Genomic DNA, 115,343 nt, shown 5'->3' with positions numbered 1-115,343 from the left:
GAGGGCTAAAAGGGCGCCTGCCGGCAAAATGCAGGCGTCTTCTGTTACAACCCCCAAGGCACCTGCGCCTGCAAACTTCGACAAGAAGCAGGAACTGGCCGCTTATCGTGAGATGTTGTTGATCCGCCGTTTCGAAGAAAAGGCCGGTCAGCTTTACGGTATGGGTTTCATCGGCGGCTTCTGCCATCTCTACATCGGTCAGGAAGCCGTTGTTGTTGGCATGCAGACAGCGTTGAAGGAAGGCGATCAGATCATCACTTCCTACCGTGACCATGGTCACATGCTTGCTACCGGCATGGAAGCGCGCGGCGTCATGGCCGAGTTGACCGGGCGCCGTGGAGGCTACTCCAAGGGCAAGGGCGGCTCCATGCACATGTTCTCGAAAGAGAAGGGCTTTTACGGCGGCCACGGTATCGTTGGCGCTCAGGTTCCGCTTGGAACCGGTCTTGCCTTCGCTAACAAGTATCGCGGCAATGACAATGTTTCCGTGACTTATTTCGGTGATGGCGCTGCCAATCAGGGTCAGGTCTACGAAGCCTTCAACATGGCATCGCTGTGGAAGCTTCCTGTGATCTACGTGATTGAAAACAACCGTTATGCAATGGGTACTTCGGTTTCGCGTTCTTCCGCTGAAACAGATTTCTCCAAGCGCGGTGTTTCGTTCAATGTTCCCGGAATCAAGGTTGACGGCATGGACGTTCGCGCCGTTGCCGCTGCTGCCGAGTTCGCTGTCGATTGGGCACGTTCCGGCAAGGGTCCATTGATTCTTGAAATGGAAACCTATCGCTATCGCGGTCACTCGATGTCCGATCCTGCGAAATATCGCTCGAAGGACGAAGTGCAGAAAATGCGTTCCGAACATGATCCTATCGAACAGGTAAAACAGCGCCTGATCGAAAAGGGCTGGGCCACTGAAGAAGAGCTGAAGGAAATCGACAAGGAAGTTCGTGACATCGTCGCTGATTCCGCCGATTTCGCTCAAAACGATCCAGAGCCGGATGCTTCCGAGCTCTACACGGATATTCTGCTCTAATTCGAGAAAGGTGTTGTCATGCCCGTAGAAATTCTCATGCCTGCTCTTTCTCCGACGATGGAAGAGGGCAAACTGTCCAAGTGGCTTAAAAAAGAAGGCGACAAGGTTACGTCTGGCGACGTGATCGCGGAAATCGAAACCGATAAGGCGACGATGGAAGTTGAAGCTGTCGATGAAGGCACAATCGGTAAAATTCTCATCGAAGAAGGCACGGAAGGCGTGAAAGTTAATACGCCAATTGCTGTGCTGCTTGGCGATGGCGAAAGCGCCTCCGACATTGGTTCTGCTCCGGCAGTCAAGGCTGAAGCACCGAAGGAAGAAGCAAAAGAAGCGCCAAAGGCTGAAGAAAAGAAAGCTGATAGCGTGCCTGCTGCTCCTAAGGTCGAAGTTGCTGCTGATCCGGATATTCCAGCTGGTACGGAAATGGTTTCGACAACTGTGCGTGAAGCGCTGCGCGATGCCATGGCCGAAGAAATGCGCCGTGACGAGAATGTCTTCGTCATGGGCGAAGAAGTTGCCGAATATCAGGGCGCTTACAAGATCACGCAGGGGCTTCTTGATGAATTCGGCCCACGCCGCGTTGTCGATACCCCGATCACCGAACACGGTTTTGCCGGTGTTGGCGTTGGTGCCGCAATGGCTGGCCTGAAGCCAGTTGTTGAATTCATGACGTTCAACTTCGCCATGCAGGCGATTGACCAGATCATCAATTCGGCGGCCAAGACGCTCTATATGTCCGGTGGCCAGATGGGCGCACCAATGGTGTTCCGCGGCCCTTCGGGTGCGGCTGCCCGCGTTGCTGCTCAGCACTCCCAGTGCTATGCCGCATGGTACAGCCAGATTCCGGGCCTCAAGGTCGTCATGCCTTATACGGCTGCTGACGCGAAGGGCCTGCTCAAGGCTGCTATCCGCGATCCAAATCCGGTCGTCTTCCTCGAAAACGAAATTCTTTACGGTCATCATTTTGATGTGCCGAAGCTTGATGATTTCGTTCTGCCAATCGGCAAAGCCCGCATTCATAAGCAGGGCAAGGACGCGACCATCGTTTCGTTCGGTATTGGCATGACCTATGCGGTCAAGGCTGCAGAAGAACTGGCCGGTCTTGGTATCGATGTGGAAATCATCGATCTGCGCACCATCCGTCCAATGGACATTCCGACGGTTGTGGAATCGGTCAAGAAGACCGGTCGCCTCGTCACCGTTGAAGAAGGCTACCCACAGTCTTCTGTTGGTACTGAAATTGCCACACGCGTCATGCAGCAGGCGTTCGATTATCTCGATGCGCCGATCCTGACGATTGCAGGCAAGGACGTACCGATGCCATATGCGGCAAATCTTGAAAAGTTGGCTCTGCCAACTGTTGCAGAAGTGGTAGAAGCGGTGAAAGCCGTGACCTACACCGCCTGAGGAGGTACTGGACATGCCGATTAAGATCACCATGCCAGCGCTTTCGCCAACCATGGAAGAAGGCAATCTTTCCAAGTGGCTGGTTAAAGAAGGCGACAAGGTTACGTCCGGCGATGTGATTGCCGAGATTGAAACCGATAAGGCGACGATGGAAGTCGAAGCTGTCGACGAAGGCACCGTTGCCAAGCTGGTCGTTCCTGCCGGGACCGAAGGCGTCAAGGTCAACGCGCTGATCGCAATTCTCGCCGAAGACGGCGAGGATGTTGCGGAAGCAGCGAAAGGTGGCGATTCCGCTCCTGCACCAAAGGCAGAAACGCCTAAGGAAGAGCCCAAAAAGGAAGCGGCACCTGCGGCAGCTCCGGCTCCTGTAAAGGCTGAAGCCCCAGCGGCTGCTCCGGCTGCAAGTAAAGGCGCTGAGAACAAGGGTGAACGCGTCTTTGCATCGCCGCTTGCTCGCCGCATCGCAAAGGACGCTGGCGTCGATGTTTCTGCTGTAAAAGGCACTGGCCCATATGGCCGCGTCGTTCAGCGTGACGTTGAATCTGCGATCAAGTCGGGCGGCACAAAAGCTGCTGCGGCTGCACCGCAGGCAACAGCATCTGCTCCAAAGCCTCAGTCGGATGATGCTATCCTCAAGCTCTTTGAAGAAGGCACATACGAAATCGTTCCTCACGACGGTATGCGCAAGACCATTGCCCGCCGTCTGGTGGAATCGAAGCAGACTGTTCCGCATTTCTATCTGACGATCGATTGCGAACTTGATGCGCTGCTGGCTCTGCGTTCGCAGATCAACGCCGCCGCACCGCTGATCAAGACAGAGAAGGGCGAGGTTCCGGCCTACAAGCTTTCTGTCAACGATCTGGTGATCAAGGCTGTTGCTCTTGCGCTGCGCGATATTCCTGAAGCCAACGTCTCATGGACTGAAGGCGGCATGATCAAGCACAAGCGTGCGGATGTCGGCGTTGCTGTCTCCATCCCGGGTGGTCTGATTACGCCAATCGTGCGTCAGTCGGAATCCAAAACGCTGTCCGCTATCTCCAATGAGATGAAGGACCTGGCCAAGCGTGCGCGTGATCGCAAGCTCAAGCCTGATGAATATCAGGGTGGTTCGACCTCTGTGTCCAACCTCGGCATGTTCGGCGTGAAGGACTTTGCAGCGATCATCAACCCACCACATGCGACGATCTTCGCAATCGGTGCGGGCGAACAGCGTGCAGTGGTCAAGAACGGTGAAATCAAGGTCGCGACGGTTATGTCCGTCACCCTTTCCACCGACCACCGTGCCGTTGATGGCGCTTTGGCTGCTGAACTTGCACAGGCCTTCAAGCGTCACATCGAAAACCCGATGGGTATGCTGGTGTAATATGACATTAACGCCAAGGCTTTTCGTCGCCTCTACTATCGGGAAAAGCCTTGGCGGTTTCTCTGCTGTCAAGAACGATATACTGATGCCCAAGTTGCTCGCGTGGCTTGGGTTTGCTTTTTTTAGTTTTATTTTTCAGTTTATTGATCAGGTTTATTTGCCGCGGAGTCGTAACGTATGAAGTCTATTTCATGCTTTGGTGATTCATTGACGTGGGGCTATCAGGCTCCCAATGGTGCGCGCCTTCCACTGGAAGATCGCTGGCCATCGGTTCTGCAGAATTTACTTGGTTCACAGGCAAATGTGATTGCCGAAGGGCTGAGCGGTAGAACGACTGCCTTTGATGATTATACAGCTGCGGAAGACCGCAATGGCGCTCGTATTCTGCCAACATTGCTCGGCACGCATTCCCCGCTTGATCTGGTTATTATCTTGCTCGGTAGCAATGATATGAAACCGCAGGTCGTGGGTGGAGCATTTTCAAGCTGTTCCGGTATGCGCAGACTGATCCAGATCATTCGTTCGCATCCTTATGGTCAAGGCTCGAGCGTCCCTGAAATTCTTATCGTAGCGCCACCACATATCAGCGAGAGCGCTGATCCGGCTTTTGCTTCGATGTTTGCGGGCGGCATTGTTGAAACTGCCAAGTTGGGTCCGTTGCTTTCCGGACTTGCCGATGAGATGAAATGCGCGTTTTTTGATGCTTCGACTGTCGCGAAAACCACACCGCTCGATGGCGTGCATCTGGATAGAGAAAATACCCGGGCAATCGGACAAGGGCTGGAGCCTGTTGTTCGTGCAGTGCTCGGTCTGTAAATTATTGGGCCGATGATATCGGCTTTTTGAACAGTGAAAGATATGCCGGTGATCTGGCATAAAGACCACTCGAGGAGAATGAGCGTGTCCAACAGTTACGACGTTATTGTTATCGGATCGGGTCCTGGAGGCTATGTCGCGGCTATTCGTGCGGCACAGCTTGGGCTCAAGACGGCTGTTGTAGAACGCGAACATCTCGCTGGTATCTGCTCCAACTGGGGTTGTATTCCAACCAAGGCGTTGCTGCGTTCAGCAGAAGTGAAGCACCTTGCCGATCATGCTAAAAATTATGGCCTGAAGCTTGAAGGCTCTATCACTGCCGACATCAAGGCTGTTGTTTCCCGTTCGCGTGGCATTGCAGAGCGCATGAATGGTGGCGTTGGCTTCCTCATGAAGAAGAACAAGATCGACGTGATCTGGGGTGAAGCAAAGCTTTCCAAGCCGGGCGAAATCGTTGTTTCCAAGACCTCCAAAGCGCCGATGCTGCCACAGGCGCCACAGCCTAAGAACACGCTTGGTGAAGGCACTTACAAGGCCAAGCACATTATCGTCGCGACGGGTGCACGTCCGCGTGCGCTTCCGGGTATTGAGCCAGATGGCAAGCTGATCTGGACTTATTTTGAAGCCATGGTTCCACAAGAACTGCCTAAGACCATGCTGGTCATGGGTTCTGGTGCAATCGGTATCGAATTCGCTTCGTTCTATAACGACATGGGCGTTGACGTTACTGTCGTTGAACTGATGTCGAATATTATGCCTGTTGAAGACGCGGAAATCTCGACTTTCGCGCGCAAGCAGCTTGAAAAGCGCGGCCTCAAGATCATCACAGACGCCAAGGTTTCCAAGGTTGAGAAGGGTGCAAACAATGTGACCGCCCATATCGAAACCAAAGACGGCAAGGTTCAGACGCTGACCGTTGATCGCATGATCTCGGCTGTTGGCGTTCAGGGCAACATCGAGAATATTGGCCTTGAAGCGCTTGGCATCAAAACAGATCGCGGTTGCATTGCCATCGATGCTTATTGCAAGACCAATGTTGACGGCATTTACGCGATTGGCGACGTTGCGGGTCCACCAATGCTGGCTCACAAGGCTGAGCATGAGGCCGTAATCTGCGTCGAAAAGATTGCCGGTTTGCCGAATGTCCATCCGCTCGACCGCAACATGATCCCGGGCTGCACCTATTGTAATCCACAGGTTGCCTCTGTTGGCCTAACTGAAGCCAAGGCAAAAGAGCTGGGACGTGATATTCGCGTTGGACGGTTCCCATTTGTCGCCAACGGCAAGGCAATCGCACTTGGTGAAGATCAGGGTCTGGTTAAGACCATTTTCGACAAAAAGACCGGACAACTGCTGGGCGCACATCTGGTCGGTGCGGAAGTAACGGAACTTATTCAGGGCTTCGTTGTCGCGATGAACCTTGAAACCACAGAAGAAGAGCTGATGCATTCGGTCTTCCCGCATCCGACAATTTCCGAGACAATGAAGGAAAGCGTGCTGGATGCCTATGGCCGTGCGCTGAACATGTAAACCAGAAACGCTCTTAAACAGGAGTAAGCACATTCCGCTGATCGATAATGGAGGGCCTTGGCGGCGTGCCGCCTGGCCCATGGTCAAATGGTGTACCGCAGGCGGTCTTGCACTGGGTTTTCTTGCAGGAAGCTTCAGCTTGATCGGCGGAAACACCATATCGATCAACGGAATGGCGATTGCTGGCTGGTACGGTGTCTGGACACTGACCTTGGCACTTGGCTTTGGCGGCCTTATATTCGGCCTGATATGGGCTCTGGTTTTCAGAGCGATTGGAATTGCAGCGAGACGGTAAGCCGCAGTTATAGGCATTGCGCAGCAGTGCTTCAAATTGTTAGGGCAAGCCACATTCAGAGGTCTACCCATTGTTGGAGCACAAAGCCTGCAGGCATTTTGTTCCAGATAGGCAGGAAACAGCATGGTTACAGTTCTCGATACAGTGAACGAGAGACGTCAGCGGCATCCTGAAAAGGCTCACCGTCCAGACAATGAAGTTCTGAAGAAGCCGGATTGGATCCGCGTCAAGGCACCCGTTTCGCGCGGGTACAATGAAACGCGTGAGATCGTCCGCTCCAACAAGCTTGTCACTGTTTGCGAAGAAGCCGGTTGCCCGAACATTGGCGAGTGCTGGGAAAAGAAGCACGCGACCTTCATGATCATGGGTGAAATCTGCACCCGTGCTTGCGCGTTCTGTAATGTTTCCACCGGTATTCCAAAAGCTCTCGATCCGAATGAGCCGGAAAATGTGGGCCGTGCCGTCAAGCAGATGGGGCTGACCCACGTGGTTATCACGTCAGTTGATCGTGACGATCTGGCCGATGGTGGTGCGCAGCATTTCGCAGATGTCATTCTCGCAATCCGTGAAGCTGCGCCAAAGACGACGATTGAAATTCTGACGCCAGACTTCCTGCGTAAGGAAGGCGCGCTTGAGATCGTGGTTAAGGCACGCCCGGATGTGTTCAATCACAATCTGGAAACAGTGCCTTCGAAGTATCTCAAGGTTCGTCCTGGCGCGCGCTATTTCCACTCCATTCGTCTGTTGCAGCGTGTGAAGGAACTCGATCCGACAATCTTCACCAAATCCGGCATCATGGTCGGCCTTGGCGAAGAGCGGAACGAAATTCTGCAGCTGATGGACGATCTTCGCTCTGCGGACGTGGATTTCATGACGATTGGCCAGTATCTCCAGCCGACCCGTAAGCACCATCCGGTTATCCGTTTTGTGACTCCGGATGAATTCAAGTCTTTCGAGACGATTGGTCGTACCAAGGGCTTCCTGCTGGTTGCGTCCAGCCCGCTGACACGTTCATCGCACCATGCTGGCGATGATTTTGCGAAGCTGAAGGCTGCACGTGAAGCGCAGGTCGCAGCACAGGCTTAATATCGCATGCCGCAGTTTACGAATGTCAGACGAGTTCACCACAAGGCAGAGCATATGTTTGCTTTGGTTGCGGATGTTGAAAAATATCCGCAATTCCTGCCTATGTGCGAGGCCCTTTCGATCCGGTCACGCAAGGAAAAAGATGGCAAAACACTTTTAGTTGCCGATATGACCGTGGGTTACAAAGTGATCCGTGAGACTTTTACCAGTCAGGTTTTTTTGAAGCCGGAAGAGAACGTCATCGATGTGAAATATGTCGATGGTCCATTTCGTTATCTCGATAATCGCTGGACGTTCAAACCGGTTGGCGATGGTTCGGAATGCGACGTCGAGTTTTTCATCGATTATGAGTTCAAGAGCAGAACACTTGGGCTTCTGATGGGGTCGATGTTTGATCTGGCCTTCCGCAAATTCTCGGAAGCCTTCGAGAAGCGTGCCGATCATATTTACGGTCTCGTCTGACCTAAGAATTTAGTGCGGCAAGAACCAGTGCTAGCGCAGATAGCACTGTCTCGTGACGAATATCTTCACGTGATTTTTCACCAAAACGGCATTCTTTGTGCAGTGTTGCAAAGCCTTGACGGGCGCTTGCAATATGCACAAGGCCAACGGGCTTTTCAGCCGATCCGCCGCCGGGACCGGCAATGCCTGTCACGGCGATGCTGATGCCCGCGCGCGAATGAGCGAGCGCGCCTTCAGCCATGGCAATGGCCACTTCCTTTGAAACTGCACCATTGCTGTTGATCAACGCAAGCGGAACACCGATCATTTCGTTCTTGGCTTCATTGGAATAGGTGACGAAACCCCGATCCACTACATCAGATGAACCGGTAATATCGGTCAATGCGCCAGCAATAAGCCCGCCTGTGCAGGATTCTGCTGTCGCAATCATGATGCCGCGTTTGCGGCAAGCGTTGAGTACGTCGATGGCTTGGGCTTCCGCAACAAGTGTCATTCAGGAACCTCACCGGGATAGATCACTGTTGCCGTCACAATAGCAGCAATACCTTCACCACGCCCAACAAAGCCCATTTTCTCGTTGGTGGTCGCTTTTACGGAAATGCGGTCGAGGGAAATTCCCAGCATATTTGCCATGGCTTCCGTCATTGCGGGGCGGTGTGGTCCGATCTTGGGTTCTTCGGCGATAATCGTCACATCGGCATTGGCAATGCGCCCACCGGCTTCGCGGACGATTTTCACCGCATGTTCAACGAAAATATGCGACGCTGCACCCTTCCACTGCGGATCGGAAGGCGGGAAATGCGTGCCGATATCACCTGCACCGCGCGTTGCAAGCAATGCGTCGGTTAAGGCATGCAGCGCGACATCTGCATCAGAGTGGCCGTTAAGCTTCTTGTCGTGTGGAATTGCAACGCCACAGAGCGTGACATGATCGCCGGGTTCAAAGCTGTGAACGTCATAGCCATTGCCTGTGCGGATATCTGGAAATGAAGTCATGCCATGCCTCAATCGTTTGTCGGCCATCTCGATATCTTTGGCCCATGTTAGTTTCGTATTGTCCGCGGAACCCTCAATGATGCGTACTGAAAGCCCATAGAATTCCGCAATGGATGCATCGTCCGTAAAGTCGGAGCGACCGCTGGTGAATGCTTTTTCATGCGCGTCGAGGATCGGTGCAAAGGGAAAGGCTTGCGGTGTCTGTGCCGAGAAAAGACCAGCGCGCGGAACGGTTGTCTTAACGGTTCCATCACTGGCCGATTGCTTCAGCGTATCGGACACGGCGAGCGCGGGCAGTACACCTTCTTCTGGCGTCAGATTGTCGAATATCCGCGCGAGAAGGTCCTGCTCTATAAAGGGACGCACGCCATCATGAATGAGCACGTATTGCGGGGCGTTTTCGCTAAGCGCCAGTAGCCCAAGCCGGGTCGATTCCTGTCGCGTGGGGCCGCCGGTTACAACGCGTATATTCGAGGAGCGATCAGTAATGGCGTTTTCATAAAGTGTGGCGTCATCTGCATGAATGACCACGACGATCTGGTCAATCTCAGTGCAATGCGCGAAAGCACGCAACGTGCGCGCAAGCACAGCTTCGCCGCCGATCCGCCGATATTGTTTCGGCCCCTCAGTGCTCTGTCCCGCCCGTTCGCCACGCCCCGCGGCTACGATGACTGCTGCTGCCCGTGAAATGTCGGTCGCCTTTGCCAAAAGATTCATCTATTCAAACAATCGTCTGCAAGCCGAATAATGCCTTGCGCAAATAATTGCCATACCGCAATGGATTTATCAGCGCAGGCACGCGCTTTTCCTTGCGTTCAATGCATTGAGTGATTAAAGTGTGTGCTAATTGCATCATGCACATCAAATGGGCATTTCTTGGTGACTCTCCTCGAACAACCTCTGAACATACGTGGCGTGGTACTTCAAAACCGCGTTTTTCTCGCGCCCATGTCGGGTGTTTCTGACCTTCCATTCCGGAAACGCGCTGCCGAGGCTGGCGCAGGTATGGTCGTTTCGGAGATGGTTGCGAGCGCAGAACTCTGCAATCGGCATAAAGAAAGCATGCTGCGCCTTTCTGGTGAGGGGCTGGGCACGCATGTCGTGCAGCTCGCAGGGCGTGAAGCGCACTGGATGGGCGAAGCGGCCAGGATTGCCGAGGGAGAGGGTGCGGATATCATCGATATCAATATGGGCTGCCCCGCCAAGAAGGTGACGGGCGGCTATTCCGGTTCAGCGCTGATGCGCGATCTCGACCATGCGATGACATTGGTTGAAGCTACGGTAAATGCTGTCAAAGTTCCGGTTACGCTCAAAATGCGTCTCGGTTGGGATGAAAATAGCATCAATGCGCCGGAATTGGCAAAGCGTGCCGAAGATGCGGGCATTGCGATGGTCACGGTCCATGGCCGCACCCGTTGTCAGTTCTATGAGGGCACCGCCGATTGGGACGCTATTCGTGCCGTGCGTGATGTGGTGAAGATTCCATTGGTTGCCAACGGTGATGTGTTATCGCGTGCCGATGCCGAGGAGTTGTTGCGTCGTTCGGGCGCGGACGCTGTTATGGTTGGGCGCGCATCCTACGGACAGCCGTGGTTGGCCGGTGCGATTGCGGGTAGTGATTTTGCGCCGCATTCTCCAGAAGAAGTTCTTTCTTATATTATAAGACATTACGAAGATATGCTCGACCATTATGGCAGCAAGACTGGTATCCGCCATGCAAGAAAGCATCTCGGCTGGTATCTGGATCGCCATGTGGACGAGGCATTCTCGTCGCCAGAACAATCTAAAAAAACTAAGGCTGAAATCATGACGCTCACCGACCCTGAAGCGGTTATCGTGGCGCTCGCCCGTGTATTTCTGCGTGATGCAAATCCTGCAGACGTAATCAGAAAGGTCGCATGATGGTCGGAAGAACCGAAGCGGGTGGCATTCCGGGCATAATTCTGGATGCGATCAATCAACCTGTCATCATGGTCAGCACTGACAATCATATCGTTTATGCCAATATGGATGCGGAGCAGTTTTTCCGCTCTGGTTCCTCCATACTGGCGCGCAACCGGCTGGAATCCTTTCTTCCTTTCGGAAGCCCGTTATTGGCTTTGGTTGATCAGGTTCGCACCAGTCAGGTGCCGGTTAACGAATATCGCGTCGATATATCGTCTCCCAAGCTTGGTGCTGAGCGCATCGTTGATCTTTATGTGGCTCCGGTGATCGAGACTCCGGGCGCTGTGGTGATCCTGTTTAAGGAGAAGACCATGGCGGAGAAGATCGATCGCCAGATGACGCATCGTGGCGCCGCGCGTTCTGTGACAGGGCTTGCTTCCATGCTGGCGCATGAAATCAAAAACCCGCTTTCCGGTATTCGCGGTGCAGCACAATTGCTTGAACAGGTGGTAACGGACGAAGATCGTGCACTTGCGCGGCTCATCACCGATGAAACTGATCGTATTGTTAAGCTCGTCGATCGTATGGAAGTGTTTTCCGACGAGCGTCCAATCGAGCGGACTGCAGTCAATATTTATTCGGTGCTCGACCATGTGAAGGCCATAGCACGCAATGGATTTGCGCGGCATATTCGCTTCGTTGAGGAATATGATCCCTCATTGCCGCCTGTCTTTGCCAATCGGGATCAACTGGTTCAGGTGTTTCTTAATCTGGTGAAGAACGCAGCTGAGGCTCTCGGTGACCGCGAAGGGGCTGAGATCACACTTTCAACAGCCTATCGTCCGGGCATTCGCTTGCAGGTTCCTGGCGCGAGTGACCGCGTGGCTTTGCCACTCGAATTCTGCGTGCACGATAATGGTCCGGGCGTTCCCGAAGATATGCTGCCACATCTGTTTGATCCATTTGTGACCACAAAGACCAATGGTTCAGGTTTGGGACTGGCGCTTGTTGCCAAGATTATCGGTGATCATGGCGGTGTGATTGAGTGCGACAGCCATCCGTCCCGTACAACATTCCGCATACTCATGCCTGCATGGAAGAGTTCTGCCGATAACACGAGTTCAAAGAGCTCAAAGATGTCTGCAAAGACAGGAGATAACGCATGATTGCCGGACGTCCGACAGGTACGATTCTCGTCGCAGATGACGATGCTGCAATCCGTACGGTGCTTAATCAGGCACTGTCTCGTGCAGGCTATGATGTTCGGGTGACGTCCAATGCAACATCGCTCTGGCGCTGGGTAGCCGCTGGTGACGGTGATCTGGTCATCACAGACGTCAATATGCCGGACGAGAATGCCTTTGATCTGCTTCCGCGCATCAAGAAGATGCGCCCTGATCTGCCGATCGTGGTGATGAGCGCGCAGAATACCTTCATGACCGCAATCCGCGCTTCGGAAGCCGGTGCCTATGAATATCTGCCAAAACCTTTCGATTTGACTGAGCTTATCAACATTGTGGGTCGTGCGCTCTCTGAGCCCAAGCATAAGCCAGCAGCCGCGATGCCTGATGAGCAGGCCGAGAACATGCCGCTGGTCGGTCGTTCGCCTGCGATGCAGGAAATCTATCGCGTGCTTGCCCGTATGATGCAGACCGATTTGACCATGATGGTCACAGGTGAGTCGGGTACGGGTAAGGAACTCGTTGCACGAGCGCTTCATGAATATGGTCGCCGCCGCAAAGGGCCGTTTGTCGCAATCAATATGGCTGCGATCCCGCGTGATCTGATCGAGTCCGAATTGTTCGGCCATGAAAAGGGTGCCTTTACTGGCGCACAGAACCGTTCAAGCGGACGTTTTGAACAAGCCAATGGCGGCACGCTGTTTCTTGATGAAATCGGCGATATGCCAATGGAGGCGCAGACGCGCTTGCTGCGTGTGTTGCAGCAGGGCGAATATATGACAGTTGGCGGTCGCACGCCGATCAAAACCGATGTGCGCATCGTGGCTGCAACCAACAAGGATCTGCGTCAGCTCATCGCGCAGGGGCTTTTCCGCGAAGATCTTTATTACCGTCTCAATGTTGTGCCGCTGCGCCTGCCGCCATTGCGCGAGCGTAGTGAGGACGTGCCCGATCTGGTACGTCATTTCTTCAAGCGAGCTGCTGAGGAGGGGTTGCCGGAGAAGCGTATTACTGCTGCCGGGTTCGACATGATGCGTCGCTATCCATGGCCGGGCAACGTGCGCGAGCTGGAAAACCTTGTGCGCCGGTTGGCCGCTCTTTACCCGCAGGACGAAATCTCACCGGAGATCATCGAAGCCGAACTGAAGTCCGAGCTATCAAAGCCTGACGTTCCGGTTTCCACATCTGCCGATATCGAGAATATCACCATTTCGCAGGTGGTAGAGCACAATATGCAGCGTTATTTCGCGTCCTTTGGCTCTGATCTGCCACCGCCGGGTCTCTATCACCGTGTTCTCGCAGAACTGGAATATCCGCTGATCCTTGCTTGTCTCACTGCTACGCGTGGCAATCAGATCAAGGCAGCAGAGATTCTTGGACTGAACCGCAATACGTTGCGCAAGAAGATCAGAGAGCTTGGCGTCAACATTTATCGTGGTGCTAAACAGAGTTAAGCCATCATTACGCGCCGAAATCCGCTGACTCTTTTGAGAAGTCGTAGTTAGATCGTCGATCTAACTATTTGTCTGGCGCATTATCCAACGCAAAACTGCTTCGCACTTTTGCTGGAAATGCTTAAAAGCTGTAAACAATCGTTGCATTTTCGCCACAATGCGTTGCATAGATGCAACGCTATTGGGTAACATGGTTAACATGAACACAGCGAATCTGACGACGGATATGGACGGGGAAGAGCGATCATCACGTGCGGGTGAGGGGCGCAGGCTTCTCGCATTGCCCGGTATTATCACCGTTGTTTCGGCGCTGATCACGGCATCGATTTCTTTTGCCATTCTTATTGGTATTACGCCAATCACACCTGATCGCAACGTGACGCTGGCGCTCGTTATCGTCAATGTTGCGCTGATTGTTTTTCTGATCCTGCTGATTTGTCGTGAAGTCTATCGCATTGTGTCGGCGCGCCGGTCAGGAAAGGCTGCTTCCCGGCTGCACGTCCGTATTGTTGCGCTGTTCTCACTGATTGCGGCTATTCCGGCCATCTTGGTGGCAATCGTTGCGTCGGTGACGCTCAATCTTGGGCTTGATCGCTGGTTTGATACCAATACGCGCGACATTGTGAGTTCATCGCAAAGTCTGACGACTGCTTACATTCGTGAAACGGCACTCAATCTGCAAAGCACATCGTTCTCGATGTTGCAGGAACTCGATGCTCAGCGCACGCTTTACAGCCTCGATCGGGGCGGCTTCATCCGCTATATGACGCTCCAGGCCGGTGGTCGTGGGTTGCTTGGCGCATTCCTTGTGCGTGAAGGCGGCGATGTCATTGTCAAAAGTGAAACCGGTGTTGAGACGCGCCTTCCACCTCCTACCGAAGATGCATTGAAAACTGCCGTTGATGGCAAGCCTGTGATCATTCCTCCAGGCAACAGTAATTTCGTCGGTGCGGTTATAAAGATGCGCGAGATACCGGATCTTTATCTTTACACGGTTCGTGCCGTTGATCAGCAGATTCTGGAAGCCATGCGCCTGATGGAAGCGAACACGCAGCGCTATCAGGAGATGGATGCCAATCGTATTCCGACCCAAATCGCTTTTGCGTTGCTCTATTTCGGTTTGACGCTGATTCTTCTGTTATCGGCTATATGGACTGGTATTGCGGTTGCTGACCGTCTCGTACGTCCAATTCGCCTGTTGATTGGGGCAGCTGATAATGTGGCGGCGGGTAATCTCGATATTTCCGTGCCTGTTCGTTCATCGGATGGTGACGTGGGGGCGCTTTCGGGAACGTTCAACAACATGGTTGCGGAGCTGAAGAGCCAGCGTAACGAACTTATTTCTGCAAAAGATCAGATAGATGAGCGTCGCCGGTTCTCCGAAGCAGTGCTTTCGGGTGTGACCGCCGGTGTTATTGGGATTGAATCCGATGGCTCCATTTCGATCCTCAATCGCTCTGCCGAACACATGTTCGGGGTGAGCTCACAGGATGCAATTGGCAAAAGCCTTACCAGTATTGCGCCGGAAATTGGACAGGCCTTTGAGGTCGCACGCACGACAGGACGCACTGTGCATCGCGAACAAGTCAGCATGACTCGTGGAGGTGCTGCACGCAACTTCAACGTGCAGGTTACGGTAGAGGACGCGGAATCTGACGATTATTCCTATGTGGTGACGGTCGATGATATTACCGATCTTGTTCAGGCACAGCGTTCTTCCGCATGGGCCGATGTTGCGCGTCGCATTGCACATGAAATCAAGAACCCACTGACCCCGATCCAGCTTTCAGCAGAACGCATTCGCCGTCGTTACGGCAAGGTGATTACGGAAGACCGGGAAGTCTTCGATCAATGCACGGAAACGATCATCCGGCAGGTCGGTGATATTGGTCGCATGGTTGATGAGTTTTCCGCTTTTGCGCGTATGCCGAAGCCGGAAATGCGTGCGATGGACCTGCGCGAAGCGCTTCGTGAAGCATCCTTTCTTATCGAAGTCAGCCGGAATGATATTCATTTCAACCATGAATATGGTTCTGAAAAGCTCATCGGCTCTTTCGATAGCCGATTGCTGGGACAGGCCTTTGGTAATGTCATCAAGAACGCCAGTGAGGCTATTGATGCGGTTTCCAAGGAAGAGCGTGGGGATGGATATATTCTCGTTCGGTCGCAAAAAATCGACGGACAACTCGTGGTCGATGTTATCGACAACGGTAAAGGTTTGCCGGGCGATGACCGTCAGAAACTGCTCGAGCCCTATATGACCACGCGTGAAAAGGGCACGGGACTTGGTCTCGCTATCGTTCGCAAGATTGTTGAAGAACATGGCGGACATCTGGAATTGCATGATGCGCCAGCAGATTTCCACGGAGGACGTGGCGCAATGATACGTATGATCTTTCCTGAGATTTCCACCGGTGTGACCGGTACGGAAGAGGGGAATCACGGAAACAAGATAATTGGACAGGTGAATTGATATGGCAGCCGATATTCTTGTAGTTGACGATGAAGCGGACATTCGGGAACTCGTTGCAGGTATTCTGAGCGACGAAGGCTATGAAACCCGTACTGCTTTTGACGCTGACAGTGCGCTCGCAGCCATCGATGATCGTGTGCCGCGTCTGGTGTTCCTCGATATCTGGTTGCAAGGCAGCCGTCTTGATGGGCTAGCGCTGCTTGACGAGATCAAGAAGCAACATCCTGAGCTGCCTGTTGTTATGATTTCCGGTCACGGCAATATCGAGACAGCAGTGTCCGCGATCCGTCGCGGCGCTTATGATTTCATTGAAAAGCCATTCAAGGCTGACCGCCTCATTCTGGTTGCGGAGCGCGCTCTGGAGACATCCAAGCTCAAGCGTGAAGTTTCTAACCTGCGTAAGCGCAGTGGCGATAATCTGGATTTGATCGGTGCGTCGCTGGCTATCAATCAGCTTCGCCAGACAATCGAGCGCGTAGCGCCGACCAATAGCCGTATTATGATCACTGGTCCTTCCGGTGCCGGCAAGGAGTTGGCCGCGCGTGCCATTCATGCGCAATCAACGCGCGCCAATGGGCCGTTTGTAACGGTCAATGCTGCAACCATTACGCCGGAACGCATGGAAATCGAGCTGTTCGGTACGGAAATGGATGGTGGGGAGCGCAAGGTTGGTGCGCTTGAAGAAGCGCATGGGGGTATTCTCTATCTCGATGAAGTTGCCGATATGCCGCGTGAGACGCAGAACAAGATTTTGCGTGTGCTGGTCGATCAGCAGTTTGAGCGGGTGGGTGGAACCAAGCGTGTGAAGGTTGACGTCCGCATCATTTCTTCGACCGCACAGAACCTTGAAGGCATGATTGCAGAAGGCACATTCCGCGAAGACCTTTTCCATCGTCTTTCGGTGGTGCCGGTGCATGTGCCAGCCCTTGCGGCGCGGCGCGAAGATATTCCAGCGCTGGTCGAATATTTCATGACGCAGATTGCCGAACAGGCCGGTATCAAGCCGCGCAAGATCGGTTCCGATGCGATGGCGGTTTTGCAGTCCCATAGTTGGCCGGGCAATATTCGTCAGTTGCGCAATAATGTGGAACGCGTGATGATTCTGGCGCGTGGCGATGATCCGGAAGCGCCAGTAACCGCCGACCTTCTGCCAGCAGAAATTGGTGACACGCTGCCGCGTGCACCCACTGAGTCCGATCAGCATATCATGGCCCTACCTTTGCGCGAGGCACGTGAGCGTTTCGAGAAGGAATATCTGATTGCACAGATCAACCGCTTCGGTGGCAATATCTCGCGTACTGCTGAATTCGTCGGCATGGAACGCTCGGCTTTGCATCGCAAACTGAAATCTCTCGGCGTATAAGAGAATTACAAGTTTAATGCAGGCGGGATGATATGCGGGTAATCGTATGCGGAGCAGGGCAGGTTGGCTATGGCATCGCCGAGCGGCTTGCTGCTGAAGAAAATGACGTCTCCGTCATCGATACGTCTGCACGACATATCGAGATCGTCCGCGATACGCTGGATGTACGCGGCTTTGTTGGTCATGGGTCTCAACCCGATGTGCTGGCTGCTGCTGGTGCCAACGAAGCTGATATGATTATCGCAGTCACCCTATCTGACGAAGTCAATATGGTGGCGTGTCAGGTGGCGCATTCAGTTTTCAACGTGCCGACCAAGATCGCACGCATTCGCGCGCAGTCTTACCTCAAGGCCGAGTATCAGGACCTGTTCCTGCGCGAAAACTTGCCCATCGACGTTATTATTTCACCGGAGCTTGAAGTCGGTGAAGTCGTCTTGCGGCGTATCGCCTTGCAGGGGGCTACTGATGTTCTGCGATTTGCCGATGATAAAATCATCGGTCTTGCAATCGAATGCCTTGATGAATGTCCGGTTATTAATACGCCGCTGAAACAATTGTCAGACCTGTTTCCCGATCTCGCGGCAACGGTCGTTGGCGTTGTTCGCAATGGCAGCCTTTTTATTCCGCGTTCGACGGATCAGCTTCATGCCGGCGATCTCGCCTATGTGGTGACAACCCGCGAACAGGTTCGCAGAACGCTTTCATTGTTCGGGCATGAAAAGCCGGAAGCACATCGTATTGTCATTGCTGGCGGCGGAAATATCGGACTTTATGTTGCCAAAGCGATTGAAGAACGCAAATGGCAAACACGGATCAAGATGATCGAAAGCGAGCACGACCGCGCTTTTGCGATTGCTGATCAGCTTAACAGAACAATGGTTCTGCATGGCAGCGCGCTTGATCAGGCGCTTTTGCAAGAAGCAGATATCGAAGATGCTGATCTTTTTGTGGCACTGACCAATCAGGATCAGGTCAACATTCTATCGAGCATCATGGCGAAGCGTCTTGGCTGCAAGGCTAACATGGCGCTGATCAATACCGTCGCTTATCAGGATTTCACCCACATGGTGGGTATCGATGCATACATTAATCCGAAGGCAGTGACTGTATCGAAGATATTACAGCATGTTCGGCGTGGCCGTATCCGGGCGGTTTATAGTGTCTATCGCGATATGGCTGAAATTATTGAGGCTGAAGCGCTTGAGACCTCCTCATTGGTTGGAGCACCTTTGCGCGACCTCGACCTGCCGGAAGGTTTGCGAATCGGTGCGATTTATCGCGACGGGCAAGTTATCCAGCCAAACGGTAATGTAAGGATCAAACCGCGGGATCGTGTTGTGATTTTTGCAACTGCGGATGCGATCAAACATGTGGAACAGATGTTCCGCGTCAGCCTTGAGTTTTTCTGATCACCCGGCTTTGATTAAAATAGGGCAGTACTTTCATCGGGGCTTATATGGATATCTGCACTTTTTGGTACGGACCGCGTCTGCGTGAAGTTGATCAAATCTGTCTGGCCTCGATGGTCATGACGGGTCAACGCGTGAAATTGTTTTCTTACGCGCTAATAGAAAACGTGCCACAGGGAGTAGAACTGTGTGACGCCAGCGAGATATTGCCCGAACTGGTTTTTAAACGGCTGGATCCGGGATATCCAAACTTTCGCAGCAGGACGACCATCGTTCAGTTCAGCGATATTTTCCGTATAATGCTGATGAAGCACAAGCAGGGCGTCTGGCTTGATACAGATGTCTATCTGCTCAAACAATTTCATCCTGATCCGTTAAAGCCGTATCTCGCACGTGAGAATCGTTTCCGAGTGGGAGTTTCAGCGCTTTATCTGCCGCACGACCATCCTATCATCCGCGAATTTGAAGCTTATGTTGCTGCGAGCTATCCATTGCCTCGCTGGCTTGGCCTGAGACGCGGTAAGCTGCGTCCGCTTTATTATCGAATGACTGGCAAAGACATTACACCAGCCGCCATCGGGATCACGATCTTCGGCAATGATGGTATTTCGCGTTTGGCCCGCAAGTACGGCATATTCAAAAATGCGGCACCGCAGGAGAATTTCTACTACTGGGTCGGGAAGGAAGCTACACGCATTTATGACCCTGCTTATGGCCTGGAACCAACGAAGCATCCGGACTTTATCGGATTTCATATCCATAAGAAGCACAAGGAAGTGGTTTTTCTTAAGCCCGGTAGCTTTTATATGTGGGCGATTGAGCGTGTTAAACCACTACTCGATGCGCCATTCCAAGATGTCGTTGAGACAATGTAACAAATTGGCCTAAGGCTTTTTCCTCTCAGCTCCTTGAAAAGAATGCCAGATTTGTGGGGCCAGAAAGATTTGCCTGCATGCATTTGAAATTGCCGGTTGCGCAAAGATTCCCATCCTGTTAACCGAAGCTAAAGAGCGAAGCAGTTGTCTTTCCACAGCAATTGCGATCAGTGACCGGTTTTGCGCAATCCGGGAGCTTGATTTATGTGTGTGCGCGTGCTCGTCTGGCATTTGGCGAGCTGACTGCTGATCGATTAAAGGAATAAAAACAATGGCTGAACGATCGCAAAATCTTCAAGACCTTTTTCTCAATTCTGTACGCAAGCAGAAAATTTCACTGACCATCTTCCTTATTAATGGCGTGAAACTCACGGGTATCGTGACGTCCTTTGACAATTTCTGCGTATTGCTGCGTCGCGATGGCCATTCGCAGCTTGTATATAAGCATGCAATTTCGACCATCATGCCAAGTCAGCCTGTGCAGATGTTCGAGGGCGAGGAAGTCTGACGCTTACCAGTTATTGGCCAGCTTAACTGGCCAGTTTTTGCTGGAGCGTGGTGATTTCGCAAAGCTGTCACTCCGCTCCAGTTTTTTCGATTCCAATCTCGCCAGATCTGGTGTTCGGATTGTAATTTGATTAGCCGGGGCGTCGTCTGCATAATTTCTTAAATCGGGATCGATTTAAGATTGAATTATTCAGTAAACTTAAACTGTTAGAGCGACCTTTGTGCGCCCGTTGGGACGCACGGTGCTCTAATGTTTGAAACCGCTTGTGCGGAGACCTATCTGCATGGGTAGTTCGTTTCCGTATCCCGGAGTAAATCTATTTGTCGAAATTCAAGGATAAGAACATATCGCCTGCCGATGAAAACAAGGGATTTGGCCTGTCTGAGCCAGAACCCACCAGAGCAGCGGTTATCGTTCCTATATTGCCAGAACGGCACAATACAAGCACTGCAAGTGAAGAAGGTGAAAGACCCCAGTTCCAGCGCTCTAACGAAGCGCGGCTGGAGGAAGCTGTCGGTCTTGCGCGTGCGATCAATCTCGAAATTGCTCATGCCGAAAATGTAGTGGTGAACACGCCACGCCCCGCAACCCTGCTGGGGACAGGTAAGGTAGAGACGATTGCTGAAATTCTTGAAGACAAGTCAATCGGGCTTGTCATCGTAGATCATTCACTGACACCGGTGCAGCAACGCAATCTGGAGAAGGAATGGAACGTCAAGGTTATCGACCGCACGGGCCTCATTCTGGAGATTTTCGGCGAGAGAGCGCGCACTAAGGAAGGTGCGCTGCAGGTTGAACTTGCACATCTGAACTATCAGAAGGGGCGTCTTGTCAGAAGCTGGACCCACCTTGAGCGTCAGCGCGGTGGTGGCGGGTTCCTTGGCGGTCCGGGTGAAACACAGATTGAAGCCGACAGACGTATGCTTCAAGACAAGATTTTGAAGATCAAGCGTGAGCTGGAAACAGTTGTTCGCACGCGTACGCTGCATCGCCAGAAGCGCCGTAAGGTGCCGCATCCCGTTGTTGCGCTCGTTGGTTATACAAATGCGGGCAAATCGACACTGTTCAACCGCATGACCGGCGCTGATGTTCTGGCTGAGGACATGCTGTTTGCTACGCTGGACCCGACGCTTCGCCGTATCCGTCTTCCGCATGGCGAAACGGTTATCCTGTCCGATACCGTGGGCTTTATTTCGAACCTTCCTCACCATCTGGTAGCGGCGTTTCGCGCGACGCTTGAAGAGGTCGTCGAGGCTGACCTGATTTTGCATGTGCGCGATATTTCCGATCCGGATAATGCTGCACAGGCAGAGGATGTAGAGAGCATTCTTGCAGGTCTTGGCGTCGAACCTCATGACCACAAACGCGTGATCCAGATATGGAACAAGATCGACAATCTGGATGAAGCGGGGCGCGAGGCAGCATCTCGTCTTGCTGCTGCAGGCAGTGACGAAGGCCGTCCGATTCCGCTTTCAGCCTGGACAGGTGAAGGCGTTGACAGGTTGCTTTCGCTTATCGAGACCCGCATTGCAGGGGCGCTCGGTTCGGTAGACGTCGTATTGTCTCCGTTTGAGATGCAAATCCTTGACTGGATTTACCAGCACGGCAGTGATGTAAAGCGAGAAGATCTGGAGGACGGGTCGGTTCGTATCCGCGCCCGCCTGACTGAAACATCGCGTAAAATGCTGGATGAGAAACGTGGCATTAAGCCTATCATTGATGATTCCGACTGGGATTGATCGGCATCTTGCGGAACAGGGTTGCAAAGCCCTATGTATGGAACATCCAAACGATTCATATTCGTCATAAATATGCAGAGGCCCATTATGAGAGATCCCATTGAAACCGTCATGAACCTCGTGCCGATGGTGGTCGAGCAGACCAACCGTGGTGAGCGGGCCTATGATATCTTCTCGCGCTTGCTGAAAGAACGCATCATCTTCGTCAACGGTCCTGTCGAAGACGGCATGTCCATGCTGATTTGCGCGCAGCTTCTCTTTCTTGAATCGGAAAACCCGAAGAAAGAGATCAACATGTACATCAATTCGCCCGGTGGCGTTGTGACCTCCGGTATGGCGATCTATGACACGATGCAGTTCATTAAGCCGCCCGTTTCCACTCTTTGCATGGGGCAGGCTGCGTCGATGGGCTCTCTGCTGCTGACCGCCGGTGCAACCGGCCAGCGTTTTGCGCTGCCAAATGCACGTATCATGGTGCATCAGCCATCAGGTGGTTTCCAGGGACAGGCGTCGGATATCGAACGTCATGCGCAGGACATCATCAAGATGAAGCGCCGCCTCAACGAGATTTACGTTAAGCACACTGGCCGTGATTACGAGACCATTGAGCGCACACTTGATCGTGATCATTTCATGACGGCGCAGGAAGCTCTTGAATTCGGTTTGATCGATAAGGTGATCGAATCACGCGAAACTGGTGCTGAAGAATCGAAGTAAACAGAGGCCGGTTTACCCGGTTTGCTGGATTTTTAGCGTCCGTTGCCACAAAAGCGGCTTATTTCTTGGTCGTACGTGAAGGTTAACGCATCGCGTTAAGCATCTGTTGGGGTTCCGGGCGCTAAAATTGTTCAGATTATGCGGAATCTCGTCGGGGAACCTGATTTTTCAATTGTTCCCCGCTTTAGGTTCTGCAAAAGTCACCACTTAGGGCTTCTTCGGTCGGGAAGCCTGCGGTGACTGGAATCCCGAGACTAGAAGCAGCGCGTTGAAGCTGCTGATGGACCGTCAAGGAAGTGTGTTTTGCTTCCCCAAATGGATCCGAACCGGAAAAAACGATCGGAATGAACACGCGATGAGGTTGTTGTTCATTTCGGTTTATTGAAAGGAAACTGCAATGAGCAAAGTCAGCAACAGCGGCGGCGATTCAAAGAATACGCTTTATTGCTCGTTCTGTGGCAAAAGCCAGCATGAAGTGCGTAAGCTGATTGCAGGCCCGACCGTATTTATCTGCGACGAGTGCGTCGAACTTTGCATGGATATCATCCGCGAGGAAAACAAAACCTCGATGGTGAAGTCGCGCGAAGGTGTGCCTACGCCGCAGGAAATTATGGACGTTCTTGACGATTATGTTATTGGCCAGAAGGGCGCTAAGCGCGTTCTCGCTGTTGCCGTGCACAATCACTACAAGCGTCTCGCGCATCAGACGAAGAGCAGCGACATCGAACTCGCAAAGTCCAACATTCTGTTGGTCGGCCCGACGGGCTGCGGCAAGACCTATCTTGCTCAGACGCTCGCTCGTATCATCGATGTTCCGTTCACCATGGCTGATGCTACGACGCTGACAGAAGCCGGCTATGTCGGTGAAGACGTCGAAAATATTATTCTGAAGCTGCTTCAGTCGGCCGATTACAACGTTGAACGTGCGCAGCGCGGCATCGTCTATATTGACGAAGTCGACAAGATCAGCCGCAAGTCGGATAATCCTTCGATCACCCGCGACGTGTCGGGTGAAGGCGTCCAGCAAGCGCTTCTGAAGATCATGGAAGGCACTGTCGCTTCGGTGCCGCCGCAGGGTGGTCGCAAGCATCCGCAGCAGGAGTTCCTGCAGGTGGATACGACAAACATTCTGTTCATCTGTGGTGGTGCTTTTGCCGGTCTCGACAAGATCATCTCTGCTCGCGGTGAAAAGACGTCGATTGGCTTCAGTGCAACCGTCAAGTCGGTAGATGATCGTCGTATCGGCGATGTCTTCAAGGAACTCGAGCCTGAAGATCTTCTGAAGTTCGGTCTTATTCCGGAATTCGTGGGTCGTCTGCCAGTGATTGCAACACTCGAAGATCTCGATGTTGACGCATTGGTGCAGATCCTGACTGAGCCCAAGAATGCGCTCGTGAAGCAGTATCAGCGTCTGTTCGACATGGAAAATGTCGAACTGAGCTTCCACGACGACGCTTTGCGGGCGATTGCCAACAAGGCCGTGGAACGCAAGACGGGTGCACGTGGTTTGCGCTCGATCATGGAAAAGATCCTGCTCGATACGATGTTCGAGCTTCCGACGCTGGAAGGCGTGCAGGAAGTGGTCATTTCCGGCGATGTTGTGGATGGTAGTGCACGTCCGCTCTATATCTACGCCGAGCGTCAGGACGAAAAAGGCAACGCGTCGGCCTGACGATTGCCGGATTTTCTGAGATAAGGCCGCGAAAGCGGCCTTTTTCTTGTCTATGTGTTGGCGCAGGCTGGATACATCGCGCAGTTGTTATTGTACAAATTCCTGTGACGGCGCAGGATAGATGACGATTCTATGAATGCTGCTCTGAAAGCAGCTTGAATTTAGGAGTTCGACACTCCAATTATGGACCGACGCACTGGTTGTGGACTGCCTCATAATGAAAGGGGACACAACCTGTGGCAATCGGGTCGAATGACCTGAGAAAGGACTGAATAATGACGGGTATTGAACAGAAGACGCCTTTGGGTGGTTCTGCTGCGGGCGGCGAAGACGGGCTGTATGCCGTTCTGCCGTTGCGTGACATTGTAGTCTTCCCCCATATGATCGTCCCGCTGTTTGTCGGACGCGAAAAGTCGATCAAAGCACTTGAAGAAGTGATGGGTGTCGACAAGCAGATTCTGCTCGCAACGCAGAAGAATGCGGCTGACGACGATCCGGCACCGGATGCAATCTATGAAATCGGCACGATTGCCAATGTGCTGCAGCTTCTCAAGCTGCCAGATGGGACCGTCAAGGTTCTCGTCGAAGGCACTGCACGCGCCAAGGTTTCCAAGTTTACTGATCGTGAAGATTATCACGAAGCCTATGCCGCAGCTCTTCCGGAGCCCGAAGAAGATGCCGTTGAAGTTGAGGCATTGTCTCGTTCGGTGGTCTCGGACTTTGAAAATTACGTCAAGCTGAACAAGAAGATTTCGCCGGAAGTGGTTGGCGCTGCCAGCCAGATTGACGACTATTCCAAGCTTGCGGATACGGTGGCTTCGCATCTCGCGATCAAAATTCCTGAAAAGCAGGAAATGCTGTCGATTCTCTCGGTGCGTGAGCGTCTTGAGAAGGCGCTTTCGTTCATGGAAGCCGAGATTTCGGTTCTTCAGGTTGAGAAGCGCATCCGTGGCCGCGTCAAGCGTCAGATGGAAAAGACACAGCGCGAATATTACCTTAACGAGCAGATGAAGGCGATCCAGAAGGAGCTTGGTGATGGCGAGGATGGTCGCGATGAAGCGGCTGAGCTCGAAGAACGCATCAACAAGACCAAGCTTTCCAAGGAAGCTCGCGAAAAGGCACAGGCTGAGCTGAAGAAGCTGCGCAGCATGAGCCCGATGTCGGCAGAAGCGACGGTCGTCCGCAACTATCTCGACTGGCTGCTGTCTATTCCTTGGGGCAAGAAGTCGAAGATCAAGCAGGACCTGAACTTTGCCGAAGGCGTACTCGGTGATGATCACTTTGGTCTTGAAAAGGTTAAGGAGCGCATTGTCGAGTATCTCGCAGTGCAGGCTCGTTCGACCAAGATCAAGGGTCCGATTCTTTGCCTCGTTGGACCTCCCGGTGTTGGTAAGACTTCGCTTGCTCGCTCGATTGCCAAGGCTACCGGTCGTGAATATGTCCGTATGTCGCTCGGCGGCGTGCGTGACGAGGCTGAAATTCGTGGTCACCGCCGCACATATATCGGTTCGATGCCTGGTAAGGTCATTCAGTCGATGAAGAAGGCGAAGAAGTCCAATCCGCTCTTCCTGCTCGATGAAATCGACAAGATGGGCCAGGACTTCCGCGGCGATCCGTCATCGGCAATGCTCGAGGTGCTGGACCCGGAACAGAACTCGACCTTCATGGATCATTACCTTGAAGTTGAGTACGATCTATCGAACGTCATGTTCGTGACAACCGCCAATACGCTGAATATCCCTGGTCCGCTTCTGGACCGTATGGAAGTCATCCGTATTGCTGGCTACACCGAAGATGAAAAGCTCGAGATCGCCAAGCGGCACTTGCTACCGAAGGCAATCAAGGATCACGCCCTGCAGCCGAAAGAGTTTTCGGTCACGGACGATGCGCTGCGCAATGTTATCCGCCTTTACACACGTGAAGCCGGTGTGCGTAGCCTTGAACGTGAAATGATGACTCTGGCCCGTAAGGCCGTGACCGAGATTCTGAAGTCGAAGAAGAAGTCGGTGAAAATCACTGATAAGAATCTCTCCGATTATCTCGGCGTCGAGCGCTTCCGTTACGGTCAGATCGATGGTGAAGATCAGGTCGGCGTTGTCACAGGTCTCGCCTGGACTGAAGTTGGCGGCGAGCTGTTGACCATTGAAGGTGTCATGATGCCGGGCAAGGGGCGCATGACCGTCACGGGTAACCTCCGCGACGTGATGAAGGAATCGATCTCTGCGGCGGCATCTTATGTTCGTTCGCGTGCGGTTGATTTCGGAATTGAGCCTCCGCTGTTCGACAAACGCGATATCCACGTGCACGTACCGGAAGGTGCGACGCCAAAGGATGGTCCGTCGGCTGGTATCGCTATGGTTACTGCAATTGTCTCTGTTTTGACCGGCATTCCGGTTCGCAAGGACATTGCAATGACGGGTGAAGTTACCCTTCGTGGCCGTGTGCTGCCAATCGGTGGTCTCAAGGAAAAGCTGCTTGCTGCATTGCGTGGCGGCATCAAGAAAGTTCTGATCCCGGAAGAAAACGCCAAAGATCTGGCGGAGATTCCGGATAATGTGAAGAATAATCTTGAGATCGTTCCTGTGTCGCGTGTCGGTGAGGTTCTTGAGCATGCGCTGCTTCGCAAGCCAGAACCAATCGAATGGACAGAGCCTGCGACTCCTGTTGCAGCCGCTCCAGCGGACGATGAAGCAGGCGTTTCGACAGCTCATTGATCGTTGCTAGTGGCTAATAAGATAACAATGCCGGGCAAAATGCCCGGCATTTCTGTGTTTAACCCCGGTTTTCCGGGGTTTTTTCATGTTGACAGGCTTGGTTTGTCAACCGATTTGAATAAACTGCACGCAATCCGGTCGCGTTATTCGTTCCGGTAGATAAAGAAAGGAAATGCCTATGAACAAGAACGAATTGGTCGCCGCTGTAGCGGAAAAGGGCGGTTTGACAAAGGCCGACGCAGGAACTGCTGTTGACGCTGTACTCGCAGCTGTCACCGGTGCACTCAAGGCTGGTGAAGAAGTTCGCCTGCCAGGTTTCGGCGTTTTCTCCGTTTCGCATCGCGCAGCATCGACTGGCCGTAACCCGTCGACTGGCATGGAAGTTGCCATTCCGGCCCGTAACGTGCCGAAGTTCTCGGCTGGCAAGGGCCTGAAGGACGCCGTTAACGGCTAATCCTATAAACTGACGCGATATGATCGCGAGCAGTTTTGCGAGAAGGCCCGGTTTGACCGGGCTTTTTTCATTTCAACGGTCTATGGTTTTGATTGGGGGAGGTTTCGCGATGCGCTTTCGTAAAATGAGTATGGCACTCCCGGCTATTGGCTTTGCAGGCTTGCTTTTCTGTATGCAACCGGCGCTGGCGGAAACCTGCGACGATCAGGTCTTTCAGGACACAAAATTCATAATCTGCACAGTGAAGGCCAAAGAAAATCTACGTCTCTTCTGGAAGGGCTCTGATGGCGAGCCATATCGCAATTTCTCGAAGGTGGCAGACGCTGTAACGCAAGACGGCAAGTCGTTATCATTTGCCTTGAATGCAGGAATGTATCAGGTCGATTTTACGCCTATAGGACTATATGTCGAGAACGGGCAGGAGTTGGTTGCGGCCGACACCAAAGCGCCCACGCGTTCCTCCGGCCCGGTTCCAAACTTTTACAAAAAACCCAATGGCATTTTCTATTTCGGGGATGACAGCGCCGGTATTGTTTCGACCGACAGGTTTTTGAAGCGCAAACCGCAGGCGCATTTTGCCACGCAGTCCGGGCCTATGCTCGTTATTCAGAACAAACTCAATCCGATTCTGATCAAGGGATCGACTGACCGGACCCGCAGAAGCGGGGTTGGTGTCTGCGCGGATCAATCCATCCGCTTTGCCATCAGCGAAGATGCGGTGAATTTCTACGATTTCGCCATGTTATTTCGAGACGGGCTGAAATGCCCGAATGCGTTGTTTCTTGATGGCGGTGGCGGTGCCGGGATCTACAGCCCTGCCATGGGAAGAAACGATATCTCATGGCATGGTGGATATGGCCCGGTTGTCGGCTTTATCGAGTAATAAGAAAGCCGGGTGTGAAACCCGGCTTTCTTATACTCATTCAGCAGCTTCAGCTTTGCGCCTAGGACGGCGTTCAAGCAGATCCTTGAGGAACTGGCCTGTGTAAGAGCGTTTCTCCTTCACGATGTCCTCCGGGCGGCCCACAGCGACGATCTCACCACCACCGTCGCCACCCTCTGGACCGAGATCGATCACCCAGTCAGCAGTCTTGATGACTTCAAGATTGTGCTCGATGACGACGACCGTGTTGCCCTGTTCGACCAATTCATGCAGCACTTCGAGAAGCTTTGCCACGTCGTGGAAGTGCAGGCCGGTGGTTGGTTCGTCGAGAATGTAGAGTGTGCGTCCGGTTGCGCGGCGCGACAGTTCCTTGGCAAGTTTCACACGCTGTGCTTCACCGCCGGAAAGTGTCGTTGCCTGTTGACCAACCTTGATATAGCCGAGGCCAACCTTGACGAGTGTTTCAAGCTTGTCCCGAACCGCAGGAACTGCGGAAAAGAACTCAGCACCTTCTTCAACGGTCATGTCGAGCACGTCGGCAATTGACTTGCCTTTGAAGTGCACTTCAAGCGTTTCACGATTGTAGCGCTTGCCATGGCAGACATCGCATGTGACGTAGACGTCGGGTAGGAAGTGCATTTCGATCTTGATGACACCGTCGCCCTGACAGGCTTCGCAGCGTCCGCCCTTCACGTTGAATGAGAAGCGGCCTGGCTGATAGCCGCGTGCCTTTGCTTCTGGCAAGCCAGCGAACCAGTCGCGGATCGGCGTGAATGCGCCCGTATAGGTGGCAGGATTGGATCGTGGCGTGCGACCAATCGGCGACTGGTCGATATCGATGACCTTGTCGAGGAACTCCAGCCCTTCAATGCGATCATGTTCTGCCGGATGTTCGCGTGAACCCATGATGCGGCGTGATGCAGCCTTGAACAGGGTTTCGATCAGGAAGGTGGACTTGCCGCCGCCTGAAACACCTGTGACCGCCGTAAATGTTCCCAGTGGAATATCTGCGGAGACATTTTTCAGGTTATTGCCGCGCGCACCGACGACCTTGATACGCTTCGCCTTGGAGATTTCACGACGTTCAGCTGGAACGGCGACCTCTAGTGCACCCGACAAATATTTGCCAGTAAGCGAGTCGGCATTGGACATGACATCATCGGGCGAACCCTGCGCGATGATCTTGCCACCATGAACACCGGCAGCCGGGCCGATATCGACCACATAGTCAGCTGTCAGGATGGCATCTTCGTCATGCTCAACGACGATAACCGTATTGCCGAGATCGCGCAGATGGCGCAGCGTGTCGAGAAGACGGGCATTGTCGCGTTGATGCAGGCCGATAGACGGCTCATCAAGAACATAAAGCACACCCGTAAGGCCAGAACCGATTTGCGAAGCCAAGCGGATGCGCTGGCTTTCACCGCCCGATAGCGTACCGGAGTTACGCGCCAACGTCAGATAATCAAGGCCGACGTCGTTGAGGAATTCCAGACGTTCGCGGATTTCCTTGAGGATGCGCGCCGCAATTTCACGCTGCTTATCGTTGAAGCTGCCGTCTACATCGCGGAACCATGCGTCAGCATTGCGGATCGACATGCTGGTGATTTCACCAATATGCTTCATGCCGATCTTTACGGCTAAGGATTCTGGCTTCAAACGATATCCGCTACAGGCCGGGCAGGGCGTCGAGGACATGAAACGTTCGATTTCCTCACGCGACCAGGCAGAATCGGTTTCTTTCCAGCGGCGTTCCAGATTAGGAATGACACCTTCAAAAGCCTTCGTAGTCTGATAGGAGCGCAAACCATCATCATAGTTGAAGGTGATTTCGCGTCCCTTCGTGCCATGAAGTATCGCGTCCTGCGCTTCATCTGGCAGGTCCGCCCAACGAGCGCTGACCTTGAACCCATAGGCTTTGCCAAGTGCTTCAAGTGTCTGATTGTAATAAGGCGATGAAGAGCGCGCCCATGGTGCGACGGCACCATCTTTCAGAGGTACGGACTCATCGGGAATGATCAGGTTCGGATCAATCGCCTGTTGTGTGCCAAGGCCATCACAGGTGGGGCAGGCACCAAAGGGATTGTTGAACGAGAAAAGACGCGGTTCGATTTCAGGAATCGTGAAGCCTGAGACCGGGCAGGCAAATTTTTCTGAAAACATAACGCGTTCATGCGTTTCATTTGCAGATTTGTTCGCACCACCACCTGCTGATGTATCTTCAGCCAGTAGCGGCTTGTCTGCAAATTCCGCTATGGCGAGACCTTCTGCCAGTTTGAGACAGGTTTCAAGGCTGTCAGCAAGGCGGGTCGAAAGATCAGACCGCACCACGACACGGTCCACGACCACATCGATGTCGTGCTTGTACTTCTTGTCGAGCGCTGGAACGTCAGCGATTTCGTAAAAAGTGCCATCGACCTTGACGCGCTGGAAGCCCTTCTTCTGAAGTTCTGCCAGTTCCTTTTTATATTCGCCCTTACGGCCACGCACGATGGGGGCCATAATATAAAGACGGGTGCCTTCCTCCAGCATCAGGATGCGGTCAACCATCTGGCTGACTGTCTGGCTTTCAATAGGCAAGCCAGTCGCCGGCGAATAAGGAATGCCCACGCGCGCAAACAGAAGGCGCATATAGTCGTAGATTTCGGTGACGGTTCCGACGGTTGAACGCGGATTGCGGCTCGTGGTCTTCTGTTCGATGGAAATGGCAGGAGACAGACCATCGATCTGATCCACGTCCGGCTTCTGCATCATTTCCAGGAACTGACGCGCATAGGCCGAAAGGCTTTCGACATAACGTCGCTGACCTTCCGCATAGATCGTATCGAAAGCGAGTGAGGATTTTCCTGAACCCGAAAGGCCTGTCATCACGATCAGCTTGTCGCGCGGCAGATCAAGATCGACATTTTTCAGATTGTGTTCACGCGCGCCACGTATGGAAATGAATTTCTGATCGCTCATTCCGCGTCCTGCCTGTTTCGTCATGTCATGGAGTCTTCAGGCGCCGATGAAACTTACGTCGCGCCGCTCCACAATATGGGGATGAACCCCTCCAAGAAGAAGGGGGCTGCTCAATCGCTATTGGCACATTTAGCATCAGAACAAAGATCGAACAACCAGCCTTCTGATAGGCGATACGAAATGTGAACGCAAGAGCGTTGACTGTCACTCCTGACAGGAGCACACTACCCCTACTCACCTGGTTGCGGAGAGATATCGGAAAGGGATGAAACGATATCGGCAAGAGGTCCCGCCAGTTGAGCCAACGAACCGGGAGGTAAAGGAGCATGAGTCCACCTGACGACGTTGCATAGCTTTCACATTGATGGAAGCACAATTGCTTGCAGTCATAATTGCTTCATTTGCAAGGAATGACGCTTTTTTGATTGAAACGAGTGATTGCAGAAAATTTAAAAAATGCGCGGCGATCTGGTCTCATATTTCAGATTTCCGATTAGATTTATCGGCGAAGTACTGTCGATATAAGAGCTACGCTCAACCCCAAGCCCTGCGCACCAAAGAAACAGTGAGCGGCAGGGCTTTTCCTTGGATGATCATTTGATGGCTTGTCATTTAAGGCCTCCAACATGTGAAAAATGCATGGAAAGTGATGTATGTACTTGTAATTTGAACAAAACAAGAACATAACTTCTGTGGACATTGGTTGAATTCGCGGCGCTTGGATGAGCGCAGCGGTGGCTGCTGCTGTAAGGTGGGTAGCTGAATTTCAGGTCAGTACATTCAGGTGATTGGCCATTCTTTAGGAGCAGGCACCGTTTGGCAGGGCAAAAGTCCGCTCAACAAGTGTATGCGAGAGATCCGGAGTAAGTTTTCGATGGCTGGTAGCGTCAATAAAGTCATTCTGGTCGGCAATCTTGGTGCTGATCCAGAAATCCGTCGCCTCAATTCTGGTGATCAGATTGCTAATCTGCGCATCGCAACCTCGGAAAGCTGGCGCGACCGTCAGAGCGGCGAGCGCAAGGATCGCACCGAGTGGCACAGCGTTGTCATCTTCAATGAGAACCTCGCCAAAGTGGCTGAGCAGTATCTGAAGAAGGGTTCCAAGGTTTATATCGAAGGTGCACTCCAGACACGTAAGTGGCAGGATCAGAACGGCAATGATCGTTACAGCACCGAAATCGTACTGCAGAAGTTCCGTGGTGAGTTGCAGATGCTCGACAGCCGTGGTGAAGGCGGCAGTGAGGGGCGTTCGTTCGGCGGCGGCGGTGGTAATCGCAACCAGATGTCTGATTATTCCGGTGGCGGCGGTGATTTCGGCTCGTCCGGTCCATCCAATCAGGGTGGCAACAGCGGCGGTTTCTCGCGCGATCTGGACGACGAAATCCCGTTCTGAGAACGGACATAATCCAGTTTATAAGTGAAATATGATAAGGCGCTGTTTTACAGCGCCTTTTCTATTGGATCATACTTCCGATTCTCTAGGAAACATGATGTCCGATTCCGAGTTCGTCAGTGTGATTTTTCCTCAGATTTAACCTGCTCGCCGTCTTCTTTGGTGAATGAGGTAACGGGGTTTTCCAGAAGCGGCAGAACCAGTTCGGAAGGACGGCAAAGCCTGGTGCCGAGCGGTGTTTCAACGATAGGCCTGTTGATCAGGATCGGATGGGCCATCATGAAGTCGATCAGCTCGGCATCGGTCCATTTCGGATCGGACAGGCCGAGTTCGGCATAGGGTGTGCCTTTTTCGCGCAGCAGTTCGCGCGGTGTCAGGTTCATTGCTGCAAGCAGGCCAACCAGACGTTCCGGCGTGGGCGGATTCTGCACATATTCGACGATGACGGGCTCTTCGCCACTCGCGCGGATCATCGCCAGCGTATTGCGCGAGGTGCCGCATTTCGGGTTGTGAAAAATGGTCACGGTCATCGGTGATTTCCTGTCTGTGTGGCGGGCTTTTGATCAGTGCCGCGTTCTTAGCAGCTTTGAGAGCGGTTTAGCGCTAACAAGATTCAGTTCATGTCATTCATCTGCGGGGCGCCAGGATAAGTGTCGATAGAAAATTCCATGCTGTCAGCAGAAAACCGTGTCAGCGAATACTGGATAGGCACCCCGTCGGTATTCACATTGATTGCCTTGGCCGTCAGCACAATTGCGCCGGGCGAAAGCTTCAAATGTTTCAGATCATCCGAATCCGCATGACGAGCAGATATAATTGTCGATTTACGGAAGTAATCGGCAATGCCTGCTTTTCGAAAAGCCACGGTGATTGAACCACTTTCCTCATAATCTTTGGCGATTTCCGGGAATTGTTCGGCACTGATCCAGAGCGTTGCGCGTGATACGGGGCGTCCGTCGGCGCTGTGTAAGGTCTCCAGCCGCATGACAGGTGAGCCGGGTTCGATCTCAAGAGCCTCGGCTATATCAGGAGAGGCGGGTGCTGTGCCGGAAGCGAGCAGCGTGCCCTTCATGTCGCGTACCTGCGAAGCCAGCGATTGCGAAATGCGGGTGCGGCGTCCGATCTGGTAGGTGAGGCGCTTCGCATTGGCAACGAAGGTGCCGCGCCCTTGCTCGGCACGCAGCACACCTTCCTGTGTCAGCGCGGCAATGGCGCTGCGGACTGTGTGGCGATTGACACCAAATCGATCAGCCAATTCCATCTCGGCGGGCATGCGGGCGCCGGACTGAAGTTTCCCGGCCATGATATCGCCGCGTATCTCATCGGCAATCTGCCGCCAGATGGCTACGCCGCTGTTCCGTTCAATTCGTTTTGTCTTTGCCATGCTTTGTCATCGTCCTGTCATTGGCAGGGTATAAGAATGGTGTTATTGTATAGTTGTCTAGATAAATAGACAATTGGAGCGATAAAGTCAACAAGATTAGGGTAGGGCGGATAAGCTCATGCAGACGACGCGGCATAGCACGGGTGAAAGTGGAGCGAGCTCCACGACTGGAAACAGAACGGCGCCGGATGCGACGCAGATTGCACGTCAGGCCAGCTTGGCAGTTCTAGCGCACGCCAGTGGCGAAGAACTGAAATTATTCTGGCAGAACTGGCCGAATAAGCCGGAATTTGAGGTCTTGCGTGGTCCCGAAACCGGACTGGTTATGCTGCGCGGTCGCATTGGCGGCGGCGGCGCGCCATTCAATGTCGGTGAAGCGACAGTAACGAGAGCGACGGTTCGTCTGTCCGATGGCTCAGTTGGTCATTCTTATGCACTCGGACGCGATCAGGAAAAGGCGAAGCTCGCTGCCCTGTTCGATGCGCTGTGGCTCGATGAAGATCGGCGTGACGCTGTCGAGAGCCAGGTGCTGAACGTGCTGCGCAGCCGCATTGATGATGCGGATACCAAGCTGCGCGCCGAGGCCGCTGCCACCAAGGTCGATTTCTTCACTATGGTTCGGGGGGATAACTGATGCTCCACTCTTCTTCTGCTTTCGAAGGCGGTCTGGCTGATCCGGTTAATGAGGCGCAATCGGCGTTTCATGCTGTGATGCACGCTATTGCTAATCCCGGCCGCATTTATTCGTTGGTTCAAGCTGCGACGCCACCACAGCCGCTTACGCCTGAGCTTGGTGTGATTGCTGCAACATTGCTTGATCACGACGCCAGCGTCTGGGTTGATGCTGAAATCGTTGCCAACAAGGACGCGACGGCCTGGCTTACATTCCATACCGGCACACCAATCGTCGATGACCAGTCCAAAGCGCAGTTTGCGCTTGTCACAAGCGCGCAATCCTTGCCTGTTCTCTCTTCTTTTGCGCAGGGCAATGCGGAATTTCCGGACCGTTCGACGACTGTTGTTCTAGCAGTTTCGTCTCTGACGAGCGGGCAGAGTTTCAGCCTCAAAGGCCCGGGCATCAAGGATGAAACTGTGCTGATCGTTGATGGTTTGCCGCAGGATTTTGCCGCGCAATGGCGTGAGAATGGCGCGTTGTTTCCGCTGGGTATCGATCTGGTGCTCGTCGCTGACGGCAAAGTCGCAGCTCTTCCGCGTACCACCCGTATTATTAATTTGGAGGGCTGATCCATGTATGTTGCTGTAAAGGGCGGTGAAACCGCCATCCGCAATGCCCACCGTCTGCTCGATGATCGCCGTCGCGGTGACCGCTCGGTTCCAGCGTTGCGTCTTGACCAGATTGCTGAACAGCTGGGTCTCGCCGTTGATCGTGTCATGGCCGAAGGTTCTCTTTATGATCGAGAACTCGCAGCACTTGCCGTGCGCCAGTCGCGTGGCGATCTGATTGAGGCAATCTTTCTGGTCCGTGCCTACCGCACAACCTTGCCGCGTTTTGGCTATTCGCTGCCACTTGAAACCGCGAACATGCTGATCGAACGCCGCATTTCGGCCACCTATAAGGATCTGCCCGGTGGGCAGCTCTTGGGGCCGACATTTGACTACACACATCGACTGCTTGATCCGGAATTGGCAGGCGACGTGAGCGTCCCTGAACCGGAAGTGCGTGCGACGGAAGCTGAGGCGACGCCACGCGTTACCGATATTCTCGGCGTCAACGGCATGATCGAGGAAGATGGTGCAATGCCGGAAGGGCATGAGCCGGGCGATCTTACCCGCGAACCGTGGACGTTCCCGATGCCGCGCGATCTGCGCTTGCAGGCCTTGGCGCGCGGTGATGAAGGTTTCCTGCTGGCGCTCGGTTATTCCACGCAGCGCGGCTATGGCAACACGCATCCCTTTGTCGGTGAAATCCGCATTGGCGAGGTGGAAGTCGAGTTCGACGTACCGGAGTTGGGCTTTTCCATATCGCTTGGTCGCGTGCAGCTGACCGAATGCCAGATGGTGAGCCAGTTTAAAGGCTCGTCCAAGCAGGCACCACAATTCACCCGTGGTTATGGTCTGGTGTTCGGGCAGAGCGAACGCAAAGCCATGTCGATGTCGCTTTGCGACCGTGCGCTTCGCGTTCGTGAATTCGATGCTGATGTGACAGCACCGGCGCAGGATGAAGAATTCGTCATCTCCCATTCCGACAATGTGCAGTCGACTGGCTTTGTCGAGCATCTGAAATTGCCGCATTACGTGGATTTTCAGGCGGAGCTCGACCTCATCCGCCGGATGCGTGCCGAATATGAGGAAACGCAAATTCAGGGCAAGGAAGCAGCAGAATGAGCGATTTAGCCAATTACAATTTCGCCTATCTGGATGAGCAGACAAAGCGGATGATCCGTCGTGCGATCCTGAAAGCCATCGCTATTCCCGGTTATCAGGTGCCGTTTGCAAGCCGTGAAATGCCGATGCCTTATGGCTGGGGCACAGGCGGTGTGCAGGTGACGGCGGCAATTCTCGGTCAAGATGATGTGCTGAAGGTCATAGATCAGGGTGCCGACGATACGACCAATGCCGTTTCCATCCGTGCTTTCTTCCAGAAGACAGCTGATGTCGCCGTCACCACCCATACGGGCGAGGCGACCATCATACAGACCCGCCACCGTATCCCGGAATATCCGCTGACTGAGGGGCAGGTGATTGTCTATCAGGTGCCAATTCCTGAGCCGCTGCGTTTTCTGGAGCCGCGCGAAACCGAAACTCGCAAGATGCACGCGCTCGCCGAATATGGCCTCATGCATGTTAAGCTTTATGAAGACATTGTGCGTCACGGTCATATCGCCAAGACATATGATTATCCGGTGATGATCGAAGGACGCTATGTAATGGCGCCGTCGCCGACGCCGAAGTTCGACAATCCAAAGATGCACATGTCGCCAGCCTTGCAGCTCTTTGGTGCCGGTCGTGAAAAGCGCATCTATGCCGTCCCGCCATATACAGATGTTGTGAGCCTCGACTTCGAGGATCATCCGTTCGAAGTGCAGAAATTCAAGGAGCCTTGCGCATTGTGTGGCGCACGCGGCGTCTATCTCGACGAAGTCGTGCTGGATGATCGTGGCGGCTCGATGTTTGTCTGCTCCGACACCGATTATTGTGAAGATCGTCAGGCTAACGGCCATTTCGGTCATCTGGCAGCGAATAAGGAGGCAGCAGAATGAACAACGAACCTCTGCTGAGAGTAAACGGCCTGTCGAAGTTTTACGGCAATCGCCGTGGCTGTGCAGACATTTCCTTCAATCTGTGGCCAGGCGAAGTGCTGGCCATCGTCGGCGAATCCGGTTCCGGCAAGACAACGCTGCTGAATAGTCTGGCAACCCGTCTGGAGCCGACTTCCGGCACGGTCGAATACCGGATGCGTGATGGTGAATTCCGCGATCTCTACAAAATTGGCGAGGCGGAACGCCGTTTCCTGATGCGGACCGACTGGGGTTTTGTGCATCAGAACCCGGCAGATGGATTGCGTATGACCGTTTCGGCTGGCGCCAATGTCGGCGAACGTCTGATGGCAGTCGGAGAACGCCATTACGGCAATATTCGCAACACGGCCACCGAATGGCTGGGACGTGTTGAAATCGCTTCTGACCGTATCGACGATCAGCCGCGCGCCTTCTCCGGCGGTATGCGCCAGCGCTTGCAGATTGCCCGCAATCTGGTGACCGCACCGCGTCTTGTCTTCATGGACGAACCGACCGGCGGTCTCGACGTGTCCGTGCAGGCGCGCCTTCTCGACCTTCTGCGCGGCCTCGTCAGCGATCTCGGCCTTTCGGTTGTCATCGTTACCCACGATCTCGCAGTAGCGCGTCTTCTCTCCCATCGCATCATGGTCATGAAAGACGGCCATATTGTCGAGCAGGGTCTGACCGACCGCGTTCTGGATGACCCGCAAGCGCCTTATACGCAGCTTCTCGTGTCGTCTATTTTGCAGGTTTAGTAAATTAAAACAGATGTTTGCAGCGTGTTGTTCGTAAATTAGCGAAACTTCATGCGCGAGGTGAGAAATGACACAAGTTAAAACATCCTCTCCGCTGGCCGTGTCGGGCCTCGCGAAGACATTCACGATGCACTTGCAGGGCGGTATTCAGCTGCCGGTCGTAAGCGGTGTGGATTTCGCTCTTGAATCTGGCGAATGCGCTGTGCTTGGTGGACCTTCGGGTGCCGGTAAAAGCTCCATTCTCAAGATGGTCTACGGAAACTATGCGGTGAATGCAGGCTCGATCCTCATTCGTCACGAAGACCGTATGGTGGATCTGGCAACGGCCGATCCGCGTGAAGTGCTGGCAGTGCGTCGCGATACGATTGGCTATGTCAGTCAGTTCCTGCGCACGCTGCCTCGCGTTGCGGCAATCGATGTCGTTGCAGAGCCGCTAGTGGCTCGTGGTGTGGATCGCGATATTGCCCGCAACCGTGCGAGCGAACTTCTGGCGCAGCTCAATCTGCCCGAACGGCTGTGGGCCTTGCCGCCTGCAACCTTCTCCGGCGGTGAACAGCAGCGTGTAAACATCGCGCGCGGTTTCATCACGGATCATCCGGTGTTGCTGCTTGATGAGCCGACCGCTTCGCTCGATGCGAAGAACCGGGCTGTCGTGGTTGATCTCATCAAGACCAAGAAGGAGCAGGGCGTCGCCATGCTAGGCATCTTTCACGATGAAGATGTGCGCACGGAAGTTGCCGACCGGATTATTGACGTGACGGCTTTCTCTCCGAGGGCCGCTGCATGACCAAGCTCTCGCTGGAGCCACTGGTGCATGAAACCGCTATCGTCAGTGGTTGCACACTCGGTCGCTATACAGAGATCGGCGAGCGCAGCCGTGTTTCGGAAACCGTGCTCAATGACTATTCCTATCTCGGCGTCGATTGCGAAATATGGTGCGCGGAGATTGGCAAGTTTTCCAATATCGCCAGCCATGTGCGTATCAACGCCACCAACCATCCGACATGGCGTCCGACGCTGCATCATTTCACCTACCGCGCCGGTGATTACTGGCCGGAAGAAAAGGATGAGACGGAGTTTTTCGAGTGGCGTCGTGGCAATGCGGTGAAGATCGGTCACGACACATGGCTTGGCCATGGCTCCACAATTTTGCCGGGTGTGAGCGTTGGCAATGGTGCGGTTGTCGGTGCCGGTGCGGTCGTGAGCAAGGACGTTGCACCCTATACGATTGTTGGCGGTGTGCCTGCGCGTCTCATTCGCGAACGTTTTGACGCTGCGACCGGCAGTCGTCTGGACCGGCTGTCCTGGTGGGACTGGAGCCATGAGCGTCTGCACGAAGCGCTCGATGATTTCCGTGCGCTCGATATCGAAGCTTTCCTCTCGAAATATGAAACGGCCGCAAATACGAATGCGGTCATGAAAGAGCTATCCAATGGCCAATGAAATCGTTCTGAAAAATGCACAGATCGTGCTCGCGGATGAGATTGTTTCCGGTTCTATCCTGATCCGCGATGGCAAAATTGCAGCCATCGATCAAGGCTATGCCAATGGCGGCGATGACATGGATGGTGATTATGTCATTCCGGGCCTTATCGAACTGCACACCGACCAGCTCGAAAGCCATTATGCGCCGCGTCCGAAAGTGCGCTGGAATGTCGATGCAGCGGTTCAGGCGCATGATGCGCAGGTTGCAGCATCGGGCATCACGACGGTTTTTGATGCGATGCGCGTCGGTTCCGACTATGACCGCGACTTCGTCGGCAAGGATATGCGGATGCTTGCGGATGCCATCGAAAGCGGTGTCCGCGAAAACCGGCTGCGTGCAGACCATTTTTTGCATCTGCGTTGTGAAGTGTCCTCTGCTGATTGCCTTGAGACATTCGAGCTTTTCGCGGGCGATGACCGTGTAAAACTCGCTTCGCTGATGGATCATGCACCGGGACAGCGTCAATTCGTTGATCTTGAGACCTATCGCACTTATTACATGCGCAAGATGAAGCTCACGGATGAGGAGTTCCGGGTGCATTGTGAGAAACGTATGGCGGATTCGGACGCCTATTCGGCCAAACATCGTCGCGCGATAGCCGATTTGTCGGCTCATCGCGGTATCGTTTTGGCGAGTCATGACGATGCGACGAGTAATCACGTCGATGAATCGCTTGATCATGGTGTGCGGATTGCCGAGTTTCCGACGACGATGGAAGCTGCCAATGCCTCGAAGGGAGCAGGCCTCTCGATCCTGATGGGCGCGCCCAATATCGTGCGCGGTGGCTCGCATTCCGGTAATATCGCTGCACGCGATCTTGTCGATAATGGCAGTCTCGACATCCTGTCTTCGGATTACATTCCGTTCAGCCTTATTCAGTCGGCTTTCGGTCTTGCTTCGGGCGAGCGTCCGATTGCGCTGCCACAGGCTGTCCGCCTTGTGACCAAGAACCCTGCCGACGCGATGGCTATGGATGATCGCGGCGAAATCGCCATCGGCAAGCGCGCCGATCTGGTTCGGGTGCGCCCGAAAGGTGCAATTCCGGTTGTGCGCACTGTCTGGCGCGAAGGTGAGCGTGTTTTGTGATGCAGGCTGCAAATGAGTTCAAGGGTTGTTTCGTTGCCGTTGTCGGTCCCAGTGGGGCCGGCAAGGACACGATTTTGGATGCAGCGCGTGTAGCTCTTGCGGGCGACACGCGGTTTCATTTTGTACGCCGGATCATCACTCGCCCGCAAATGCCGGGCACGGAAGATCATGACAGTCTGGATGAAACCGCGTTTACGAAAGCCGCAGACGAGGGTGCTTTCGCCCTGCACTGGCGGGCGCATGGTCTGAACTATGGATTGCCGAAATCGCTCGATGACGAGATCACTGAGGGTACTGTGGTGATTGCCAATGTCTCACGGCGCGTGCTTGGCGATATCCGCAGGCTTTATGCCGAACGTTCGGTGGTTGTCATTTCAGCGACGCCGGAAGTTCTGGCAGAACGACTTGCATCGCGTGGTCGTGAAAGCCGGGAAGAAATCACCGCGCGGCTTGCGCGTGAAGTGAGCTTTGATGACGGGGCTGACGATGTTGTCATAATAGACAATTCGGGTGAAGTCGCTGCTTCCACAGATGCTTTCCTACGCCATTTGCAAGAAATTAGTATTAAAACAATCGCCTAAATTAAGAACTTAAAGCGAAATGTAAGTTTACACAAACGTCATGGTCCGTTCATTGCAGTGTCATTGAACGGATCAATAGTGAGCATGAATGGAGATGAATTCATGCTTCAACTAAAAAACGTAACGCGCCGCTATAATGATAAGGTGGCGGTTTCGGGTGTTGATCTCGAAATCGAGCCGGGCTCGTTTGTTGGAATTATCGGGCGCTCGGGCGCTGGCAAGTCGACGCTTCTGCGTATGATCAACCGCCTTGTTGAGCCTTCAGAGGGAACAATTCACTGGGATGGTCGCGACGTAACCGGGCTCAAGGGGTCGGGACTGCGCGATTGGCGCGCACAATGCGCTATGATTTTCCAGCATTTCAATCTGGTCGATCGTCTTGATGTTCTGACCAATGTTCTGATGGGGCGTCTCAACTATGTTTCGACGCCCAAGTCGCTCCTGCGTATCTGGAGCGACGAAGAACGCCTGATCGCGCTTTCCGCTCTGCAGCAGTTCGATATTGCGCATCTCGCCGCGCATCGCGCCGATGAACTTTCGGGCGGCCAGCAGCAGCGCGTGGCGATTGCCCGTGCTCTTGTGCAGCAGCCGCGCATCATTCTCGCAGACGAGCCGATTGCATCGCTCGATCCGCGCAATACCCGCAGCGTCATGGACGCTCTGCGTCGCATCAATCGCGAATATGGCATCACGGTTCTCTGCAATCTGCACTCGCTCGATATCGCACGCAGCTATTGCGACCGCCTCGTCGGCATGTCTGCAGGCAAGATCGTATTCCGCGGCACACCGTCGATGCTGACAGATATGGCATCACGCGACCTTTACGGCATGGAAGCCGATGACGTCATCGATGCCGATGGACAGGCTGAAACAATGCCAACGCCAGTTCCGCAGTCGGCAGAAGCCGTTCTGCGCCAGCTTTCCGCCTGAGCACGCAACGCTCCGGAAAAATTACGCTCCAAAATCAGGGATTAACAGGAGATAACTATGCTTAACCATAGAAACTTTCTGGCGGCTGCTGCGCTCACCGCTACGCTGACCATGCCAATGATGGCTTCCACTGCGCAGGCTGCAGACTGGAGCAAGGATTATCCGGAAATCGTTCTGGGTGTGATCCCGGCGGAAAATGCTTCGACCACTTCCGACCGTTATGCGCCTCTGGCTGCCTATCTCGGCAAGGAACTCGGCACGAAGGTCACGCTGCGCGTTGCTAATGACTATGCCGCTGTTATCGAAGGCCAGCGCGCTGGCAACATCCAGATCGCATTCTATGGCCCGGCTTCTTATGCCCGCGCGGTCATGACCGGCGTTGAAACCACGCCGCTTGTCAATCAGCGCCACAACACCGGCGTCAACGGTTACTATTCGGTTGTTTATGTGCTCAATGACAGCCCATACAAGACGATGGATGACCTGAAGGGCAAAGCGATTGCTCTGGTTGATCCAAACTCAACCTCGGGCAACAATGCACCGCGCTTCTTCCTCAACCGCGAAGGCTATAGCGTCGATACGTTCTTCGGTAAAAACTTCTTCGCTGGCAGCCATGAAAATGCAGTTCTCGCTCTCGCACAGGGCACAGCAGATGCAGCAGCAAATTCGTGGAATTCGGAAGACGATTCCAACCTGACCCGCATGGTCAGCCGTGGCGTTTTGAAAGATGCAAACGGCAAGGCAATGACGAAGGATGATTTCCGCGTCATCTTCAAGTCGGACTTCCTTCCTGAAGGTCCGTTCGCTGTTCTCAGCACTTTGCCAGACCAGCTGAAGGCCGACATCAAGCAGGCTTTCCTCGACATGCCGAAGAAGGACAAGGCTGGGTTTGATGCCCTTTCCGACGGCAAGGATCAGGAATTCGTGGCGACCGAAGCCAAGGAATATGAGCCAATCATCGAGATGCTCAAGTTCAACGACAAGGCTCGCAAGTCCTAATCCGTAGAACAATTGAAGTGCCCGAAGCCGCAAAAGCTTCGGGCATTTTTGTTAGGGAATCTCGCATGACGGTATCCTCACTCGACGGCAACGGAGCAAAAAGCCTGCTTGCCGATTATCGGAGAGAAGTCGGCAAACGGCGTCTCTACGGTATCGCGCTCCTCCTTGCGCTCGTCGTCGTCGCCATTGCTGCCTCCGTCGTTGCCGATGTTCGGCCGGGCACTCTGGTCGAAAATCTCTTTCGCTTTACAAGCTATCTCGGTCGCATTCTGCCGGATCTGACGATTGCCAATTTCTGGGGCGATCTCGCTGCCTGGTACTGGAACCTTGGCGGCTGGCTCAAGATGCTGTTTGAGACGCTGCTCATTGCCTATCTGGCAACATTGATCGGCGGCATCATCGCTTTTGCCGCGTCATTTGCGGCGTCATCCAATATGGCCCCCAATTCGACGGTGCGTTTCGTTGTTCGTCGTGGACTGGAGCTGCTGCGTACGGTTCCCGAAATCGTATTCGCGCTTTTGTTTGTCATCGCTTTCGGTCTTGGACCGATGGCCGGTGTGCTGGCGCTGATGCTTCACACAACGGGTGCACTGGGCAAGCTGTTCTCCGAAGTTGTTGAGAACATCGATATGCGTCCGGTGGAAGGCATTCGTGCATCGGGTGGTTCCGGTTTTCAGGTCATCCGCTTTGCCGTGCTTCCACAGGTGGCCGCAAATTTTGCTTCCTATGGCCTGCTACGCTTTGAAATCAACGTGCGCGGTGCTTCGGTCATGGGTTTTGTCGGGGCAGGTGGTATCGGGCAGGAATTGCTCACATCGATCCGCCAGTTTTACTACAGCGATGTCAGCGCCATCCTGCTTCTGATTATCGTGACCATTGTTGCCATCGATCTCATTACGCAGCGTATTCGCCACGCGCTTCTGGGCCGTATTGGTTGAGGAGCGTGATCCCGAAAAGTGGGAACCGGTTTTCGGAAAAGATCATGCTCAAACAAAAGAGAGAATTATGACCGATATTGCACAAAGTCTCTCCCGTGAGGCGCATGCGCATGAAAAGGAACTTCGGGCAGAACATGCCGAATTGTTTGGAAACGCGCGCGCGTGGCGTAATCTGGCGATTTTAACCGTAGCATTGGTTGCTTCGGTCTGGTTCGCTTTTTATTGGCTCGATTTCTCGTTGCTGCGTATCCTTAACGGCCTTGGTCGTCTCGGTGATTTCGCCTTGATGATGATGCCGCCATCGTCCGGTGGTCGTTTCAGCCTCTATCTCTGGTCGATGATGGAAACGCTGGCAATCGCCTATCTTGGCACATTGCTAGCGGCGATCCTTGCCTTTCCATTCGGTTTTCTGGCGGCGAAGAACATCATTCCCAACGTCTTCATGCATTTCGGCATCCGTCGTTTCCTCGATACCATTCGTGGCGTCGATACGCTGATCTGGGCGCTGATCTGGGTATCGGTGGTGGGACTCGGACCATTCGCCGGTATTCTCGCAATTGCCTGCTCGGATTTCGGCGCATTCGGCAAACTGTTCTCGGAAGCCATTGAAGGCGCCGATAAGAAGCCGGTCGAGGGGGTGGTCTCGTCGGGTGGCGGTAGGCTGCACGGCTATCGCTTTGGCGTGCTGCCGCAGGTTCTGCCGCTCATGGGCAGTCAGGTGCTTTACTTCTTCGAGTCAAACACCCGTTCTGCGACGATCATCGGTATTGTCGGCGCAGGCGGCATCGGTGCGCATCTGGCGGAACAGATCAAGGTTCTGAACCTTCAGGACGTTTCTTTCCTGATCCTCATGATCCTCGTGGCGGTCGCCGTTATCGACTGGTTCTCGTCCAAGCTTCGTCATGCGATGATTGGCAAGAAGGCGCAGAAATCAGCTTAGCCGCTGATGAGTGTCTTGACGCCATCTGCAACGAACTGAACCGCAAGTGCAGCCAGAATGACGCCGAGAAGGCGGGTCAGAATAGAACGGCCGGTTTCGCCAAGAAACCGGTCGACGCGTTCTGCGAGCAGCAACACGAAATAGGTAATCAGCAAACAGACGGCTATGACGCCGAGAAGGGCGGCACGGGGACCGATGCCGTCAAACGAATCTGATGTCAGCACGATAGCCGAAATAGCACCCGGACCTGCGATCAGCGGAATGGCGAGCGGGAAGGCGGCGATATTACGGATATGATCCTTGGTGATGGCAACCTCGGCGCTCTTTTCCTTACGCTCGGTTCGTTTTTCGAAAATCATTTCGAAAGCGATCCAGAACAGCAACAAGCCACCCGCAACGCGGAAAGCACCAATGCTGATGCCGAACATGCCCAGTATCTGTGCGCCCGCAATAGCAAACAGCGCCATGACAATGAAACCGATGATGGACGCGCGCAGGGCAACCTGACTGCGATGGCTGCGGTCCATGCCGGGTGTGAGGGCCAAGAATAGCGGCGCAAGACCGGGCGGATCAATGGTGACGAGGAGGGTGACGAAGGCGCTGAAAACCGTATCGTAGAACCCCATGCTAAACTCGCCCCTTTTGTTGGTATTCTTTGCTTCAATTGTGAAACGGATTGTAGCCGATGAGAGGTGCATGGTCGACGGAAAGCACGCTTTGCGGCAACATCATTGCGCGATCTTTATGTGAATATCTTTTAAGCTGTTGATTTAATAAAGGAAATAAGCTGGTTGAAATGGTCGTGAAATTGGCGTTTTGTACCGTTTTACTTTATAAAGTGACTTTATCGATTCTGTTGAGAAAGATATCTGAATAGTGTCAGATCAAACGCCTCCACCTGGTTCCGACGATATGAATGGTGGCCCGAGCGGCCCTACAGGTATCGAACCAATTTCCATTATTGAGGAGATGCAGCGCTCCTATCTCGATTACGCAATGAGCGTTATCGTGAGTCGCGCTCTGCCTGACGTGCGTGACGGCCTCAAGCCTGTGCACCGGCGTATTCTCCATGCCATGAACGAGATGAACCTCGCTTACAATCGTCCCTACCGTAAATCGGCAGGTGTGATCGGTGAAGTGATGGGTAAGTACCATCCGCATGGCGACGCATCTATTTACGACGCCCTCGTGCGTATGGCGCAGGACTTCTCGCTGCGTGATCCACTTGTGGACGGGCAGGGCAATTTCGGTTCCATCGATGGCGATCCGCCAGCGGCGATGCGTTATACCGAATGCCGTCTGGAAAAGGTCACGGAATCCCTTCTGTCGGATATCGACAAGGATACGGTTGATTTTCAGGACAACTATGATGGCCGCGAGCGTGAACCTATGGTTCTGCCTGCGCGCTTTCCGAATCTGCTCGTCAATGGTTCGGGTGGTATTGCGGTCGGTATGGCGACCAACATTCCACCGCATAATCTCGGCGAAGTCATTGATGGTTGCGTAGCACTCATCGAAAATCCGGCTATTGAGCTGGAAGAAATGATGGAGATCATCCCCGGTCCGGATTTCCCGACCGGCGGTATCATCCTCGGACGCGCTGGCATCAATTCTGCCTACACTACGGGTCGTGGCTCGGTGATCATGCGTGGTCGCGTAGCGATTGAACCGATGCGTGGCGATCGTGAAGCTATTATCATCACCGAGATTCCTTATCAGGTGAACAAGGCTTCGATGATCGAGAAAATGGCCGAACTGGTACGCGACAAGCGTATTGAAGGCATTTCCGATCTGCGCGATGAATCCGACCGCGAAGGCTACCGCGTTGTGGTCGAGCTCAAGCGCGATGCTGTTGCCGATGTCGTACTGAACCAGCTTTACCGCTACACGCCGTTGCAGACCTCGTTTGGCTGCAACATGGTGGCGCTGAATGGTGGCAAGCCGGAACAGCTCAACCTTCTCGATATGCTGCGTGCTTTCGTCGCCTTCCGCGAGGAAGTTGTTACGCGTCGCACGAAATTCCTGCTCAACAAGGCACGTGATCGTGCACATGTCTTGGTTGGTCTGGCTATTGCAGTCGCCAATATTGACGAGATTATCGCTCTCATTCGTCGTGCGCCGGATCCGGCGACCGCTCGTGAGCAGTTGATGGAACGTCGCTGGCCTGCAGCCGATGTTGCGCCGTTGATCCGTCTTATTGACGACCCGCGTCACGCGATCAATGCAGACAACACGTATAACCTCTCGGAAGAGCAGGCACGTGCCATTCTTGATCTGCGCCTGCAGCGCCTGACAGCACTTGGCCGCGACGAAGTTGCGGACGAGTTGAACAAGATCGGCGAAGAAATCCGTGACTATCTGGATATTCTTGGCTCGCGCATTCGCGTCATGACAATCGTCAAAGAAGAGATGATTGCCGTACGTGACGAGTTCGCCACGCCGCGTCGCACCGAGTTTGGTCTTGGCGGCGCTGAAATGGATGATGAAGACCTCATCGCTCGCGAAGATATGGTCGTCACCGTCAGCCATGCCGGTTACATCAAGCGTGTGCCGCTGGCGACCTATCGTGCGCAGCGTCGCGGCGGCAAGGGTCGCTCCGGCATGGCAACGAAGGACGAGGATTTCGTAACCCGTCTGTTCGTCGCCAATACACATACGCCGGTGCTGTTCTTCTCCTCGCGCGGTATCGTCTATAAGGAAAAAGTCTGGCGTCTGCCGGTGGGTAATCCGCAGTCGCGCGGCAAGGCACTCATCAACATGCTGCCATTACAGCAGGGCGAGCGCATCACTACGATCATGCCATTGCCGGAGGATGAAGAATCCTGGGCAAACCTCGACGTCATGTTCTCGACCACGCGCGGTACGGTTCGCCGTAACAAGCTTTCCGACTTCGTTCAGGTCAACCGTAATGGTAAGATCGCGATGAAGCTGGAAGAAGAAGGCGATGAAATCCTTTCGGTCGATACATGTACCGAATTCGATGACGTCCTTCTGACCTGTGCCGGTGGCCAGTGTATTCGCTTCCCTGTTACCGATGTTCGCGTCTTTGCAGGCCGTAATTCGATCGGTGTTCGCGGTATCAATCTGGCGGATGGCGACAAGGTCATTTCGATGGCGATCCTGCATCATGTGGATGCGGATGCATCGACCCGTTCTGCCTATCTCAAGCGTTCGATTGCCGAACGCCGTGCGCAGGGTGCTGACGACGCGGATGATATCGTTGTTGTCGGTGAAGAAGTTGCCGTGGAAGCCGATCTTTCCGAAGAGCTTTATCAGGAACTGAAGGCACGCGAAGAAACCGTTCTCACGGTCAGTGAATATGGTTACGGCAAGCGTTCCTCGTCTTATGAGTTCCGCGTTTCCGGCCGTGGCGGTAAGGGTATTCGTGCAACTGATACCTCGAAAACCGACGAAATCGGCAAGCTGGTTGCTCTGTTCCCGGTTGAAGCAAGTGACCAGATCCTGCTGGTTTCCGATGGTGGTCAGCTGATCCGCGTGCCGGTTGGCGGCATACGTATTGCTGGACGCTCGACCAAGGGTGTCACAATCTTCAACACGGCTGACGGCGAGAAGGTCGTCTCGGTCGAGCGCATTTCAGAAACAGAAAGCGACGAAGAAAATGGTGCTGCGGAGGCTGGTGATTCTGCCTCTGAAGGTGAAGCGCCTGTAGCCCCAAGTGAGGAATAAGCGAGAGCCCGGTGCTTACAGTATCGGGTGATCCTTGAATTAATTAAAAAGGCCGATGGTTCAACATCGGCCTTTTTTCAGATGCCAGGACTGGAGGGAACTGGCGATCTCAGCAAACTCAAAACAGAACTTAATGCGATCTGAGCTTACGCATGGTGCTCAGATTAAAAGCGGCGGGACGTACGCGTTGGCGCTTCGCTTCGTTCTCTTCCAGAAGCAATACAATCGCCGATGCAGCCATCGCTACCATCATGGATAATGCCAGAAGAAATATCATCATCGCGGTATCCTTTCGTTATAGATACGCTTGAGAAGCGAAAAGGTTGCACCAAACTTGCGCCTATCCTGGTAAATCGGTTGTGAACTTGTCGTGAAATCGTTGTTCATATCGCATTCATCTGTTTTCTTGGTTTCTGATTTCTTTCCAATTGTGGTTGTTGTTGAAAATCTGACGAGAAAAGGCTAGCTGGAAGAAATGACGATCGCGATTTATGCTGGCTCCTTCGACCCGGTGACCAATGGCCATATGGATGTGCTGAAAGGTGCGCTGCGCCTTGCGGACAGGGTTATTGTCGCCATTGGTGTGCATCCGGGCAAAAAACCACTGTTTAGTTTTGAGGAACGCGTCGAGCTTATCGGTGCGAGCGCCAAACCTATTCTGGGTAAGGATGCCAATCGACTATCTGTGATCTCCTTCGACAATCTGGTGATCGATGCCGCACGTAAACATGGCGCGCAGCTCATGGTTCGTGGATTACGTGACGGCACCGATCTCGATTATGAGATGCAGATGGCTGGCATGAATGGCACAATGGCACCGGAACTCCAGACTGTTTTTCTGCCTGCCGATCCAGCCGTGCGCACGATTACTGCCACATTGGTTCGTCAGATTGCCTCTATGGGAGGCGACATCAAGCCCTTCGTTCCAGTCGCGGTAGCCACAGCACTGGAAGCAAAATTCAAATCCTGATTCAGGGAGTTTCTCGATTATGTCATTCATCCGTTCGGCTTTCGCCGCAACTGCTATTGTTGCGCTTTCTCAAGGTGCGGCCTTTGCTGCTGACACCCTCAATCTGCAGCTCAAAGATGGCAATGTCGCTATTGAGCTGAGCCCAAATCTTGCGCCAAAGCATGTCGCACAGATTGAAAAGCTGGTGAAGGAAGGCGCTTACGATGGCGTTGCATTCCACCGTGTTATTCCTGGTTTCATGGCTCAGACCGGTGATGTGAAGTTCGGTAACATCGACAAGGGCTTCAATGCATCGCGCGTTGGCACCGGTGGTTCTGAACTGCCGAACATTCCGGCTGAATTCTCAAAGGAACCATTTGTGCGTGGCACGGTTGGTATGGCGCGCAGCCAGGACCCGAATTCCGCCAACTCGCAGTTCTTCATCATGTTCAACGAAGGTTCATTCCTGAACGGCCAGTACACTGTTGTTGGCAAAGTTGTCAGTGGCATGGACGTGGTTGATAAGATCAAAAAGGGTAGTGAATCCGACAATGGTTCGGTAGAAAACCCTGACAAGATCATCAAGGCCACGATCGACAAGAAATAAGTTTTAGAGCGCTTTTCGATCTGATTGAAAGTGATCGGCGCTCTAAATATCTGTTTTAACGCGCATCTTATCCGAAAGCCGTTTCATACTTTTCGGGATGCGCTCTAAATTCAACACGTATCCCTGTCCCAAAAAATGATTCAAGCATTTGGGCAAACTTTTGGGGATACGCTCAATAGGAGAGGCCCGATGGCTTACAAAGACCCGGAAAACACACTCGTTCTTGAAACCACCAAGGGCAATGTTGTTCTCGAACTTTACCCTGATCTAGCTCCTGGCCATGTCGAGCGCATCAAGGAACTGGCACGCGAAGGCGCTTATGACGGCGTTGTGTTCCATCGCGTTATCGACGGTTTCATGGCTCAGACCGGCGACGTTAAGTTCGGCAAGACCGGCGGCGCACATTTCAATGGCTCGCGCGCTGGCATGGGCGGTTCGGACAAGCCTGATCTGAAGGCTGAATTCTCGAACACCCAGCATAAGCGCGGTACTGCGTCGATGGCTCGTTCGCAAAACCCGAATTCGGCTAACTCGCAGTTCTTCATTTGCTTCACCGATGCTCCATGGCTTGACCGTCAGTACACCGTCTGGGGTCAGGTCATTGAAGGCATGGACAATGTCGACAAGATCAAGCGCGGCGAACCTGTTACTGATCCGGACACGATTGTAACTGCACGTATCGCTGCCGACATCTAATTCTGTCGTTACTATAGAAATACAGCGGCTCCGGTTTTGCCGGGGCCGCTCTTGCTTTGATGCATTTCCGGTCGTGACATTCCGACGGAAGTGCTCTGATGAGGTTTATGATGCGTGTTGATCTTTTCGATTTCGATTTGCCGGAAGAGAGCATTGCTCTGCGTCCAGCCGAGCCGCGCGACCACGCCAAGCTTTTGCGTGTGCGTCCCGGTCAGCCATTCGAAGATCGACAGGTATTCGAGCTGCCTGATCTGTTGCAGCCGGGTGATGCGCTCGTTTTCAATGATACAAAAGTCATTCCAGCGCAGCTGGAAGGTATGCGCGAGCGCGAAGGCAATATTTCGCAGGTGAGTGCTACGCTTCACATGCGCACCGGCCCTGATCGCTGGAAAGCATTCCTGCGTCCTGCCAAGCGCGTGAAGGAAGGCGACCGCATCCGTTTTGGCCATTCAGGTTCAAGCTGCTTCATGGGGGCGCTCGATGCAACCGTTGCCGAGAAAGGCGATGCGGGCGAGGTGCTGCTGGTTTTCGACCTTTCCGGCGCTATGCTTGACGAAGCGATTGCCGCCGTCGGCCATATTCCTTTGCCGCCTTATATTGCATCCAAGCGCGCTGAAGATGAGCGCGACCGCAGCGACTATCAAACTGTTTATGCGCGGGAAGAAGGTGCTGTTGCTGCACCAACCGCCGGGTTGCATTTTACACCTGATCTGCTCAAAAAAATCCGCGATCGTGGCATCGAAGAACATTTCGTGACGCTGCATGTGGGGGCGGGCACGTTTCTGCCGGTAAAAGCCGACGACACGGTGGACCATAAGATGCATTCCGAGATCGGCTATGTTTCGCAAGAGACGGCGGATGCGCTCAATGCTGTTCATGCGCGTGGCGGTCGAGTGATCTGTGTTGGTACGACATCACTGCGCCTGATCGAGAGTGCTGCCGGTGAAGATAGCATCATTCGCCCGTGGGCAGGCCCTACCGATATTTTCATCACGCCGGGCTACAAATTCCGTGCAGTCGATCTGCTGATGACCAATTTCCATCTGCCGCGCTCGACACTTTTCATGCTGGTTTCGGCCTTCAGCGGTTTCGACACAATGCAGGAAGCATATAAGCGCGCAATTGAGACGGGCTACCGCTTCTATTCCTACGGCGATGCAAGCTTGCTTGAACGAGCTTGAGATATTAGAGACACGGCATGACCAGCGAAAATTTTGAATTCAAAGTGCTTGCGCGTGATGGCGCAGCGCGTCAGGGCGAAATCTCCATGCCGCGCGGCGTGGTGCGGACGCCTGCCTTCATGCCGGTTGGCACAGCCGGAACCGTCAAGGCCATGTATATGGATCAGGTGAAGGATTTGGGCGCCGATATTATCCTCGGCAACACCTACCATCTGATGCTACGTCCAGGTGCTGAACGTGTGGCGCGTCTCGGCGGTCTGCACGAGTTTGGTGGCTGGAAAGGCCCGATTCTGACGGATTCCGGTGGCTTTCAGGTCATGTCGCTCGCGCAGTTGCGCAAGCTTAATGAAAACGGCGTGACGTTCCGTTCACATATCGACGGCAAGCCTTATGAAATGACGCCTGAGCGCTCCATCGAAATTCAGGGGCTGCTCGATAGCGATATTCAGATGCAGCTCGATGAGTGCGTGGCGCTGCCATCGCCTGAAAAGAACACCGAACGCGCAATGGAATTGTCGTTGCGCTGGGCAGAACGCTGCAAGGTGGCGTTCGGCACACAGGCTGGGAAGGCGATGTTCGGCATCGTGCAGGGTGGTGACAATGCGCGCCTGCGTGAGCGCTCGGCTGAAGCGCTCAAAGCCATGGACCTCAAAGGCTATTCCGTTGGTGGTCTGGCCGTTGGTGAGCCGCAAAATGTCATGCTCGAGATGCTCGAAGTGGTTTGCCCAATCCTGCCTACAGAAAAGCCACGCTATCTGATGGGCGTTGGTACACCTGATGACATCCTGAAATCGGTTGCCCGCGGCATCGATATGTTCGATTGCGTGATGCCTACGCGTGCCGGTCGTCATGGTCTGGCATTTACACGCTTTGGTAAAGTGAACCTGCGCAATGCGCGTCATGCCGATGATCATCGTCCGCTTGATCCAGAATCAAACTGCCCGGCGACGCGTGATTACAGCCGCGCCTATCTGCATCATCTGGTCAAATCGGGTGAAGCACTGGGCGGAATGCTGCTGACATGGAACAATCTGGCCTATTACCAATATCTGATGCAGGGCATTCGCGCGGCAATCGCCGAAGGGCGCTTTGAAGATTTTGCCGCTGAAACGACAGCCGGATGGGAGAGGGGCGACATTCCAGCCCTGTAACTTCATCTTCGTTACAAACAAAACGCGCCATTTATGGCGCGTTTTTTGTATCAATTATCGGTCGCAGATGGGGTTAACCAGCTTCCAATAGCTTCTCGAGCCGACAGATAACCGAGTGACGCTCTTCATCACTGACGATATCACAATCGAGCAAACGTCCACATTCCAGACCTGTAAGCGCCAGATAGGTAATCAAAACAAGATTATCGTCGGTCGCATCTTTCAGCATCCTGTCCAGCAAGGCTCTGTGATAATGCCTGACCGGGATCATAAAATCAGGGTTTTCGACCAGTGCAGCCAGAATTCCGCTGGCTGGCGGTTCATCGTCTGCCTGAACGCGATAAACATCAAAAAAAGCACGCGCAACACGGTTTTTATCACCGCTTTGAAGGTTCTCCTGAACATTCATCGCCCGGTCATGCTCTTTCATATACTCTTCGACAACACCTTCAAGCAGCTTTGCTTTCGTTGGAAACGAATAAAGCAATCCTCCTTTTGAGAGGCCTGCGCGGGCCGCCACTGCATCAAGCGATATATGTGCGGGTCCAACTTCTTGAGCGAGTTCAACGGCTGCGCGCAATATGCGCTCTCGCGAAGAGACCTTATTCTTTGTGTGCAATTCCTTGGGTCTCCTGACAGTTCCATAGTTGACAATACCGTCCAGACGGTACAGTTATTTTCATCTGATATTCAAGTAAAATACGTGCGACCAAATTGTGAGGAACATAAAGGAAGCACGCCAACGACGCCCTGGAGTGCATCCGCAATGATCAAACGCCTTATTCTGGCAATAATTTTCCTCGTGATCGTCGTGGGGGGGCTTGTTGGATTTAACCTGTTCAGAACGCAGGCGATTAAAGATTTCTTCGCCAATATGCAGCAGCCTGCCAAGACGGTTTCAACTGTTACATTGGAGCCGGGCGTATGGACGCCCGGTATTGAAGCTATCGGTTCTGCGAACGCGACCAATGGTGTTGATCTCACCGTTCAGGTCAATGGCATCGTTGATAAAATCAACTTCAAGGCCAATCAGGAAGTGAAGCAGGGCGACATTCTGCTTGAACTGGAAAACAGCATTGAGACTGCCGATCTGGTGGCCGCCAAGGCCGAAGCAGTTCTGGCAGATCAGAACCTGAAGCGTGCTGAAACACTGCGCGCGCGCGGTGTTGGTGCAGTTTCTGATGTCGATACAACCGCTGCTGCGGCAAGTGCCAAACAGGCGACTGTTGCGAGAATGCAGGCCGTACTTGACCAGAAGACCGTTACTGCTCCCTTTGATGGCATTATCGGTATTTCGAAAGTCGATCTTGGCCAGTATCTGACGCCCGGTACCGTAATCGGCACCTTGCAGGAAATTGACAAGATGCGGATTGATTTCACCGTACCGGAGCAATCCCTGACGTCGCTCAAACTCGGCCAGGTTGTGAAGGTCGGTCCAAGCGCAGATAAACTCAATTACAATGGAACGATTGTTGGTATTGATCCGAAGATCGACCCATCAAGCCGCCTGGTTTCGGTCCGTGCAGAGGTTCAGAACGATGAGCCGCGCCTGGTACCTGGCCAGTTCGTTCAGGTCCGCATTGAGCTTCCGCAGGAAGACAATGTTCTTGCGCTGCCTCAGACTGCAATCGTGACCAGCCTTTATGGCGATTATGCCTATGCTGTTCGTCCGCAACAGCCGAAGGAAGGCGAGAAGGCTCCCGAAGGGCAAGCTGAAAAGCTTGTCGCTCAGCAGGTCTTCGTCAAACTCGGTCGTCGTTATGGCGGCGTTGTAGAAATTACCGATGGTCTGAAGGCGGGCGATATCGTGATCAGTGCAGGTCAGAACCGGCTTTCGCCAGGAGCTGCTGTTACGATCGACAACACAGTCAATCCGCTCCCTGCGGCTGACAAGTAATAGGCGAGCAAGATGAGCTTTTCCGATATCTTCATCCGGCGACCCGTACTTGCTACCGTGGTCGCTCTCATGATTATTCTTCTCGGGCTTCAGGGTATCGCGCAGCTTAGTGTGCGTGAATATCCAAAGGTCGATGAAACCGTTATTACCGTTACTACGGCTTATGCGGGCGCGAGCGCTGAGCTCATTCAGGGCTTTATCACATCGCCAATCGCTGAATCTGTAGCGACCACTGAAAACATTGACTACGTCACGTCGTCCAGCCGTCCATCATCAAGCACGGTGACGGTTCAGATGAAACTTGGTGCAAATCCGGATGCGGCACTCACCGAAGTGATCGCCAAGGTCAATCAGGTTCGTGGCAATCTGCCAACTGAATCGGATGATCCGGTTATCGTCAAGGGAACGGGCCAGAGTTTCGCTACCATGTATCTGGCAGCGCAAAACCCGAATATGACCAGCGAACAGATCACGGAATACCTGGAGCGGGTTATTCAGCCTCGTATGTCCACTATCCAGGGCGTCGCAAAGGCTGAAATTCTCGGTGGCCAGGTCTATTCGATGCGTGTTTGGATTGATCCGATCCAGTTGGCTGCACGCGAAATTACGGCGCCTGAAGTTCTGGCCGCTATCAATGCTTCGAACTTCCTGTCTGCGCCCGGCACAACCAAGAACCAGTATGTATCGTCTTCGATCACGCTGGAATCGACCCTGCAGACACCTGAAGCCTTCGGCGCGATGCCGATCAAGACTTCCGGCGATGAAGTCGTACGTCTGCGCGACGTTGCAAAAATCGAACTGGCTGCAAAGAGCACGGATACGATTGTTGCGTTCAATGGGTCAGCCGGTACGTTTCTTGGCGTTTATCCGACGCCTGCTGCAAACCCGATCGATATGGCGAATGCCGTTCGCAAGGAGTTACCGTCGATCCAGGCATCGCTGCCTGAAGGCATGACGCTTGATCTCGTTTATGACGCGACCGAGCAGATCAGCTCTTCGATCAAGGAAGTGTTCTCGACCATCGGCGAAGCTGTGGCCATTGTTATTCTGGTCATCATCGTCTTCCTGGGTTCGTTCCGCTCGGTTCTTATTCCAATCGTAACGATCCCGATTTCGCTGATCGGTGTCTGCTTCTTCCTTTATATCTTCGGCTTCTCGATCAATCTTCTATCGCTGCTTGCGATGGTTCTGGCGATTGGTCTGGTGGTCGACGACGCTATCGTGGTGCTGGAGAATATTCACCGTCATATCGAAGAAGGATTGCGTCCGATGGATGCCGCCTTCAAAGGTATGAAGGAAATCACCGGCTCGATTATCGCTATGACGATCACGCTGGCAGCGGTGTTTGCGCCTCTCGGATTTACCGGCGGCTTGACCGGTTCGCTGTTCCGCGAGTTTGCTTTCACACTGGCAGGCGCGGTTATCATCTCCGGTGTAGCGGCATTGACGATTTCGCCGATGATGTGCGCGCGTATGCTCAAACATGGCGAAGCATCGCGGTTCCAGAAGTTCATCGACAGCACCTTCTCGAGATTCGAGAGGTGGTATCATCGCATGGTGTCGGGGTCGCTTAATTATCGCCCGATCACACTGATGATTGTTATTGCTCTGGTCGGTCTTACAGGCTTCTTGTTTGTGAACACATCGACCGAACTGGCACCTGAAGAAGATTCCGGTGCACTGTTCTCGATGTTCCAGGCTCCGCAATATGCGACTTCTGCATACACCAATCTCTATGCCGAGCAGATCGATGGTCTGACCAAGGATCTTCCAGAACTGGACACACGCTTCCAAATCGTTGGTATGGATGGCGGTACGAATTCAGGTATTGCGCTCTGGGTGTTGAAGGACTGGTCGGAACGTTCACGCTCACAGAAGGAAATCCAGCAGGATTTGACCGGTCGTCTGAGCAAGGTTGCCGGTGTTGAAGCCTTTATCTTCGCACCACCTTCCCTGCCGGGGACGGGCGGCGGTCTGCCGATCTCGATTGCACTTCAGTCGACAGGTCCTTCGGATCAGGTTTTCGAACTTGCTGAGGAAATCAAGAACGAAGCACAGGCAACTGGCCAGTTCATCATCGTTCAGAACTCTATGTCCTATAATGCGCCGCAGACTACGATCACAATCGACCGCGATCGTGCTGCAACGCTTGGCGTGCAGGTCAGTGATATTGGCTCGACACTTGGTCTTCTGACCGGTGGTGCAAAGATTGCCCAGTTTGACCGCGATTCAAACAGCTACGACATCATCAGTCAGGTGCCGGACATCTATCGTTCCAATCCCGAAAAGCTTGGCGATTTCTATGTTCGCAGTGTTTCGGGTTCGATGGTTCCTCTGTCGTCGGTGATCCAGATCAAGACGAATGCTTCGCCTGCGGCGATTGAGCAGTTCAATCAGCTCAACTCGGCTACGATTTCCGCTCTGCCTATGCCAAGTGTCACAACAGGTCAGGGCCTGCAGACACTCGTCAATCTGGCGCAGCAGAAGATGCCGGAAGGCTTCTTCCTCGACTATTCCGGTCAGTCGCGTCTGGAAGTCGAACAGGGTAACACGATTATGATCGCCTTCGGCCTCGCCGTCATTGTGATCTATCTCGTGCTGGCGGCGCAGTTTGAAAGCTTCCGTGATCCATTCATCATCATGATGTCGGTTCCGCTTTCGATCTTCGGTGCTATCGTTCCGCTTAATCTGGGTTTGGGTACACTGAATATCTACACGCAGGTGGGCATGATCACACTTGTGGGACTGATAACCAAGCACGGCATTCTGATGGTGGAGTTCGCCAATCAGCAACGCCGTCTGCATGGTCATTCGCGTCGTGAAGCCATCATCATCGCCGCAGAAACCCGTCTGCGACCGATTCTGATGACGACGGCTGCTATGGCGCTTGGTGTTGTTCCGCTGATCATCGCAAGTGGCGCGGGTGCGGCGGCTCGTTACTCGATGGGTCTGGTGATCTTCACCGGTATCACCGTCGGTACAGTCTTCACGCTTTTCGTGGTGCCGATGTTCTACACATTCATTGCAAAGAAAGACGTGGAAGGCGAGTTCGTGCCAGAGCAGGAAGAGGGCGGTCAGCCAGCTCCGGCTCAACATCACTGAAACTTGTCCATCACTGAAACTTGTATTGAATAATCAGATTAAGGGCGGCCACATGTGGGCCGCCCTTTTTGTTGGCATGAAGTTGCATCCCAACCGTTCCACACCATATGAGCAAGCATGATACCTTTATCCGTACTCGATCTTTCACCCGTCCCTGAAGGCAGCGATGCAGGACAGTCTCTGCGCAATACGCTCGAACTGGCCCAGCAGGCCGAAAAACTGGGCTTTACGCGCTATTGGCTGGCCGAGCATCACAACATGCCGGGTATTGCCAGTGCTGCAACTTCGGTAGTTATCGGCCATGTGGCGGCGGGCACGTCCACAATTCGCGTTGGGGCAGGTGGAATCATGCTGCCCAACCATTCACCGCTGGTGATCGCCGAACAGTTTGGCACGCTGGCATCGTTGTTTCCGGGTCGTATCGATCTGGGCCTTGGTCGTGCGCCGGGTACCGATCAGCTGACAGCGCACGCGCTTCGCCGCAATCTGGAAAGCAGCGCCAATGATTTTCCGCGCGATGTTGTGGAACTTCTCAATTATTTCAAGCCGGCCGATCCGGCGCAGCGTGTGCAAGCCGTACCTGGCGCAGGGCTGAATGTTCCGGTCTGGATTCTCGGCTCAAGCCTGTTTGGCGCGCAACTGGCTGCGATGCTGGGTCTGCCTTATGGCTTCGCTTCACATTTTGCGCCAGCTGACATGGAACGCGCCGTAGACCTTTATCGCGAACGTTTTGAGCCGTCCGAATATCTGCAAAAGCCTTATGTGATGCTGGGACTCAACGTCATTGCAGCCGATACGGATGAAGAAGCACATCATCTGTTTACGTCACAATTGCAGGCATTTGTGAACTTGCGCAGTGGTCGTCCGGGCAAGTTGCCTGCGCCTGTTGTGGGTTATCAGGAGCAGCTTGATCCGTCCGCGCAGGCACTGGTTCGCCAGATGCTGTCATGCCGTGTCGTGGGTGGCCCCGAAACCGTCGACAAGGGCATTCGCGAGTTTGCCGAACGCACCGGCGCTGATGAATTGATGGTGACGGGCATGATTTATGACCATCAGAAGCGTCTTCGTTCCTATGAGATCGTCAGCAACTCGATGGCGTGAGGATCAAATTCGCGATTGACTTCCGTCAGAAGCCAGTCGCGAAAGGCTTTGACCGCAGGCGTGTTTGCACACGCCTGCGGTGTTACAAAGTAATAGCTGCTCGGGCTTTTGACGGTGTGCTGATAGGCCACGACAAGCTGCCCGCTTTCAATTTCGGCGCTGATCAGAAACAGCGGCATCAGTGCAATCCCAAGACCTGCGATACAAGCCTGCGAAACATTTGAGAACTGCTCGAAGCGCATTCCGGCTGCTACCGGCGCCGCAATATCGAGGCTTTTGAACCAGTGGTTCCATGCACCGGGTCGTGACGCCATGTTGAAAAGTGGCAGGCGCAACAGGTCCGCCGGCTCGGTGATCGCGTGCTGTTTCAGAAAAGCCGGGCTGCACACAGGCGCAACCGTTTCCTCCATCAGAAATGTGCAGTCTGCATTGGACCAGTCCGGTTGGCCAATATGGATTGCCGCATCAAGGCTCTCGCGTTCAAAGTCGAACTGGCCAATGCGCGTGGCAAAATTCAGAATAATATCAGGATATTGTGCGACAAAACGCGGGATTCTCGGGATCAGCCAGCGGGTGCCAAAGGTCGGAAGAAATGCGAGATTGAGCGTTGTGCCTCTCATGTGTGACATGACCTGCAACGATGCCGCGCGTATGGAGGCAAGGGCAGGGGCGATAGCATTCAGATAGGCACGCCCGGCATCGGTCAGCAAAACGTGGCGGCTGGTACGATCAAACAGAGCGGCACCAAGCTGTTCTTCCAGTGTTGCGATTTGACGGCTGATCGCACCTTGCGTCAGAGAGAGTTCTTCTGCTGCGCTCGAAAAACTCTCATGCCGCGCCACTGCATCAAAGGCAGCAAGCGCGCTTGTCGAAGGAAGCAAGCGTCTCGATAGCGATGTCATGATCTATTACTAAATGGAATAGATCGATGAGTAAACGTAAATTGCATAACTAGGCGTGTCACGTCATATTCGGGCACCTGAATTTGAGGAGATTGTTCATGTCGCGTGCCGTATTTAACTGGGAAGATCCGTTTCTGCTTGATGAGCAATTGACCGAAGACGAACGGATGATCCGCGACTCGGCGCAGGCTTTCGCGAGCGATGTTTTGCTGCCACGCATTGAAAAAGCCTATCTTGACGAAACGACTGATCCTGATCTGTTTCGCCTGATGGGGCAGGCTGGTCTTCTCGGCGTAACGCTGCCTGAAGAATATGGCGCGGCGAATGCCGGTTATGTTTCTTATGGTCTGGTGGCGCGCGAAGTCGAGCGTATCGATTCTGGCTACCGCTCTATGATGAGCGTTCAGTCTTCGCTCGTGATGTATCCGATTTATGCTTACGGCTCAGACGAGCAGCGCAAGAAATATCTGCCCGGTCTGGTTTCCGGCGAGTTGATTGGTTGCTTCGGTCTCACCGAACCGGATGCCGGTTCCGATCCCGCAGGTATGAAAACCCGTGCTGACAAGATCGACGGCGGCTATCGCATCAGCGGTTCCAAAATGTGGATTTCCAATTCACCGATTGCTGACGTTTTCGTAGTCTGGGCCAAGTCGACAGCGCATGACAATGCGATCCGTGGCTTTGTGCTCGAAAAGGGCATGAAGGGGCTTTCTGCACCCAAGATTGGCGGAAAGCTTTCGTTGCGTGCTTCGATCACCGGCGAAATCGTTATGGATGGCGTGGAAGTATCGGAAGACGCATTGTTGCCAAATGTATCGGGCCTCAAGGGGCCGTTCGGTTGTCTCAACCGTGCGCGCTATGGCATTTCATGGGGTGTGCTGGGTGCGGCAGAGGATTGCTGGTTCCGCGCACGTCAGTATGGTCTGGATCGCAAGCAGTTCGATAAGCCTCTGGCTGGCACGCAGCTTTATCAGAAGAAGCTTGCTGATATGCAGACCGAAATTACGCTTGGCTTGCAAGCTTCTCTGCGCGTTGGTCGTCTGTTTGACGAAGGCAAGATGGCGCCCGAAATGATTTCTATCGTCAAGCGTAACAATTGCGGTAAGGCACTCGATATTGCACGTCAGGCTCGTGACATGCACGGCGGCAACGGTATTCAGATCGAATATCATGTCATGCGCCACTCGCAGAACCTCGAGACAGTCAATACCTATGAGGGTACGCATGATGTTCATGCGCTGATCCTCGGACGTGCGCAGACCGGCATTCAGGCCTTTTTCTGATCGCAATTCGATCGTTCGGAGAGGTTTTGAGAAATGCAAAATACACCGCTTGCGGGTCTGAAAGTCATTGAACTGGCCCGCATTCTGGCGGGCCCATGGGTCGGGCAGACGCTGTCCGACCTTGGCGCTGATGTTATCAAGGTCGAAAGCCCTGAAGGTGACGATACCCGCACATGGGGTCCGCCATTTATCGAGGTTGAAGGCGAAAAGTCGGCAGCTTATTTCCACGCCTGCAATCGTGGCAAGCAATCGATCATTGCCGATTTTCGCACTGATGAGGGGCGGGCACTTGTGCGCAAGCTCGTTGCCGATGCGGATGTGGTGATTGAGAATTTCAAGCTCGGCGGTCTTGATAAATATGGTCTCGACTATGAAAGCCTGAAAGCGATCAATCCACGGCTGATCTATTGCTCTATCACGGGGTTCGGCCACACCGGGCCTTATGCAGAACGTGCGGGTTATGATTTCATGATCCAGGGTATGGGTGGCATCATGGACCTGACCGGCGAGCCGGACGGGCAACCGCAGAAGATTGGTGTGGCTTTCGCTGACATTTTCACCGGGCTTTACAGCGTCATCGCTATTCAGTCGGCTCTCATCATGCGGGAGCGCACGGGCAAGGGGCAGCATATCGATATGGCGTTGTTTGATTGCATGTCGGCGGTTCTTGCCAATCAGGCGATGAATTATCTGGCGTCGGGTGTTTCTCCTAAGCGGATGGGCAATGCGCATCCCAATATCGCGCCTTATCAGACGCTGCCTGTATCGGACGGTTATTTCATTATCGCCTGCGGCAATGACGGGCAGTTTGCAAAGCTGACGGCTTTGCTGGGAATCGGTGAAATCGCAGGTGATTCTCGCTTCCTTACCAATTCGTCGCGCGTCGCCAATCGAGACGCACTCACGGCAATGCTTGAAGAGCGCACGAAGCAATGGTTGCGAGATGATCTTCTGGCAGCGCTTGCCAAAACAGGCGTACCCGCCGGACCGATCAACACAGTTGAAGATGTGTTTGCCGATCCTCAATTTATCGCGCGCAATATGAGAATCGACCCCAATGGCGTGCCGGGTCTGCGCACGCCAATCCGATTCTCGGATGCCGAACTGAAACTCGACAGACGTTCGCCGAAGCTGGGCGAGCATAGCAACGACGTATAGCTTATCTTCCAAAATGCAAAAACCCCGCTTTTGGCGGGGTTTTTCTTCGGGCTTATCAAGATAATCCGCTGCTGCCGAAAAGGCGCGACCAAATTGTCTCTGAAAGAGAATGGTGCGGTCGAGAAGACTCGAACTTCCACGGGTTGCCCCACAGCGACCTCAACGCTGCGCGTCTACCAATTCCGCCACGACCGCACTGTGTGGTAGAAGCTGAACACTGTCAGCGAGAGGGCATTTAGCAAATCGGTTTCGACTACACAAGGCCATTCTTGCAGTTCAACACAATTGAGTGGAATTATTTTATGCCAGGCTTAAATATCTGATTTTAAAAAGCAAAAAATCTCCGCTTCATCTGGTGTTAAGCCAGATCGCAGAACTGTATCTTAATAGGAATCATAACTCTTGGGAGAGAATGGTGCGGTCGAGAAGACTCGAACTTCCACGGGTTGCCCCACAGCGACCTCAACGCTGCGCGTCTACCAATTCCGCCACGACCGCACGTGGTAGAGCTGAACAATGTCAGCGAGGAGGCATCTAGCAAATCGATCCGACAGGCACAAGCCTGTTCTTGTGCTTCTGCCAATCTTTTCCAAAAAAGAGTGGGTAAAAGTCGTAATACTGCAATTTAAAGCACTTAAAGCTTCAATTTTCCTAGCTTTTTCGTGTCAGGATGGAAGCCATTTTTGGGGTGTCAGCGCTGATCTATGCGAATTTGCCATAGATCATGACGAATCTGCCGCGTCTATCAACCGCTTATGCCCTGAAGTCTTTTGATGTCTTCCAGCCGCTTTACCGTTTCCGCATAGCCAATGTCGATAGCCTCGGAGGCGCGGTGGAAGTCGGCCAGGCCGATTTGTCCGACAGTTGGCATCAGGGAAACATCCGGCGGATCGCCAGCCATACGGGCACGCGAAATGCGGTCCTGAATGATGTTGAAGGCCTCCATCATGACACCGGTGATGCCGAGGCGGCTTTCCTTCTCACCATGAATCGTTTCAGCAAAACCTTCCTGACGCGACTGTGCGTGTTTGATGACTGCCGCACGACCGAACTGGTCGTAATGCAGGTTTACCGCCAGAACGAGGCGTTGTTCATAGGCACGGCATACCGAGACAGGAACCGGATTGACCAGCGCACCATCGACCAGAACGCGCTCCTGCCATCGCACCGGCTCGAAGACACCCGGCAGAGCATAGGATGCCCGCATGGCTTCAACCAGCGGACCAGTGGAGAGCCAGATTTCATGGCCCGTGCGCAATTCGGTGCAAACCGCGACGAATGGGCGATCCAGATCCTCAAGGCGCAAGCCGTCGAGATGCTCACGCATACGCCCGTCGAGCTTCATGCCGCCGAACAGGCCGCTGCCGCGAAATGTGATGTCGAGAAGATTGAACATACGCCGCCGTGTCAGGCTGCGTGCAAATTCTTCGAGCTGGTCGAGCTTACCCGCCAGATAGCAGCCGCCGACAAGAGCGCCGATTGAGGTGCCGGCAATCATTTCAATTTCGATGCCCGCTTCATCGAGTGCGCGTAGAACGCCGATATGGGCCCAGCCGCGTGCAGCTCCGCCGCCCAAGGCGAGCGCAATGCGACGTGGTTCATGCCGCACCTGCGGCAGATCGATGATTTCTTCTTCCGGCTTCAAGGGTTGCGTATTGGCTGCCTTGCGCCTTTGACCCCATGCGAGCATATCGACCAAGCACCTCTTGTTTCGAGGGAGTGTATCAAAACACTGTATCGAAACAATAAATGCTGCAAATTGAAGGCGCGAGAGAAAATCGCGCCATCACATCGATTTGAGGGAGTTCACAGATCGTGAGAAAAATTAGTGATTGTGGTCGCAGGAGCCATTCAGCGACAGGCTGATCTGACCATCAACAGATTGAACCTGTCGGTAAAAACACGAGCGGCGACCTGTGTGGCAAGTGGGACCATCACCAGCAACGCTGACTTTCAGCCAAAGCGCATCCTGATCGCAATCGGTACGCAATTCGATCACGCTTTGCAGATTGCCAGAGGTTTCGCCCTTTTTCCAAAGCCTATTGCGGGAGCGCGACCAATAATGCGCGATCCCGGTTTCAAGCGTCAGGCGCAACGCTTCCTCGTTCATATGGGCGACCATCAGCAACTCACCATCACGCGCGTCTGTTACGACAGCAGTGATAAGACCAGATGAATCGAAGCGCGGCATGAAAACCGCGCCTTCTTCAATCGCCTTCTTATCGGAGGACTGGGCAGGAAAAATGCTCATTGTTGCGCCTGATTATATGTCTTACTTGCGAATAAGGCTCATGAAACGAACCTGTTCGTTCACTTCTTCCTTAAAAGTGCCGGTAAAGGTCGTCGTGATTGTACTTGAGCCCTGTTTGCGAATGCCGCGCATCGCCATGCACATATGTTCTGCATCAATCATGACCGCGACACCGCGAGGCTTCAGAATACGCTGAATGCTTTCAGCGATCTGAGCGGTGATGCTTTCCTGTGTTTGCAGGCGACGGGCAAAAATATCGACGACGCGAGCAATCTTCGACAGACCGAGCACTTTGCCATCCGGCAAATAGGCAACATGTGCCTTGCCGATGATCGGCACCATATGATGCTCACAATGCGAGAAGAAGGAGATGTCCTTCACAAGCACCATATCATCATAGCCGGAGACTTCCTCAAAAGTGGTGCCAAGAACATCCTCAGGACTTTCGGCATAACCGCCGAAAAGCTCACTATAGGATTTGGCAACGCGCTGTGGCGTGTCCAGCAGACCTTCACGGTCGGGATTGTCCCCCGCCCAGCGAAGAAGTGTGCGCACAGCAGCTTCTGCTTCGGCCTGCGTTGGCTTCGGCAAATCTGCGGTCAAATTGGATTCGTCATCGATTTTAAGGATGCGAGCGTCCATCAGTATTCTCCAGTAGTCTCCTTCAAGGAGGAGACGAGTTAAACGGACAATACAACGATGCGCTTTACGAGCGTGCGATGTATTGATCCGGCAACACCTAGCTGCCGGACGGATAATCGTGCGGCTGCTCATAACCATGTGATAATCTGTCCATGGCGCAGTCACGACTTGCCTATTATATAGACAGGAAAATGCAACTTCAAACCGTACCCGGGCGATAAATTTACGTTTTTATCCGGTAAGACGGAAGGTTTGTCCAAATGATCGACGATGTTTACAACAAACGTATCCTTGAATTTGCAGGGAATATCGAACGGATAGGGCGGATTGCTAACCCTGATGCGGTCGCAACTGTTCACTCAAAATTGTGCGGGTCGACTGTCACTGTTTATCTGAAGATGGCTGATGGAGTAGTTACGGATTTCGCACATGAGGTAAAGGCTTGCGCATTGGGGCAGGCGTCGTCATCGGTTATGGCGCGAAATGTGATCGGTTGCTCTTCAGAAGAGCTGAGGGCTGCACGTGATGCGATGTATAAGATGCTCAAAGAAAATGGCCCTGCACCAGAAGGTCGCTTTGAGGATCTGAAATATTTCGAACCGGTGCGTGAATACAGAGCACGCCATGCATCGACGCTTTTGACTTTTGACGCAGTCGTCGACTGTATTCGCCAGATCGAAGAAAAGGTGCAGGCCGCCTGATATGTGCAGTTGCGGGAAAGATCATCCGGGTGAAGCAACAACAGTCAAGAAGCGCCATACCCGCAATTTCACTGATCCGTGGCGGAAAACGCCGGGCAGGGTACTCGGCACGAGCTTGATAAGGCTTTATCAGCTCACCCTTTCCTCATTTATCGGCAATTCCTGCCGCCATATGCCAACCTGTTCAGAATATACCTACGAATCTGTAGCCCGTTACGGATTGTGGAACGGTAGCTGGATGGGGCTTTTCCGGATCATGCGCTGTGGCCCCATGGGGACTCACGGTTTCGATCCCGTGCCCAGGGAATTATCAGGCTATTATCGCTGGTATTTGCCTTGGCGGTACTGGCGGGTGTCGTCACCCACAGGCTAACTATTTGTTTTTTAAAGATTGATACAAATCTGTTAATTTATTGTCCGCTGATTAGAATTCGTTAATGATAAAACTGTTTTATCGGGAAAAGGAAATCAGGTCGGCCCGGCGTCTTTATCGCGCCGCAATTCGGCTTCATTTGCATCGTGTTTTCTTTTCTTGTGAGCCAATATGCATAAATCGTTGTCCCGCACCTCCCAGCTGATTGCCGGTGTTGCGCTTGGTGCCAGTATCTTCTGCGCAACCAGCGCCATGGCGAATGTTTCGTGGGTGGTTTTTGATGCCGATACTGGCGTTGTTCTGGGACAGGACGATGCAACTGAACAACACGCTCCTGCGTCATTGGCCAAGATGATGACGCTTTATCTAACGTTTGAAGCTCTCAAGACCGGTAAGCTGCATTGGGATGAAGAAATGCCCATCTCCAGGAATGCAGCTGCAAAAGTTAGAATGAAGCTGTATCTGAAGGCGGGCGAAACGATTTCCGTCCGCGATGCAGTCAACGGCATGGTCATTGTTTCTGCGAATGATGCTGCCACCGTTGTTGGCGAATATCTGGGTGGTTCAGAAGCAAGCTTTGGTCGTCTCATGACGCAGAGAGCTCGAAACCTTGGCATGAAAAGCACTTATTTTGCCAATCCATCGGGCTTGACTGCGAAGATGACCCAGCTGACGACCGCACGCGACATGGCCGTGCTCGGTATGTCGCTGCGTCGTGATTTCCCGCAGGAATATGCGCTGTTTTCCCAGCGTTCGTTTACCTATAAAGGCCGTCCGTTCAATGGCCATAACAACCTGATGTATCGCTATCAGGGTGTTGATGGGATCAAGACCGGCTATACCGATGTTTCGGGCTATAATCTTGTCTCGTCCGCCATCATCAATGACAAGCATCTCGTGGGCGTTGTGCTTGGTGCCGGCTCATCGCGTGAGCGTGACGATCGCATGGCGAAGCTGCTGACCCGCTTTGGCACTGAAGGCACTGGAACGGCAACGGAAGAAGTTGTCGCTGCAGTTCAGACGCCATTGCCGGTTATCTCGCCGCTTAAGCCTCAGAAGCCGAAGGTTGATGCTGTTGCCGATATGATCGATGATTCCAAGATCGAGCAGGGCGACGGTGGCTTTCTGGTAAAATCTGCAATGTCTGCCTGGCGCGTTCAGGTTGGTGTATCTCCTTCACGCAAAGGTGCGGATGAATTGCAGGCCAAGTATTTGCCTGTCGTGAGCCGTCTGGTTCCGGGTACGAAGGCTGAGATTTCGACCGCTCCGCGTGGCCGCAAGGTTTATCGTGTTCGTTTCACAGGCTTCAAAGATTCGGAAGCTGCTGAAAAGACATGCACGAAGCTCAAGCAGCAGGGCGTTCCCTGTCTCGCAATCCGCAACTGAGTTCATTTAGAGCGTCGTGCGTCCAAGGGGGCGCACAAAGGCCGCTCTAACAGTTTAAACATGCTGCATAATTTTACCGTAAATCGATTCTGATTTAAGGAATTATGCAGTGGTTTCCAGAACTCTGACAGGCGCCGTGATGCAGTTTGCCACGGCGCTTTTGCTTTACGGACTGGCCAAAAAAGACTAATAGCCAGTCTTCATTCAAAGTTGCAAAAGCAACATATAGGCGGTTCTGCGAACTTAAGCAGGATCGTTTCATGCAAAACCACCCGCAATCGTTGGCGGGACTGGATAAGGAAAATATGATGTCGAATGTTTCCATGCAATTTCCCGATGGCTCGGTGCGCGAATATGATGCCGCCACAACCGGTGCCGAACTTGCAGAATCAATCTCCAAATCACTTGCAAAGAAAGCCGTGGCTTATGCCGTGGATGGCACCGTGCGTGATCTTTCCGATCCGCTGGGTGCTTCCGGTGCCATCGAAATTCTGACCCGCGAAGATCCGCGCTCGCTGGAACTGATCCGTCACGACACGGCGCACGTTTTGGCTGAAGCCGTGCAGGAGCTTTTCCCGGGAACGCAGGTAACGATCGGCCCAGTCATCGAGAATGGCTTCTATTACGACTTCGCGCGTAATGAACCGTTCACGCCAGATGACCTGCCGGTGATCGAAAAGAAGATGCGCGAAATCATTCAGCGCAACAAGCCGTTCACCAAGCAGGTTTGGTCGCGCGAGAAGGCCAAGCAGGTTTTTGCCGATAAGGGCGAAAGCTACAAGGTGGAGCTCGTCGATGCGATCCCTGAAGGTCAGGATCTGAAAATCTACAATCAGGGTGAATGGTTCGATCTCTGCCGTGGGCCGCATATGGCGTCCACCGGCCAGATCGGCAATTCCTTCAAGCTGATGAAGGTTGCAGGTGCTTACTGGCGCGGTGATGCCAACAATCCGATGCTGACACGTATCTATGGCACTGCCTTCGCCAATGATAACGATCTTCAGGCCTACCTCCATATGCTTGAAGAAGCTGAAAAGCGTGATCACCGCCGCCTTGGTCGCGAAATGGATCTGTTCCATTTCCAGGAAGAAGGTCCGGGCGTTGTGTTCTGGCACGCCAAAGGCTGGCGTATGTTCCAGACGCTGGTAGCTTATATGCGTCGTCGTCTCGACAGCCATGGCTATCAGGAGGTCAATGCGCCACAGGTGCTGGACAAGTCTCTTTGGGAGACTTCCGGTCACTGGGGTTGGTATCGCGACAACATGTTCAAGGTCACTGTTGCCGGTGATGATACCGACGATGACCGCGTGTTTGCTTTGAAGCCGATGAACTGCCCGGGTCACGTTCAGATATTTAAGCATGGTCTTAAGTCTTACCGCGATCTGCCTATAAAGCTTGCGGAATTTGGCAATGTGCATCGCTATGAGCCATCGGGTGCGCTGCATGGTCTGATGCGTGTTCGCGGCTTCACACAAGATGACGCGCACGTGTTCTGCACTGAAGAACAGATGGCTTCGGAGTGCCTTCGTATCAATGATCTCATTCTGTCAGTCTATAAGGACTTCGGCTTCAAAGAGATCACGATCAAGCTTTCGACCCGCCCTGAAAAACGCGTGGGTTCGGATGAATTGTGGGATCGCGCTGAAAGCGTGATGATGACGGTTCTTGAGCAGATCAAGGAACAGTCGGAAGACATCAAGACCGGCATTCTGCCGGGCGAAGGTGCGTTCTACGGTCCGAAGTTCGAATATACGCTGAAGGATGCGATCGGTCGTGAATGGCAGTGTGGAACGACACAGGTCGACTTCAACTTGCCGGAACGTTTCGGTGCATTCTACATCGACAGCAATTCGGAAAAGACCCAGCCGGTCATGATCCATCGCGCGATCTGCGGATCGATGGAACGTTTCCTCGGCATTCTGATCGAAAACTTCGCCGGTCATATGCCTCTCTGGTTCGCGCCTATTCAGGTTGTTGTTGCAACAATCACGTCGGAAGCTGATGGTTATGCAGCCGAAGTTGCAGCCAAGCTCAAGGCTGCAGGCCTGCAGGTCGTGACCGACGTTCGTAATGAGAAGATCAATTACAAGGTCCGTGAACATTCTGTTCAGAAGGTTCCGGTCATTCTCGTTTGCGGCATGCGTGAAGCGGAAGAAAAGACGGTCAATATGCGTCGTCTTGGTTCACGCGATCAGGAATCGATGACGCTGGATGAGGCGATTGCCCGTCTGACGGAAGAAGCAACACCACCGGACCTGCTGCGTCTGCGCAATGCATAATAGAAAAAGGCCCGCGAAAGCGGGCCTTTTTTATTTGGAAATTAAGCTCAATCAATCTTGCGCAGCCAGGCCGTCATCAGGCGCTTCGGATTCGCGGTTTGCGACCACTTCCACTTCGCCATTTGCACCAGAGGTCACTTTGAAATCGCGCTGATAGATGCGGTCTTTGTTCTTGGCGACGGCAACATAATCGCCTTCAATCAGAACCATCGACGAGTACGCTCCAGCGCTTTCTCGTACGACGTCGCCAGAAGCATTCAGAATTGACCAGGACGTGTCGGCGAGGGCCTCACCACCTTTTTCACGCACCAGCTTCAACACAACCTCGGCAGCGCGATGCTGAACGGTTGCTTCAGTCAGCTTGCCTGCCTCCACACGGATATCTGCACGGATGACTGCATTCGCAGTGCCGTAGTTGGAAACCACGTGATAAGTGCCGCTATTCAATCGGATGATTGCATCTGGCTTAACATCCGGGACGATGAGCGAACGGTCGTTGTTATCTTCGTCGGCATAAATGGAGAAGCGAACGAGATCGCTTTTGATCTTACCTTCATCGGGCAGGACAGCGCTAAGCTTCATGCCGCCTGCATCGAGAGTCATCACCTCATGACGACTGGCATTCGTAAGCGTAATGCGTTTGGTTGCGCCTGCGCGGCCATATGCAGCGTGCACCAAATAACTGCCTTCTGGCAGATTGAACACTGTACTGCCGCCTTTTGACGAGGCGATGAGTGCCAACTGTCCATCCGGTCCAACCTCTGGTGCAAAGACGCGCCATACAAGGCCGGTCGAAATATCCGGGCCATCCTCATTGAGACGTGCTTTCAGGTCCAGCTCACTCGTTTTGACCAGAGGATTATTCTCGGGGCTTGTCGGGTTTGCATAAGGGCTGAGTGTTGGCAAATTGAGCTTTGGTTCCGGAAAGTTCGGAAGACCAATCGTGCTGTTTGTCTGTACTGCTCCGTTGCTACCCGAGGGAGCCGGTATAGCAGGGGCCGGTGCAGGTGGTTCTAGTTGGAAACCCGGTAGTTTGAATCCGCCATCAGAACCGCCTTGCCGACCACCGCCAAAGCCATCACCCATTCCGCCACCCATGCCACCGCCGGGACCACCCGGTCCGCCTGGTCCACCGGGGCCCTGTGCGAACGCAGAGGAAGCCATCAGGACAAACGAAAGCGTCGCCACAAATGACTTGCTGCGCGATGATTTTGCACTGCTTGCTCGAAACAGACCCAGTATATCTGACATAAGATGTTTTGAACCCAAGCGGGTGGCGAATTCAAGGCCAAATCGACCGTTGTCATGGCAAATTTATCCATGCGAGTTATACAGCGTCAGAGATTATAGGCTTTACACCCAGATAGTGTCGCGCGAGAAGATGCTGCCTCCATTTGGCGCTTGGCCGATCCGATTTTATCAGATTGGCGTCTAAAGCTTTTTATTTGAAGCATAATCTTATCGATCTTCGTTTCACTCTGGTCGGATTATGCTCTAAGTGGAGTCATATATGCAGATTATAGCGATGAGGGATTTCCGTGAAGCATCCGGTATTTGATTTTCTGGCCCAGCGCAGCTCTACGCCTATTTCCGCCATTTCAGAACCGGCACCGCAGGGGGCCGAACTGGACGAATTGCTGAAAGTGGCGGCGCGTGTACCAGATCATGGACGCCTCACTCCGTGGCGCTTCATTCTTTATCGCGGTGATGTTCGTCACAAGGTTGGTGAGTATCTCGCCAAGCGGGCCGAGGAGCGGGAAGGGCCTTTGAACGATAGCCGTAAAGATCAGGAGAAGGCGCGTTTTGCACGTGCTCCATTGGTCATTGGCATTGTTTCGTCACCGGTTGGCCACGAACGCATTCCGGAATGGGAGCAGTTTCTGTCGGCGGGTGCAGTAGCTATGAACCTTTGTATTGCAGCGAACGCGCTCGGTTACGCGACCAACTGGATCACCAACTGGTATTCAGACGATGCGCCAGCGCGTGCGTTCCTTGGTCTGGCACCTGAAGAGCGTGTTGCTGGTTTCGTACATATCGGGACAGCAGAAAACAAAATGCCCGAGCGTCCGAGAGCCGAAATGGACAAGATCGTTTCCGATTATAACGGGCCATGGACTGAATAAACTAGATTAGTTTTCTCTGATAAACTACGGAAAACAAGATGTTTTATAAGCCAGAAGATGGTCACGGACTGCCTCACAATCCATTCAAAGCGATTGTCGCACCTCGTCCGATTGGCTGGATTGGGGCTCGGTCAAAAAATGGTGCGGTCAACCTCGCTCCATATTCATTCTTCAACGCAATATGCGACACGCCACCGATGGTGATGTTTTCATCAAGCGGCTTCAAAGACAGCGTTTCGTTTATTGACGAGACGGGCGAATTCACGGCCAGTCTGGTCAGTGATCACCTGAAAGAGAAGATGAATGCTTCATCGATTAACGCTCCGCGCGGCACCAGCGAATTTGAGTATGCTGGCCTGACAGTTGCCCACAGTAAGCTCATCGCTGCGCCATACGTGAAGGAAGCCTATGCTGCGCTGGAATGTGTGGCGGTGGAGATCCGGCGCTTACAGGACAAAGAGGGCAGGCCGACCGACAATTATATGGTCATCGGCGAGGTTGTCGGCGTTCATATAGACGAAAGCGTTCTGACAGATGGGCTGTTTGACATAAGAAAAGCCAAGCCGGTGACCCGACTTGGCTATATGGATTATGCGACCACCGAGGACGTTTATCAGATGTTCCGACCAAAGTGGGAAGACAAAGTTTGAATTTTGGGGCTGGTTACAGCCCCTTTTTCTTCGCCTCAACCCAGATTGCTTCCATGTCATCAAGCCGTGCTGCCTCAAGGCTGCTGCCCGATTCCTTCAGCGACTTTTCTATGAAATCAAAGCGGCGCTTGAACTTGTCATTGGCTGCAATGAGCGCTGTTTCTGCGTCAATTTCCAGATGCCGGCCAAGGTTGACCATAGCAAAGAGCAGATCGCCATATTCTTCCGCAATATTGGCTTTGTCCTGTGCCGCCATTGCTTCTTTCAATTCGGCTGTTTCTTCCGCGATCTTGTCTAATATTGGTGCCGCTTCCGACCAGTCGAACCCAACTTTCGCTGCCTTCTGCTGGAGCTTCAAGGCGCGCAAGAGGGCAGGGAAGGCGTGTGGTATATCGTCAAGATAACGTGTTTTATCAATAGCTTCCAAGCCAAGTTTGGCGCGACGTTCCGCGCGCTCGGCCTTTTCTTCTGCCTTGATACGGTTCCACGATCCCTTGGCCATGCCAGCGCTTCTTGCTTCGGCGTCGCCAAAGACATGCGGATGGCGGCGGATCATCTTGTGCGTGATGGCTTCGACAACATCGCCGAAGCCAAACTTGCCTTGTTCTTCAGCCATGCGGGAATGAAACACCACCTGGAGCAACAAATCGCCAAGCTCTTCACGGAAATCATCGGCATCGTCGCGCTCAATGGCATCTAGGACCTCATAGACTTCCTCAAGCGTATAAGGAGCGATTGACTTGGAAGTCTGTTCTACGTCCCAGGGGCAGCCCGTTTCAGGGTCGCGAAGGGCAACCATGATTTCGAGAAGACGGTCGATATTGCGGGAGGGTTCCATCTTCGCTCCAGTAAAATTGATGTCGCATTCTTGGGGCAATTTGCAAGAATCGGAAGGGTTGGGTTGCAGTCTGCTACGGTTTTTGCATAGTCAGCCAACAAACGCTCTCGGGATCGCACATTGGGGCAGTATGTTCAACAAGCAGGTATTTAAAGCATGACGATTCTTGTAACTGGTGGCGCTGGATATATCGGTTCGCATACATGCGTACAGCTGATTGAGGCCGGTCATGAAGTGGTGGTGGTCGATAATTTCGATAATAGCAATCCGGAAGCTCTCCATCGCGTGGAAAAGATCACTGGTCGCGCACCCATTCGCGAGCCGGGTGACATTCGCGATCGCACCCTGCTGGAACAGATTATCACGCGCCATAAATGCACGGCTGTCATTCATTTTGCCGGTTTGAAGGCGGTCGGTGAGTCGAGTGAAAAGCCATTGCATTATTATGATTGCAACGTGCTCGGTACGTTGCGTTTGTTACAGGCAATGGAAGCTACAGGCGTGAAGACGCTTGTTTTCAGCTCGTCCGCGACTGTTTATGGCGACCCGGAAAAATTACCGATTACCGAAGATCAGCCGCTTTCTGCGACCAATCCATACGGACGCACGAAGCTTGTTATCGAGGATATGCTGCGCGATCTTTATAACAGCGACAATAGCTGGAAGATCGCGATCCTGCGCTATTTCAACCCGGTTGGTGCGCATGAAAGCGGTCTTATCGGTGAAGATCCCAAGGGGATTCCAAACAACCTGATGCCAATCATTGCGCAGGTGGCAACCGGTCGCCGTGAGAAGCTCAACATCTGGGGCAATGATTACAACACGCCGGATGGTACAGGCGTGCGCGATTACATTCACGTTGTTGATCTCGCAGCGGGACACCTTAAAGCACTCAAAAAACTTGATGAACCGAAGTGCTTTTCTGTCAATCTGGGGACAGGGCAGGGTTACAGCGTTCTCGACGTGGTAAAAGCCTTCGAACACGTTTCAAATCGTGAAATCAAATATGAGCTTGCTCCACGCCGTCCGGGCGATGTGGCCGAATGCTACGCTGATCCAGCTTTTGCGCGTGATTTTCTTGGCTGGACCGCTGAGAAGGATCTTCGCGAGATGTGTAAGGACATGTGGAACTGGCAGTCGAAAAATCCAAATGGATATGAAGTGGATTGAGGGCTGAAAAGCCCTTTATCGACGACTTTTGCCGGAAAAGTGATCCAATTAGCGACTGGCTCTATCCTTTAGTATTGTGTCGATTTCTGATCGGCCTATTACAAATTAGGGATCAAACATGCTCAGAATGCTCTCCGAGAAGCCTTGGAGTTTCAGGAGAGCATTCAGGAATGCCATGCTGAAGGACTGACGAGAAATGCGTTTTCTGCCCGATAAATTCACCTGCATGTTGATTGCGACCATTCTGCTCGCGTCATTTCTTCCCGTGCAGGGTGATTTTGCTGAATGGTTCGGGATTGCGACCAAAATAGCGGTTGGGCTTCTGTTCTTCTTGCACGGTGCGCGTCTGTCACGTGAGGCAGTTGTTGCAGGTGTAACCCACTGGCGACTGCATCTGGCAGTCATCAGCGCAACATTTGTTCTGTTTCCGATTTTAGGACTGGCCGCGGGCTGGACTATTCCCGGTCTTGCGCAATCGCCGTTCTATCTCGGCATTCTTTATCTCTGCGTTTTGCCTTCCACCGTACAATCCTCAATCGCCTTCACCTCAATGGCTGGCGGCAATGTCTCTGCGGCTATCGTTTCTGCATCGGCATCGAACATCTTTGGCATGTTCCTGACACCACTGCTTGTCGGGTTGCTGTTTGCGGTTAAGGGCGGCGGCGGGATTTCTGTCGATGCTCTCGAATCCATTCTGCTGCAATTGCTTGCACCATTTGTCCTGGGGCAGATATTGCAGCCATGGATTGGCAATTTCATGCGTCGTCATAACAAATCGCTCGGGTTTGTCGATCGTGGCTCGATCTTGATGGTTGTCTATCTGGCGTTCAGTGAAGCGATTGTCGAAGGTCTGTGGCATACGGTTTCCTGGAATGATCTCGGCGTAATGATCGGCGTGAATATTCTGCTTCTGGTGATTGTCATGCTGGCGACCTGGTATGGCAGCAAGGCGCTGGGCTTCAATCACGCCGACCGCATTACCATCATGTTCTGTGGTTCCAAGAAGAGCCTTGCCAGCGGTGCGCCGATGGCCAGCGCGATCTTCGCAGGCGCGAATGTGGGCAGTGTGGTGCTGCCGCTCATGCTGTTTCACCAGATCCAGCTGATGGCTTGTGCAGTCATTGCGCGAAAGCTTGCTGACCATAAGCCTGCTTCAAACACAGCTCCCGCAGCGGCCGAATAGAACTGGTTCTTGCTGTCATCTTCATATGAGGGTAGGAGGGCAGGCGAGTGGTTTCGCCTCGCCTTTTCTTTCTATGGAAAAGACAGCCCTAACCCATATATTAGCTCTCTATAGGCCTTTTCAGTTCGCTGATGGCTCAACAAAAGGCAACGCAGATGTCCAAGCACAACGGTAAATCCAATAACACGGATTCTCTTGATCAAGAGGCGCTGGCTGAGGCTTATAATCATGCGCTTGCTCTGGAAAAGGCCGGCGATCTGGATGCTGCTGCCGAGGCCTATAAAGCAGTTCTCGAAATTGATCCCGAAGACCACGGTGGCGCCGCTGTGCGTCTGGCAAGCATGGGACGTGGCATCGTACCGCCAAAAGCACCTGACGCTTATGTTGCTACGCTTTTTGATCAGCATGCCGAGATGTTCGACACGATTCTTGTCGATCAGCTTGGTTACGATGTGCCGCTGCAATTGCGTGAAATGCTACTGGAACTCAATGAAGAGTTTCAGGCCAAGCGCATGCTGGATCTCGGTTGTGGTACGGGACTTTCTGCCGATGCGCTGGACGATATGGCCGACCACAAGACAGGCGTCGACATATCTGAAAACATGATTGAAGTGGCCTATGAAAAAGGCGATTACGACGCGCTTTTTGTTGGCGAGGCAGTCCGTTTTCTGGAGACTACTGAGGAAGACAATTGGGACCTGATCGTCGCAACTGACGTGCTGCCTTATATGGGTGAGCTGGATCGCTTTTTCTCGGGCGTTGCCGAACATCTGCAGGCTGGGGGCCACTTTGGCTTTTCCAGTGAAACACAGCCCGACGATCGCTTCGCTGGCCGCGATTTCATGGTTGGCGATTTCCAGCGTTTCGCGCACGCGCAGTCCTATGTGCGCTCGCTGCTATCAGCACACGGAATGGATTGCATACGCTGCACCGACATCACAGTTCGAAGCGAGCAAGGATCGCCGGTCCCAGGGCATTTATATATCGCTCAGCGACGCTAACATTCATCGTGAGTTCGCATACGGATCCTGATCTTATTGTTCCATAATCTATCTTATGTGATCATCGTTGATGGATGGGTGCGCTCTATTTTAAAGTGCGATTTGCATATGATAACAATGAGTTACCCAATGCAAGGAGCCTGTAACTAAAGAAAAAACTCTGGAAATGTATCCGAGCGAAATTTGAACCTGGATCTATGCGGAGTATAGAAGTCCTCCAAGAAAGTATTCGCATTTTGACACGAAATCGATTTATATCGCATGTGTGAAAGCGCACAAAATTCAAAGCTTTAGCTTATAGTTAGGCGTTTAATCGTTTCGAGGAGAGGAAAGGTTCAATGGGTAAAATTTCAGCGGTACTGGTCGCCATGCTCATCATTACCGGATGCACGACGACCGAAAAGGATGTCAGCATTGGAACCGTTGCCGGTGCCGCTATTGGAGGAATAGCCGGTGGTGGACGCGGGGCACTGATTGGTGCTGGTGCTGGTGCTATTGGTGGTTTGCTTGTTCGCAACTTACGCAATGGTAAATGTGAATATAGAGACCGTCGCGGCAGAATTTATACGGCGCGTTGTCGGTAAACAGACTGCAGGCAGGGCTATCTGAAAGCCCTGCCCTGTCTCTCATTTGTTGTAACTATTACAAGAGATTACGCGTTTTCATCCGTGCGACTTGAACTAGTTTTTTGTCCTACATCGATACGATTTCCATCAGGGTCTTCAAAAACGAATGCCCGCAAGCCATAGTCCTTGTCTTGCAGACCTTTTATGATCCTCATGCCATACCGTTTACAAATGGCATGCATAGCATCGACGTCTTTCACCAGCATGTGAGCAATGTTGAAATTAGCGGCTTTGTGGTTCCTTTGCAGGGAGAGGTGCAGTTCACCTTCTTCGCGTTTCAGGATCATGAAACCCACCGGATTTCCATTTTCGAAGACTTTTTTAAAGCCTAATGCGCCGCAATAAAATTGACAGGCCACATCCATGTCTTTGACAGGAATCATAGCTGCAATTCGTCCGAAACCGACACTCTGATTAGCGATATCGTCCATCGCGTAACCTCTGCTTGCGAAGATACAATCTCCAGTCAGACGGTGCTGCTGAAAGAAATGCACTTCAGTGTTTTTATGAGAAGGACGGTGCCAACGGCGTTAGATTTATCTTGAAATCATTGCGTTGTGAATAGTTTGGACCATGTTTCTGCCAAAGCATAGAAAGCATTTTTTCACTCACCTCGTTTGATCCAAATCATTCCTTCAAACCGCTTCCCAATGTAATTCCAGAATGCTGATCTAGAGCATTTCCAGCAAAAGTGCGAAGCAGTTTTGCGTAGGGTAAGCGATGAAATAAACACTTAGAGCGGTTTCAGCGGCTCCGCTTTAACTGGAACCGATCTAAGACCAAAGCATGCGTGTAATCGCAGTCAGCATGCGCTATTACCTGCATGCGCTGACTCCGGCTCCATGCCCACAATAGTTGCGCGTACTGGAGAGCGTTGTTTCCGGCTCTAAAGCCGGTCTGCAAGGAAGGTTAGAGTACATGTTGGAAGCACGTATCAGGAACGCGTCTCTGCGGGACAAGATTATCACTGCGGAGCAAGCCGCAAGCCTGATTAAAGATGGCATGATTGTTGGCATGAGCGGATTTACACGCGCAGGCGATGCCAAGGCTGTTCCACTGGCAATGGCGGCACGTGCCGCAAGCGATCCCTTTCAGATTACGCTGATTACCGGCGCCTCCCTCGGCCACGATGTCGACAAGCTGTTGACGGAAGCACACGTGTTGGCTCGCCGGATGCCATTTCAGGTGGATCGTACATTGCGGGCCGCGATCAATCGCGGCGAAGTCATGTTTATCGATCAGCACCTATCAGAGACAGTGGAACAGCTGCGGTCCAACCAGATTGGCCCTATCGATTACGCTGTCGTCGAGGCGCTTGCTATCACCGAAAATGGCGGGATTATTCCCACAACATCCATCGGTAATTCGGCCAGTTTTGCGATTCTTGCCGAGAAAGTGATTGTTGAGGTCAATCTGAACCAGCCATTGGCTCTTGAGGGATTACATGACGTCTATATACCGACGAAGCGCCCTTCCCGCGATCCAATTCCGGTCACAGCCTGTGACAGCCGTGTCGGCCTTCCATATATACCTATTCCGCCGGAGAAGATTGCCGGCATCGTCATCACGCAGGAAAATGATAGCGCTTCAACCGTAGAGCCTGCAGATGGTGAGACAATTGCGATTGCTTCGCACCTCATCCAGTTTCTTTTGAACGAAGTGGAGGCGGGCCGTCTCGATCTGACGCTTAATCCCTTGCAGGCCGGTATCGGCACAATCGCGAACGCGGTTCTCAATGGCTTTGCCGAAAGTCCGTTCCATAATCTGCGTATGTATAGTGAAGTGCTGCAGGACAGCACCTTCGATCTGTTCGATGCTGGTAAACTCGATTACGCGTCAGGTTCTTCGATTACATTGAGCCCTGCTTGTGGTGAGCGGGTCTTCAACAACATCGATCGCTATCGCGATAAACTGATCCTGCGCCCGCAAGAGATCAGCAATCACCCCGAGGTCATCCGTCGTCTTGGCATTATCGGTATCAACACCGCTCTTGAGTTCGATATTTACGGGAATGTCAATTCGACCCATGTGGGCGGTACGCACATGATGAATGGTATTGGTGGTTCAGGCGATTTTGCGCGCAACGCTTATATTTCTATCTTCGTCAGTAAATCCGAAGCCAAAAATGGTGCGATATCGTCGATTGTTCCGATGGTGACACATGTCGATCATACCGAACACGATGTGGATATTCTCGTGACCGAACAAGGTCTGGCAGATCTTCGTGGCCTTGCGCCACGTGAACGGGCAAAGCTGATTATCAACAATTGCGCTCATCCGGATTATCGCGATCAGCTTAACGATTATTTTGAGCGTGCCTGCAGCCGGGGTGGGCACACCCCTCACCTTCTGGAAGAGGTATTCAGCTGGCATAGCCGGCGTCAACAAACGGGCTCGATGTTGAAATAACGGATAATTCGAGACAGAAAACACTATAAACGGCGGCGAAAGCCGCCGTTTTGCTTTGCTAAGTGTTGGAACCTTATTCTCGTTGGAACGTTAACCGGCACATCATTTTCAAACGGAAAATGGTTGAGATCGTGGATTTTCGAGGCCTATAAATATCCCTCGTTTCCCATGATTTCCCGAGTTCAATTCGGTGTTGTGAAGGAACCACCACCGAATGATTATAGAAAAGCCGTTCCGGGAAGGGTCCGACAGCCTATGTCCATCCTCATCAGTCTTCTGATAACAATTCTGGTTATCTTTCTCGTTCTATATCTCATCAACATGCTGCCACTCGATGGGAAAGTGAAACAGATCGCTCAGGTGATCGTCATCATCATCGGTATTATATCGCTCCTGAAATATCTGGCAGTCTTCTAGGGTCTGTGGGGAATTCGTTTTGAAGCGTGGTATGGATGAAAATAGCCAGGTTTAGGAGCAAAGCCGAAGATGGATTGGTTCTTCATCGAGGTTTTGCGACGCGAAGCTGGGCGATTTTCACCATATCCCTTTAGGACGTGGCGGATTTTCTCTCTGAATACGTCGAACAGCCCTTGGGGAGATACACGCCACGGCGTCCTTTTCTCCTGTTCAGAAACAAAATCCGTCTCACGCCACGCCCAAAACCTAATTCCCTACAGACCCCTAGGGCGGTTCCGGTTAAGATTGAATCGTTGGAACCGCTCTAACTATTGTTTTTACGCATTTACCTCACGCAAAATCGCTTCGCACTTTTGGCTCAAATGCTCTGGTTGTCCGACGATATGGGTTTTTGAACATTGAGGGGCCTTCCAAAGGCGTCCTTCTGTTGTTTAAGCATTGCTACGATCCAATATTGTAAATTAGTAAAATGTTAAAAATTACAATTAGTGTTATTTCTTTTAAAGATAGTTGTCGTTCAGCTAATCTATAGGTAATATATTCGCGGCATTCTACTTTAGATTGTGTCAATAATAGCACGCATATATAAAAAATTGCATTCGTGCGGGGGCGCGTCTTTCTTCGCCAAAGCACTCCTCTTATAAGGCCCACAAAGATCAGGTCTGTTCATAGAGGGTTCAGAGACAGGCATCTAAAACATCTTTGTCGGGGTTGGGGAGTTCGGTATGAAGACGGCTTTATGGAAGGCAACGTTGATAACGTTGTCTGTGGTCCTGTTTTCAGTTGGGATCAGCCTGACCATTGGATTCATCTCTGGCGGCATGCCCGGGATTATAGCTCTTAGTCTGAGCGTCGTAATCCCGACCATAACGGCCTTCCCTTCCCTTCTTTATATCTTTTTGCAGCATAGCAAGCTCAGCGATGCCTATGTGCAATTAGAAAAAGCCCATATCGAGTTGCAAGCTCGCTCTCGTGTCGACCACATGACCGGATTACTCAACCGTGAAGCGCTGTTCGATGCTATGAAAATCAGCCGCTCGCGTATCGAAAGCGGGACACTTCTCGTTATCGATGCCGATCATTTTAAAGCGATAAATGATACGTTCGGCCATAGTGTTGGCGACCGTGCGCTTAAGCTGATTGCCTTTGCACTTCAGAATGTTACCCGTAAAGGTGATCTTGTTGGCCGTATCGGCGGTGAGGAGTTTTGCGTTTTTCTTCCGGGCGCGACAGGCGAAACGGGTATGCGGGTTGCGCAAAGAATACGCGCGGAAGTAGAAAATACGCCATTCCATGCGACTGAATATCAGATTTATCCACTGACCATCAGTATCGGTGTGGCGTCTGCACCAAAGAACGAAACCAACTCGCAGGTGTTAAGCCGCGCTGATCGTTGCCTTTATATGGCCAAGCAGCGCGGTCGAAATTGCGTGGTGTTCGATGAGGAAAGCGGACGCATCACAAGTGCTTCCGTGGTTTCAATCACCAATGGCCGTGAAGTCGCGCGCGGATAATAGCGCTTGCTCTATTCCCAGGGCGTGACTTCTTCCTCGGACCAGCCGACCGGCACAAATCCCATCTTTTGATAAAGCTGTAGCGCGCGCGGGCTGTCGAGTGTGTTGGTATGAATGGTCACTCTTTGCGGGCTGTGCGACCAGGCAGTTGAAATGGCTTCGCTGAAGAAGAATTTTCCCAGTCCCCGCCCCTGATAATCAGGAACGAGTCCGAAATAGAGAACTTCGGCTGTTTCTGGCAAGGCTGACAAATTGAGCTCCAAAAAACCGGCCGGATTTCCCTCCGCATAAAGGACGTGAATCTCGGTAGTCTCTGCATGAATGGCCTTAGCCACTTCCGCATCGCTCTGCACGCGACGCATCATCCAGTGATGCTGGCGTCCAACCTGTTCGTAGAGATAGCGATAGAAATGCACCGGCATTTCGGTCGAGCGCATGATTGCAAGACGCAGACCGGAAGGAACCGGAAATGACAGCGCCGGACGCGCTGTCATTTCCAGATGGGTCACTCTGGCCATCAGTTTTTCAGTCATGCTTATTCTGCTTCGCCGGTCACGACAGGTGTATCCTGCCTGCTGCCCCATTCGCTCCACGAACCATCATAAAGCCGATTGTCTTCGTGGCCAAGCGACGTCAATGCAAGGGTGATGACCGCTGCGGTCACACCGGAACCGCAGCTGGTGACGACGGGTTTATTAAGGTCTACCCCAGCACTGGCGAAGATTTCGCGAAGGCTGTCGAGGCTTTTCAGTTGACCGTTTTCAGACAGCGAACCGACCGGAACGTTGCGAGCGCCCGGCATGTGACCCGAGCGCATACCTGCGCGCGGTTCTGCATCGCGGCCTGTGAAACGGCCAGCGGCACGTGCATCGGCGATCTGAGAGCTGCGTCCATCCACGATTTTGCTCATTTCTGCGAAATCAACGACCTTGGCCGCATTGAATGAAGGCGTGAAAAGCGTTGCAGCGATTTTTGTAACTTCATCGTTGACGGGGAAGTTTGCTGCCTTCCAGCCATCAAAACCACCATCGAGAACCAGAACGTTCTTCACGCCCATCACGCGGAACATCCACCAGACGCGTGGCGCAGAAAACATGCCAGGACCGTCATAGACAACGATGGTTTCATCTGCCGTGATGCCCATTGCGCCGACATGGCGTGCAAAAAGCTCCGGTGATGGCAAGGTATGCGGGAGGCCCGAACCCTTGTCTGCAATCAGATCCTGATCGAAGAAGACTGCACCCGGAATGTGTGCTGCGTCATATTCATCGCGCCCGTTGCGACCGGCTGCGGGCAAATACCAGGATGCATCCACGATTGCGAGACCCGGTTCGCCCAGACGAGCTTTTAGATCGTCGCGGGAGATAACAAATGCGCTTTTATCGGACATGATTGCTCCTGAACTTACACTAGTGGTGCATTGCCAAATCGAATGCGGAAGCGGCGGTTTTCCTTGCCCTTCTTTTCGATCTTGCCGATGTGGATTTCACCCACTTCCTGCGTCTCAGAAACGTGTGTTCCGCCACAAGGTTGCGAATCCACTGAACCATTTTCGCCGATAACCACCAAACGAAGACGGCCTGCACCCACAGGAGGGCGGACGTTCTTCGACTTCACAATATCCGGATTGGCCAGAAACTCTTCGTCGCTGATCCAGCGAAGCGTAACTGGATCATTGGCTTCCACCATTTCCATGAGTTTTTCGGTGACGGATTCCTTGGTGTAGCTCGCATCTGGAAGATCGAAATCGACGCGGCTTTCCTCTTCACCAACCGCAGCACCAGTGATTGGAAACGGGCACGCGACAGAAAGAAGATGACAGGCTGTATGCATACGCATCAGCTTGTAGCGGCGCTCCCAATTGATATGCAGAACCAGTTTCTCGCCAATCGCGGGGAGCGCCTGCCCTTCGACTGGCACATGGACGATTTCGTTTTTGCTTTCGCCGGTAACGGTTGCCGCAATTTCAATGCGCGAGCCGTCGGCACGCTCAAAAAAGCCCGTATCTCCCGGCTGACCGCCGGAAGTGGCATAAAAATTTGTCTGATCGAGAATAATGCCGCCGGTATCTGTCAGGGCCAGGACTGAACCCTCCGCGCTTTTAAGATATGCATCTTCGCGGAACAGAGCTTCAGTCTCGTATGCCATGATTATCCCTCGTATGGTATGTCGATTTCGGTTTTCATTTCTAGCCAGGCTGGCACAGGCAGATCTTTGCCGCGCAGGAAAGCCGGATTGAACAGCTTGGACTGGTAACGATTACCATAGTCGCAAAGCACGGTCACGATGGTGTGGCCCGGTCCGAGATCTTTTGCAAGGCGGATTGCACCGGCAATATTGATGCCGGAGGAACCGCCCAAGCAGAGTCCTTCCTCCTGCACCAGATCAAACAGAATATCGAGCGCGTCGGCATCGGGAACGCGATAGGAAAAGTCAGGTGTAAAGCCTTCGAGATTGGCCGTGATGCGCCCCTGCCCGATACCTTCGGTGATGGAATCACCTTCGGATTTCAGCTCGCCCGTCGTGTAGAAGGAATGAAGGGCTGCGCCATGGGGATCAGCAAGCGCGATTTTGATGTCCGCATTTTTGTCTTTGAGGCCGAAAGCAGTGCCTGCGAGCGTGCCGCCCGAACCGACAGCCGAGACGAAACCATCGACCTTGCCATTGGTATCACGCCAGATTTCCTGTGCGGTGGTTTCAATATGCGCGATGCGATTGACGATATTATCGAACTGATTGGCCCAGATTGCACCATTGGGTTCGGTTTTGGCGAGTTGCTCGGCCAGACGCCCGGACAGACGCACATAATTGTTCGGATTGCGATAGGGTGCTGCAGGAACTTCAATCAGTTCTGCGCCAAGGAGGCGCAGCGCGTCCTTTTTTTCCTGACTTTGCGTTTCAGGGATGACGATGACAGTGCGATAACCAAGCGCCTTGGCAACAAAGGTAAGGCCGATGCCGGTGTTTCCTGCCGTGCCTTCAACGATAACGCCGCCGGGCTTCAAAAGTCCGCGCTTTTCGGCATCACGGATGATGTAAAGGGCTGCGCGGTCCTTAACCGACTGACCGGGATTGAGAAATTCGGCCTTACCGTAGATTTCGCAACCAGTGATTTCAGAAGCCTTTTTCAAGCGGATCAGTGGGGTATTGCCGATAGCGTCGAGTGCCGAATTGAGCATGGCTTCCGTTCCTTCTGGTTGTGAGGAAACTATGTGGAAGCATGACGTTCTTCAAGCAAGTGGGGAATAATTTTCTGCATGATTTCGCAACGAAAAACTCATCATTCATCCCGATGCGAAAAAACCGCATATAAAAAGCCAACCTGATTAGATCAGATTGGCTTTTTATCATTTTTTTATCGCGCATCTTATCCAAAAACCGCTTTGCACTTTTTGGGATGCGCTATCGGGCGGCTTTTAGAAAAAGTAGTGCTGCGATTAAGCAGCGCGCTGGCCGCCACCACCGCCGCCACCTGGACGACGCTTGCGATGGAATGGACGCTTCGGCTTCGCAGCGCCTTCCCCAGCCGCAGGCTTTGAACCCTGACCCGAACGATGTTCGCCGGACTTTGCCATCTTGTTAGCTGGACGGCGATGCTTCTGTGGTACGCTGTGGGAACGTGGCTTGTCGTCCGCATCATCGAATTTTGCGACCGGTGCTGGTGCAAGCTTAACCGGAGCTTCCTTGATCGACAGCTTCGTGCGTGTGACGCGTTCAACGGCACGCAGCTTCGTATCTTCCGTTGCTGCATCATAAAGCGTGATCGAAGCGCCGCTTGCGCCGTTACGTCCAGTACGGCCAATACGGTGCACGTAGGTTTCAGGCTCATCCGGCAGATCATAATTGACGACATGGCTGATGCCCGGAACATCAATGCCGCGTGCAGCGATGTCTGTTGCAACCAGAATGCGCAATGTGCCATCGCGGAAGCCGTTGAGCGCGCGCTGACGGGCATTCTGCGACTTGTTACCGTGGATCGCAGCAGCATCAAAACCATCGCGCTCAAGATGGCGAACGACTGCATCTGCGCCATGCTTGGTGCGAGTGAAGACGATGACCGACTTCATGCCCTTGTCGCCCAGAAGACCAGAGAGCAGACGGCGCTTTTCCTTGGTTGGAACAGGATGCACGACCTGCGTGATTTCAGCAGCGGTTGTGCCCTGCGGAGCAACTTCAACACGAACCGGATCGCGCAGCAGGCTCTGTGCAAGTGCTGCTATTTCCTTTGGCATGGTTGCCGAGAAAAGCGCTGTCTGACGGTTCTTGTGTGTACCTTTGGCAATGCGCTTCACATCATTGATGAAGCCCATATCGAGCATGCGGTCAGCTTCATCGAGAACCAGCCAGCGGGTTTCCGACAGGTCAACGCAGTTTTCGCGCACGAGATCGGTCAGACGACCCGGTGTTGCGATGAGAACGTCCACGCCGCCCTGCATGCGCTTGATCTGGCTAAGGCGCGATACGCCGCCAAGAACGAGTGCTGTCGAGATATGAGCCTGCTTGGCAACGGTGCGGATCGTTTCTTCGATCTGCACAGCCAGTTCGCGGGTTGGTGCGAGGATCAACGCGCGTGCGGTCTTGCCCTTGCGCTTGTCACCAAGGGCGATGATTTTCTGCAGGATTGGCAAGCTGAATGCAGCGGTTTTGCCAGAGCCAGTCTGTGCGATACCCAGAATGTCGCGGCCTTCCAGCTGATGCGGAATGGCCTGTGTCTGAATGGGCTTTGGCTCGGTCATGCCAGCAGCTTCAACGCCTTTAAGGAGCACGCCGGTAACGCCAAGAGCGGCAAAGCCGCCAATGTTTTCACCAATATTTTCAGTGGTCAATTTAAACTCTTTCGGCGGCACCGCAAAGCTGTGGTCCGCTTAAAAACTTCGGACAAGCGCAACTTGCCGAACGGGAATTTCTTGGATGTACGACGGGACGCCGGAATACTCCGGTCGACTTGCGCTGCCGTGCCCGAAACCAGCCGGGTCTCCCCTGCTCTCAGACCATTCTGATTGCAAGAGGCGAGACGCAACAAGTCCGATTCCGGGAAGGCTGAAACAGTTCAGCCCATGCGCCTGAGCCGCCATATGGGGTGTTTTGCCCCAAAAAGCAAATGATTTATGTTTGAGCGGCAAATCAGATTATGAAATCAGCGAGCACCTGATTGTCTGTAATATCCTGATAAGCCCAGCCTGCTTCCGCAAACTTCTTTTCCAGAATCTTGAAATTGCCTGCATCCTTGGTTTCGATGCCGATCAATACTGAACCGAAATTGCGCGCGGATTTCTTCAGATATTCAAAGCGGGCGACGTCATCTTCGGGACCAAGCAGATCAAGGAAGGAGCGCAGTGCACCCGGACGCTGCGGGAAGCGGAAGATGAAGTATTTCTTCAGGCCTTCATAGCGAAGAGCGCGCTCTTTCACGTCTGGCAAACGCTCAAAGTCGAAATTGCCGCCGGATACCACGATGACAATACGCTTGCCTTTGAGTTCGCTCTTCTTGAAATCCTTGAGAGCATCAATGCCGAGCGCACCAGCAGGCTCAAGGACAACGCCCTCAATATTCAACATTTCGACAATAGTCGAGCAAAGGCGGTTTTCCGGAACCGTGATGACAATATTTTTGTCGAAGCCTTTGAGAAGCTTGAAGTTTTCTTTGCCAATCTCCGCGACAGCTGCACCATCAACGAAATTATCGACCTGAGAAAGCTTGATCCGCTTGCCTGCTTCAAGACTGCCTTTCAGGCTGGCTGCGCCCTGTGGTTCAATAAAGCGATAGGCAGTCTTCCAGCCAAGCGCCGAAAAGTACTGTGTTACGCCTGCAGATAGACCACCACCACCAACGGGCAGGAATACAAAATCCGGTTTCTTATTGTCAGGCAACTGTCGCTCGATTTCGAGCGCAACAGTCGCCTGCCCTTCGATGATGCCCTGATGGTCAAATGGTGGCACCATTACACCCTTATTGGCTTCTGCATATTCCTGCGAAGCGGCATAGCAGACATCGAAAATGTCGCCAATAAGCTTGATCTCGATAAATTCTGCACCGAAAGCGCGGGTTTTGTCGATTTTCTGCTGAGGCGTCGTGACAGGCATGAAAACCACGCCTTTGCGTCCGAAATGACGACAAGCAAAGGCAAAGCCCTGTGCGTGATTGCCAGCCGAGGCACATACGAACACAGCTTTTTCATCGGCGGTCTTAACTGCACGCGAAATGAAGTTGAAGGCTCCGCGTATCTTATAAGAACGAACTGGGGTCAGATCTTCGCGCTTGAGCCAAATTTCTGCGCCGTACTTTCGTGAAAGATAGTCATTGAGCTGCAAAGGTGTCTCTGGGAAGAGTGCACGCATGGCAGTTTCAGCTTGAGCTACGGCTTTAACGAAGGCGTTCATCGGTCAGCTTTCTGCATACTCTAATTAATTTCGAGCATGGCTACATGGCTTTGAGAGCGCAAACAAGCTTGAAACGATAAACATGAGTAAATTTGTAATGTTTTATCAAGGAGAATGGGTGGTGCGGTCGGCGGGAAACCGGGAATTTCGTTGCCAACCATTGATTTTAAAGGGTTTTTCGTTGCGGTAATTTCCTGTGTTTGTAGTGTTTATTGTAGCGCCGGTCAAGTTTTCCGATTAGTAATCCAAAGATTGGCTAGGCTTAACGTTCAGTTTGAGAGATTAGATGATCACAATCGCCCAAAAAAGCGGGACACGGTCTATCGTTATTGCTGGGCATGGGATTCGGCTGGAGCAACCCTACGAGCTCGCTTCCGGTATCGTCATTACACCAGAAGTGCCGGTTTTATCACCTGACGTTGTGGCGAAGAGTTGCAGAAACTTTGCTGATTATATTGCAGTGATTTCGGGCCAAGAGACTCAGAGTTTTGCTATCGAAATCCATCCAAGCTCAGATAGGCCACATGAACTCACTGCGAAAGCTTGGAACGCGCTTTGGGATTTTCACCTTTTGTCAGTCGCTACCCACACACCTTGTTTTTCGTTGTACAGTTATGCTGTTGGTGCTGAGCCTGTTCTGACTGCGGCAAACCGCACGATGATGTTTCGACCGATTGAGTCTCTCAAATTGGTGTCGGAAAGCTCCTTGACATGGGCCTGCAAACATCGTGAGAAATTCGATAAGCTAATCGGAAACTCTTTGTTTAGTCGAGCGATGAGATGTTATGGCAACGCCCAGCAACTTATCGACTTTGATACAAGAATTATGCTGCTGTGGTCGGGAATTGAAGGTTTGCTTTCCGTCGATGGCGAGTTGAACCGCCGATTGGCGCTTTACACCGCGCTTCTAATGGATGGTAGTCACGCTGAGAAGATGCAGTGGTTCAACGATGTGAAGAAGGCATACGGTATTCGTTCTAAGGCAGTTCATGGCTCCTCATTAGACGCAAAATTGTTGCGAGAAGGGTATTTGCAAGCTGCTAGAATTCTTTCCAATCTGTTGGCTCGATGCGTTGAACTCGGCCGGATACCCAGTCCGACCGAGCTAGATGAACAAGCAGTTGCAGGAAATCTGGAATAATTGACCCGCTTCTCAAAGTGCGGACCTGACCGCACAAGACGAGCACGGAGCCGGGAAGAAGATTTATGTTTTTTACTTTTGAGATCGTCGCTCGACACATACGAAAGAAGCACCCCTGCTGCCCTGACTTTGCCGTGGAGCATATATCGAGGATAATTTCAGAGCGCCAATGGGAAGGCGTGAAGCTAGGTCGTGCCGTAGGCATCACCATGGACGGCATCTTGCGACACCAGATGACCGAATATGAAACCCTTCTGTTGCATGGGTTAGATCGGGAGGAAGCTAGAAGGCGCATTCAGCCGAAGGTGAATGCAATGCTAAAGGTATGGGCAAAGAGATCAGCAGTATGATTTTGTGTATATTTCCTGATGCTTATATATTTACAATTACTAAAGTATCAATTGACTTAGAAAAAATGAATGCTATCCGAAAAAACTAAAGACTAAAATAAGCTTGCGAGGAGAGAATTGTGAAGCCAAAAGTTTTTATCGGGTCATCATCTGAGGGTCTGTCAATTGCAAATGCAATTCATAGCAACCTCACGAGGCAAGCCGAGTGTACAGTTTGGGATAAAGGTGTCTTTATACCGTCAACAAGTACATTATCATCACTCATTAATACATTGAGAACATCTGACTTTGGCATTTTCGTTTTCTCACCAGATGATATCACCATCATGCGCGAGATGACAAATCCAACGGTTAGAGATAACGTTATATTTGAATTAGGTTTATTTATAGGTCGCTTAGGTGCTGAGAGATGCTATTTCCTCGTTCCGGAGAACGCAGGAACCATGCACCTTCCAAGTGATCTAGCTGGTATCACACCATTGGTTTATGAAAACAACCGGTCCGATGGAAATCTTACTGCTGCACTAAACCCTGCATGTATGCAAATTGGCAACCAGCTCGAAAAAACTCAAGTCTTTTCAAGATGTGAATATAACATCAGATGCTGCTCCTATACAAAAACCTAAAGATACAGTTCGTCGCACACCGAAAAAAGTTTCCTCCAAAGAAGTAACAGAAGGTGTTACAATTGAGTCCTATGGTAAAGGATATTTAGTAAAAGGTAATACCAAACCACACAAAGAAAAAAATCAAAGAGAATGGTGGAAAATGGAATGGTAGTCTACAAGGCTGGATTATATCTCCATCAATGCTGAGCAGTCTTAAGGCCGCTATTCCTTCCGCATCCATGATCTCTTAAGCATATTGTAAATCAAAAATTACCCACAGAGCTTCAAATACACCGATAGATTCCGGCTTTATTGGCGGGTGGCAAACTGTCTCGGTAAGTCAATTCCTAGCCGAGACAGTTTCGTCGTTGCTCATAGTAAAAACCCTATCACGAACATGGCAAAGGAGAACATCTCAACCTTCTAAATGGACTCTAACGGGAATCGAGAAAAAAACAGATACGCCTACACAGGCGAAAGCGCCCTATAAACCGCTGCACGGCTTACACCAGATGCCTTCACAATCTCAGGCACAGTCTTACCGTTTGCCTTCATGCTTCTTATGGCGTCCTCATCAACGGTCTTAGGACGCCCTCCTGTTTCGCCTCTGGCTTTCGCCTTAGCTATTCCTTCAAGCTGGCGCTCTTTACGCAAGGCAGTCTCAAACTCAGCCATTGATGCGAGAATGCCGAACATGAGCTTGCCCGTGCGTGTGGTCGTGTCCAATGCTGCATCGTCCAATACCTTGAAGCCTACGCCCTTCTTATCCAGCATTTCAAGGATTTGATGAAGGTGCGAAGCAGAGCGTGCCAGTCTGTCCAGCTTCGTGATAATAAGCGTGTCGCCTTCACGGACGAAGTTAAGTGCTTCTGCGAGTTGCGGCCTGTCTTTGTCCAAGCCTGATTGCTTCTCGCTGAAAATCTTATCAGCACCAGCAGCCTTTAGGCGCTCAATCTGATTGCTATGGTCCTGTCCGATAGAACTCACACGGGCATATGCAACGATCATCAATCTGTCTCCAAATCTCTTAGGATGAATTGAGACTTACGTTTAGAGACTGTTTTGAGACACGTCAATAGCTTTATCCCAAAAGTTTACTTTTGAGACGCCTTGATAGTTAGGCCCGCGACAGAACCATCGCGATTTACAAGAACTATCTGAATCCCTGCCCGCTTCAAGCGCGGCCTCTCCCTCCACACCTCAGCAAGTTTTCTAAATGCTGGACTGTCTGGAACAGCAGCCACAACAATATCAGTATCGGATGCATTAATAAGCAGTGCTTGGCCTAATGCGTTGTTCAGCAAGGGCCTTTCAGGGCTTCCGGGCTTGGTAACAAGGGGCCCCTTCTTGCATTCTGCGATAATCATTCTGCCATCGATTGATGCCACAACATCACCAATCCCTGAACGAGAATGGACGCGAAGAGTGGCGCTCGCTCGTTTGTAGATGCCTGTCCAATCGTTCTTGCTTTTGGGGAGCCCTTCGATTTTCATCCAGCCTTGGCTTTGCAGATATGCTGAAATCTCGAATACAATCGCTCCGCCAACTGAAACAGATGCACCGTCAATAGCAACATCAACATGGCCTGCAAAACCATCCAGTTCGCTTAAGTATTCCGCAAGACGAAGTGAAACCTCAGCTTCGGCCATTCTTTCTCGCGAACCTTGCCAACTATCCACTGCCAACCCCTTTTCGTTATCTACGCGATTAAGATGTTAGGCAGCGCTGCTGACTGACACAACGCTTAACAGCCGGTCAGCCAATTGTTTCCCCGCTGTCGTCAAATGAATCACTGGCGACCTTCCACCCTCAGGGTCGAGACTACGCCTGATAAGGTTCAAACCTTCTGCTCCATGGCGCGTCCGTGAAGTGAGCGCTGTAATGTTGCGGGAGATTGATGACTGACTGACGCCGATAATGTCTGGCAGGTCGCATTGCTGCACTCCCGGCCTCATGGCAACCACGAGGAACACCGAGGCCATTTGCATGGGCATCTCAGGGCGCAGCTCTCGAAAGGTTTCCAGCAGCCGGTAAATCTCAGTCAGTCTCAAGAGTTTATTAATACCAGCCTTTTTCCGCACCGAAGCCCCGCATGTTTATGGCAATTCCCTAAGAATCTCAGAGGGTTGAATGCAAGTCAAGAGAGCGACTAGCCAGCGCAAAGGGGGCAGAGGGGGGGTACGCGCATTTCCTATCTATCGATTGCCGCCTCGAATTTTTCTGTTATTTTTAGCCCAACAATGGAGGCTGAGATAAATTGTTTAAACGCCTGCTAAGAGAACAAGACGAGAGTGAAGAGTTTTATCACGAGTGGGCTGCAAATGCTACGAAACTACACAGCGCGACATTTAACTACATTCAAAGTGTAGTGTTACTCGGTGCACTTCAATTCGCTGTAACGCAAAAAGATACTTCGTTCGCAATATGGGCGCTTTATATCGTCGCCTATTTGGTGATGCTACTCGTTACAGGTGTCTATTTCCGAACTGGCGTATTGCTGACACTTAGGAAATTGTCACTCAAAGGCCGTTGGCGCGAAACTTCACTGTGGGCAGCAGGGATATTGGGAGTAGCGTTTAACGTCTGGCTGGTGAGCGCCTTGGAGCAGCTAATCCAGCAAATTATTGCTGCTGGACTGTCAGGAAGCACCTGAACTTTTCCGTAGCCCAAGCGATAGCGGCCTCGGCTGGGTCGGTGAAGTTTGGCAGAGCTGGAACCGCTGGCTGCAATTGCCCACGGCGGACGGCCATGAACGTGTCGATGACTTGCTTTCGGACGTTCGAAGCGTTGTCCGTATCGGAGAACATGCAAACCAAAAGAGCCTGCTCTTCGTTGAGATAATAGGCAACCGAAGGTCGCCCCCCCTTAGCGCCTGAGGTTTGCCGTACGCTGCGGCAAACACCATAACGAGACAGCTCTACCTCCTTTCGGCCAATCAGTTCACGAATAACGCTTGGGCGCTCATAGCCAAGCCGTTCCGCTAAGTCCGTATCAAGGATGCGCTGTTCATTTTCGATTGAGTGCAGCACGAGAACGTACTGCGGGGGCCACCCTGCTCGGCTTGTGTTCGGAGGGCAGCTTCCATCTCATTAAAGCGGGTGATGTAGGCAATTTTGAACTGGAAAGCCTGTTTCCCAGTGAAGCCCATCGCGAGGAGAGTGGAGCCGTCCTTGGTCATGTTGAAGGCACGGCCAGTTTGCGTACCACCACGTCCGTTCTGAAACTCAAATGTTACCGCCTCAAAATTGAGGTCGTAAAATTCGCGGCTACATTCCAGCATGGTCAAGGCTCTGAGAATGTTATCGTGGCGTTTACCGAAATACTCAGCAACATCACGGCTATTGGCGAACGCTTTGCCATTCTGGAGGGTAACCATAGGCGTAGCGATGGTGAGGTTGGAGGAAACTACGTTCATGAGACCGGAACGGCTTGCGCCTCCTCAGGCGCTTGCCTAATATCGAAAATCAAGGAAGGCTCCGTTTGGAAGACCCCTTGCGCTTAGAACAAGAATGATGAGGGCTGTGGAGATTATCTACGGCCCTTGTCACTTTTCGGTCTAAGGAGTACCTTCTATCGACGCTAAGTATAGGACCACAGCGAATATTGAACAAAGACCACAATCAATCTTCACACATCTTCTACTTAGGTATTACCTAAGGTCTTACCTATTATGTTTAATCTAATTATACATTATAGGTAATGGCTTAGGTTTCTGATTAGGTTTAATTAAGGACTTCTCCTATGGTGAGGGGTAATATCTCCTATGGTGGGGTGTAATTGGTTACAGCACTCCAGTTTGGTCTTCAAACCAATGTGGATACATGGCCTTAACGCTGTCTGGTCCGTTCGGATATTTTCCCTCAGCGGCATTCCGTGCCAGCGTATCAGCCATTTCGTTAAGCTGATAACCCGCATGGCCCTTCACCCATACCCAATGAACATTCTTCCCTTCACAGGCCGCATCCAAAGATTTCCATAAGCCACTGTTTTCTAAAGCACCTGTTGTCCTCCTCCAACCTTTCGCCTTCCATCCCGGAAGCCATTCAGTCATTCCCTTACAAAGCATCAAATTATCACTAACGATGATAACGGGTGTCTCAGTCTCGGCAATACCTTTCACAGCTTTGAGTGCTGCGGTCATTTCCATCTTGATATTCGTCGTGACTCTCTCAGATGATTGGCGAGCATTCACCCCTTGCCGGAGAAGCTTATCGCCTTCTTTGAGCTGCTTGACGTAAGACCAGCCGCCGCGACCGGGGTTACGGATGCATGACCCATCAGTCGCAATAAGATAATGCCGCCCGGAAACAACGCTCATTAGGCGTTCACGAATGGATGCAGGCATAGGTAAGTTTTCAATCATGTCAGAAATCCTCATAGGGAATCATAGGCGAGCGTTTAGACGCTGCCTGCTAGGTTGCTGCGGTTTTGATGAAATGACTCTCAGTGACTCCCTGTGGGGGAGTGAAGCCACATAAGAAAAACAAAGCCCCAGCATAAAAATGCCAGGGCTTCTGAAAGTTCAGGACATGCGAGACAGAGCATCACCGTCCGCTGTTGTTGCGCTTATTGATAGCAGCTTCTGCTTCTTTGCCGAATTTGATGAAACTTTCTTCGGGCGTCTTAGGTCCGCCTATAAGCTCACCGCCTATTCGTCCAATTGCAACTGCGGAAGATTCGTTGGTTTTCATACCGCCACCCGTTACGCCCCGAACGAACCGCTCAGTTGCGTCACGCACCTCTGGTTTTATACCACGCAGCTCTACACCTTTGAGTAAGGTCTCCCCATTCGGGCCAGTGGCTATCGGCTTTGAATACCGCTTACCAGTATTCTCCCATCGTGGTTGGCGGCCATCCTTAGCTGTATTCTCAAATATCTCCCGTTTATCATTGATGAAAACCTGCGAGCCATCTTTCTCGATAGCGATATAAAGACCAGCAGGATTTGTTCTTTGCTTTTCATTTTGTTTCTCAATGATTTCTGCTTTCTTTTCCTGCTGTCGCTTCTGATCAAGCTCATAAAGCGAACGGATGGTCAGATTGGACCGCTCTGAGTTTTCCACCGGAAGCTGAGTGTATTTATCAACGATCAACCAACCATTGCCGTTTGTAGCCTGTCGAATAGTCAAATCTGATGATTCAAACCCTTCATCGCCTCCGAACTCAGCTGCATATTGTTCAATGGCGTGGCTCGCCATTTCCCCGAAGTTCTTTGGAATGTCCCGACCAGCAGTGTAGATCATGCTGCCATTAACGTCTGTATGGGTGGCGTTGAAGCGCTTCGATGCTTCTTCGAGAGCCTGATCAGAATCCAAACCGTTGCGGGCATAGAACTTTCCAAGCCGCGCGATTTCACCTGAAACATAGCCGGAATTATCCGGGTGCTTACCGCCGATTGTTCCGAACCAAGTATCCCAGCCACCCGCTGATACGCGCCTCGCCTTTTCGTCAATCTGTTCATAGCTTTGCTTGACGGAAGCCGAAGGTGCCTTTTCTATTTCCGAGGTTGCCATCATCGCAGTTTGGACGGCTTGCTCATGATCTAAGCCCGCATACTGCGTTGCTATGCGATAGCTTTCATAGAACTCTCGTGTCTTGTCGTTTTTGATATGTTGTTCCAGAAGGCCGGGATTAGCCGAATGCAAACGCATATAAAGGTCCGTACCATCTTTGAGCTGAGCGGGAGCTTTGCCGCCAGAAGTGGTTACCTGTGTGGCGGCAATCGGGCCGCTTCGAAGGACATTTTCCCACTTCGGGTTAGTCAGGTTGTTTGATGAGAAAGATTCAACCTGCATATCGAATGCTTGATCTGGATTGGCTTTCCCATTTTTTACAAGCCACTCAGTCCGATCAACTGTTTCCTTTGCAATGGCTTTCTTCTGATCATCGACCGAAACAGTCTTCGTCTCTCCAGTTTTGGTGAAGACAGTTGCTTCCTCAAGATACGGCACCATGCCTCTTGAAGCGGTTTCCATATTCTTAGTGAGGAGGTCTGTTTCGGATTTCTTTGCCCGTTCGGCCAATGCAAGCTTCTGGTTAGCTTCACTGGCTTCCTTGGCAATCTGCGCATTATAGTTGTCGCTTTGATTAATGAGCGACTGCACCTGAGCTTCCGAGAACGCTCCGGGGTTAGCCTTATGCCAGCCTGTCAGTTCCTCACGGTCGAGCTTGCCCTGTCTCGCTGAGTCCCAAAAGTTAAAGCGCCGGTCGCGTGTGGCCTCCTCGTTATTGTTCTCCATGCGGTTCTTAGCAGAGAGAAGAATACGATTGGCGTCATTCTGGAACTCTCGGTTTGACGCAAGGGAACCCAGCTTCGTGCCATCATCACCCGTACGCTCGCTGTTCAGGATAGCTTCGGCCATCTTGACGTTACCTTCGTTCGCGAAGGATTCAGCGAGGCGGACCATCTCCCGGTCTTGGTCCTTGTAGTCAATCTTGAGGAGTTCGCGGTTTCCGGAGTATTCAGCTCGCAATGCTGCAACAACTTCGGCTTCCGACTTGCCTTCACCCAGCATCGTTCGGGCTTTCCCGGAGAACACATCATAGACACCTGAAATTGTGTCCTGTTTGATTTGCTCGGTCTGATGCTGTGCTTGGATTGTATTCGCCTTCACCGAAAAGTTGTTCATGATCGTGTTGTATGCCCTGACGAAATGCGGGCTATCCCCGTACTTTTCCAAATCACCGGCCATGCGTTCACGGATGAAGCTCTCAAGGTCACCCTTATCCTTGTCGAAGTTGGTCTCGTATTCCTTCGTGAGTTCGTTCACGCGGGTATATGCAAGGCGCTCGCCAATTTGGTTCATTGCTGCTGCCTTGAACCATGGGTTATCCATTTCCGACATTTTGCCACTATCTATAGCGGATCGCGCTTCCTCAAAGCTCATGCCGCTAAGTCGTCGGTTTGCTTTGTCTTCGGCATCTTTTTTAGCCTTATCGGTTCGGTCAGCGAGAAAGCTTTGTAAATTCGGACTGATTTGGGCAAGCGCCTCGGATAGCTGCATAAGACCGCTACCGCCCGTTTCGGGTGCCTGAGGACGGCTGTAGGTATCCACGGGTCTGGCTTGAGGCTGGAGCTGGACCGAGGGAAGCTTGAACGGGTTTTGCTTCATGCCCCCATTGGCGGAACCAATGGAAGGCCGATCATCGTGGCGGGTTAGGCCCGGAAGCTTGGTCATGTGATTGTCCTTGAAATGAAAAAGGCCACCCTGAGGTGACCTTGTTATTGTCGCTGTGAAGCTCGACGCGTTGCGAGCTGTCTATGGTGAGGGGTAATTAATTTGCAGACATTGCATCCATTGCAATATCCTTATGGCGGGGGGTAATTGTTTTGAGCCTTTCACCACGCCGCAATAAACGCCCGATATGCAGCATACCAAGCTACCGCCAAAATCGACCACTTAAACAAAGTGCTGTAAGGCGGCACTCGCAAAACCGCTAACGCCTGCACATGCTCCCGAAGTGGAATGAAGATCAGCAGCAGAATGAGAAGCGTTGCAAAATAAGCGACTACGCCTGCTACGATTGCAAAAAACATCGCCGCCCCTCATTTCCGTTCTAAAGAGAATACGCCCTGTAAGCGGCCCGCAAAAAAACTCAAGGTCTGCCGTGTCATTCTTCTGCCAGCCATAGCCGACCGAGCATTCCCGCCACTCAACCCAAAGGCTGAGCTTGGTGAACGGCAGGCGAAACCAGAAGCCGCGATGCTGGAGGCTAAAGATTCCGCTGAGGCTGTCACGGGCATCCGAAACAAGATTATAGGCAGACTGGGAAGCCGAAGAGATAAGAGCGTTCATTATATACATATCCTGCATGTGAGTGAGTGACATGGTGAGGAGCCACCAAGCAGACGCACGGGAATCCAAAGACATGCCGGAGGTAAACCAGCATGAAGGACATGAGCCTGCCATGAGGCTCCCGTTAGCGTTCTTCGGATTTCACTAGAGAATATGCAGGAAAGGCTTTGATAGCATTAGCTAAATCTTCAACCGTTGGAAGCTCATATATCGCCCCAACATGGTCAGCAGTGTGACCGCACATGCCATCACGGATGCGTTGCTCTATGCCAGCTCTTGCCGCTCTGCGCTTAAAGGTATGTCGCCAACTGTGATTAGGACTGACACGTTTATCATCGATACCAAGCTTACGAACCCAATCACCTAGCTTCTGACGGGCGATGACATACTGGGGACGTGGTGGGTTAAGCGTATCTTCCTTGGTGGTCTTCCGCTCGCCGCTGGGGTCATAGAATAAGGGACCAGCTTTCGCAGCCTTCACAAAGTCGATAAAACCTTGGGTTACCAAGTCATCATGCAAGGGCACATGGCGAGGTTCACCGCCCTTCACTGTCCCGGCTTCGGGAAGAATGCTTAGCGTCCAGAAGCCTTCTCGGTGCTGTTCAATATCCTGTTTACGAAGCTGTGTGATTTCTCCGGGTCGAGCGCCTGTGTAAGCGCAAATCCAAGGAACCCAACGAATTGCCGAACGACGATGAGCCTTCATGTGCTTTGGCTGTGGTGCAAGGCTTGCTTTCAGGATTGCGACTACGTCCTCTTCCTGAAATTCTGTCTTCGTGTTCTTGGCTTTTTTGGCGGAAACCTTGACGCCTTCGAACGGGTTTGACGAGATTTTCTTCTGAGATTTAACCCATCCAAAAACACGGCTAGCTGCGGTTAGATAAACCTCATTAGCGGTACGTCCGCTGAGGTTACCGGTCGACATAAGCTTATTCTTCCATTTAACCGCATCGTCGTCAGTGAACAACGCTATGTCTTTGCTGCTGTGGAATGCATCAAGATCAAGAAAGACACCGCGCCAACGATTTACGGTTGAAGATGCGGGCATTCTCTCCTGCACCCACGCCTCGAAAGCTTGCCAGACGTTCCAGCCCGAAAGCTTTACTCTTGGTTGCGGCTGGCTTTCATTGTTAGTTGCAGCCTGAGGGAAACGGTTTCTGTGAAGATCAGCACTATAATCTCCGAATGCGCGTCTACGGAGAACACTCAGGGCCGCTACAAAATCAGGTTCGATTGTATCCACGAATGAATTGAAAGCATCCGTGGTCAACACAACCTGTTCCATGGCGATGAATGAAAGCAGGCGGGAAGCTTCAATTACGGCCGCACGAACCTTTGCCGCATGGTGTGCCCCTCGCCCTTGCTCATTAAAACCTAAAAATGCCTGAGGGGCTTCACCAGCAGCCTCAAGTGCATCTTGGTATCGTTCATAGACCAAATCCAAATCTGCGACTGGTGACTCCTTTTCGGAGTTCTGAGCGATAAACCAATCATACCAGCGACCAGCCAACTCATGCATTTGGCGATTGCTCAGTGTTACGGCCTCACCCGATTGATTAGCACGTATCGCAGTAATGCGAGCCTCAATCGTTGCAAGCCATTCTATATGCGCGAGTTTTGCTTGGCTTATTGGAGCATTAGAAGGAACTCGGAAGCGCTCCTCCTGCCGAATCCCGTGTGCTCTTTGGTAAGCTTCACGAATATCAGAGGGGATTGTCTTTCGAGAAAACCAATCCCCATTTTTAGCTCGTGTCAGTCCAGCCATATGAAGTGTCATTTGTAGCGCCCTTTGTAGCGATAGGGCAACGACAAGTCCTTGTAATCAATCAACTATCTGAAATCAAAAGGCTTCCAGAGGGCTGTGGTGCGGTCGGCGGGACTTGAACCCGCAAGCCTAAAAGGCGACGGATTTTAAGTCCGTTGCGTATACCAATTTCGCCACGACCGCAGCATGGGATTTCTATGTCATGATTTGTGAAGCAAATTCAAGCTGTTTCCCACTGTTGTAACAACTGGTTTTGCTGACAGTGGAAATCGCCTGAAGGGTGATGCAGAAAATATTCAACAAATCGCCCGCAACGATTTCGAGGAATAAAAGTTATAGTGAAAACAAACAGTCACATGCGGGGTCTTCATTTTGAAAAACACAGAAAACCAGTTGCAGCATTCTTCTGCCGGGGATTAACTGTGAAGACACAGAATGGAGTTTGGGCATGACGAATACCCCGCAGCAAGCCGTCACGGCTGCAATGCTTGCAATTGGCGATGAACTTCTCTCAGGACGAACGAAAGACAAGAATATCGGACATCTGGCCGATGTGCTGACCGCTGCTGGCATCGATCTCAAAGAAGTTCGCATCGTTCCCGACGATGAAGACGCCATAGTCTCAGCGCTCAACGCTCTGCGACCGGGTTTCGATTATATTTTCACATCAGGCGGCATTGGCCCTACCCACGACGATATTACTGCAGACGCGGTGTCACGTGCTTTTGAAGTGCCTTGTATCTATGATGAGAAGGCAATGGAAATGCTTGCCGCGAATTACGCCAAGCGTGATCTGGAGTTCACGGAATCCCGCAAGCGTATGGCTCGCATGCCACAAGGCTCCGAGCATATTGATAATCCAGTATCGACTGCGCCCGGATTTCATATTGGCAATGTCTATGTCATGGCAGGCGTGCCTTCGGTATTTCAGGCGATGCTCGATAATGTTCTGCCAACATTGAAAACTGGACGGAAACTATTCTCAAAAGCTGTGCGTTGTCCGTTTGGCGAAGGCGTGATTGGTGCGCCGTTGACAGAAATTCAGAAAGAAAATCCTGAAACGATCATCGGTTCTTATCCAAAATTCGAGAATGGCCGTTTCAGCACCGAACTGGTCGTGCGCGGCAGTGATGTGGCTAAAATTGACATTGCGGTGTCTGCGATCGAAACAATGATTGCCACCTTGCAATCTCAGGGCGCGGCTTAATTTAAAATGGAGCCCTCGGAGCGGCTCTAACTATTTGTTTCTGCGCATTATATGATAAAATGGAAATATAGCTGGAAGGAGAACTAATATGTCCTACAAGACGGTGGTCGCCTATTCCCGCAGTGAAGCCGAGTTGAAGCGGGTTTTGTCTGCAGTTGAGCTTTTGATGCGCAGAATGCCTGACATTCACGTCATAGGACTTTACTCTGTTCCCTCTCCTGTTGTGTATGCCGATCCCAACGGGTTTATAGATCCAGGCATGTTTGAGCTGCACGACAAGCAGCACAAAGAGATCTCAGAGCGTCTGAAGCACCTTTTCGAAGAAGAGATGCGTCGTCAGGGCGCTAACCACGAGTTTCGCGTCACCCGCTCTGAAACGGGCACTGCTGCTGACGGTGTTTTGACTTCATGTCTTGGCGCTGAATTGCTCGTTGCCGGTCAACCGGACCCGGATGATCCGGCAACCAATGATGAAACTGCTGATACGCTGGTGTTTCACTCCAGCTGCCCCGTACTGTTGGTGCCCTATGCACCGGTTCATGCAATGGAGGCGCTGGATCGTATCGTTGTCGCGTTCAATGGCAAGCGTGAGGCCGCGCGCGCAACTTTTGATGCTCTGCCTCTGATGAAACATGCAAGCCGTACGGAAATTATCTGGGTCGACCCGCCTGAACGCGAAGGCGAAGATGAAGCGCTTGCTGGAAGTGATCTTGCCGAAGCATTGTCTCGTCATGGGCTGGATGTCAGCGTAACTCCGCTTCCATCGCATAATCGTTATGCACAGGATGTGGTGCGTGAGCACATCATTGCGCAGCGCGCTGACCTCTTGGTCATGGGAGCATATAGCCACTCCAGGCTTCGTGAGCTTGTTTTTGGTGGCGTGACCCGCGCGATGCTTAACGATTTGCCGATCCTGACGCTTTTCGCCCGTTAGACGCCGTGCGCTCCATTGAGCACACAAAGGTCGCTCTAACAGCTTAAATTATGCAGTAGACCATTTTCACAAAACGCTGACCTGTTTGTCAGGTCGGCGTTTCATTTCCGGCAATTATTTAGCTCAATTTCAATAAAGGGATGGGCTGCGATCTCACGCCGCTCTTGCAAGATAGGCCTATTTGCGGTTATCAGCATTTCCCGGCGCTGAAATTGCCGGGCGGAAAGCCTTTTCGTACCTGTGCTGCATGCATTTAAAGTGTTGTGCGCGCATGAAGGAAAGCTGCAGATCCAGACAGTTCAGCGCGACTGGCAACTGCCATCGCGCATTTTTGGTTTGACAGGTCCGGAGTGAAACTCCCGGATTTTCCATGGAGCGTTTCGATGTCGTTGCCCGATAAAGCCTTTCCCGTTTCCTGGGATCAGTTCCACCGCGATGCCCGTGCGCTTGCCTGGCGTATTGCCGATATGGACCGCGAATGGCGTGCCATTGTCGCAATCACGCGTGGTGGGTTGGTCCCGGCTGCTATTGTTTGCCGTGAGCTCGGCATTCGTTTGATCGAAACGGTCTGCGTTGCGTCCTATCACGATTATACATCGCAGGGCGAAATGGAAATTCTCAAGGGAATCAGCGCTCCGCTGCTCGAAAATGGTGGCGAAGGTGTCATCGTCGTTGATGACCTGACCGACACGGGTAAAACCGCCGCTATCGTCCGCGAAATGATGCCAAAGGCGCATTTTGCTACCGTTTATGCGAAGCCAAAGGGACGCCCGCTCGTCGATACCTTTGTGACGGAAGTTTCGCAGGATACCTGGATCTACTTCCCATGGGATATGGGCTTCACCTATCAGGAACCGATTGCTGGCGGTAAGCGCGGCTAGAGCGCATCCCGAAAAGTGTGAAACGGTTTTCGGACAAAGATGCGCGTTAAAATAAATATTTAGAGCGCCGATCTGATCCAATGAGATCAAAACGCGCTCTAAACGAAAATAAATGAAGGTAGGTTGCGGTGGTAAAACCGCCGCAATCACACTATATTGAAAGTCTGCCGAAATAAGATGGAGGCGGACTGCACAGTACTGATTTGAAGCTGTGCGCCCGCAAATTTCAGCAAGCCCTTTAAAATAAAAGCATTTTCGACTTTTATTGTGAGGCAGTGGCGAACAAATCCATTGTCATTTTGGCGAATCAATCCATTCTGTTTGGAAAATGGTGGGACTTTCGCAGTGAAAACACAGGCTAAAAAATTTGTTGCAACGGAAAAGCGTATTCTGACGCCTTCCGGTCGTTTGCAACAAGTTGCGGCACTTGTGTACCGCTACGAAGCGCATGAATTGCAGGTTCTTGTCATCACCAGTCGTGGAACCGGCCGTTGGGTGATTCCCAAGGGATGGCCACAAGTTGGCCGCACGCTTGCGGAGACGGCTGCTCGCGAAGCTTATGAAGAAGCTGGCGTACGTGGTGAGATATTATCTCAGCCAATCGGGAGCTTTGATTATTGCAAGAGCGACCTGCCACCAGAATGCATCAACCAGTTTACGGTTGCGGTCTACGCTCTGCACTTTATCGAGCGTGCTAAGGATTGGCCGGAACGTGATCAACGTGTTTGCGAGTGGGTTTCCCCGCGTGAAGCAGCCGAGCGGGTCGATGAAATCGATCTTAAGCGCATTCTGTTGGATTTTGACGGTTCACGTATGGCAATTGCCGCTGAATAATCTGTTTAGTGCATTTTAAAGAATATTTTTTGGGCATGCCTCAATTGAAATGATTGAGGCATGCCCAGGAATGTCGTGACATCTGCAATAAATAGATCACGATTCCACTTTTGTTCCCGGTTATCGGAGCTTTATTGGGATTTTACCCACAAAATACGCGTATCACAGTAGATTTCGGATTAATTACGGATTCGGTCGCGGTCCCGCTGTGAACGAAATTTAGACGCGAAGGCTTATCGGTTGCGACACGCTCTTCACGGCCATAATGACGTGAATCTCCCGGGATTGTTAATCCTGTTGTCGCAGAGGATGGGCCGCCAACCAATTTTTGATATTGCGAAGCTCCGCAGGCATCAGAGGTAATTACTGAGGCTGAATTGGAAGCGGGCGTGGTTGTACAGGCGGTGAGAGAGAGTGCTGTAAAAAGCACAGATGTCATTAACAAAGGTTTCAAGTTTCCCCCTGGAAAAATATAAACGAATAAGAACTCAGGCTTAGCCGGAGTTGGAGATAAATGGCACTTATCTATCCTAGTGGAATGAATTTGACGTTTTAACCCCGACCGACTGCAACGCAGTTTCAAACGTCAAATTCGAAAAATCCACTAGATTCGTAAACTTGCCAGTGGTCTTTTTGATTTCGACATTTGTCCGAGCTTGTAATCGAGGGATGTAAATGTCGAATTCAGACCACCAGCCGCAACGCTGGCTTGACCGTCAAACTAGATTAGATGGGATGAAGGTCATTGCTCTTGTTGAGCGAGTTTCAAACCAACGGTGGCCTCGGGCCTGTGGGGAGGATTTCTTTTCCCCTTCATATAACTGTCATTCTCCCCGTTATCCACATTTGCCCCCAGCACTTTCTCACAATATCTAGCGTTGGAAGCCATATGGTAAACCAAAGCTTGACGCTCATCTCCGAGTCGTTTTTTATGGAATGATCGTTGCGTGAGTAGCGTGGCCGGGCGTCAGGTTGTGTTGGCCTTTTCTTCAATTTAGTCGAGTCAGTAACGGGCGGTGCGTCGAAAAGATGTTTATCGCGCGGGATTTTTTGCGTCTGAAATTCAGAGGCTTAGCTTGGCAGGAAAGATGAGTTTTGTTGGTGTTGATGTCGGATTAATACTAGATTTAGTATTTTCAATCATGATAACATACCAGATAAGGAAAAACCTTATCCGCAAACTCGCATGACTTCGAATAAGACCGGCCTTACGGCTGGAACACCAATCATGCCTTCGTGAGCAAGGTTGGCCGAGAAATTATCGAGGAGCACGCTCCTTAACACGACTGCCCTCCCACACAGGGAGGACGTTCGAAACGAATATGCAGGACACCTGTTGTGGCTGGCACGCCAAGGCTGAATTAGGGCTGAAATTGATCAGTCTGGCTACTATATATAGAACGTTTGGATGGGACAGATGAAGATCGAACGCCGTTTTACGAAAGAAAACCAGTCGGCCTATGCGGAGATCGAATTCCGCACGGCGACCAGTGAGATCAAGAATCCCGATGGCTCGGTGGTGTTTCGCCTTGAGGACATCAATGTCCCGGCGCAGTTCAGCCAGGTTGCCGCAGACATTCTTGCGCAGAAATATTTCCGCAAAGCCGGAGTCCCTGCCCGTCTGAAAAAAATTGAAGAGAACGATGTTCCATCGTGGCTCTGGCGCTCGGTTCCGGATGAAGACGCTCTGTCCAAGCTTCCGGAAGATGAGCGTTTTGGTTCTGAAATGGATGCATGTCAGGTTTTTGATCGTCTGGCGGGCACCTGGACCTATTGGGGCTGGAAGGGCGGCTACTTCAACTCAGAAGAAGATGCGAGCGCTTTCCGCGATGAACTCGCTTATATGCTTGCAACGCAGCGTGTCGCACCAAACAGCCCACAATGGTTCAACACTGGCCTGCATTGGGCCTATGGTATTGATGGCCCGGGTCAGGGGCACTTCTATGTTGACTGGCAGACCGGCAAGCTGACGAAATCCAAGTCCGCTTACGAACATCCACAGCCACATGCCTGCTTCATTCAGTCGGTTGGTGATGATCTCGTCAATGAAGGCGGCATCATGGATCTCTGGGTTCGTGAAGCACGTCTGTTCAAATATGGTTCCGGCACCGGCTCCAACTTCTCGCATCTGCGCGGTGCTGGTGAAAAGCTTTCGGGTGGCGGCAAGTCTTCCGGCCTGATGAGCTTTCTTAAGATCGGTGACCGTGCAGCGGGTGCGATCAAGTCTGGTGGCACGACACGTCGCGCAGCCAAGATGGTGGTTGTCGATGTCGACCATCCGGATATCGAAGAATATATCGACTGGAAGGTGAAGGAAGAGCAGAAGGTTGCGGCTCTCGTCACTGGCTCCAAGATCGTCAAGCAGCATCTGACAGCGATCATGAAGGCTTGCGTTAATTGCGAAGCTGACAATGACGATTGCTTTGATGCGTCCAAGAACCCTGCCCTCAAGCGCGAAATCAAGGCTGCAAAGAAGAATCAGGTTCCGGAAAACTACGTCAAGCGTGTCATTCAGTTTGCGCGTCAGGGTTATACGGACATTGAGTTCAAGACCTATGACACCGATTGGGATTCGGAAGCCTATCTCACCGTGTCGGGTCAGAATTCGAACAATTCCGTCTCGCTCAAAGACGAATTCCTGCGCGCTGTCGAAACTGACGGTGACTGGAACCTGACTGCGCGCCGCGATGGCCGCGTGATGAAAACGCTCAAGGCGCGCGATCTTTGGGAGAAGATCGGTTACGCTGCCTGGGCATCCGCTGATCCGGGTCTGCATTTCAACACCACGATGAACGATTGGCACACCTGCCCTGCGGCTGGCCCAATCCGCGCATCCAATCCGTGCTCGGAATATATGTTCCTCGATGATACGGCTTGTAATCTGGCGTCGATCAACCTGTTGACCTACCGCAACAAGGACGGCTCGTTCGACATTAGCGCTTATGAGCATACCGCTCGTCTTTGGACCATGGTTCTCGAAATTTCTGTGATGATGGCGCAGTTCCCTTCGAAGGAAATCGCCCGTCTCTCGTATGAGTATCGTACCCTCGGCCTCGGCTACGCCAATATTGGTGGCCTGCTGATGACTTCCGGCATTCCTTACGACTCAGATGAAGGCCGTGCGATCTGTGGCGCCCTCACCGCGATCATGACCGGTGTTGCCTATGCCACTTCTGCTGAAATGGCCAAGGAACTCGGTGCTTTCCCAAGCTATGAGCCAAATGCCGAAAGCATGCTCCGCGTCATTCGCAATCATCGCCGTGCGGCTTATGGCGAAAATGATGGTTATGAAGGCCTTGCCGTTAATCCGGTCGGCCTGATTGCTGAAGATTGCCCTGATCAGGACATGATCACCCACGCGCGCGCTGCATGGGACAAGGCACTGGAACTCGGTGAAAAGCACGGCTACCGCAATGCGCAGGCAACAGTTATCGCGCCAACCGGCACGATCGGCCTCGTCATGGATTGTGATACGACCGGTATTGAGCCTGACTTTGCTCTGGTGAAGTTCAAGAAGCTCGCTGGCGGCGGTTACTTCAAGATCATCAATCGCGCTGTGCCGGAAGCACTGCGCACGCTCGGCTATTCGGAAAGCCAGATTGCTGAAATCGAAGCTTATGCTGTCGGTCACGGCAATCTCAATCAGGCACCCGGCGTCAATCCTTCGACACTCAAAGCTAAGGGCTTTACTGACGAGAAGATTGAAGTGCTGAATGCCGCTCTGAAAAGCGCATTCGACATCAAGTTCGCTTTCAACAAGTGGACGCTTGGCGAAGATTTCTGCAAGGACGTGCTCAAGCTCACCGATGAGCAGCTCAACGATTTCTCGTTTGAATTGCTGCCAGCGATTGGTTTTGCCAAGAAGGAAATCGAAGCAGCTAACGTTCATGTTTGCGGAGCGATGACGCTTGAAGGCGCTCCTTTCCTGAAAGAAGAGCATTATGCAGTGTTTGATTGCGCCAATCCTTGCGGCAAAATCGGCAAGCGCTATCTTTCGGTCGAAAGCCATATCTGGATGATGGCAGCGGCACAGCCGTTCATTTCGGGTGCAATCTCCAAGACCATCAACATGCCGAATGAAGCGACCGTTGAAGATTGCAAGAGTGCTTACATGCTTTCATGGAAGCTGGCACTCAAGGCCAATGCGCTTTATCGCGATGGTTCGAAGCTTTCACAGCCACTGAATGCTTCACTTATCTCGGACGATGAAGACGAAGATGATGCGGTTGAAGCGCTGATCGAAGCGCCGGCAGCAGCGCGTGCTGTTCAGATCACAGAGCGCGTCGTTGAAAAAGTCATCGAAAAGATTGTTCATGAGCGTGAGAAGCTGCCGAACCGTCGTCAGGGTTACACGCAGAAGGCAGTCGTAGGTGGTCATAAGGTTTACCTTCGCACAGGTGAGTTTGGTAATGGTCGCCTCGGTGAAATCTTCATTGATATGCACAAAGAAGGTGCTGCCTTCCGCGCAATGATGAACAACTTCGCTATTGCTGTGTCGCTCGGCCTTCAATATGGCGTGCCGCTCGAAGAATATGTCGAGGCATTTACGTTCACGAAGTTCGAGCCTGCGGGCATGGTCATCGGCAATGATGCGATCAAGACGGCAACGTCGATCATCGATTATGTCTTCCGTGAACTGGCTGTGTCTTACCTTGGCCGCAACGATCTCGCTCATGTCGATACGAGCGATTTCTCGAACACGGCGCTCGGTAAGGGCATTCAGGAAGGCAAAACCAATCTCGTTTCCACCGGCTGGACACGCGGCTACAAGCCGACATTGGTGTCAAACACCCCATCCGGCACCCTGCCCGGCAATGAATCAAAGGGATCGGCTACATCGGCACCACAAGGTTCAAATGTTACGACATTGAAATCCTCCTCCCCGCGCGCGGGCACAGTTGGTCTGGTTACTGAAGGGGCGACTGCACTCAAGCGCGAGTTTGAGGAGCAGGCAACACCAGCACCTCAGCAGGAAAATCAGGCAGCAACCGAGCTGTTCTCTGACAAGGCAGCAGCTGATGCGGCATCTGCTCGTGCAGAAACGACGAATGCGGCCAAGAAGCTCGAAGCTGATCGCCGTATCAAATCGATGATGCAGGGCTACACGGGTGACAGCTGCACGGAGTGCCAGAACTTCACCATGGTTCGCAACGGCACTTGCCTCAAGTGTGATACGTGCGGCGCTACAAGTGGTTGCAGTTAATCTGCATTTCGATTGAATATAAAATTCAGGCCGGTTTCAACCGGCCTGTTTTATTTTTAAAATACATTCTAAGCTGATTTATATCTCTTATTCAGATCCTTATTGTTCATAAAAAAATATAAAAAATTCGGAACACAATTCATCTCTCTACGTTCAACTAATGCAACCGAGCGTATAAAGGAGATGGTTATGCTTAGAACAACACTTCTGACAACGACGTGTGCACTGTTTATCGGTGGATCAGCTTTCGCGCAGACGGCAACTCCGGCACCGACCGAAGCAGCGCCTGCAGCAGCAGAGCTTCCAGTCTCATCCCAGAACATGTTTGGCAGCCCGCCTTCTGAAGATGCCGATAAGATCGGCTTTGTTGAACCGAAGGACGGACAGCTCCTTGTATCAAGCTTCATCGGTCAGACCGTTTATGAGAGCGACGCCGCCGATGCTGCCTCTGTTGGTAAGCTCAACGATTTGATCACCAGCCCTGAAGGCGAAATTCAGGCAGCCGTGATTGGTGTCGGTGGCTTCCTTGGTGTCGGCGAGAAGGACGTGGCTGTCAGCCCTGATCAGTTACAGCTTGCAACACGAAGCGACGGCAAAAAGTGGTTGGTCATCAAGGCCACGAAGGAGCAGCTGACCGAGGCACCTAGTTTTGATCGTTCTGCACTCTTTGCCGACGGTGTAGCCGATAAAGCCGCTACAGGTGAGACAGAGACTCCAGCGACAGACGCGCCCGCGGCTGATCCGTCTACAGCGCCAGCAACACCTGCTCCTGCGCAGTAAAACTATATCCTTGTGTACTGTATGGATAAAAGTCCTGGCCTCTGGCCGGGGCTTTTATTTGAAATGATGCGAACGGTTGATTTCAGCAGTTCATACACGTACCACTGTTGAACAATCACCAAATCATTCGAACATTTCATTTGGGAAAGTCTATTGTCGGAATTCTTTATTGCCCACCCTTGGGCGCAAACGGTTGCATCCCTTGGCGGTCTTTTTCTTGCGGCATTTGTCGCAAATTTCCTCATTAAAGCGATATTGCTCAAAGTCTTGGACAGGGTTGTTCAGAGAACGGCCTTTGGTCAGGATGAGGAACTGAAAAGAAACGGTGTTGTCAGTCATCTGGCCAACATCGTTCCGGCTTTGATTATTTCGTCCGGCATTGCTGCTGTGCCCGGGTTGCCGCAGACCGCACTGACGATCATCAGTAATGTTGCAACGGCATTCATTATTCTGACCCTGGCATTTACAGTGAGCGCTTTTCTAAGCGTTGTGGATACGCTTTATAGCCGCCGTGAAGAAGCGAAAGACCGCCCAATCAAGGGCTACATTCAGGTCAGCAAGCTCGCGATATATATCGTGGCAATTGTACTTATAATTGCCACGCTGCTGGACCGATCCCCGATCATCCTTCTGTCCGGTGTCGGTGCTATGGCCGCAGTACTTATTCTGGTTTTTCAGGATACGCTGCTTTCGCTCGTAGCCAGTATGCAAATCGCCTCTTCAAACATGGTGCGTGTCGGTGACTGGATTGAGATGAAAAACCTCGATGCCAATGGCGATGTGGTTGAGATCGCGCTTTATACGGTGAAGGTGCAGAATTTCGACAAGACCATCACCACCGTTCCAATCCGCAAGCTCATCACCGAACCGATGAAAAACTATCGCGGGATGCAGCAATCGGGTGGCCGACGCATCAAGCGTGCCCTGTTTATCGATCAGGCGACGATCCGTTTTCTGAGCGAAGAAGAGCTCCAAAGCCTTGCATCCATTGATCAGCTGACGGCTTATCTATCGAAGAAAGAGAAAGAAATCGCCGATTGGAATGCAAAGCTCGGCGACAAGGCAAAGAACCCGGTCAACACGCGCCGTTTTACCAATATAGGAACATTCCGAGCCTATGTTGAAACTTATCTGCGCAGTCATCCCGGCATTCATAAAGGGATGACTTTGATTGTGCGCCAGATGGACCCAACACCGGACGGCTTACCGCTCGAGATCTACTGCTTCACGAACACAACAATCTGGGCTTCTTACGAGCAGATCCAGTCCGATATTTTCGATCATCTCTATGCAGTCATGCCGGAGTTTGGCCTTTATCCATTCCAGAATCCAAGCGGCGGAGACTTTCGCAAACTCAACCTCGTTGATCTGAAACCGGATCAGTGAAGTGCTTTGACCACTGCCGCCTGAAGCTCTGGGACTTTATATCCAGTTCGTGACGGAGTGAGACCAAGGCGGACAATTGCCAGCTGCATCGACGGAACGATGAGAATGCTCTGTCCATCATGCCCTGATATCCAGAAGGCATCTGCCGGGATGCCTTCTGTACCAACATGCACTCCTGCACTTTGCAGCCATACTTGCGCCGATCCGTAACGCCCCTCTGAGGCTTTGGACGGTTGGCGCATGAAGTTTACGAAGTCAGCTGGCAACAGTTGTTTGTCGCCAATCCTACCATTGTCGAGAAGAAATCGCGCGAGATAAAGCCAGTCGCGCGCATTTGCATAGAGGTAAGAAGAACCAACAAAAATGCCGCTGGCATCGGCCTCCAATGTGGCGCTCGCGATGCCTAACGGCTCAAAGAGCGCCTTTTGCGCATAGACAATTGCTTCATCGCGACTGTTAAAGCTTTCCATATAGAGTTTGGATAAGATGTTTGCCGTGCCGCTCGAATAATTGAATTTGGTACCTGGTTCCGCTTCAAGCGGCAGAGAGGCGGCAAATCCAGTCATATTGTTCTCGAGGAACAGCATGCGCGTCACGTCCGTGACGTTACCATAATCTTCGTCAAATTTGAGGCCGCTTTCCATGGCCATCAGATCAGCGAGTGTAATTTTGGAACGATCGTCACTGTTCCATTCCGGCAGCAAGTGGTCGCGTTTCAGATCCATGTGGCCTTCCGCAATGCGCATACCGATCAAGGTCGCCATAATCGATTTTGTCATGGACCAGCCAAGCAATGGAGTGCTGGCATCAAAGCCCTTGCCATAGGTTTCGGCAATAATTTCACCATTCTTGAGAACAGCGATTGCACGCATGCCCGGCCCTGCTAGCGCCGGGTTTTCTATAATGTTCTGGACTGTCGGGTTGATGCTGATGTCGGATATAAGCGCTGCCGTATCCGCTGGCATTTGCAGATCGGGACGTAAATCCTCGTCATGAATATTGGCGCAGCCTAGCCCCGGACGATAAATTGCTTTGCTTGGCGCAAAGAAGCCGAAGATGTGCACGGTAACGCTTTGATGCGCCTCGTTTACGGAAACGTTGAGATATTTCAGCAGCGGATGCCCCGGTGCCTGCACATCGTCGGCAAGTACGGCCTCAGCATCGCGATGCGCCAGAAAGACATTGGAGCAGACAATCTTGGCGGCATAGCCTGTGCCGACTTTAAGAAGCTCCGGGGGCTTGAAGCTCAGCCATAATACGACGCCAAGAATGGCTATCAGGACAATGGAACCGGTAACTTTCAAAAAGCGTTTCATATTGCCCCCCGATATCGCGGATGATTGAGAAATCTAACCCTTGTTTCGTAACCAGTTATCGATGCCGTTTGCTGCCGCCAGCCCCATCGCAAAACATGCGGTCAGGAGATAGCCGCCGGTTGGGGCTTCCCAGTCAACCATCTCGCCAGCCACGAACATACCGGGCAGTTTTTTAAGCATATAGTGCTCATTGAGCTCGTTCCATTCTATGCCTCCTGCCGAAGAAATTGCTTCTTCAATCGGTCGAGGACGAACAAGTGGAATTGCGAGAGATTTGATGGTCTGTGCGAGTATAGTCGGGTTTTTCTCCCGCTGAAATTCGAGCACAAGAGCTGCTTTTACGCCTGTCAGCCCTGCCCCTTTTCGCAATATATTACTGATACTTAACTTCTTATCTTGTCGTGATAGGTCATGCGTCAATCGTTCGATTGTGCGTCCCGGCGCCAGATCAAGAACCAGATTGGCTTGCCCTTTTTGTTCCAGTTCGTCGCGCAGAGCGGCGGAGTGCGCATAGACAAGACTACCTTCGACACCACCGCGCGTAATCACAAACTCGCCTTGTGTTGTGCCTGCCTTGCTGGTGATCGTCACCGACTTGACTGGCTCGCCTGCGAAGCGTTCGGCAAAGATGTCACTCCAATTGACATCGAAACCGCAATTGGCCGGACGCATCGGTGCAATCTGGATATCTTGTTCTGCGAATATTTCGCTCCATACGCCATTGGAGCCGAGCTTGGGCCAGCTTGCTCCACCGAAGGCAAAAAGGGCTGCGTCGCACGATACAGGTTCAATTCCGTTTGGCGTTTGAACCAGTGGCTTGCCAGAGCTGAAGCCGATCCATTTATGACGGGTCAGTACTTTGACGCCCTGCGCTTCCAATCGACGTACCCACGCGCGCAACAAAGGCGAAGCCTTCATCGCTTTCGGGAAAACGCGACCGGATGAACCGACAAAGGTTTCAGCTCCGAGCGCATCTGCCCAGTCGCGTAAATTCTGTGGTGTGAATTGTTGTAACGCTGGCAACAGATGATCGTTGCTCGCGCCATAGCGCTGCGCAAATTGTGTAAATTCTTCGGAATGCGTGATGTTGAGACCGGATTTGCCTGCCAGCAAAAACTTGCGCCCAACGGTTGGCATCTGTTCATAAACCGTGACGGAATGCCCAAGCGCCGACAAGCGTTCGGCGGCGAATAACCCTGCAGGTCCGCCGCCGAAAATCGAAATTATGCGCTCACGCATCGCTTTCCGAACCGATAACTTTCATCAATCCTCTTTCTCCAGCATTTCTTTAACAGCAGTCGCTAACTGTTTGAGAGAGAACGGTTTAGGCAAGAAACCAAACTTGGCATCGGCTGGCAGATTACGTGCAAATGCGTCTTCTGCATAACCGGATACAAAGATGAACTTGATGTCCGGATGTGTCTTACGCAGTTCGCGGAGAAGTGTCGGGCCGTCCATTTCAGGCATAACAACATCGGAGACAACGATATCGACCTGGCCGTTCAGTTCTTCGAGAACTTCAAGAGCTTCGACGCCTGACGCCGCTTCGTGCACAGTATAGCCGCGCGACTGCAGTGCGCGTACACCGCCCATACGAACCGCGTCTTCGTCCTCAACAAGCAGAACTGTTGCAGAGCCCGAGAGGTCAGTTGCTTTCTCGACCTTCTTCTCTTTGACTGCTACCGGCGCGTTATCCGCACCCTTTTCTTCAATGTGGCGCGGGAGGAAAATTTTGAAGGTTGTGCCCTTACCGACTTCGGAATCGCAATAGATGAAGCCGCCGGTCTGTTTGATGATGCCATAGACCATCGAAAGACCGAGACCCGTCCCCTTGCCTACTTCCTTCGTGGTGAAGAACGGTTCGAAGATTTTCTCAAGCACGTCCGCAGGAATGCCGGTGCCATTGTCTGCAACTTCAAAGACGACATAGTCGGCTTCAGGGAGGTCTCGATAGTTAAGCTTTGCCGCTTCGGACGCTTTGACATTGCGCGTGCGCAAAGTGATCTCGCCGCCCTCCGGCATGGCGTCACGGGCATTCACGGCCAGGTTGACGGCAACCTGCTCGAACTGGCCAAGATCAGCCTTAACCGGCCAGACATCACGTCCATGCTCGATCTTAAGACCGATATCCTTGCCAACGAGGCGTGCCAGAAGCATGCGCAGATCGGCCAGCACATCGGTAAGGTCAAGAACTTCTGGACGCAGCGTCTGACGGCGTGAGAAGGCCAGTAGCTGTCGAACGAGAGAAGCCGCGCGATTTGCGTTCTGCTTGATGTTCATGATGTCCGGGAAGGACGGGTCGGACGCGCGATAATTGCTCAGCAGCAGATCCGACGACATGATAATCGCAGTCAACACGTTGTTGAAGTCGTGGGCAATACCACCGGCAAGCTGACCAACGGCCTGCATCTTCTGGCTTTGCGCCATCTGATTTTCGAGCGCTTTCTGCTCGGTAGTTTCCACTGCAGAAATGATGGC

104 protein-coding genes, 3 tRNA genes and 2 pseudogenes (2 of these 109 only partly in view) are annotated in these 115,343 nt (G+C 52.4%); 73 read left to right on the top strand and 36 right to left on the bottom strand.

Annotation, left to right across the window (positions count from 1 at the left end):
- The 8 genes from pdhA to C9380_RS06750 all read left to right on the top strand — a co-directional run.
- On the top strand, window positions 1-1,033 hold the 3' portion of the coding sequence (pdhA, locus tag C9380_RS06785; protein WP_024897111.1) for a pyruvate dehydrogenase (acetyl-transferring) E1 component subunit alpha. 8 nt of this gene lie to the left of the window's left edge; only the last 1,033 of its 1,041 coding nucleotides appear in the window; its start codon lies off the left edge, out of view; it ends in the stop codon at window positions 1,031-1,033.
- Window positions 1,034-1,051: 18 nt separating this feature from the next.
- On the top strand, window positions 1,052-2,440 hold the full coding sequence (locus C9380_RS06780) for a pyruvate dehydrogenase complex E1 component subunit beta (RefSeq protein ID WP_128093263.1): 1,389 nt from the start codon (window positions 1,052-1,054) through the stop codon (window positions 2,438-2,440).
- A 13-nt stretch (window positions 2,441-2,453) separates the two neighbouring features.
- The gene (locus tag C9380_RS06775) at window positions 2,454-3,803 is read left to right on the top strand and encodes a pyruvate dehydrogenase complex dihydrolipoamide acetyltransferase (RefSeq protein ID WP_128093262.1); all 1,350 of its coding nucleotides are present in this window, start codon (window positions 2,454-2,456) and stop codon (window positions 3,801-3,803) included.
- A 177-nt stretch (window positions 3,804-3,980) separates the two neighbouring features.
- Entirely contained in the window at window positions 3,981-4,619 is a 639-nt protein-coding gene (locus C9380_RS06770) for an SGNH/GDSL hydrolase family protein (RefSeq protein ID WP_128093261.1), read from the top strand.
- A gap of 84 nt (window positions 4,620-4,703) precedes the next feature.
- The gene (gene lpdA, locus C9380_RS06765) at window positions 4,704-6,149 is read left to right on the top strand and encodes a dihydrolipoyl dehydrogenase (RefSeq protein ID WP_100558899.1); all 1,446 of its coding nucleotides are present in this window, start codon (window positions 4,704-4,706) and stop codon (window positions 6,147-6,149) included.
- A 79-nt stretch (window positions 6,150-6,228) separates the two neighbouring features.
- A complete protein-coding gene (locus C9380_RS06760) occupies window positions 6,229-6,444 on the top strand; it encodes a hypothetical protein (protein ID WP_036567093.1) in 216 nt (71 codons plus the stop codon).
- 123 nt (window positions 6,445-6,567) lie between these two features.
- Window positions 6,568-7,530, top strand: a complete 963-nt coding sequence (lipA, locus tag C9380_RS06755) for a lipoyl synthase (RefSeq protein WP_024897118.1) — start codon at window positions 6,568-6,570, stop codon at window positions 7,528-7,530.
- A gap of 6 nt (window positions 7,531-7,536) precedes the next feature.
- Window positions 7,537-7,992 carry a type II toxin-antitoxin system RatA family toxin gene (locus C9380_RS06750; protein ID WP_024897119.1) on the top strand — a complete coding sequence of 152 codons (456 nt, stop codon included), beginning with the start codon at window positions 7,537-7,539 and terminating at the stop codon, window positions 7,990-7,992.
- Between the two features lies 1 nt (window position 7,993).
- Here the strand turns inward: C9380_RS06750 and C9380_RS06745 are convergent, their stop codons facing one another.
- Window positions 7,994-8,485, bottom strand: a complete 492-nt coding sequence (locus C9380_RS06745) for a CinA family protein (RefSeq protein ID WP_128093260.1) — start codon at window positions 8,483-8,485, stop codon at window positions 7,994-7,996.
- The gene (locus tag C9380_RS06740) at window positions 8,482-9,705 is read right to left on the bottom strand and encodes a bifunctional 2-C-methyl-D-erythritol 4-phosphate cytidylyltransferase/2-C-methyl-D-erythritol 2,4-cyclodiphosphate synthase (protein WP_128093259.1); all 1,224 of its coding nucleotides are present in this window, start codon (window positions 9,703-9,705) and stop codon (window positions 8,482-8,484) included. The genes C9380_RS06745 and C9380_RS06740 overlap by 4 nt, the downstream gene beginning before the upstream one ends.
- Window positions 9,706-9,867: 162 nt before the next feature.
- On the opposite strand from C9380_RS06740, the gene dusB reads away from it, so the two are divergent.
- The 15 genes and pseudogenes from dusB to C9380_RS06665 all read left to right on the top strand — a co-directional run bounded on the left by dusB (window position 9,868) and on the right by C9380_RS06665 (window position 28,314).
- Complete coding sequence (gene dusB, locus C9380_RS06735; RefSeq protein ID WP_210249739.1) at window positions 9,868-10,890, top strand: tRNA dihydrouridine synthase DusB; 1,023 nt, start codon at window positions 9,868-9,870, stop codon at window positions 10,888-10,890.
- Window positions 10,890-12,038, top strand: a complete 1,149-nt coding sequence (locus tag C9380_RS06730) for a two-component system sensor histidine kinase NtrB (protein ID WP_128093644.1) — start codon at window positions 10,890-10,892, stop codon at window positions 12,036-12,038. The genes dusB and C9380_RS06730 overlap by 1 nt, the downstream gene beginning before the upstream one ends.
- A complete protein-coding gene (ntrC, locus tag C9380_RS06725; protein ID WP_024897124.1) occupies window positions 12,035-13,507 on the top strand; it encodes a nitrogen regulation protein NR(I) in 1,473 nt (490 codons plus the stop codon). Before C9380_RS06730 ends, ntrC begins: the two co-directional genes overlap by 4 nt.
- Before the next feature lie 157 nt (window positions 13,508-13,664).
- Window positions 13,665-15,980, top strand: coding sequence for a sensor histidine kinase NtrY-like (locus C9380_RS06720; protein ID WP_024897125.1), 2,316 nt, complete (start codon window positions 13,665-13,667; stop codon window positions 15,978-15,980).
- Between the two features lies 1 nt (window position 15,981).
- Window positions 15,982-17,343, top strand: coding sequence for a nitrogen assimilation response regulator NtrX (gene ntrX, locus C9380_RS06715; RefSeq protein WP_024897126.1), 1,362 nt, complete (start codon window positions 15,982-15,984; stop codon window positions 17,341-17,343).
- A gap of 32 nt (window positions 17,344-17,375) precedes the next feature.
- Window positions 17,376-18,752: a Trk system potassium transporter TrkA gene (gene trkA / locus C9380_RS06710; protein WP_024897127.1), complete on the top strand. Its 1,377-nt coding sequence runs from the start codon at window positions 17,376-17,378 to the stop codon at window positions 18,750-18,752.
- A gap of 47 nt (window positions 18,753-18,799) precedes the next feature.
- Window positions 18,800-19,627 (top strand): glycosyltransferase, encoded by an 828-nt coding sequence (locus C9380_RS06705; RefSeq protein WP_100558907.1) that lies wholly within the window; start codon window positions 18,800-18,802, stop codon window positions 19,625-19,627.
- Between the two features lie 49 nt (window positions 19,628-19,676).
- Window positions 19,677-19,893: pseudogene (locus C9380_RS28485) on the top strand (hypothetical protein).
- A 5-nt stretch (window positions 19,894-19,898) separates the two neighbouring features.
- The gene (hfq, locus tag C9380_RS06695) at window positions 19,899-20,135 is read left to right on the top strand and encodes an RNA chaperone Hfq (protein WP_007875113.1); all 237 of its coding nucleotides are present in this window, start codon (window positions 19,899-19,901) and stop codon (window positions 20,133-20,135) included.
- A 320-nt stretch (window positions 20,136-20,455) separates the two neighbouring features.
- Complete coding sequence (hflX, locus tag C9380_RS06690) at window positions 20,456-21,874, top strand: GTPase HflX (RefSeq protein WP_128093257.1); 1,419 nt, start codon at window positions 20,456-20,458, stop codon at window positions 21,872-21,874.
- Window positions 21,875-21,961: 87 nt separating this feature from the next.
- A complete protein-coding gene (gene clpP, locus C9380_RS06685) occupies window positions 21,962-22,591 on the top strand; it encodes an ATP-dependent Clp endopeptidase proteolytic subunit ClpP (RefSeq protein ID WP_024897130.1) in 630 nt (209 codons plus the stop codon).
- A gap of 397 nt (window positions 22,592-22,988) precedes the next feature.
- The gene (clpX, locus tag C9380_RS06680) at window positions 22,989-24,263 is read left to right on the top strand and encodes an ATP-dependent Clp protease ATP-binding subunit ClpX (protein WP_024897131.1); all 1,275 of its coding nucleotides are present in this window, start codon (window positions 22,989-22,991) and stop codon (window positions 24,261-24,263) included.
- Window positions 24,264-24,538: 275 nt separating this feature from the next.
- Window positions 24,539-26,977, top strand: coding sequence for an endopeptidase La (gene lon / locus C9380_RS06675; protein WP_024897132.1), 2,439 nt, complete (start codon window positions 24,539-24,541; stop codon window positions 26,975-26,977).
- A gap of 178 nt (window positions 26,978-27,155) precedes the next feature.
- Entirely contained in the window at window positions 27,156-27,431 is a 276-nt protein-coding gene (locus C9380_RS06670) for an HU family DNA-binding protein (protein ID WP_007875106.1), read from the top strand.
- 109 nt (window positions 27,432-27,540) lie between these two features.
- Window positions 27,541-28,314, top strand: coding sequence for a phosphodiester glycosidase family protein (locus tag C9380_RS06665; RefSeq protein WP_128093256.1), 774 nt, complete (start codon window positions 27,541-27,543; stop codon window positions 28,312-28,314).
- Between the two features lie 36 nt (window positions 28,315-28,350).
- Here C9380_RS06665 and uvrA read toward each other — a convergent pair whose 3' ends face one another.
- Both uvrA and C9380_RS28855 read right to left on the bottom strand, forming a co-directional pair.
- Window positions 28,351-31,275, bottom strand: a complete 2,925-nt coding sequence (uvrA, locus tag C9380_RS06660; protein WP_128093255.1) for an excinuclease ABC subunit UvrA — start codon at window positions 31,273-31,275, stop codon at window positions 28,351-28,353.
- A gap of 130 nt (window positions 31,276-31,405) precedes the next feature.
- Window positions 31,406-31,603 (bottom strand): annotated as a pseudogene (locus C9380_RS28855) (hypothetical protein); the annotation flags it as partial.
- A gap of 546 nt (window positions 31,604-32,149) precedes the next feature.
- On the opposite strand from C9380_RS28855, the gene ssb reads away from it, so the two are divergent.
- Window positions 32,150-32,668, top strand: coding sequence for a single-stranded DNA-binding protein (gene ssb, locus C9380_RS06650; RefSeq protein WP_024897135.1), 519 nt, complete (start codon window positions 32,150-32,152; stop codon window positions 32,666-32,668).
- Between the two features lie 116 nt (window positions 32,669-32,784).
- On the opposite strand, the gene arsC is transcribed toward ssb, so the two are convergent.
- Window positions 32,785-33,198, bottom strand: a complete 414-nt coding sequence (gene arsC, locus C9380_RS06645) for an arsenate reductase (glutaredoxin) (RefSeq protein ID WP_024897136.1) — start codon at window positions 33,196-33,198, stop codon at window positions 32,785-32,787.
- Window positions 33,199-33,281: 83 nt separating this feature from the next.
- The gene (phnF, locus tag C9380_RS06640; protein ID WP_024897137.1) at window positions 33,282-34,052 is read right to left on the bottom strand and encodes a phosphonate metabolism transcriptional regulator PhnF; all 771 of its coding nucleotides are present in this window, start codon (window positions 34,050-34,052) and stop codon (window positions 33,282-33,284) included.
- A gap of 118 nt (window positions 34,053-34,170) precedes the next feature.
- Between phnF and phnG the strand changes: the two genes are divergently transcribed.
- The 13 genes from phnG to phnE (C9380_RS06575) all read left to right on the top strand — a co-directional run bounded on the left by phnG (window position 34,171) and on the right by phnE (C9380_RS06575) (window position 45,006).
- The gene (gene phnG, locus C9380_RS06635) at window positions 34,171-34,686 is read left to right on the top strand and encodes a phosphonate C-P lyase system protein PhnG (RefSeq protein WP_100558919.1); all 516 of its coding nucleotides are present in this window, start codon (window positions 34,171-34,173) and stop codon (window positions 34,684-34,686) included.
- Window positions 34,686-35,297 (top strand): phosphonate C-P lyase system protein PhnH, encoded by a 612-nt coding sequence (phnH, locus tag C9380_RS06630; RefSeq protein ID WP_024897139.1) that lies wholly within the window; start codon window positions 34,686-34,688, stop codon window positions 35,295-35,297. The genes phnG and phnH overlap by 1 nt, the downstream gene beginning before the upstream one ends.
- 3 nt (window positions 35,298-35,300) lie before the next feature.
- Entirely contained in the window at window positions 35,301-36,398 is a 1,098-nt protein-coding gene (locus C9380_RS06625) for a carbon-phosphorus lyase complex subunit (protein WP_111787440.1), read from the top strand.
- Entirely contained in the window at window positions 36,395-37,273 is an 879-nt protein-coding gene (locus C9380_RS06620) for an alpha-D-ribose 1-methylphosphonate 5-phosphate C-P-lyase PhnJ (protein ID WP_128093253.1), read from the top strand. Before C9380_RS06625 ends, C9380_RS06620 begins: the two co-directional genes overlap by 4 nt.
- The gene (gene phnK, locus C9380_RS06615) at window positions 37,270-38,046 is read left to right on the top strand and encodes a phosphonate C-P lyase system protein PhnK (RefSeq protein WP_111787442.1); all 777 of its coding nucleotides are present in this window, start codon (window positions 37,270-37,272) and stop codon (window positions 38,044-38,046) included. The genes C9380_RS06620 and phnK overlap by 4 nt, the downstream gene beginning before the upstream one ends.
- Window positions 38,047-38,113: 67 nt before the next feature.
- Window positions 38,114-38,833 carry a phosphonate C-P lyase system protein PhnL gene (gene phnL / locus C9380_RS06610; RefSeq protein WP_024897143.1) on the top strand — a complete coding sequence of 240 codons (720 nt, stop codon included), beginning with the start codon at window positions 38,114-38,116 and terminating at the stop codon, window positions 38,831-38,833.
- Window positions 38,830-39,489, top strand: coding sequence for a DapH/DapD/GlmU-related protein (locus C9380_RS06605; RefSeq protein ID WP_128093252.1), 660 nt, complete (start codon window positions 38,830-38,832; stop codon window positions 39,487-39,489). The genes phnL and C9380_RS06605 overlap by 4 nt, the downstream gene beginning before the upstream one ends.
- Window positions 39,479-40,618, top strand: coding sequence for an alpha-D-ribose 1-methylphosphonate 5-triphosphate diphosphatase (locus tag C9380_RS06600; RefSeq protein WP_105705908.1), 1,140 nt, complete (start codon window positions 39,479-39,481; stop codon window positions 40,616-40,618). The genes C9380_RS06605 and C9380_RS06600 overlap by 11 nt, the downstream gene beginning before the upstream one ends.
- The gene (gene phnN / locus C9380_RS06595) at window positions 40,618-41,199 is read left to right on the top strand and encodes a phosphonate metabolism protein/1,5-bisphosphokinase (PRPP-forming) PhnN (protein WP_128093251.1); all 582 of its coding nucleotides are present in this window, start codon (window positions 40,618-40,620) and stop codon (window positions 41,197-41,199) included. Before C9380_RS06600 ends, phnN begins: the two co-directional genes overlap by 1 nt.
- A gap of 102 nt (window positions 41,200-41,301) precedes the next feature.
- Window positions 41,302-42,129, top strand: a complete 828-nt coding sequence (gene phnC, locus C9380_RS06590; RefSeq protein WP_128093250.1) for a phosphonate ABC transporter ATP-binding protein — start codon at window positions 41,302-41,304, stop codon at window positions 42,127-42,129.
- 57 nt (window positions 42,130-42,186) lie between these two features.
- On the top strand, window positions 42,187-43,128 hold the full coding sequence (phnD, locus tag C9380_RS06585; RefSeq protein ID WP_128093249.1) for a phosphonate ABC transporter substrate-binding protein: 942 nt from the start codon (window positions 42,187-42,189) through the stop codon (window positions 43,126-43,128).
- Between the two features lie 65 nt (window positions 43,129-43,193).
- Window positions 43,194-44,066, top strand: a complete 873-nt coding sequence (gene phnE / locus C9380_RS06580) for a phosphonate ABC transporter, permease protein PhnE (protein ID WP_024897149.1) — start codon at window positions 43,194-43,196, stop codon at window positions 44,064-44,066.
- Between the two features lie 67 nt (window positions 44,067-44,133).
- Window positions 44,134-45,006 carry a phosphonate ABC transporter, permease protein PhnE gene (gene phnE / locus C9380_RS06575; RefSeq protein ID WP_024897150.1) on the top strand — a complete coding sequence of 291 codons (873 nt, stop codon included), beginning with the start codon at window positions 44,134-44,136 and terminating at the stop codon, window positions 45,004-45,006.
- Here the strand turns inward: phnE (C9380_RS06575) and C9380_RS06570 are convergent.
- Window positions 45,003-45,632 carry a MarC family protein gene (locus C9380_RS06570; RefSeq protein ID WP_024897151.1) on the bottom strand — a complete coding sequence of 210 codons (630 nt, stop codon included), beginning with the start codon at window positions 45,630-45,632 and terminating at the stop codon, window positions 45,003-45,005. The genes phnE (C9380_RS06575) and C9380_RS06570 overlap by 4 nt on opposite strands.
- A 286-nt stretch (window positions 45,633-45,918) precedes the next feature.
- On the opposite strand from C9380_RS06570, the gene gyrA reads away from it, so the two are divergent.
- A complete protein-coding gene (gene gyrA / locus C9380_RS06565) occupies window positions 45,919-48,693 on the top strand; it encodes a DNA gyrase subunit A (RefSeq protein ID WP_128093643.1) in 2,775 nt (924 codons plus the stop codon).
- 130 nt (window positions 48,694-48,823) lie between these two features.
- Here the strand turns inward: gyrA and C9380_RS26765 are convergent, their stop codons facing one another.
- Entirely contained in the window at window positions 48,824-48,973 is a 150-nt protein-coding gene (locus tag C9380_RS26765; protein ID WP_164844637.1) for a hypothetical protein, read from the bottom strand.
- Between the two features lie 195 nt (window positions 48,974-49,168).
- Between C9380_RS26765 and coaD the strand changes: the two genes are divergently transcribed.
- From coaD to tgt, 5 genes are all read left to right on the top strand, one after another.
- Window positions 49,169-49,663: a pantetheine-phosphate adenylyltransferase gene (coaD, locus tag C9380_RS06555; protein ID WP_024897153.1), complete on the top strand. Its 495-nt coding sequence runs from the start codon at window positions 49,169-49,171 to the stop codon at window positions 49,661-49,663.
- Window positions 49,664-49,682: 19 nt separating this feature from the next.
- A complete protein-coding gene (locus C9380_RS06550; protein WP_024897154.1) occupies window positions 49,683-50,249 on the top strand; it encodes a peptidylprolyl isomerase in 567 nt (188 codons plus the stop codon).
- Between the two features lie 189 nt (window positions 50,250-50,438).
- Entirely contained in the window at window positions 50,439-50,945 is a 507-nt protein-coding gene (locus C9380_RS06545) for a peptidylprolyl isomerase (protein ID WP_024897155.1), read from the top strand.
- Between the two features lie 110 nt (window positions 50,946-51,055).
- The gene (gene queA / locus C9380_RS06540; protein WP_036567107.1) at window positions 51,056-52,126 is read left to right on the top strand and encodes a tRNA preQ1(34) S-adenosylmethionine ribosyltransferase-isomerase QueA; all 1,071 of its coding nucleotides are present in this window, start codon (window positions 51,056-51,058) and stop codon (window positions 52,124-52,126) included.
- Between the two features lie 17 nt (window positions 52,127-52,143).
- On the top strand, window positions 52,144-53,277 hold the full coding sequence (gene tgt / locus C9380_RS06535; RefSeq protein ID WP_024897156.1) for a tRNA guanosine(34) transglycosylase Tgt: 1,134 nt from the start codon (window positions 52,144-52,146) through the stop codon (window positions 53,275-53,277).
- A gap of 73 nt (window positions 53,278-53,350) precedes the next feature.
- On the opposite strand, the gene C9380_RS06530 is transcribed toward tgt, so the two are convergent.
- Window positions 53,351-53,896 (bottom strand): TetR/AcrR family transcriptional regulator, encoded by a 546-nt coding sequence (locus C9380_RS06530; RefSeq protein ID WP_024897157.1) that lies wholly within the window; start codon window positions 53,894-53,896, stop codon window positions 53,351-53,353.
- A 147-nt stretch (window positions 53,897-54,043) separates the two neighbouring features.
- Between C9380_RS06530 and C9380_RS06525 the strand changes: the two genes are divergently transcribed.
- The 3 genes from C9380_RS06525 to C9380_RS06515 all read left to right on the top strand — a co-directional run bounded on the left by C9380_RS06525 (window position 54,044) and on the right by C9380_RS06515 (window position 59,377).
- Window positions 54,044-55,174, top strand: coding sequence for an efflux RND transporter periplasmic adaptor subunit (locus tag C9380_RS06525; RefSeq protein WP_024897158.1), 1,131 nt, complete (start codon window positions 54,044-54,046; stop codon window positions 55,172-55,174).
- A 12-nt stretch (window positions 55,175-55,186) separates the two neighbouring features.
- Entirely contained in the window at window positions 55,187-58,276 is a 3,090-nt protein-coding gene (locus C9380_RS06520; RefSeq protein ID WP_128093248.1) for an efflux RND transporter permease subunit, read from the top strand.
- Between the two features lie 117 nt (window positions 58,277-58,393).
- Window positions 58,394-59,377, top strand: a complete 984-nt coding sequence (locus C9380_RS06515; protein WP_024897160.1) for an LLM class flavin-dependent oxidoreductase — start codon at window positions 58,394-58,396, stop codon at window positions 59,375-59,377.
- Here C9380_RS06515 and C9380_RS06510 read toward each other — a convergent pair.
- A complete protein-coding gene (locus C9380_RS06510; RefSeq protein ID WP_128093247.1) occupies window positions 59,347-60,279 on the bottom strand; it encodes a LysR family transcriptional regulator in 933 nt (310 codons plus the stop codon). The two genes, C9380_RS06515 and C9380_RS06510, sit on opposite strands and share 31 nt — an antisense overlap.
- Window positions 60,280-60,377: 98 nt before the next feature.
- Here C9380_RS06510 and C9380_RS06505 point away from each other — a divergent pair, with 98 nt between their 5' ends.
- Together C9380_RS06505 and C9380_RS06500 are read left to right on the top strand one after the other, a co-directional pair.
- A complete protein-coding gene (locus C9380_RS06505; protein WP_024897162.1) occupies window positions 60,378-61,562 on the top strand; it encodes an acyl-CoA dehydrogenase in 1,185 nt (394 codons plus the stop codon).
- A 33-nt stretch (window positions 61,563-61,595) separates the two neighbouring features.
- Window positions 61,596-62,720, top strand: a complete 1,125-nt coding sequence (locus tag C9380_RS06500; RefSeq protein ID WP_128093246.1) for a CaiB/BaiF CoA transferase family protein — start codon at window positions 61,596-61,598, stop codon at window positions 62,718-62,720.
- 110 nt (window positions 62,721-62,830) lie between these two features.
- On the opposite strand, the gene C9380_RS06495 is transcribed toward C9380_RS06500, so the two are convergent.
- The 5 genes from C9380_RS06495 to folE all read right to left on the bottom strand — a co-directional run bounded on the left by C9380_RS06495 (window position 62,831) and on the right by folE (window position 65,613).
- Window positions 62,831-62,915, bottom strand: a tRNA-Leu gene (locus C9380_RS06495).
- Between the two features lie 218 nt (window positions 62,916-63,133).
- A tRNA-Leu gene (locus C9380_RS06490) sits at window positions 63,134-63,218 on the bottom strand.
- A gap of 247 nt (window positions 63,219-63,465) precedes the next feature.
- Window positions 63,466-64,410, bottom strand: a complete 945-nt coding sequence (locus tag C9380_RS06485) for a patatin-like phospholipase family protein (protein ID WP_024897164.1) — start codon at window positions 64,408-64,410, stop codon at window positions 63,466-63,468.
- 135 nt (window positions 64,411-64,545) lie between these two features.
- A complete protein-coding gene (hisI, locus tag C9380_RS06480) occupies window positions 64,546-64,971 on the bottom strand; it encodes a phosphoribosyl-AMP cyclohydrolase (RefSeq protein WP_111788137.1) in 426 nt (141 codons plus the stop codon).
- A gap of 21 nt (window positions 64,972-64,992) precedes the next feature.
- Entirely contained in the window at window positions 64,993-65,613 is a 621-nt protein-coding gene (folE, locus tag C9380_RS06475; RefSeq protein WP_111788138.1) for a GTP cyclohydrolase I FolE, read from the bottom strand.
- A gap of 260 nt (window positions 65,614-65,873) precedes the next feature.
- Between folE and C9380_RS06470 the strand changes: the two genes are divergently transcribed.
- The 4 genes from C9380_RS06470 to thrS all read left to right on the top strand — a co-directional run bounded on the left by C9380_RS06470 (window position 65,874) and on the right by thrS (window position 70,352).
- Complete coding sequence (locus C9380_RS06470; protein WP_111788139.1) at window positions 65,874-66,314, top strand: iron-sulfur cluster assembly scaffold protein; 441 nt, start codon at window positions 65,874-65,876, stop codon at window positions 66,312-66,314.
- A 1-nt stretch (window position 66,315) separates the two neighbouring features.
- Complete coding sequence (gene yidD / locus C9380_RS06465) at window positions 66,316-66,687, top strand: membrane protein insertion efficiency factor YidD (RefSeq protein ID WP_084486780.1); 372 nt, start codon at window positions 66,316-66,318, stop codon at window positions 66,685-66,687.
- 171 nt (window positions 66,688-66,858) lie between these two features.
- Window positions 66,859-68,073, top strand: coding sequence for a D-alanyl-D-alanine carboxypeptidase (locus C9380_RS06460; RefSeq protein ID WP_128093245.1), 1,215 nt, complete (start codon window positions 66,859-66,861; stop codon window positions 68,071-68,073).
- Between the two features lie 305 nt (window positions 68,074-68,378).
- Window positions 68,379-70,352, top strand: a complete 1,974-nt coding sequence (gene thrS, locus C9380_RS06455; protein WP_100560161.1) for a threonine--tRNA ligase — start codon at window positions 68,379-68,381, stop codon at window positions 70,350-70,352.
- 51 nt (window positions 70,353-70,403) lie between these two features.
- On the opposite strand, the gene C9380_RS06450 is transcribed toward thrS, so the two are convergent.
- Entirely contained in the window at window positions 70,404-71,540 is a 1,137-nt protein-coding gene (locus C9380_RS06450) for an RgsD C-terminal domain-containing protein (protein ID WP_494337289.1), read from the bottom strand.
- Between the two features lie 350 nt (window positions 71,541-71,890).
- Between C9380_RS06450 and C9380_RS06445 the strand changes: the two genes are divergently transcribed.
- Window positions 71,891-72,475 (top strand): nitroreductase family protein, encoded by a 585-nt coding sequence (locus C9380_RS06445; RefSeq protein ID WP_128093244.1) that lies wholly within the window; start codon window positions 71,891-71,893, stop codon window positions 72,473-72,475.
- Window positions 72,476-72,513: 38 nt separating this feature from the next.
- Complete coding sequence (locus C9380_RS06440) at window positions 72,514-73,125, top strand: flavin reductase family protein (RefSeq protein WP_128093243.1); 612 nt, start codon at window positions 72,514-72,516, stop codon at window positions 73,123-73,125.
- Window positions 73,126-73,138: 13 nt separating this feature from the next.
- On the opposite strand, the gene mazG is transcribed toward C9380_RS06440, so the two are convergent.
- Window positions 73,139-73,963: a nucleoside triphosphate pyrophosphohydrolase gene (mazG, locus tag C9380_RS06435; protein ID WP_100558961.1), complete on the bottom strand. Its 825-nt coding sequence runs from the start codon at window positions 73,961-73,963 to the stop codon at window positions 73,139-73,141.
- Between the two features lie 156 nt (window positions 73,964-74,119).
- Here mazG and galE point away from each other — a divergent pair, with 156 nt between their 5' ends.
- From galE to C9380_RS06415, 4 genes are all read left to right on the top strand, one after another.
- On the top strand, window positions 74,120-75,133 hold the full coding sequence (galE, locus tag C9380_RS06430) for a UDP-glucose 4-epimerase GalE (RefSeq protein WP_105705927.1): 1,014 nt from the start codon (window positions 74,120-74,122) through the stop codon (window positions 75,131-75,133).
- A gap of 196 nt (window positions 75,134-75,329) precedes the next feature.
- Complete coding sequence (locus C9380_RS06425; protein WP_100558965.1) at window positions 75,330-76,316, top strand: bile acid:sodium symporter family protein; 987 nt, start codon at window positions 75,330-75,332, stop codon at window positions 76,314-76,316.
- Between the two features lie 155 nt (window positions 76,317-76,471).
- A complete protein-coding gene (locus C9380_RS06420; protein ID WP_100558967.1) occupies window positions 76,472-77,317 on the top strand; it encodes a class I SAM-dependent methyltransferase in 846 nt (281 codons plus the stop codon).
- 338 nt (window positions 77,318-77,655) lie between these two features.
- Window positions 77,656-77,901: a YMGG-like glycine zipper-containing protein gene (locus C9380_RS06415; RefSeq protein WP_024898884.1), complete on the top strand. Its 246-nt coding sequence runs from the start codon at window positions 77,656-77,658 to the stop codon at window positions 77,899-77,901.
- A 68-nt stretch (window positions 77,902-77,969) separates the two neighbouring features.
- Here C9380_RS06415 and C9380_RS06410 read toward each other — a convergent pair whose 3' ends face one another.
- A complete protein-coding gene (locus C9380_RS06410; protein ID WP_024898885.1) occupies window positions 77,970-78,374 on the bottom strand; it encodes a glyoxalase superfamily protein in 405 nt (134 codons plus the stop codon).
- Window positions 78,375-78,861: 487 nt separating this feature from the next.
- On the opposite strand from C9380_RS06410, the gene scpC reads away from it, so the two are divergent.
- The 3 genes from scpC (at window position 78,862) to C9380_RS06395 (ending at window position 82,283) form a co-directional block, all read left to right on the top strand.
- Window positions 78,862-80,352 (top strand): succinyl-CoA:acetate CoA-transferase ScpC, encoded by a 1,491-nt coding sequence (gene scpC, locus C9380_RS06405; RefSeq protein WP_128093242.1) that lies wholly within the window; start codon window positions 78,862-78,864, stop codon window positions 80,350-80,352.
- Between the two features lie 255 nt (window positions 80,353-80,607).
- Complete coding sequence (locus C9380_RS06400; RefSeq protein WP_094539610.1) at window positions 80,608-80,769, top strand: Thivi_2564 family membrane protein; 162 nt, start codon at window positions 80,608-80,610, stop codon at window positions 80,767-80,769.
- Between the two features lie 725 nt (window positions 80,770-81,494).
- The gene (locus C9380_RS06395) at window positions 81,495-82,283 is read left to right on the top strand and encodes a GGDEF domain-containing protein (RefSeq protein WP_128093241.1); all 789 of its coding nucleotides are present in this window, start codon (window positions 81,495-81,497) and stop codon (window positions 82,281-82,283) included.
- A gap of 11 nt (window positions 82,284-82,294) precedes the next feature.
- Here the strand turns inward: C9380_RS06395 and C9380_RS06390 are convergent, their stop codons facing one another.
- From C9380_RS06390 to ilvA, 6 genes are all read right to left on the bottom strand, one after another.
- The gene (locus C9380_RS06390) at window positions 82,295-82,816 is read right to left on the bottom strand and encodes a GNAT family N-acetyltransferase (RefSeq protein ID WP_024898888.1); all 522 of its coding nucleotides are present in this window, start codon (window positions 82,814-82,816) and stop codon (window positions 82,295-82,297) included.
- 2 nt (window positions 82,817-82,818) lie between these two features.
- Window positions 82,819-83,673 (bottom strand): 3-mercaptopyruvate sulfurtransferase, encoded by an 855-nt coding sequence (sseA, locus tag C9380_RS06385; protein ID WP_128093240.1) that lies wholly within the window; start codon window positions 83,671-83,673, stop codon window positions 82,819-82,821.
- A gap of 14 nt (window positions 83,674-83,687) precedes the next feature.
- Window positions 83,688-84,431, bottom strand: coding sequence for an alanyl-tRNA editing protein (locus C9380_RS06380; RefSeq protein ID WP_024898890.1), 744 nt, complete (start codon window positions 84,429-84,431; stop codon window positions 83,688-83,690).
- Window positions 84,432-84,433: 2 nt separating this feature from the next.
- Entirely contained in the window at window positions 84,434-85,462 is a 1,029-nt protein-coding gene (locus tag C9380_RS06375) for a cysteine synthase A (protein ID WP_100558977.1), read from the bottom strand.
- Window positions 85,463-85,720: 258 nt separating this feature from the next.
- Entirely contained in the window at window positions 85,721-87,130 is a 1,410-nt protein-coding gene (locus tag C9380_RS06370) for a DEAD/DEAH box helicase (RefSeq protein WP_024898892.1), read from the bottom strand.
- Between the two features lie 277 nt (window positions 87,131-87,407).
- Window positions 87,408-88,664, bottom strand: a complete 1,257-nt coding sequence (gene ilvA, locus C9380_RS06365) for a threonine ammonia-lyase IlvA (RefSeq protein ID WP_128093239.1) — start codon at window positions 88,662-88,664, stop codon at window positions 87,408-87,410.
- A gap of 286 nt (window positions 88,665-88,950) precedes the next feature.
- Here ilvA and C9380_RS06360 point away from each other — a divergent pair, with 286 nt between their 5' ends.
- The 4 genes from C9380_RS06360 to C9380_RS06345 all read left to right on the top strand — a co-directional run bounded on the left by C9380_RS06360 (window position 88,951) and on the right by C9380_RS06345 (window position 90,935).
- Window positions 88,951-89,805 carry a HEPN domain-containing protein gene (locus C9380_RS06360; RefSeq protein ID WP_128093238.1) on the top strand — a complete coding sequence of 285 codons (855 nt, stop codon included), beginning with the start codon at window positions 88,951-88,953 and terminating at the stop codon, window positions 89,803-89,805.
- A gap of 65 nt (window positions 89,806-89,870) precedes the next feature.
- Window positions 89,871-90,155, top strand: a complete 285-nt coding sequence (locus C9380_RS06355; RefSeq protein WP_128093237.1) for a DUF2293 domain-containing protein — start codon at window positions 89,871-89,873, stop codon at window positions 90,153-90,155.
- Window positions 90,156-90,274: 119 nt separating this feature from the next.
- Window positions 90,275-90,781, top strand: coding sequence for a TIR domain-containing protein (locus C9380_RS28480; protein ID WP_128093236.1), 507 nt, complete (start codon window positions 90,275-90,277; stop codon window positions 90,779-90,781).
- Window positions 90,702-90,935: a hypothetical protein gene (locus C9380_RS06345; RefSeq protein ID WP_164844620.1), complete on the top strand. Its 234-nt coding sequence runs from the start codon at window positions 90,702-90,704 to the stop codon at window positions 90,933-90,935. Before C9380_RS28480 ends, C9380_RS06345 begins: the two co-directional genes overlap by 80 nt.
- A gap of 293 nt (window positions 90,936-91,228) precedes the next feature.
- Here the strand turns inward: C9380_RS06345 and C9380_RS06340 are convergent, their stop codons facing one another.
- Together C9380_RS06340 and C9380_RS06335 are read right to left on the bottom strand one after the other, a co-directional pair.
- Window positions 91,229-91,771 (bottom strand): recombinase family protein, encoded by a 543-nt coding sequence (locus tag C9380_RS06340; protein ID WP_128093234.1) that lies wholly within the window; start codon window positions 91,769-91,771, stop codon window positions 91,229-91,231.
- Between the two features lie 86 nt (window positions 91,772-91,857).
- Entirely contained in the window at window positions 91,858-92,412 is a 555-nt protein-coding gene (locus C9380_RS06335) for a hypothetical protein (protein WP_128093233.1), read from the bottom strand.
- A gap of 608 nt (window positions 92,413-93,020) precedes the next feature.
- On the opposite strand from C9380_RS06335, the gene C9380_RS06325 reads away from it, so the two are divergent.
- Entirely contained in the window at window positions 93,021-93,416 is a 396-nt protein-coding gene (locus C9380_RS06325) for a hypothetical protein (RefSeq protein ID WP_128093231.1), read from the top strand.
- Here the strand turns inward: C9380_RS06325 and C9380_RS06320 are convergent.
- The 7 genes from C9380_RS06320 to C9380_RS06290 form a co-directional block, all read right to left on the bottom strand.
- Window positions 93,385-93,792, bottom strand: coding sequence for a hypothetical protein (locus tag C9380_RS06320; RefSeq protein ID WP_128093230.1), 408 nt, complete (start codon window positions 93,790-93,792; stop codon window positions 93,385-93,387). The genes C9380_RS06325 and C9380_RS06320 overlap by 32 nt on opposite strands.
- Window positions 93,744-94,178 (bottom strand): Rha family transcriptional regulator, encoded by a 435-nt coding sequence (locus C9380_RS06315; protein WP_128093229.1) that lies wholly within the window; start codon window positions 94,176-94,178, stop codon window positions 93,744-93,746. The genes C9380_RS06320 and C9380_RS06315 overlap by 49 nt, the downstream gene beginning before the upstream one ends.
- A gap of 366 nt (window positions 94,179-94,544) precedes the next feature.
- Window positions 94,545-95,126, bottom strand: coding sequence for a ribonuclease H family protein (locus C9380_RS06310; protein ID WP_210249740.1), 582 nt, complete (start codon window positions 95,124-95,126; stop codon window positions 94,545-94,547).
- A gap of 181 nt (window positions 95,127-95,307) precedes the next feature.
- The gene (locus C9380_RS06305) at window positions 95,308-97,941 is read right to left on the bottom strand and encodes a hypothetical protein (RefSeq protein ID WP_128093228.1); all 2,634 of its coding nucleotides are present in this window, start codon (window positions 97,939-97,941) and stop codon (window positions 95,308-95,310) included.
- Window positions 97,942-98,102: 161 nt separating this feature from the next.
- Window positions 98,103-98,300 (bottom strand): hypothetical protein, encoded by a 198-nt coding sequence (locus C9380_RS06300; RefSeq protein WP_128093227.1) that lies wholly within the window; start codon window positions 98,298-98,300, stop codon window positions 98,103-98,105.
- Window positions 98,301-98,683: 383 nt separating this feature from the next.
- Entirely contained in the window at window positions 98,684-100,324 is a 1,641-nt protein-coding gene (locus C9380_RS06295; protein WP_164844636.1) for a tyrosine-type recombinase/integrase, read from the bottom strand.
- 97 nt (window positions 100,325-100,421) lie between these two features.
- Window positions 100,422-100,507 (bottom strand) — tRNA-Leu (locus tag C9380_RS06290).
- Window positions 100,508-100,772: 265 nt separating this feature from the next.
- On the opposite strand from C9380_RS06290, the gene C9380_RS06285 reads away from it, so the two are divergent.
- From C9380_RS06285 to C9380_RS06255, 7 genes are all read left to right on the top strand, one after another.
- The gene (locus C9380_RS06285) at window positions 100,773-101,531 is read left to right on the top strand and encodes a competence/damage-inducible protein A (protein WP_024898894.1); all 759 of its coding nucleotides are present in this window, start codon (window positions 100,773-100,775) and stop codon (window positions 101,529-101,531) included.
- A gap of 88 nt (window positions 101,532-101,619) precedes the next feature.
- Complete coding sequence (locus C9380_RS06280) at window positions 101,620-102,465, top strand: universal stress protein (RefSeq protein ID WP_100558980.1); 846 nt, start codon at window positions 101,620-101,622, stop codon at window positions 102,463-102,465.
- A gap of 383 nt (window positions 102,466-102,848) precedes the next feature.
- Window positions 102,849-103,346: a xanthine phosphoribosyltransferase gene (gene gpt, locus C9380_RS06275; RefSeq protein ID WP_007875001.1), complete on the top strand. Its 498-nt coding sequence runs from the start codon at window positions 102,849-102,851 to the stop codon at window positions 103,344-103,346.
- Between the two features lie 345 nt (window positions 103,347-103,691).
- Window positions 103,692-104,180, top strand: a complete 489-nt coding sequence (locus C9380_RS06270; RefSeq protein WP_024898691.1) for an NUDIX hydrolase — start codon at window positions 103,692-103,694, stop codon at window positions 104,178-104,180.
- Window positions 104,181-105,597: 1,417 nt separating this feature from the next.
- Window positions 105,598-109,383: a vitamin B12-dependent ribonucleotide reductase gene (locus C9380_RS06265; RefSeq protein WP_128093225.1), complete on the top strand. Its 3,786-nt coding sequence runs from the start codon at window positions 105,598-105,600 to the stop codon at window positions 109,381-109,383.
- A 189-nt stretch (window positions 109,384-109,572) separates the two neighbouring features.
- Window positions 109,573-110,163, top strand: coding sequence for a PRC-barrel domain-containing protein (locus C9380_RS06260; protein ID WP_128093224.1), 591 nt, complete (start codon window positions 109,573-109,575; stop codon window positions 110,161-110,163).
- Window positions 110,164-110,316: 153 nt separating this feature from the next.
- Window positions 110,317-111,549 (top strand): mechanosensitive ion channel family protein, encoded by a 1,233-nt coding sequence (locus tag C9380_RS06255; RefSeq protein WP_128093223.1) that lies wholly within the window; start codon window positions 110,317-110,319, stop codon window positions 111,547-111,549.
- On the opposite strand, the gene C9380_RS06250 is transcribed toward C9380_RS06255, so the two are convergent.
- The 3 genes in view from C9380_RS06250 to cckA are tightly spaced (at most 33 nt apart) and all read right to left on the bottom strand, a layout consistent with a single transcriptional unit that may run on beyond the window.
- Complete coding sequence (locus C9380_RS06250; RefSeq protein WP_128093222.1) at window positions 111,543-112,865, bottom strand: serine hydrolase domain-containing protein; 1,323 nt, start codon at window positions 112,863-112,865, stop codon at window positions 111,543-111,545. The genes C9380_RS06255 and C9380_RS06250 overlap by 7 nt on opposite strands.
- 33 nt (window positions 112,866-112,898) lie before the next feature.
- Entirely contained in the window at window positions 112,899-114,104 is a 1,206-nt protein-coding gene (locus tag C9380_RS06245; RefSeq protein ID WP_128093221.1) for a TIGR03862 family flavoprotein, read from the bottom strand.
- Between the two features lie 24 nt (window positions 114,105-114,128).
- Window positions 114,129-115,343 carry the 3' portion of a cell cycle histidine kinase CckA gene (cckA, locus tag C9380_RS06240; RefSeq protein ID WP_128093220.1) on the bottom strand. The gene runs 1,356 nt beyond the window's last position, so only the last 1,215 of its 2,571 coding nucleotides appear in the window; the start codon falls outside the window, past its right edge; its stop codon occupies window positions 114,129-114,131.

This window comes from Brucella pituitosa, from assembly GCF_003049685.1.
In the GTDB taxonomy this organism is placed as follows: domain Bacteria; phylum Pseudomonadota; class Alphaproteobacteria; order Rhizobiales; family Rhizobiaceae; genus Brucella; species Brucella pituitosa.
Note: the sequence above shows the minus strand (reverse complement) of the source record. Positions and strands in the feature narration are given on the sequence as shown.

Bases quoted from the DNA above. Each gene is read 5' to 3' on its own strand.
- lon (WP_024897132.1), top strand. From the start codon at position 24,539: ATGACGGGTATTGAACAGAAGACGCCTTTGGGTGGTTCTGCTGCGGGC.
- phnE (WP_024897149.1), top strand. From the start codon at position 43,194: ATGACGGTATCCTCACTCGACGGCAACGGAGCAAAAAGCCTGCTTGCC.
- ssb (WP_024897135.1), top strand. From the start codon at position 32,150: ATGGCTGGTAGCGTCAATAAAGTCATTCTGGTCGGCAATCTTGGTGCT.
- C9380_RS06260 (WP_128093224.1), top strand. From the start codon at position 109,573: ATGCTTAGAACAACACTTCTGACAACGACGTGTGCACTGTTTATCGGT.
- phnL (WP_024897143.1), top strand. From the start codon at position 38,114: ATGACACAAGTTAAAACATCCTCTCCGCTGGCCGTGTCGGGCCTCGCG.
- phnK (WP_111787442.1), top strand. From the start codon at position 37,270: ATGAACAACGAACCTCTGCTGAGAGTAAACGGCCTGTCGAAGTTTTAC.
- gyrA (WP_128093643.1), top strand. From the start codon at position 45,919: ATGAATGGTGGCCCGAGCGGCCCTACAGGTATCGAACCAATTTCCATT.
- C9380_RS06265 (WP_128093225.1), top strand. From the start codon at position 105,598: ATGAAGATCGAACGCCGTTTTACGAAAGAAAACCAGTCGGCCTATGCG.
- C9380_RS06750 (WP_024897119.1), top strand. From the start codon at position 7,537: ATGCCGCAGTTTACGAATGTCAGACGAGTTCACCACAAGGCAGAGCAT.
- C9380_RS06410 (WP_024898885.1), bottom strand. From the start codon at position 78,374: ATGGACGATATCGCTAATCAGAGTGTCGGTTTCGGACGAATTGCAGCT.
- C9380_RS06525 (WP_024897158.1), top strand. From the start codon at position 54,044: ATGATCAAACGCCTTATTCTGGCAATAATTTTCCTCGTGATCGTCGTG.
- C9380_RS06340 (WP_128093234.1), bottom strand. From the start codon at position 91,771: ATGATCGTTGCATATGCCCGTGTGAGTTCTATCGGACAGGACCATAGC.
- C9380_RS06740 (WP_128093259.1), bottom strand. From the start codon at position 9,705: ATGAATCTTTTGGCAAAGGCGACCGACATTTCACGGGCAGCAGCAGTC.
- C9380_RS06415 (WP_024898884.1), top strand. From the start codon at position 77,656: ATGGGTAAAATTTCAGCGGTACTGGTCGCCATGCTCATCATTACCGGA.
- C9380_RS06770 (WP_128093261.1), top strand. From the start codon at position 3,981: ATGAAGTCTATTTCATGCTTTGGTGATTCATTGACGTGGGGCTATCAG.
- ntrC (WP_024897124.1), top strand. From the start codon at position 12,035: ATGATTGCCGGACGTCCGACAGGTACGATTCTCGTCGCAGATGACGAT.
- clpP (WP_024897130.1), top strand. From the start codon at position 21,962: ATGAGAGATCCCATTGAAACCGTCATGAACCTCGTGCCGATGGTGGTC.
- C9380_RS06600 (WP_105705908.1), top strand. From the start codon at position 39,479: ATGGCCAATGAAATCGTTCTGAAAAATGCACAGATCGTGCTCGCGGAT.
- C9380_RS06400 (WP_094539610.1), top strand. From the start codon at position 80,608: ATGTCCATCCTCATCAGTCTTCTGATAACAATTCTGGTTATCTTTCTC.
- C9380_RS06720 (WP_024897125.1), top strand. From the start codon at position 13,665: ATGCGTTGCATAGATGCAACGCTATTGGGTAACATGGTTAACATGAAC.
- yidD (WP_084486780.1), top strand. From the start codon at position 66,316: ATGTGCAGTTGCGGGAAAGATCATCCGGGTGAAGCAACAACAGTCAAG.
- coaD (WP_024897153.1), top strand. From the start codon at position 49,169: ATGACGATCGCGATTTATGCTGGCTCCTTCGACCCGGTGACCAATGGC.
- phnC (WP_128093250.1), top strand. From the start codon at position 41,302: ATGCTTCAACTAAAAAACGTAACGCGCCGCTATAATGATAAGGTGGCG.
- scpC (WP_128093242.1), top strand. From the start codon at position 78,862: ATGTTGGAAGCACGTATCAGGAACGCGTCTCTGCGGGACAAGATTATC.
- C9380_RS06250 (WP_128093222.1), bottom strand. From the start codon at position 112,865: ATGAAACGCTTTTTGAAAGTTACCGGTTCCATTGTCCTGATAGCCATT.
- C9380_RS06775 (WP_128093262.1), top strand. From the start codon at position 2,454: ATGCCGATTAAGATCACCATGCCAGCGCTTTCGCCAACCATGGAAGAA.
- C9380_RS06460 (WP_128093245.1), top strand. From the start codon at position 66,859: ATGCATAAATCGTTGTCCCGCACCTCCCAGCTGATTGCCGGTGTTGCG.
- sseA (WP_128093240.1), bottom strand. From the start codon at position 83,673: ATGTCCGATAAAAGCGCATTTGTTATCTCCCGCGACGATCTAAAAGCT.
- C9380_RS06510 (WP_128093247.1), bottom strand. From the start codon at position 60,279: ATGACATCGCTATCGAGACGCTTGCTTCCTTCGACAAGCGCGCTTGCT.
- hisI (WP_111788137.1), bottom strand. From the start codon at position 64,971: ATGAGCATTTTTCCTGCCCAGTCCTCCGATAAGAAGGCGATTGAAGAA.
- phnH (WP_024897139.1), top strand. From the start codon at position 34,686: ATGCTCCACTCTTCTTCTGCTTTCGAAGGCGGTCTGGCTGATCCGGTT.
- C9380_RS06760 (WP_036567093.1), top strand. From the start codon at position 6,229: ATGGTCAAATGGTGTACCGCAGGCGGTCTTGCACTGGGTTTTCTTGCA.
- queA (WP_036567107.1), top strand. From the start codon at position 51,056: ATGCGTGTTGATCTTTTCGATTTCGATTTGCCGGAAGAGAGCATTGCT.
- phnN (WP_128093251.1), top strand. From the start codon at position 40,618: ATGCAGGCTGCAAATGAGTTCAAGGGTTGTTTCGTTGCCGTTGTCGGT.
- C9380_RS06545 (WP_024897155.1), top strand. From the start codon at position 50,439: ATGGCTTACAAAGACCCGGAAAACACACTCGTTCTTGAAACCACCAAG.
- C9380_RS06305 (WP_128093228.1), bottom strand. From the start codon at position 97,941: ATGACCAAGCTTCCGGGCCTAACCCGCCACGATGATCGGCCTTCCATT.
- C9380_RS06285 (WP_024898894.1), top strand. From the start codon at position 100,773: ATGACGAATACCCCGCAGCAAGCCGTCACGGCTGCAATGCTTGCAATT.
- C9380_RS06315 (WP_128093229.1), bottom strand. From the start codon at position 94,178: ATGAACGTAGTTTCCTCCAACCTCACCATCGCTACGCCTATGGTTACC.
- C9380_RS06670 (WP_007875106.1), top strand. From the start codon at position 27,156: ATGAACAAGAACGAATTGGTCGCCGCTGTAGCGGAAAAGGGCGGTTTG.
- C9380_RS06605 (WP_128093252.1), top strand. From the start codon at position 38,830: ATGACCAAGCTCTCGCTGGAGCCACTGGTGCATGAAACCGCTATCGTC.
- C9380_RS06515 (WP_024897160.1), top strand. From the start codon at position 58,394: ATGATACCTTTATCCGTACTCGATCTTTCACCCGTCCCTGAAGGCAGC.
- clpX (WP_024897131.1), top strand. From the start codon at position 22,989: ATGAGCAAAGTCAGCAACAGCGGCGGCGATTCAAAGAATACGCTTTAT.
- C9380_RS06425 (WP_100558965.1), top strand. From the start codon at position 75,330: ATGCGTTTTCTGCCCGATAAATTCACCTGCATGTTGATTGCGACCATT.
- C9380_RS06420 (WP_100558967.1), top strand. From the start codon at position 76,472: ATGTCCAAGCACAACGGTAAATCCAATAACACGGATTCTCTTGATCAA.
- C9380_RS06380 (WP_024898890.1), bottom strand. From the start codon at position 84,431: ATGGCATACGAGACTGAAGCTCTGTTCCGCGAAGATGCATATCTTAAA.
- phnG (WP_100558919.1), top strand. From the start codon at position 34,171: ATGCAGACGACGCGGCATAGCACGGGTGAAAGTGGAGCGAGCTCCACG.
- C9380_RS06335 (WP_128093233.1), bottom strand. From the start codon at position 92,412: ATGGCCGAAGCTGAGGTTTCACTTCGTCTTGCGGAATACTTAAGCGAA.
- C9380_RS06730 (WP_128093644.1), top strand. From the start codon at position 10,890: ATGGTCGGAAGAACCGAAGCGGGTGGCATTCCGGGCATAATTCTGGAT.
- gpt (WP_007875001.1), top strand. From the start codon at position 102,849: ATGTCGTTGCCCGATAAAGCCTTTCCCGTTTCCTGGGATCAGTTCCAC.
- C9380_RS06375 (WP_100558977.1), bottom strand. From the start codon at position 85,462: ATGCTCAATTCGGCACTCGACGCTATCGGCAATACCCCACTGATCCGC.
- tgt (WP_024897156.1), top strand. From the start codon at position 52,144: ATGACCAGCGAAAATTTTGAATTCAAAGTGCTTGCGCGTGATGGCGCA.
- phnE (WP_024897150.1), top strand. From the start codon at position 44,134: ATGACCGATATTGCACAAAGTCTCTCCCGTGAGGCGCATGCGCATGAA.
- folE (WP_111788138.1), bottom strand. From the start codon at position 65,613: ATGGACGCTCGCATCCTTAAAATCGATGACGAATCCAATTTGACCGCA.
- phnF (WP_024897137.1), bottom strand. From the start codon at position 34,052: ATGGCAAAGACAAAACGAATTGAACGGAACAGCGGCGTAGCCATCTGG.
- C9380_RS06440 (WP_128093243.1), top strand. From the start codon at position 72,514: ATGTTTTATAAGCCAGAAGATGGTCACGGACTGCCTCACAATCCATTC.
- C9380_RS06295 (WP_164844636.1), bottom strand. From the start codon at position 100,324: ATGGCTGGACTGACACGAGCTAAAAATGGGGATTGGTTTTCTCGAAAG.
- ntrX (WP_024897126.1), top strand. From the start codon at position 15,982: ATGGCAGCCGATATTCTTGTAGTTGACGATGAAGCGGACATTCGGGAA.
- C9380_RS06520 (WP_128093248.1), top strand. From the start codon at position 55,187: ATGAGCTTTTCCGATATCTTCATCCGGCGACCCGTACTTGCTACCGTG.
- C9380_RS06245 (WP_128093221.1), bottom strand. From the start codon at position 114,104: ATGCGTGAGCGCATAATTTCGATTTTCGGCGGCGGACCTGCAGGGTTA.
- C9380_RS06745 (WP_128093260.1), bottom strand. From the start codon at position 8,485: ATGACACTTGTTGCGGAAGCCCAAGCCATCGACGTACTCAACGCTTGC.
- lipA (WP_024897118.1), top strand. From the start codon at position 6,568: ATGGTTACAGTTCTCGATACAGTGAACGAGAGACGTCAGCGGCATCCT.
- uvrA (WP_128093255.1), bottom strand. From the start codon at position 31,275: ATGAGCGATCAGAAATTCATTTCCATACGTGGCGCGCGTGAACACAAT.
- hfq (WP_007875113.1), top strand. From the start codon at position 19,899: ATGGCTGAACGATCGCAAAATCTTCAAGACCTTTTTCTCAATTCTGTA.
- C9380_RS06280 (WP_100558980.1), top strand. From the start codon at position 101,620: ATGTCCTACAAGACGGTGGTCGCCTATTCCCGCAGTGAAGCCGAGTTG.
- C9380_RS06390 (WP_024898888.1), bottom strand. From the start codon at position 82,816: ATGACTGAAAAACTGATGGCCAGAGTGACCCATCTGGAAATGACAGCG.
- C9380_RS06505 (WP_024897162.1), top strand. From the start codon at position 60,378: ATGTCGCGTGCCGTATTTAACTGGGAAGATCCGTTTCTGCTTGATGAG.
- C9380_RS06395 (WP_128093241.1), top strand. From the start codon at position 81,495: ATGAAGACGGCTTTATGGAAGGCAACGTTGATAACGTTGTCTGTGGTC.
- galE (WP_105705927.1), top strand. From the start codon at position 74,120: ATGACGATTCTTGTAACTGGTGGCGCTGGATATATCGGTTCGCATACA.
- C9380_RS06300 (WP_128093227.1), bottom strand. From the start codon at position 98,300: ATGTTTTTTGCAATCGTAGCAGGCGTAGTCGCTTATTTTGCAACGCTT.
- thrS (WP_100560161.1), top strand. From the start codon at position 68,379: ATGATGTCGAATGTTTCCATGCAATTTCCCGATGGCTCGGTGCGCGAA.
- C9380_RS06620 (WP_128093253.1), top strand. From the start codon at position 36,395: ATGAGCGATTTAGCCAATTACAATTTCGCCTATCTGGATGAGCAGACA.
- C9380_RS06570 (WP_024897151.1), bottom strand. From the start codon at position 45,632: ATGGGGTTCTACGATACGGTTTTCAGCGCCTTCGTCACCCTCCTCGTC.
- mazG (WP_100558961.1), bottom strand. From the start codon at position 73,963: ATGGAACCCTCCCGCAATATCGACCGTCTTCTCGAAATCATGGTTGCC.
- C9380_RS06780 (WP_128093263.1), top strand. From the start codon at position 1,052: ATGCCCGTAGAAATTCTCATGCCTGCTCTTTCTCCGACGATGGAAGAG.
- C9380_RS06665 (WP_128093256.1), top strand. From the start codon at position 27,541: ATGCGCTTTCGTAAAATGAGTATGGCACTCCCGGCTATTGGCTTTGCA.
- C9380_RS06360 (WP_128093238.1), top strand. From the start codon at position 88,951: ATGATCACAATCGCCCAAAAAAGCGGGACACGGTCTATCGTTATTGCT.
- C9380_RS06500 (WP_128093246.1), top strand. From the start codon at position 61,596: ATGCAAAATACACCGCTTGCGGGTCTGAAAGTCATTGAACTGGCCCGC.
- C9380_RS26765 (WP_164844637.1), bottom strand. From the start codon at position 48,973: ATGATGATATTTCTTCTGGCATTATCCATGATGGTAGCGATGGCTGCA.
- ilvA (WP_128093239.1), bottom strand. From the start codon at position 88,664: ATGAACGCCTTCGTTAAAGCCGTAGCTCAAGCTGAAACTGCCATGCGT.
- arsC (WP_024897136.1), bottom strand. From the start codon at position 33,198: ATGACCGTGACCATTTTTCACAACCCGAAATGCGGCACCTCGCGCAAT.
- C9380_RS06550 (WP_024897154.1), top strand. From the start codon at position 49,683: ATGTCATTCATCCGTTCGGCTTTCGCCGCAACTGCTATTGTTGCGCTT.
- trkA (WP_024897127.1), top strand. From the start codon at position 17,376: ATGCGGGTAATCGTATGCGGAGCAGGGCAGGTTGGCTATGGCATCGCC.
- C9380_RS06625 (WP_111787440.1), top strand. From the start codon at position 35,301: ATGTATGTTGCTGTAAAGGGCGGTGAAACCGCCATCCGCAATGCCCAC.
- C9380_RS06705 (WP_100558907.1), top strand. From the start codon at position 18,800: ATGGATATCTGCACTTTTTGGTACGGACCGCGTCTGCGTGAAGTTGAT.
- phnD (WP_128093249.1), top strand. From the start codon at position 42,187: ATGCTTAACCATAGAAACTTTCTGGCGGCTGCTGCGCTCACCGCTACG.
- C9380_RS06470 (WP_111788139.1), top strand. From the start codon at position 65,874: ATGATCGACGATGTTTACAACAAACGTATCCTTGAATTTGCAGGGAAT.
- C9380_RS06310 (WP_210249740.1), bottom strand. From the start codon at position 95,126: ATGATTGAAAACTTACCTATGCCTGCATCCATTCGTGAACGCCTAATG.
- C9380_RS06355 (WP_128093237.1), top strand. From the start codon at position 89,871: ATGTTTTTTACTTTTGAGATCGTCGCTCGACACATACGAAAGAAGCAC.
- C9380_RS06485 (WP_024897164.1), bottom strand. From the start codon at position 64,410: ATGCTCGCATGGGGTCAAAGGCGCAAGGCAGCCAATACGCAACCCTTG.